The sequence below is a fragment of the Amycolatopsis albidoflavus genome, from assembly GCF_039525725.1.
GTDB lineage: Bacteria > Actinomycetota > Actinomycetes > Mycobacteriales > Pseudonocardiaceae > Amycolatopsis > Amycolatopsis albidoflava.
In genome coordinates, this window is the sequence record NZ_BAAAHV010000005.1 from 713,336 (window position 1) to 800,425 (window position 87,090).

Below are 87,090 nucleotides of genomic sequence, written 5' to 3' on the forward strand. Positions count from 1 at the left end.
TACTGCTCGAACTGGGAGACAACCGAATCGACCCCAGAGCGCGCCCATCGCAACAGCTGTCCGGCCATCGACAACCGCTTGCCCTGGTCGGCCAGTTTCGTGCCGTCCTCGGTCAGCGCGTGCGCGACATCGGACGCTGCTGTCGCGTACGCGGTGTACGCAGCGCCGTCCCAGTCAGCGTGCAATGCCGTGGCAGCGTCCGCGATTTCGGTGGCTTTGCCGGTAATCGTGGACGCGTTGGTGCCACAGCGGTTCGCCGCCGCTTCGAGCGCCGCCGGGTCGCCGGTGACCCGGCGCTGGTATTCGACCAGCACCTGCCGGTAGTTCGACAGCACCGAGCTGACGACTCCGGACGCGTCCACGGCCACCGGCTACGCGCCCTTCGCGTCGATGTCGACGTGCTGCTGGAAGTGCTTGCCCTGGTAGGTGACGTCGACATCGATGTCCACGTCCTGCCCGGCCGGAGCTTCGACCGTCGACTGGCCGGTGTTCAGGTCGGTGTGGATCACGACCTCGTGCGCACCGGTCGACTGCCCCGGCACCGAAGGCGCGGGGGACGGAGCCGGATCCACGGGGATCCAGCTGTTCCCCGGGTTGGCCCCGGTCCCGGCGCCTCCGCCGGACGGCCAACCGCCAGTGCCAGCGCCAATACCACTGCCCGAAGGCCAGCCGCCGTTGGACAACGCGGGCGGGGTGTAGTTCGTGAACGACGGGTTGCCCCCAGGCACTCCCCCGCCGCTGCCGCCGATCGCCGCCTGCCCGGACGCGCTCGCGACCGGCGCGGGCATCTGCGGCGCGGTGACCGGAGTACCCGAGACCGCCGCGTTGCCCGCCGCGCCATTGGCGTCGGAAGAACCGTGGTGGAACAGCTTTTCGATGTCGCCGATGATCGTCGCGACCTGGGTGATCTGGTTCGCGAGGTCGCCCGCGCCGAGCGCCTTCAGCAGACCGCCGACCGCGGTGATGAATCCGCGGAGCGTGGCGCTGGTGGCAGTGGAAAGCGCGACCGCTGCCCCGTAGGTCCACCAGTTCGACATCAGCGACGCGACGGTCGGGTTCACCGCGGCGACCACCGACCGGTACGCCTCCTGCGCCGCCTTCACCAGGGTGCCCGAGACGCCGAGCAGTTCAGCGCCCTTCTCGATCACGTTGATGATCTTGGTGAGCTGCTCGAGCGAGTGGGAGATCTTCTGCAGCGCCGATTCCGACGCCCCGCCAGACCAGACCTTGCCGAGCTGGTCGGCGGCCTTGCTGAGCTCGGTGTAGAGCGAGGTCAGCTCGGCGGCCTTGTGCAGCAGGTCGAGGACGTGCTTGGCGATCTGCTCGGGCTGGCCGGTGACGATCTGCGGCAGCACGGTGATCGGGCCGCCGCTGGTCGCGGTGGCGTCCATCGCGCTGGAGTTCGGGAAGAACATCGGCTTCGGACCTCACTTGGTCGGGGGTTCGGGGTCAGACGGAGGCGGGCCGGTAAACGCTGACCTTGGCCAGTCCGCCGAGGCCCGGATCGACAGGGCCGTGGTTGTAGAGGGCGCCGCCGTCCCCGGCGACGCCGATCACCGGGTGGTGTTCGGGCAGCAGAAGCGGCTCCACCACGACGACGTCGCCGCTGTGCACGCCGCCGGGCACGTCGCCGAAGGTGCGCGCGGTGCCCGAATACACCTCGATCAGGCCGACGCGCGCCTGGTTGTCGGCGTCGCCGGCGAGCCAGTCGTTGAAGTCCGCGACGCCGTGGAACCGGGCGTCGGTCAGCGGATGCTCGGCGAGCCTGCCGAGGTCCGCGTCGCCGAGGTAGCGCAGCACGTTGCCGACCGAGGACGGTTCGCCGTGCGCGCCGGCGCTGTCGGTGATCGCCGCCGCGGCGAGGTGCGCGGCGTGCGGTGCTCCCCAGATCGAGGTCAGCGGCGAAGAAGACTGTGCACGGCCGCCGCCTCCGTAGCCGTCGGAAACGGCTTCGTCGGCGCTTTGGTAAGCGTCGGCGCTGTGCTTGACCAGGCCGTTGACCTCCTGCAGCAGCTGCAGCAGCGAACGCACCGCCGTCACCTGCTGCGAATGCAACGCCTCGTTCGCCGCCGCGACGACGCTGCCGAAACTGGCGAACGTCGTCGGCTGCAGGACGAGTTTTTCCAGGTCTGCGACGGCGTTGATGCCGTGGGCGATGACGGCGCCCACGTTGCCGACGGTGGAGCGCATGGCCTCCGGCTCGGCCAGGTACTCGCCGGTCGTGCCCATGGCTCTCCCTCCCGCTCCGTGCGTACGACGCACCGGTGCGGGGCGTCTGCGCAGAGCGTAAGTTCGCGCCGCCGGGCGAGCGGACGGCAAAAGTACCCACCGCGACCGGACAACAGGCGGCCAAAATACGGGGCATGAGTTCCACCCGCGACCGCCTCGGCCTGCTCGGCGAGCAGCCTGGGGAGATCATGCTGCAGTCCCCGCCGATGCTGCCCAAGAGCGGCTCCGGCGGCGTGATGCAGCTCATGATGTTCCTGCCGATGATGCTCGGCATGGGCGCGATGTCGTTCGTCTACATCGGACGCGACGGCGGGGTGATGACCTGGATCTTCGGCGCGCTGTTCGTCACCGCGATGGGCGGCATGATCGTGATGTCGCTCGGCCGCGGCGGCATGGCGAAGAAGGCGCAGATCAACGAGGAGCGCCGCGACTACCAGCGGTATCTCGCCGGTCTTCGCACGCGCGTGCGCGCGGTCGCCGACTCCCAGCGGGCCACGCTGATCGCGCAGCAGCCGGATCCGGCGGATCTGTGGGCGTACGTCGAAACCAACCAGCACTGGGACCGCCGCCGCGCCGACCGCTCGTTCGCGATGGTGCGCGCGGCCACCGGCCCGCAGCCGCTCGCGACGCCGTTGCGCGCGCCGCAGATCGCGCCGCTGGAAGAGCTGGACCCGGTTTCCTCCACCAACCTCAAGCACTTCATCCAGACTTTCTCGACCGTCGAAGGCCTGCCGGTTTCGGTTTCGCTGCGCTCGTACGCGGCCGCGACACTGTCCGGCCGGCGGTTCGACGTGCTCGGGATGACGCGCGCGGTGCTGGCTCAGCTGGTCACTTTCCACTCACCGACCGATTTGCGGGTGGCGTTCTGCGTCGCCCCGGACCGTTCGCATGACTGGGATTGGGCGAAGTGGCTGCCGCACGCCACCGCGCCGGTGCTCGCCGACGCGACCGGCCCGCGGCGGCTGTTCGCCGACAGCGCCGCGGAACTGGCGCGGTTGCTCGGCCCGGATCTCGGCGACCGCCCCGCGTTCTCGCGCCGCGGCGTCTCGGCCGACCTGCCGCACATCGTGCTCGTCGTCGACGGCGGCGACTCTCACGGCGAACCGCGGCTGCTGGCCGAAGAAGGCCGTCTGGGCGTCACAGTGCTGGAAGTCGGCGGCGACCAGCCGCGCGCGACGTCGACCGATCGCTTGCTGAGCCTGCACGTCGCACCGGATCAGCTCGGCATGGTGGTACTCGACGGCACCGAAGCGCGGCTCGGCTTCCTCGGCATGCCGGACCGGCTCGACCACGGCGCGGCCGAAGCCCTGGCCCGGATGCTGACGCCGCTGCACCACGGCGGCGCGGTGGTCAGCGAACAACCGATGTCCTCGACCTTCGGGCTGGCCGGGCTGCTCGGCATCGGCGACCCGCGCGACACCGACACGACGGTCACTTGGGCCCCGCGCGCGGCGCGCGACCGGCTGCGGATTCCGTTGGGCGTGAACCCCGACGGCCGTCCGGTCGACCTGGACCTCAAGGAATCCGCCGAGGGCGGCATGGGCCCGCACGGCCTGGTGATCGGCGCGACCGGGTCCGGCAAGAGCGAACTGCTGCGCACGCTGGTCACCGCGCTGGCCGTCACGCATTCGTCGGAAAAGCTGAACCTCGCGCTGATCGACTTCAAGGGCGGCGCGACGTTCGCCGGGATGACCAATCTGCCGCACACCTGCGCGGTGATCACGAACCTGTCCGACGACCTCGCGCTCGTCGACCGCATGGCAGACGCGCTGAACGGCGAACTACTGCGGCGGCAGGAACTTCTCCACGCGGCGGGCAACTACGCCTCGGTGCGCGACTACGAAAAAGCGCGCGCGGACGGTACTCCGCTGCAGCCATTGCCATCGCTGCTGGTGATCATCGACGAGTTCTCCGAGCTGCTGTCTTCTCGGCCAGAGTTCATCGACCTGTTCGTCGCTATCGGACGGCTAGGCCGGTCTCTGGGAATCCACCTGCTTTTGGCCTCGCAGCGCCTCGAAGAAGGCCGCCTGCGCGGGCTCGACTCGCACCTGTCTTACCGGATCGGCCTGCGGACGTTCTCCGCCGCGGAAAGCCGTGCGGTGCTCGGTGTCGCGGACGCCTACCAACTGCCGCCGGTGCCCGGTTCGGCGTACCTGAAGTCCGACAATGACACACTGATCCGGCTCAAGGCCGCATACGTCTCCGGCGAACTCCCGCCGCGCAGCCGGATCGTGCGTTCAGACGGACAACAACTCGGCGTCCTGCCATTCACGCTGGGACCGGTTGAAGTACCAGTCGCCGAACAACCCGCCGCCGAGGCTCCGGCAAAGGGAACCGGCGAAACGATCATCGGCGCGATGCTGTCCCGTTTGGAGGGACGCGGCCCGGCCGCCCACCAGATCTGGCTGCCGCCTTTGGCGGAACCGCCCACCTTGGACCAGCTGCTGCCCCCGATCGGCGAAGACCCCCGCCGCGGTTTGTGTCCCCTCGGCTGGGGCGGCAACGGCAAGCTGACCATCCCGGTCGCGTTGGTGGACAAGCCTTTCGAACAGCGTCGCGACATGCTGTGGGCGGATTTCTCCGGCGCGGCGGGCAACGCGGTGATCGTCGGCGCACCGCAAAGCGGCAAGTCGACATTGATGAAGGACATCGCGGCGATGCTCGCGCTCACCCACACCCCCGCCGAGGTGCAGTTCTTCATCCTGGACATGGGCGGCGGCGCGCTGGCCCCGATCGCCGGCCTCCCGCACGTCTCGGGCTACGCCACCCGCCGGGACCCGCAACGCTGCCGCCGAGTCGTCGCGGAACTCGTGACATTGCTGGAACAACGGGAAGAATTCTTCGCCGCGCACGGGATCGAATCGATGGCCGCTTTCCGCAGCCGCCGCGGCGAATTCACCGAAAGCAGCGACGACCGCGAGTTCGGCGACGTGTTCCTGTTCGTGGACAACTGGACCACGATTCGTTCGGAGTACGAACGCCTGGAAGAACAAATCACCGCGCTGGCGCAACGGGGTCTGGGCTTCGGCATCCACGTCCTGGTCTCGTTGAACCAGTGGATCGGCGCCCGCGCTCAGCTGCGCGACGCCATCAGCACCCGCTTCGAACTGCGCCTGGGCGACCCGGCGGACTCGTCGATCGACCGCAAGGTAGCCCAAAACGTCCCCGCCGACCGCCCCGGCCGCGGCCTCACCGCGGACAAACTGCACTTCCTCGCGGCCCTCCCGCGCATCGACGCGGACCAACGCCCGGAAACCGTCGGCGCCGGCGGCCTGGACCTGGTCCGGCGCGTCTCCGCGGCGTGGACCGGCCCGCGCGCTGCCCAGGTCCGCCTTCTGCCGCCGGAAGTCCCGCTGGACTCCTTCCCCGCCGCTCCCCGCGGCCGGATCACCCTTGGCCTGGCGGAATCGACCCTGCGCCCCGTCCACCTGGATTTCCGGACGGACCCGCACTTCCTGGCCTTCGGCGACGTCGAATCGGGCAAGAGCTCGTTGCTGCGCGCCCTCGTCACCGGCATCTGCGCGACCAACACCCCCGACGAAGCCCTGATCCTGGTCGGTGACTATCGGCGGGGCCTGCTGGGCGTGGTGGACCAACCGCACCTGCTCGGCTATGCCGGTGCGGAGAACACGCTGACGGACTTGGTGAACCAATGCGCGACCGCGATGCGCAACCGGCTCCCCGGCCCCGATGTCACGCCGGACCAACTGCGCAACCGCTCGTGGTGGCGGGGACCGGACCTCTACGTAGTCATCGACGACTACGAACTGGTCGCCACCGCCGGACGGAACCCGGTGCTGCCGTTGCTGGAATTCCTCCCGCAGGCCAGGGACATCGGCCTGCACCTGATCCTGGCCCGCTCCTCCGGCGGCGCCGGGCGGGGCATGTACGAGGCAGTGATCCAGCGGGTGCGGGAGCTGGGATCGCCCGGTCTGGTCATGTCCGGCGGCAAGGAGGAGGGCGCGCTGATGGGCGATGTGAAGCCTTCGCCGCAGCCTGCCGGGCGAGGGACGTTGGTTTCGCGACGGCATGGGACGGAACTGGTGCAGGTGGCTTGGACTAAGCCGGTGGAGGACTGAGCGGGGTCAGTCGAGGAAGGTCTCCAGGTTGGTCAGATGGCTCAGGTAGGAGACGTCCCAGTCCGCAGGTACTTCACTGCGGACCCGCCGGGCAAGTTCCCAGCCCCGCTCGTCGAAACGCCGCCCCGCTTCTTCTGAGGGGAACGCGGGCGCCGGGTCGGCGTGGTTCAGGGTGGCGTCCCATTCGTCCTGCCACTCCGTCAGGTCGCGAGCCAGCTCCGCGCTCAGCCCCAGTTCCGGCGACGCGGGGTCGGTCGGATTGGTCACCGGGCGCGTATCGGAATCGTAGAACCACACCGCCTCGGCACCCCACTCCGCCATGATCTTGATCGACCGCAACGGGCTGCTCAGCCGTCGCGCGGGGAGCGACTTACGGCGAGCAGGCCAGGCGAACATGTCCGAGATCCGGTGGAAATCCCAGAAACTGACGGGTCGCTGAGGCTCCGGGTCGATCACCGGCTTTCCTCTGCACCGGCACGCTCTTGCGAAAGAAAGCGACTCACTCCCTCACCAGCGCGAAAAACTCTTCTACCTCGTCCGCCTGCTCCGCCGCCCGCGCGGCGACCACCTTCTCCGCCTGATACGGCCAGGCGAGGTTCGGCCCAGGGCCTCCGTTTCGGGACAGCCACTCCGAGAATCCAGGAAGCAATGCGCATTCCATCGCCGCGTCGCATCCTTCGAAGAAGCAGATCGCCTGCTGCAGCGTGCAGATCCCGTACATCCCGGACGATGCAGCACGTCGGCCATGCGTTCGTGCTGGCTCAGCATTTCCGCCGCTCTCAGGGCAATCGCGGATACAGCGGTTCCCAGCGCAGCACGACTGCGCGCATCTCCGGATCGACGAGGTGGTCCCGCATCTCTCCGGCAATCTTGATGAGCTGCTTGACCCGATGCAGCCGGGCGATCTCCGGCGTCGACAACTTCGTCCACCCAGGGCTCAGCCGCTCGCACTCGTCGATCCGCTCGGGCGTGAGCACCGCCATGATCCGCCGGATGGCGTCCTCTGCATCATACCCCTTGCCAGTAAAGGAAAACTCGGATTTGGCAAGCCCGGTCGACAACATCAACTGCCGGTTCAGCAGTTCGTCCTCCTCGATCAGCCCGTGTTCCTCCACGTAGGAGAGCACGTCACAGGCCGCGCGCAGATACCGGTCCTTCTCCGCCTCCGACCACGCCTGCCCCTCGTTGATCTCTCTCCACAACCCGCTGAACAACAGACTGAGCAACTCGCTCCAGCCCCGCGGATGGGTTCCGTCCGGCAGCCGTCCCCCGCCGATCCACCACTCGAACCGCTCCCGCAACGACAACCTGACCAACCGCGGGATCTCCGGCCACGCCATCAGCTCGGGATGTTCCGCATCGAATCCCGGCACCGAGCCACATCCGGCGGCACGTCTTCGACCGGAATACCGGACCGTTCCAGCAGAACCAGGCATACCCCGAGAAACCCGCGCGCCAATTCCCGGTACACCTGATGAGTCATCACGGAACTGTCGAGCACCGTCCGCACGAACACGGCAAGCTTCGCCGGATCCACGCAATAGAAATCGGCGGCCATCGGGCTCAGCCCGGCGTCGCTGATGTCCAGGTCGAAGTTGTGCGCCAGCGTCACACCCATGTTCGCGAACAACCGGCCGACCCGAAGTGCCGGACTCCACACGTCCTCGTCGTCGACAGTAGTGAAAATGTAGCTCACTCAGCCGCCCCCCACCTTCACAGCTCAAGGCTCACGTAATTGTACGGAACCACGTCCCACAACGACTTCGCCGTCCGCCGCACCGCCGTTACCTCCGGCCACGCGACCTCGTCGCTCACCGCGAGCGTCACGATCGCGTCGGCACCGGCGACACGACCCGGCTCGTCACCCGGCGACAACCTCAGGATCATCTCCAAGTACGCCTCTGAAATAAGCGGCGCGACCACGGAAAACTCAAGCTGACAGCCCACCTCCGCGGACACCCAGCCGTCGCCGTCGCGGCGATCCTCGACCGGCAGCGCCGCAGTCAGCGCGTCGAACCCGGCAGCAGCACTCAACCCGCCGGTCCGGCAGTACAACTGGATCTCCCGCGCAACCGGACCGCGGACGGAGAAGCCTTCCGCCGCTGACAGCCGTCGCAGCGCCGCACGCACCTCAGCGAGCAACTCCTCGTCCGTCACGTCGCCCGGGTCGCGCAGCGCCGGGTCGATCGGATAGTCCTCAAGCACGAAGAACAGATGGTTCAAGACCTGGTAGAACGGGGTCTGCAACCGTTCCCGACGCTCGTCGGACAACCGCCAAGCAGCACCCCAGGCCAGGGAGAACTCCGATCCGGACAACTCCCCGCGAACCAACGCCTCCATCGCGGCAAGCTCCCGCGCCACACCGGAATCAGCGGGCACCTCGCTTCGCTTGGCCCACACCGGCGTCAGCACCGAGTACTCCGCCGCGATGCCCGGCAGCTCCGGCTACCGTCCCGCCAGCAGCCGGGAGCATTCCCAATGTCGCCGGTCACAACGCGTCCAGATCCACTGCGAAACCGGAGCCGTCGTCGTGCGGAACCACATCCCACAACGACTTCGCCGCACGCCACACCGCCGACACCACCGACCACTCGACCTCGCCGCTCAGCGTGAGCGTCGCTATCGCATCCGCGGCGACGACCCGGCCCGACTCGTCGCTCAGCGCCAGTTCCGCGATCATCGCGGCCACCACCGGAGTACCCGCGGAGAACTCAAGCTGGCAGCCACCGCCCACCTCCGCGGACACCCAGCCTTCACCGCTATGCCGATCCTCGACCGACACAGCGGCACCCGCGGTCAGGGCATCGAACCCCGCGACGGCGCCCACCCCGCCAGTCCTGCAGTACAGGTGGATCTCATACGCCATCCGCACACACCGCCGTCATGGAGCGTTCCTCACCAAGCTGACAATGAGCTTGCAGACAGGCCTTCACGGAAGACCCAGTACGGGAAATTCTTCCTCGACCGCCGCCAACGCAGCCACAACAGCCTCCACCTGCGCGTACTCAATCCCCTCGAGACGGAACAACAACCGGTTCCCGCTCGAATGATCCGCGACCGCCACGCCCTCTGCCTCGACCCGTCCGTCCGCGACGGTCACCGTCAGGTCCAGCCAGTCCTCCAGCGACGTCAGCCGCGCGCTGCCGCCGGACTTCGTGCAGGCCGCCAGCTCCTGCCGGAACTCCTGCAGTTCATTGGCCCGCAACCCGGCGTCCAGCCGCGCGGTGAACCCGCCGGAGACGATCTCGATCGGGCTGACCAGCCAGTTCCCGTCCCAGAAATCGTCCGCGCCGGGATGCATCCGCCCGCGCACGGCGATCACCAGCCGATCTCCGCGCGCCGCGCCGAACGTTACTGTCTGCATTCCACTCCCCGGTATCTCTAGCTCTGCCAGCATATGCAGTCCACGAGCGAGGGAGCCCCGATGCCCGGCCTGGTCGAACTGGCCTACACCACCGGCGGAGGCGTCGTCGGCGCCGCGCTGACGAACTACTTCACGAAGATCCAGGAACGCCGCCAGCTCCGCGCCGAGGTGTACCGCCGGCTCGAAGCGACCCGCGCGGTCTCCGGCGGCGTGCACGAAATCCGGATCGGTCTGCCCCCGAACACCTTGACCAGCCGGAAAACTCTCGCCAACGCACTCGGAATCGCCGCTGTCCTCGAAGACGGCACGGACGCGCACCGCGCCCTCCACGAAGCCCTGTCCGAACTGCTCACCGCGGTCCTGGTCGCCGGAATCCCCCGCCGAGTAGCCGATTTCGCTGCCGGCGCGCACGAACGCGTCCTGGAAAGCGCCGTAATAGCGGCTGTCGACCGACGCCTAGGCGGTATCACAGACACCGACCAGCTCACCCAAGCCGCCCAGACCTACCGCGCGGAAACCACCAGCCTCCTGCTCGCCGTCCTCTGGCACCCCTGGCGAGCCCGCGTCCGGGTACGCAGCCGGATCCGGAAACTCCGCGTCGTCGTACACGCACTGCACCTTCAGCAGGAAACAGCCGTCGCCACACTCACCCGTCCGGAGCAAGCCGAAGCCCTCCACCGGCGTCTTGACCCGGACGGCACGCTCCGCGAAACGTGGATCGAAGACCGACTTCCGTAGGTTACCGGATTTCCACATGCCGCCTACGGTCGGGAAATCACCACCGAGGCGGAGGGATTTTCCATGCGTTACGCGAAAGCGGCGGCCGTCGTCGCAGGGGCAGCGATGGCGTTCGGAGTCGGGGCGGCACTCCCGGCGAGCGCCGACACGCACATCATCGGCGGCGGCACCGTGAAGTCGGCCCCGTGGGGCGCCCAGATCTTCTGGGACGACGTCACCGACTACGGCGGCTTCGAATGCTCCGGCACGATCATCGCCTCGCAGTGGGTGCTCACCGCGCAGCACTGCCTGAACAAGGGCGGCATGCACGTCAAGGTCGGCGACGTCTCGCTGGGCAAGGGCACCGAAGCCGCGGTCGACGAGCAGAAGGCCTCGCCCAACGGCGACATCGCGCTGCTGCACCTTAAGTCCGCAGTGGACACCACGTTCATGAAGCTGGCCGACAAGGACCCGGAAAACGGGGCCACCAACCAGATCTACGGCTGGGGCCGCACGAAGGACCAGAGCCCGCCGTCCGACACCCTCAAGACCGCGGACGTCCAGGTGACCGGCGAGAGCACGGATGCCTTCAACGGCAAGGCAATCGCGAGCAAGGGCGTCACCGGCTCGTCGTGGCACGGAGACTCCGGCGGCCCGCAGCTGGCCGACGGCGTCCAGGTCGGCGTCTGCTCGACCGGCGAAAACTCCGGCAGCGACGAACACGGCACCCAGAACTACGCCAGCGTCGCCAACAGCCGAGACTGGATCAAGCAAACCGCGGGCGTGTAACCCAAAGCCGTGAAGGGCTCCTTGAGGGAATTTGTTTCCCTCAAGGAGCCCTTCACGGCTTTTGCGGTACGCGAGGGTGGCCGACAACCAGCTTCCGCAACGCCTCCTTGTCCGGTTTGCCGGACGCAGCAACCGCAACCTCGTCCATCACAGTGAAAGAAACCGGCACGGCAGCATCCCCCAGCTCAGCAGCGACAACCGCCCGCAACTCCCCCTCGTCCACCACACCCCCGGGCGCGGCGACGACAAACGCATGCGCCGCCTCCCCAGTCCGCTCGTCCGGAACCGCGACGACATACGCCTGGTCCACGGCGGAATGCGCGGCGATCGCACGCTCGATCGGCCCGGTGTAATGAATCACCGCGTTCACGATCACCACATCCCGGGCGCGACCGGTCAGATACAGAAAGCCGTGCTCGTCGAGTCGCCCGATGTCCTGAGTGCGGACCCAGCCGTCGGCCAGCACCGTCGCGCTCAGCACGGGATCGCGCCAGTACCCCGCGAAACCCCTTGCGGTACGGGCGAAAACCTCCCCCGTCTCCCCCGTGGGAACCGCACGGCCCGAAGCATCCCGCACCTCCAGCGAGACCCCTTCGACCGGCAATCCGACCGAAGCGATCGCCTCCGGACGCGCGGACACGTCCGCCGTGTCCAGCACCGTCAATTTCCCGGTCTCAGTCTGCCCGTACCCTTGCCGCAACGCGGGTCCGATTCGCGCGAACCCTTCAGCCAGCAGCCCGGGTTCCACCGGAGACCCGGCGACAGTCAGCATTCTCAGCCCGGAAAGCTCGATTTCCTCTTCGCGCAGCACGTCCAGCATCCGATACAACCGGGGAACCGTCACCAGCGCCGCCGTGATGTCCAGCCGCGGCAGAATCCAGGGAAAGTCCGGCGGCCCCTCCGGAATCACCGCGGTGCCGCCAGCGAGCAAACAAGCCTGCAAATGCAACACCATCACCGCGCTGCTCAAAGTCCCGAACAGAAGAAACCGCCGATAGTCCTCGGCCGAATCCCCCGCCCGCTGTTCAAGACCGAACTCCGCCAACGCGTCGAAACGGTACGCGACCCCTTTCGGCACACCGGTGCTCCCGCTGGTGAATACCACCCAGCCGAGGTCTGACGGTTTCCCGCACGGCACCGGTTCTTCATACGCGGCAAGGAGTTCCGGGCCGATCGGAAGCGTCCGCGCTCCCGCCGGAGCCGGCAGTTCGGCGTCGGTCACCACCGCGGCCACCCCGTCCAGCACCGCGTCGAGATGCGCCGCGGGCAGCCCGGCCCGCACCCCCACCGCCCGAGCCCCCAGCGTCTGCACCGCGATCTGGGCGGCCCAGCCTTCCGGCGTCACCCCGGTCGCGATCCCGACCCCGTCACCGGCCCGCACCCCGGCCGCCCGCAACCCGGCCACGAACCGCCCGACGAGATCGAGCACCTCCCCCCGGCGAACCCGCCGCTCCCCGTGCTCGAACGCGACGTCCTCCGGCGCGCGCCGCAGCGAATCCAGCAGCTCCTGGGGAAATGCCATGACACCGTCCTCCCGTCGGGCCAGCCACCCGCGACTGGCCCGGCCAGAAGTACCGAACAGATCTCAGAATCCCCTCAACGCATGCCGTTCACCGGGAACCACCGAAGGCCGCGCCGCCCGCACTGACAACACCGCGCCAAGCGCCACCACCGCGACCAACCCGGCAGTCGCAGCGAGCGTCCACACATCCGGCCGCACAATCGACTGCCCCCGCATCGCCTGCCACGCGGTAATCACCACGACCCCCGCGTACCCGACGGCCCCAGTCCACACCAGCCGACGCCGCACAAGCTCGCTGGAGAGCACCGGATACCGCCGGGACAACGCCACCAGCGCGAGCGCCAGCAGCGGCAACGCCTGAATCGCGTGGATCCCCACGAAATGCGTGATCCGCATGTCCCCGCCGACCGTGCTCCAGCCCAGCAGCGGCAACCCCGGCCCGCCGTCCTCGAGACCGACCGTGTGCCCGCCGATCATCGACGGCTTCCCGCCGCCGTCCAGCACCCGCTGCTGCGCCGGGCTGGCCGAGAACATCATGAGCGCCAATCCCATCCCGCCCGCCGCGAGCGCGGTCCCCCACCGCAGCGCGGACGTCAGCGCGCGGTCCGGCAGCTTTTGGAACAGCAGCAGGACGACCACCGCCGCGGTCGCGCCCCACGCGGCGAACGCGCCGGTGGCCAGGAAGTTGCCGATCGTCGAGTCGGCCGGCGTCGCGTGGTTGAAGTGCAGCGGACGGTCCCGGACGAGCACCTGCCACACCAGCAGCGCCATGTCCGCGCCCATCGCGACCGCGAACACCGTGCCCATCCACCAGCCGGCCCGGCGGCCGCGTTTCACGAGCGACAGCAGCCACGCCAGCGTCGGCGCGTACAACGCCACCGAAACCGCGAATTTGAACGGTTTGGCCCACAGCGGCGCGTTGACGAGCGTGCGATCATCCAGCAGCAGCCCGAACACGCACGCGATCAGCAGCAGCACCATCGCCCCGGCCAGCACCCCCAGCGGGCGGTGCAGCCGGAACAGTCGCAATCCCCAGGAAGTCATGCGATCAGCCTGGCCGCCAGCGGGGGGCCGGACACTGGCGTCGTCCCCCGTCTCGGGGGTAGGGCGCACCCCACCTGTGGGTAATAGTGCCGTCAAAGCGACCGGCAGTTGTGCCGTTTGACCGGACCCGCTCTTTTTCTAGCGTGACATTCACACCGCGCGGCCCGCCGCGCACCGGGATTTTCCACGAGAGGGAAGGAGGTGGCCCGTCAGATGTCCAGTCCGGGATTCCAGGCAGATTCAGCTGCCATGACGCGCGCCGTCCAGGGCTTCGAGGAGACCGCGTCGAGCGCGAAGACGACGATGGCCAGCTTGGAGTCCGAGCTGACCGAGACGCTGCGGAACTACAAGGGCGACCAGGCCGTCGCGTTCTGGGACCTGCAGCGCAGGCTCCAGGAGAAGATGACCGCCGCCGTCCGCGAGCTCGACACGATGTCGCAGCTGGTGCACACCAGCCACGCGAACTACAACTCGGGCGACTCCGACGTGCACCAGAGCTTCCAGAGCGTCAGCCACACCGTCGAGGGCAACGTGATCCCTCGCCTCAACCCCTGAGAGAGGACAAGACACCATGGCTGACGTCGTAGAAATCAGCTTCGGGGCCCTGCAGCACAGCTCCGCGTCGCTCGCCGCCAAGGCGAAGGCGCTGACCTCCCAGCTGGAGCAGCTGCACCAGAACCTGCAGCCGATCACCCAGACCTGGTACGCCTCGGGCAGCTCCGCCGGTGAAGCGGCGCGCGCGTCCGAGACCCGGCTCCGCCAGGCGACCGCCGACATCGTCGCGATCATCGCGCAGTTCGGCACCAAGGTCGGCGACGCCCACGATCTCCAGCACCAGCTGGAGAACCGAAACCAGGGCCTGTTCGCCTGATCCGGCCCCGACGCCGGCCGTCCGGGGCGGGACCACCCCCCGCCCGCTCCGGACGGCCGGCTTTCCCGCGTCCTGCCGCACGAGAGGTCACCGGCCGATGCCCGACCAGTCGTACTACGTCCACCTGGAATCGCTGAGCGACTTCGTCCGGGAGCTGGAAACCCAGATCCACGCGATGTCCCGGCCGAACGACTTCCTGCGCACCCTCGGGGAGCATCCGCTGCTGTTCGGGGAGTTCGGGGAAGCCGCTTCGCTCGCCGACGCCCACCACGCCGCGGTCGCCGAAATGCAGGGCCTGCTGGAGCAGGTCCGCGGGGCGATCACGTTCGCTCAGGACGTCACCACCACCGTCGCCGACGGTTACGCCCAGGCCGACCAGTCGGTCGCGGGCGACCTGCACCAATCGGGTCAGCAGACCGGTCTGCTGGACCCGCTTTTTTCGTTGCTGGGCCTTGATTCTTCAGGGGGTAAGAAGGCATGAGCGGCCCTCGCACCAATTTCGCCGGCTACACCCATCAGCAGCTGTACGCGATGCTGCAGGCGGGCGATCCGACCACCGCGCGCGCCGCGGCCGAACAGTGGGGTTCGGCCTCGCGCGGGCTGTACGACCAGGCGGAGAACCTGTCCGATCAGCTCACCGACTTCTCCAGCTCGTGGACCGGCGGCGCGGCCGATCAGTACCGGACCATGATGACCGACCTCGTCGGCGGCATCCGCAAGGTCGCGGTCACCGCGCAGGGCATGCGCGACATGCTGGAGGACGCCGCGGACGCGCTGGTCAAGGCGAAAACCGAGATGCCGCCGCCGGTCGCGGTGCCGGACGTCTCCCCCGCCGACGTCGCGCTGGCGGTCAACCCGCCGCTGCTCCCGCCGGACACTCCGCCCGCCACGATCGTCGCCGCGACGCAGCAGCGGCAGCAGGCGATCGCCAACGTCGAAGCGCAGCAACAGGCCGCCAACGCCGCCGGCTCCGCGCACGCGAAGGCGATCGTCGTGATGAACAACCTCGCGACGAATTACGACACCGCCGAGGACGCGATCCCGGTTTCGCCGAACGCGGCCGCTCCGCCGCCCAAGCCGGTTCCCGGCGGCGGCGCTTCGACCGGGGGCGCCACCGGCCCGATCGGCAACAGCCCGGACGGCGGGACCGCGGTCGGCGCTCCGATCGACTCGCATCCGCTGCCCACCGACGGCACGCAGGTTCCCGGCTCCCAGCCCGGACACCCGGCGCAGACGCCGGGCAGCCCGCTGTTCGGCGACATGTTCACCGCCGGTCTCGCGGCCGCGTCCGCCGCCGCGTTCGGCCGGTTCGGCTCGATCATGCCGAAGGTTCCGCCGTGGGCCTCGGGCAAGGACAAAGACAAGAACGACAAGGACAAAGAGCAGGACACTCCGCCGGGCATCAAGCTCGGCGGCGGCGCCGGTCCCGAGGGCGGGGGCGGCGGCGGGATCCCGGTCGGCGGCGGAGGCGCGCCGTCGATCGACGGCGGCGGCCTCAGCGGCGCCGGGGAAGCTCCGGCCGCGCACTCCGGGCTCGCCGGGAACGCGCAGTCGAACGTCCTCAGCGGGCTCGCGGGCGGCGCCGCCGGTGCGGCGGGCGCGGCGGCCAAGAGCGCGATGCCGATGATGCCCATGATGCCGATGGGCGGCATGGGCGCGGGCGGCGACATGGGCTCCGGCAGGCGGATTCCCGCGTGGCTCGTCGAAACCGAGAACGTGTGGGGCCAGCAGGCTCCGGTCGCGCCCTCGGTCATCGGCGAAGAGCCGATCGACCAGCCGTGACCGACGGATACCGGGTCGCCCCGGCGAAACTCGCCGGCGCGGCGTCCGAATTGGACGCTCGCGCCGGCGCGCTCCGGACCGCGCAGCAGGCCGTGGCGGGCGAACGAGTGCCCGCCACGGCCTTCGGCCAGGTGTCCGCGTCGGCCGGATGTGCCGTCGGGCTGGCGAAAACGCTCGGCGCGCTCGCCGGGGACGTCGATCAGCGCGTCGTTCGCATCCAGGTTCTTCGCGACGGCCTCACCGCTTCCTCGGCGGGATACCGGCGCGCCGACGAGCAGGTCGCGGCGATGTACCGCTCGCTGCTGCCCGAAGAAGCCGTTCCCTCCGCCGGAAAGTCCGCTGCCAGCGGCGGGGGCTGGGCCGGGACCATCGCGGCCAACCGCATGAAGGTTTCCGACGCACTCGCCGCCGAACGGACCCGCCTCGCCGGACTGTCCGATCCGGACGACATCGCCCGCTCGCAGCGGCGAATCGCGCTGTACCAAAGCATTCTCGACGACCACCGGCAGATCCTGCGGTTCGACCCGTCCGGCAACGGCCGGATCGCCGAACTCGTCGGCACGATCCAGCCGGGCACGCGCAACGTCGGGCTGTTCGTGCCCGGCGTGCACACCCGGATGGACACCTTCCAGTCCTACGCCGACCTCGGCCGCAGCCTCGTCGCCGCCGACCCGAGCGGCCGGACCGCGATGGTCGTGTGGGCCGACGGGGTCTTCCCGCAGAACGTCACCACCGAGGGCGCCGAAGCCAGCTACGCCCAGACGATGGCCCCGAACCTCAAGGCGTTCGGCGACGAACTGCGCGGCCAGGTCGACACCCAGACCGGCGGAGCCGCCACGATCACCGCGATCGGCCACAGCTACGGCGGCGCCACGGTCGGGCTCGCTGACCAGCAAGGCTTGCCAGTGGACCGGGTACTGCACGTAGAGTCGGCGGGCATGGGACACGGCGTATGGAGCCCAGCAGACCTGCCGCCGAGCCAAGCCGGCGTGCAGCGGTACTCGATGACCGCCCCGCTGGACCCGATCATCCTCGCCCAGGGCAACGCCGGGGCACTGGAATGGACCGGCATCGGCCACGGAGCCGACCCGGACACTTTCCCCGGCGTCACCGAACTCACCACCGGCCGCGACGCGGCCGGGAATGTGCAGTGGGGCTTGTCCTCGCACAGCGGCGTGCTCAAACCGGGTTCGGATTCGTGGGAGAACATCTACGGCGTGCTCACCGGCGGCCACGTCACTGAAGCGCCCGTGCCGGTTCCGGCGGTGCTGCCGTGATCACGCGCGAATTGACGGATCTGGCCGCCGAACTGACGAACGTCATCGACAGTGTCGCGGAGGCATTCGGCTCTCGCGCAGTGCCCACAGTGGACGGTGAGCTGGACTGCGATCCCGCGCAGCCGGGGCATTTGGTGTGCTGGCAGTACGGCGTCCGGCTGGAGGACAGCCCGGGTGCGTTGCGGGTGCTGACCGAAGCGGTGCGGCCGACGTTGGAAGCGGCGGGCTGGGAATCCTACGATCGCAGCACTTATCGTGAGGTTATCGGGCGATTTTCGCGTGAGGGCGCGGATTTCAGCGTGCACATCGCGCGCGACGGACGCGGCGTGGCGATCATCGGCTCGACGCGACTCGTGAGCGTTAATCGCGATTCTGAAGAGAATTAACTTCGCACGATCTGGTGCACGTTAATCCCGGTTAGAACCGCCGATCACGCCCGAAACCGCGACGGCCGCCATCCGCGCCGCCGCCCCCGCCGGAACGCCGCCACCCCGATCCCCGCCGCAGCAGCCGCCGCGACCCCGCCCACCGCAACAACTCCCGCCGCGACATCAGACGTCGGCCGAGCCTCCGCGGCCGCCGGAACCACCGCGGGCAGCTGAGACCGCACCGCGGCCGCACTCGGGCCGGGCGCGTTGGCGGGCAACGTCGACGACACCGCGGCGTAAGCGTCGAGCATTCCCCAGCCCCGGCGCGGATCGTGCGCCCCGGACGGCGGCCGGGAAGCGGTGAGCGTCAACCGGTTCACCACCTGCTCGCCCTTCAGCTCCGGATGCGCCGAACGAACCAGCGCCGCCACCCCGGCGACATACGCCGCGGCCAGGCTCGGGTCGGTGATCGGCCACCGATGCGCCACCGCGCCCCCGCCGCCCGCCGACGTGCTCACCAGATTCGCGCCAGGCGCGGCGATTCCGAGGTAATCCCCGGCTTCGGTCTGCACCGGCGCGCCGGATTCGTCCGTCGAGCCGACCGCGAGCACGTCCTTCGACGCGGTCGGATACGTATGCGCCCCTTGCTGAGTGGCCGCCGCGGCCGAAATCACCACGGCACCACGAGACTTCGCGTGCTCGAGCGCCGCGCCGAGCGCCGGGCTGTCCGAACCCGCCGGGACCGCCACGAGAATCACGCCCGCGCCGCGATCGACCGCCGTCTCGATTGCCCCGGCCAGCGCGCCCGGATCACCGCCGCCGTCCGAGGAGGAACCGTTGCTTTCGGTGTAGCGCAAGGGAAGCAGCTTCACTCCGGGCGCGACGCCGGTGAAGGTGGTCTCGTTCGCCTGCTGCGCGCCGACGATTCCCGCGGCGATCGTGCCGCGGCCGTCGCAGTCGGAATCCGCGGTGCCGGCGCCGCCGAGCACTTGTCCCGGCCCGAATTGCGCGTTCTGCTTGTCGACGCCGGTGCCGATCACCGCGACGGTCTGTCCCTCGCCCCTGGTCAGCGCCCACAGCCGCGGCGGGTTGACCAGCCGCTGCCCCCAGGACACCGCGCCGGTGTACGGGCCGGACGGATTCGCGCACGCGGCCGCGCGGGCCGAGGTCGCCGTGCTGGGCAGGCCGAGCACCACGAGCGCGGCCACCGCTCCGGCGGCAATTCCCCGCACCGCGGCCCCCTCCCCTTGTCGGACAAGGAGATTCTAGTGGAGAGCGGGCCGCGGCGACAGGGTTATCGCAGGTCCATCCCGAGATCGAGAGCGGGCGAGGAATGCGTGAGCCCGCCGACGGAGAGATAGTCCACACCGGATTCGGCGTACGGTCGCGCACGGTCGAGCGTCAGCCCGCCGGACGACTCCAGCCGCGTCTTCGGCGACACCTCGTCCCGCCGCGCGACCGCCTTCACGCACTCTTCCGGCGTGAAGTTGTCCAGCAGCACCTCGTCCGCCCCCGCGGCCAGCGCCTCGTCCAGCTGAGCCAGGTCATCCACCTCGACTTCGCATGGCAGCTGCGGCGCGTGTTCCCGCGCCGCCGCCAGCGCCGCGGTGACCGAACCGGCCGCGACCACGTGGTTGTCCTTGATCAGCACCGCGTCGCCGAGACCCATCCGGTGGTTCACGCCGCCGCCGCACCGCACCGCGTACTTCTGCAGCAGCCGCAGCCCCGGCGTCGTTTTGCGCGAATCCCTTACCGCAGCACCGGTTCCGTCTATCGCGGACACCCACGCCGCGGTCGCCGTCGCCACTCCGGACAGCAGGCACAGCAGGTTCAGCGCGGTGCGCTCCGCGGTCAGCAACCCGCGCACCGGACCGCGCAGCACGAGCACCGGCTCCCCCGGGACGGCGGGCGAACCGTCCTCGCGGATCGAGACCACCTCGTAGTCCTCGCCGAGCACCTGGTCGAAAACTGCCAGCGCCACCGGAATCCCAGCCACGACACCGGCGACGCGCGGCGTCAGCTCCGCCACCGCACGGGCGTCCGCCGGGACCGTGGACGCCGTCGTGGCGTCCGGCCCGTACCGCAAATCCTCTTCCAGCGCGGTAGTCACGACCCGCCGCACGTCCGCGACGTCCAGCCCGTCCACCACCAGCGACCGCACGACCGCTTCGGAGAATTCCCCGCTCATGCCACCCCTTCCAACGACGTCGCCTCGACCAGCACCGGCTGTCCCGACGGGCTCAGCCGGATCAGCTGACTCCGCCGCAGCCCCTCGTCCCGCTCGGGGAAGTCCGTCCGCACGTGACATCCCCGCGATTCCGTCCGCCGCTCCGCGGCCGCGAGCAACGCCTGCGCCGCCAAGGTGAGCGCCGCGTCCTCGACCGCGCGGTGCGTCCACAACGGACTGTCCGTTGTCGACAAATCGAGCGCCGAACCCGCCGCGGCGAGCCCGTCCGCGTCCCGGCCGATCGCCGCGTACCGGCTCATCACCCGTTGCAGCACATCACGTTCCGCCGCCGGCGCGACCGTCCTTTCCGGAATCCGGCCCCGTGCCGGATCCGGCAGCAACCCGGCGGCCAGATCCGCGACGACCGCCTCTGCGGTCCGCTGTCCCACGACCAGCCCTTCGAGAAGACTGTTGGACGCCAGCCGATTCGCCCCGTGCAACCCGGTCCGCGCGACCTCGCCCGCCGCGTACAACCCGCGCACGCTCGACCGTCCGTCCACAGTGGCCACCACGCCGCCGCACGCGAAGTGCGCCGCGGGCGTCACCGGAATCGCGTCCACCGCCGGGTCGATGCCGAGCACCGCGCACGCCGCGTGCACCGTCGGAAACCGCTTGGCGAAGCCGGGAATGCCAGTGGCGTCAAGGAAAACGTGATCGTCGATGCCGCCGGGAGCCAACAGTTGCCGCCGGGTGATCGCCGCCGCCACGACGTCGCGCGGGGCCAGATCCCCGAGCGGATGCACCCCGGCCATCACCGACGCGCCCGCGCCGTCCACAAGCGTCGCGCCCTCGCCGCGCACCGCCTCCGTGACGAGCGGACACCGCCCGCGCGCGCCCGGCGTATACAGCACCGTCGGGTGGAACTGCACGAACTCGATGTCGGCGGCCGTCGCCCCGGCACGCAAAGCAAGCGCCAGCCCGTCACCGGTCGCGATCTCCGGATTGGACGTCGCCTGATACAGCTGCCCGAACCCGCCGCTCGCCAGCACCACCGCGGACGCGCGCACCACACCTGGCACGCCGTTGCGATCGAGCACCGTCACCCCGGCCACCTCGCCCGCCGGCGTACGCAGCGCGTCGACCGCGATGTGGTGCTCCAGCACCGGAATCCGCCGCTCGCCCGCTTGCGCCACAAGCGCGCGCTCGACCTCCGCACCGGTGGCGTCGCCGCCCGCGTGAATCACCCGGAACGCACTGTGCCCGCCCTCGCGCGCCCGCGACAGCCCGCTCGAACTGTGGTCGAACACCGCGCCGTTCTGCCGCAACTCGGTGACCGCCGCCGGACCGCCGCCGACGATCGACCGCACCGCGGCCTCGTCGCAGATCCCGGCTCCGGCCGTGAGCGTGTCCGCCGTGTGCTTCTCGACCGTGTCGCCCTCGTCGCGCTCGCCGTCGAGCACCACGGCCACGCCGCCCTGCGCCCACCGCGTGTTGCCGTCCGCGACCGCTGCCTTCGTCACGACCAGCACGTGCAGCCCGAGTTCACGCGCCCGCAGCGCCGCCGAAAGCCCGGCCACGCCGCTGCCGATCACGACCACATCGGCCCGGGCCTCCCAGCGCGGATCCGGTGCGGTTTTCGCCTCATCGGCGTTAACTAGGCCGCTCATTCCCCACCGCCAGGCTGCCCGATTTCGATCATCCGCTGCACCGAGGCGCGAGCCCGCGAAGCCGTTTCCGGGTCGACGTGGACTTCGTCCGCGCCCTCGGTGAGGCTCCGCAGCAGCGCGGCCGGGGTGATCATCTTCATGTACCGGCACGAGGCCCGGTCGTTCACCGCGCGGAAGTCGATCTCCGGCGCGGCCTTGCGCAGCTGGTGGATCATGCCGATCTCGGTAGCCACGAGCACCGAGGTCGCCTTGGTGTCGCGCGCCGCGTGCACCATGTCGCCGGTGGACAGGATCTTGACCCGCTCCGGAGCCACCGCGCCCTCGCCTGCCAGGTAAAGCGCCGAGGTCGCGCAGCCGCATTCGGGGTGGATGAACAGGTCGGCGTCCGGGTTCTCCTCGGCGCGCGCGGCCAGCTCGGCCCCGTTGATCCCGGCGTGCACGTGGCACTCCCCCGCCCAGATGTGCATGTTCTCGCGCCCGGTCACGCGCTTGACGTGCGCGCCGAGGAACTGGTCCGGCAGGAAGAGAACTTCCTGGTCAGCGGGGATGGAAGCGACGACGTCGACCGCGTTCGACGACGTGCAGCAGATGTCCGTCTCGGCCTTGACCTCGGCCGTCGTGTTCACATACGAGACGACCACCGCGCCCGGGTGCTCGGCCTTCCACTCGCGCAGCTGGGCGCCGGTGATGGAGTCGGCGAGCGAGCAGCCGGCCCGCGCGTCCGGGATCAGCACCGTCTTCTCCGGAGCCAGGATCTTCGCCGTCTCGGCCATGAAGTGCACGCCGCAGAAGACGATCGTCGACGCGTCGCTGCTGGCCGCGATGCGGCTGAGCGCCAGAGAGTCGCCGGTGAAGTCCGCGATGTCCTGGATCTCCGGGACCTGGTAGTTGTGCGCGAGCAGCACCGCGTCGCGCTTGCGGGCGAGCTCCCGCACGCGGGCGGCCCAGTCGGCGTCCGCCTCGACCCCGCCGTAAGGGGTCAGATCCTGGTCAAGCGTGGTGGTCATGTCTTCGGCCCTCTCGACTTTCGCCGGCCTAGGAACCGGATCGACCCCGGTTCCTCCCCATCCCGGTTTTCGCCTTATAATCGAAAACCGTGCGAAGCCATCTTAACACCCGAGCCCCCCTCGCCCACGAGGTTCTGGCGGCAGTCCTTCAAGTGCGCTCCGACACACTGCGCGTCCTCTTGTGGCGCCGAGCACTAGATCCGCACCTAGGCCGCTGGTCGCTCCCCGGCGGCCGATTGCGCCCCGATGAGGACGTCGAAACCTCCATCCGCCGCCAACTCGCGGAGAAGGTCGACGTCCGCCAGCTGAAGCACGTCGAGCAGCTGTCCGTCTTCAGCGCTCCGGACCGCGTCCCCGGCCCACGCGTCGTAGCGACCGCGTTCCTGGGCTTAGTCCCCTCCGATGTCGACCCAGCGGTCCCCGAAGACACCGAGTGGCACGACGTGAACGCCCTGCCGCGCACCGCGTTCGACCACGAGGCCATCGTGCTGCGCGCCCGCGACCGCCTGCGTTCGAAACTGAGCTACACCAATCTGGGTTTCGCGCTGGCCCCAGAGGAATTCACCATCTCCGCACTGCGCGGCCTGTACTCCGCCGCACTCGGCTACAAGGTGTCCGCGACGAACCTGCAGCGCGTGCTCCAACGGCGCGGTCTGCTGGTCCCCACCGGACACACCGCACCCCCCGGCCGGACCGGCGGACGACCTGCGGCGCTGTTTTCTTTTGCCGCGAAAGACATGCACATCACCGACCCTTTCGCGGTCCTGAAGCCACCGCCGCGGCGGTAAACACGAACTGCGCCAGCGCTCCGCAGCCCGTACCGTGGACCGCGTGACCGAGCCAGAGCAGTGCCCCAGCGGGACGGCGACCCTGCCGTTGTTCCCGTTGCAGACGGTGCTGCTCCCCGGTACGCACCTGCCGCTGCACATCTTCGAACCGCGCTACCGGCAGCTCACCGCGGACCTGGTCACCGGCAACGTCCCGGAGCACGAGTTCGGCGTGGTCGCCCTGCGCGCCCCGCTCGTCCGCGAGGTCAGTGGTTTGGACCACGTGTACGGCGTCGGCTGCAGCACGATCCTGCGCGAAGCAAAACGCCTCCCGGACGGCCGCTACGACGTAGTCACCCGCGCCTCGCGCCGCTTCCGCCTGCGCGAACTGCACCGAGCGTCCGCCCCGTACCTGATGGCCGTCGTGGACTGGCTCCCCGACGACCCAGTCCCCGCCACAGCGGAATCGACGGCCCGCCAACTGGCCAAGGTAGCCCGCGCCGCCCACGAGCGTTACTGCGAAGCCGCCTGGCACGCGGACGACTGGCACCCGCCCCACGACGACGCCGACCTGGGCGAACTCGCCTACCAACTAGCCGCAGACTGCCTGCTCCCGCTGGAAGACCGTCAGCTCCTGCTGGAGGAAACTCACCCGCTGCGCCGGCTGCGCATAGTCTGCCGCCTGCTCACCAGGGAAGCCGGATTCCTGGAAACCCTGGGCGCGGTCCCGCTTCCGCCGACCGAACTGGCGACCTTCACCAAGCCCTCCGACCTGAACTAGCCCGGGGCGAGTGCCGTGAGGGCCACCTTCACGGACTCTGATTCCCTCAGGGTTCCCCTCACGTCCCCAAAACCGCACCAGCGCACCCAACTCGAGGTGCACCCAGCCCCTCCCCCGCACCCCGATACGAAGCCTCCCTGCGGTCTGGGGATGCTTGTCAAGGCATCTTTCCCGCCTTGACAAGCATCCCCAGACCGTCAGCACAATCAAGCTTCGGGGTGCCCCACGCAACCACCACGGCAAGGTCGCCGCCAGGCGACGAGCCGACTCACCCCAGCCGCCGCCCAAGATCCTCACGCCCATTCCACGCCGTCATCAACGCATAAACCAAACAAGTCACCAACGGCGCGGCCAGCACCACCCACCCCGTCTCGATCCGAGGCGCCTGCTCGATCACCGCCCCCAACGCGGGCGGCGCGTCAACCGAATACTTCGAGTTGGCGAACGCGGGCCCCATCTGCGTCCCGAGCCAAGCCGCGACCAACGCCCCGCCGGCCGCCGCCACCAGCACCACCGGCCCGCGCCGCTCCCGCAGGAACCACACCACCAGCCCGATCAGCAACCCGGTAGCCATCGCCAGAAACCCGAACACAGCCAGATCGTCGAACCGATGCCAGCTCTCCAACTCCAACGGCGCCAGCTGACCGTTAGTGCTGATCACCCGCACCCGCTCGGCCGGAGCAAGAAGAGACCACAACCAGCCCATCGGAATCCCGAGCAACGCAGCCGTCGACAGGACGCTCACCGCAGGAAGAAGATCAGCCTTCACCACCACCCGCGGACGCTGCGGCGGAAACAACACCGGCACCGACCAGCCCTCGGCAACCGCTGACGACCGATGCGCCGCCTTTCCCGCGGAATCGACCACCGGGGACTCCCTTCCCTGCGCGTGCGTTCTGCGAGTGTGCGGGACTGAGGGTAACTGGTTGTGCCCAAGACAGCGGCGAACGGCTCGTCGTTTGGGCCAAGCCGGGCGGGAATGGGCTGGAGGCTGGGCAGGGCGGGTGTTGCGGGCTTGGGTCGCTCACGGCGGGGAGGGTGCGCGGGCTCGGACAAGTTGGGTGACAAGGTTCGCGACGTGGGTCAAGCCGGGGGCTGACGGCTCACGGCTGGCCAAGCTGGGCGGGTCCGGTGCGCAGGCTGGGCGCAGAGGCTCGCGGTCTTGCTTAGGCGGGGTGCGGAAGGCTCGCTGTTGCGGTCACGTCGGGTGCCAAGGGTTCGCTGCCTCGGTCGAGCTGAGCGGGAACGGTTCGCGGCCTCGGGTCAGCTCGATACCCACGGCACCGAGCCCCACTCAAGCCGGGCGGCCACCCACCCAGCCTCGGCCCAGCCCGACGCCCACGGCACCCAGCCCGGCTCAAGCCGACCGATCACCACGCCCAGCCTCAGCCCAGCCCGATACCCAGGGCACCCAGCTCGGCTCAAGCCGACCGATCACCACGCCCAGCCTCAGCCCAGCCCGATACCCAGGGCACCCAGCTCGGCTCAAGCCGAGCGGCCACCCACCCAGCCTCGGCCCAGCCCGACGCCCACGGCACCCAGCCCGGCTCAAGCCGACCGATCACCACACCCAGCCTCAGCCCAGCCCGATACTCACAGCACCCAGCCCCGCTCAAGCCGAGCGGCCACCCAACTCAGCCTCGCCTGGCTGAGGTTTTTGACTCACCAAACTGTGTTTGATGGCCGCGACTCCGTCGCGGCGGAGAAATCGCCTTCATCCGGTTTCTTCCCTCCCGATCCGCTCGGCCCGGGGGGCCGATCGGATCGCTCAGTCCAGAAACCGGGGCGATTTCTCGTTGTGGTCGGGTGAGTGGTCAGGGCTACGGCGGGGGCAAGAAGGGGTAGCGAGAGGGGGTAGTGAGGCGAGAAGGGGTTAGTTCTGGGTGGAGGCGGCGGCGGTGAAAGCCTCCGGGTCGAACTCGCCGCCGAACCACGGGGACAACCCGGACCGGGCCTGGTCGGCGAAGGTCTCGCGATCGGCGGCGCCCAAACCGGCGGGGAGGGCGCCCAGCAGCGGGGCGCCGGCGGCAACTGGCAGGTCGCGGAGGTTTTCCAGGGCGGCCAAGTCCGGCGAGGCGGGCCAGGATCCGATGATGACGCCCACGACGTTCAGGCCCCGCCGGGTGGCGACTTCGGCCGTCAGCGCGGTGGTGTTGAGCGTGCCCAGCCCGGCTTGGGCGACCAGAACCACCGGAGCGCCCAGCGACCAGGCGACATCCGCCAGGCTGCTTCCCTGCGGATCGAACCGGACCAGCAGCCCGCCCGCGCCCTCGACCAGCGTCAGGTCGTGGGTGGAGTCCAGGTCGCTCGCGGCGGCGGCGATCTCGCCGGGGCCGACGGTCGGGAGCCCGGAGCGGCGGGAAGCGGCTTCCGGGGACAGCGGGTCCGGATAACGCCGCAGTTCGCGGATCGTCAGGTCCTTGCCCGCAAGGCGCACCACCTCGGCGAGGTCGCCCGCCTCCCCGGGGAGCACGCCGGTCTGTGCGGGTTTCAGCACCGCGACGCGTTGTCCCTGCGCGAGGGCCAGCGCCGCGATCGCCGCGGTGGCGACCGTTTTGCCGACGTCGGTCCCGGTTCCGGTCATCACGAGCGTCGTCACGAGCCATCAAGATATTGACGTGCTCCCCGATGTCAACACTCGGGGGTTCCCTCGCGCGCACCGGAGGGCACGCGCGAGGGCCCGAGTCAGCCGGCGGGAGCCGCGGCGGGCGCTCCGGCGGCCATGAACTTCCCCGTCGCCGGGTCGGACAGGTACACCTGCGCCTCGCCGACGTCGAAGTACAGCCCGGTCAGCGCCAGCTCCCCGCGCGCTTCGGCCTCGGCCACCAGCGGATATTGCCGCAGATGCGTCAGCTGCTGCAGGACGTTGTGCAACGCCAGCCGGTCCGGTTCGCGCTCCGGGCGGTCCCCGTCGAGGGTCACCGCCCCGGCCCGCTTCCGGCTCGGTTCGGCGTGCACCAGCCAGGTCGCCAGCGCGGTGTCCGCGGGCGGACCGCTGGCCAGCGCGCCCATCGCACCGCACGAGGAGTGCCCGCACACCACGATTTCCCGCACGCCCAGCACCCCGACCGCGAATTCGATCGCCGCGTTCGTCGACGGATCGGCCTGCCCGGGCGGCACCAGGTTGCCGATGTTGCGGATGGTGAACAGATCGCCCGGACCGGACGTGGTGATCAGGTTCGGCACGATCCGCGAATCACCGCAAGTGATGAACAGCGTGTGCGGCTGCTGAGCGTGCGCGAGCCCGCTCAGGACGTCCTTCAGCAGCGGCGCGGCCCGGCGCTGGAACTCCGTCGCGCCGCGATGCGTGCGCTGCCCGGGAACCCGCACGTCCACGGCCTGCCAAGCCGACCACGGAGCCAGCCACCTCGGCATCGCGCCCGCCGCCGCGGTGCGCCGGAGCGTCGGGCGGCCTTCCTTGCCCTTGGCGAACCACGGATGCCCGATCTCGTCGACGACCACCGTGCCGCCGGTGCGTTCGTGCGCCTGCTGCCAGGCGGAAAGACTTTCGAACGCCGCGTGGTCGAGGTAATCGGCGACCAGCTCCAGCGTCACCTTCGACCCCTCCGGGATCGTGCCGAGCACCTTCGTCAGCCGCGGCACCGACAGGAACGTCAGCACGCCTTCGACAATCACCCGCCATTCGCCGCTGTGCTGCTCGGCATGCACGCCCGACCACACGGTGCGGCGCAGCATCAGCAACACGGCCAGCACAATCCCGGCGAGCACGCCGGTCAGCAGGTCGAACACGACGACCCCGGCGACGGTCACCAGGTAAAGCGGCAGATCGCCGTGTCGCAGCACCTGCCGCAGATGCCCGGGATTCACCAGCTTCGCGCCGACATGCACGAGCAGCCCGGCCAGCGCGGCCAGCGGAATCGACTTCAGCACCCCGGCGAGCGCCACCACGAACACCAGCACCCACACGCCGTGCAGGATCGCCGACGCCCGCGTGCGCGCCCCGGCCGCGACGTTCGTGGAGCTGCGCACGATCACACCGGTCACCGGCAGGCCGCCGAGCGCGCCGGACACCATGTTCGCCGCGCCCTGGCCGATCAGCTCGCGGTTCAGGTTGGCGCGCGGGCCGTTCTGCAGTTTGTCGACCGCGACCGCGGACAGCAGGCTCTCGACGCTGGCGATCAGCGCGATCGTGACCACCGCGACCGCGACCTGGCCCCATCCGCCGTCCGGCAGCTGCGGCGCGAAGCGGATCTGCAGCAGATCGCCGGACAGTTCGACGCGCGGCAGCGTCATCCCGGCGACGAGGGACACGAGCGTCGCGACGGCGATCGCCGCGAGCGGACCGGGGATTTTCCTGACCGCGGCGGGGAGTTTGGGCCAGGCAAGGAGGATGGCGAGGGTCAGGACGCCGATCAGCGCGGCGGCGTCGTGGTGGGCGGCGATCTGCGCGGGCAGCTGGGCGATGTTCTCCAGCGCCGAACTCTGCGCCTTTCCGCCGAACAGCACGTGCAGCTGGCCGAGCACGATCGTGATGCCGATCCCGGCGAGCATCCCGTGCACGATCGCCGGCGAGATGGCCAGCGCCGCCCGCGCGACGCGGCTCAGCCCGAACAGGATCTGCAGCGCGCCGGCGAGGACGGTGATCAGGCAGGTGACCGCCCACCCGAAGGTGGAAATCGTCTCGGCCATCAGCACGGTGAGCCCGGCGGCGGGCCCGCTGACCTGCAGCGGAGAGCCGCCGAGCGCACCGGCGACCACGCCGCCGACGACGGCGGCGATCAGCCCGGCGACGATCGGCGCGCCGGACGCGAGGGCGATCCCGAGCGAAAGCGGGACCGCGACGAGGAAGACCACGAGCGAGGCGGGCACGTCGTGGCGAAGCACGGCAAGTCGTCTCATGATCACCAGGAAACCGGGATCCCTGTGAAATGTCCGCTATGTCCCACTCTATGGAGTGGATCTTTATCGAATTACCCACGATCGGGTTGCGCGACTAAGCTCGGACCACTACACGCAGCCACGCCTAACCCGAAGTAACCTCAGGCCTTCGCCGCGGCGGCCCGCATCGCCGACATGATCACCGCCAGGTCCGCGTCGGTGCTGATGTACGGCGGCATCGTGTAGATCAGATCCCGGAACGGGCGCAGCCACACGCCTTCGGCCGTCACCACCTCGGTCGCGACGCCCAGGTCCACCTCGTGATCCAGCTGCAGCACGCCGATCGCGCCCAGCGCCCGCACGTCCACGACGTGCGGCAGCTCCCGGGCCGGCTCAAGTCCTTGCCGCAGCGTGGTTTCGATCCGGGCCACATCGGACTGCCATTGGCCTTCAGCCAGCAAGCCGAGCGAAGCGTTGGCGACCGCCGAAGCCAGCGGATTTCCCATGAATGTCGGGCCGTGCGCGAGCACCGGCAGCTCGCCGCGCGCGATGCCGTCGGCGACTTCAGGCGTGCACAACGCGGCGGCCATCGTGAGGTAGCCGCCGGTGAGCGCCTTGCCGACGCACAGCACATCGGGCGTCACGCCAGCGTGCTCGGCCGCGAAAAGCGTTCCGGTACGGCCGAATCCGGTCGCGATCTCGTCGAACACCAGCAGTACGTCGTGCTCACGAGTCAGCTCGCGCAGCGCTCGCAGGTAACCGGGATGGTGAAACCGCATACCTCCCGCGTTCTGCACCACCGGTTCCACGATCACCGCGGCCAGTTCGTCCGCGTGCTGCTCGATCGCCTTCGCCACTTCGTCCACATAGGACTGGTCGACCGGGGTGTCGAACCCGGACGGCGGCGCCGGCACGAAAACCTGTTCCGGCAGCACTCCTCGCCACAGCGAATGCATGCCGCCGTCCGGATCGCAGACGCTCATCGGCGTGAATGTGTCGCCGTGATAGCCGCCGCGCCAGGTCAGCAGCCGATGTTTGCCGGGCAGCCCGCGAGAACGCTGGTACTGCAGGCACATTTTCACCGCGACCTCGACCGAAACCGAGCCCGAATCGCACAGGAACACGTGCTCGAGCCCGTCCGGAGTCAGGTCGACCAGCGTCTTCGCGAGCCTGATCGCCGGTTCGTGGGTGAGCCCGCCGAACATCACGTGGCTCATCCGCCCGGCCTGCTCCGCGAGCGCCGCGTCGAGCACCGGGTTCCGGTGGCCGTGCACCGCCGCCCACCAGGACGACATGCCGTCGACCAGTTCCCTTCCGTCGGCGAGCTTCAACCGCACTCCGCTCGCCTCTTCCACGAGCAGGGGCGGGACGCGGCTCGGCATCGGCGCGTAGGGATGCCACACGTGCGCGGCGTCGAGGGCGAGGAGATCAGCAGCACTGGGTTCCACCCGCCGACCCTAACCGGGCGGCGGGCGGAACCGCAGTGACAACCGCTACGCCCCGTCCGGCCGCACCGGCAGCGCCAGCACGCCGTGCACCAGCGAACTCGGCCGGTAGACGATGTCCTCGGCGGGCACGGCCAGGCTCAGCTTCGGGAACCGCTTCAGCAGCGAGCCCAGCGCGATCTCCGCCTCCAGCCGGGCCAGCGGCGCGCCGACGCAGTAGTGGATGCCGTGCCCGAACGCGAGGTGCCCGCCGGGCGGGCGGGTGACGTCGAGCGTGTCCGGATCGGGGAACTTCTCCGGGTCGCGGTTGGCCGCCAGCAGCGAAATGTTGAGGAACTCGTCGGTCGGGATGGTGACGCCGCCCGCCTCGACGTCCTCGACCGTGTAGCGCAGCGTCGCGAAGTTGATGGGTCCGTCGAACCGGAGGAACTCCTCGACCGCACCCGGCATCAAACTCGGGTCGGCGCGCAGTTTTTCCGCCTGTCCGGGTGCGCGCAGCAAGGCGAACGTGGCGTTGGCGATCAGGTTGACCGTGGTCTCGTGCCCGGCGATCAGCAGCAGGAACGCCATCGAGATCAGCTCGTCCCCGTCGAGGGAATCGCCTTCGTCGCTGGCGTGCACGAGGTCCGAGAGCAGGTCTTCGGCCGGTTCGGCGCGTTTGCTCTCGACCAGCTGCTGCAGGTAGGCCTGCATCTCGCCCGCCGCCACGGCCTGGGATTCCTCTTCCGCGGCGAACGACAGCAGCGTGTGCGACCAGGCGGTGAACTCGCCGCGGTCCTCGATCCGCACGCCGAGCAGCTCGCAGATGACGGTGATCGGCAACGGCTCGGCGAACGCCTGCACCAGGTCGGCCTGCTCGTGCCCGGCCATCTCGTCGAGCAGCGAGTCGGCGATCTCCTGGATCCGCGGCCGCAGCCGGGCGACGGTGCGTGCGGTGAACGCCTTGTTCACCAGCTTGCGCAGCCGCGTGTGGGCCGGCGGATCGCTGTTGAGCATGTGCCGGGTGAGCAGGGTGCCGAAGTCCGGCCCCTGGACGTCCTGGCCGACCTTCGCGGTGATCACCCGCGCCACGTCCGTGCTGTCCTTGCTGACGCGCGGATCGTTGAGCAGCTCGCGCGCCTGCTCGTATCCGCTGACCAGGTAGGACGGGATGCCGCGGCGGGCGGTCATCGGGCACACCGCGCCGGATTCGCGCCGCCGCGCCAGCCATTCGTGCGGGTTCTGCCAGAATTCCTCGCCCGCGTAAGGGAGTTCTTCGGTTTGTTCGTCGACACCCACTGCTGGGACCCCCAGTGCGGTTCGGTCAGCGTTCGGCCAATGCCGCCTCGACGCGCTCGACCACTTGTTTCCAATATGCCCGCTGCTCGGCTTTCTCCGCCACGTCCGCGAGCCGTTCCTGCCGGATTTTCAGCGTGCTGCGCTTGCCGAGATCCGCGACCTCGAGCTCCAGCAAGGAATCGTGGTCCCAGTCCGTCGGCCGCCAGGTGAGCCGCAAGCGGTCGTCGGTGTAACTGCGGATTTCGCCGGTCGTGCCGTGTTCGGTCTCGTATCCGGCCCCGCGCTCGCGCGGCAGCTCGACGCCAGGGCCCAGCCAGATCTCCACCCCGTCCCCCACCAAGAACTCCCATACCCGGCTGCCCGGGTACGGCATCGTGCGGGAAACGGCTGTCTCCCAACCACTCCGCCCGGTCTTGCCCTCCTCGTTGGCCATGCCGCCATCATGGCATCGGGGACCGACGGAAACCGGTGCGGGATCATGCGATCGTGCGCTACCGCCCCATCTCCCCCGACGCCCTGGCCGCCGAGCTGACCGAGCGCGTCGACGCGCTCACCCACCGCCGACGAATCGCGGTCGCGGTCGACGGAGCGGCCGGAACGGGCCCGCTCGCCGAGGCGCTGACCGGCCCGCTGAAGCTGCTCGGCCGGGCCGCGCTGCACGTGCCCGCCGCCGGTTTTTTGCGACCAGCGTCACTCCGTTTCGAGCACGGCAAACAAGATCCCGACGCCCGGTATACCGATTGGCTCGACGTGGGCGGTCTGCGCCGGGAAGTCCTGGACCCGCTTGCCGACGACGGCAGCGGCGAAGTGCTGCCCGCGCTGTGGGACGCCGAACGCGACCGCGCGACCAGGCTGCCGCGCGTCCCGGTCCCGGACCGCGGCGTCGTATTAGTCGACGGAGAGTTCTTGCTGGGCGCGGGATTGGCGTTCGATTTCGTGGTGCATTTGTGGCTTTCGCCGGGTGCGCTCCGCCGTCGCGTATCCGACGAATGGGCGCTTCCCGCATACGAACGCTACGAAAACGAAGTCGACCCGAGCGCCCTCGCGGACGTCGTGGTCCGAGTAGACGACCCGCGCCACCCAGCGATCTACGAACCCTGATCCCGGGTCAGCGCACCGCCGCCACCGGATCGCCGTCCAGGAGGGTCGAGAGGCGCTTCGCCATCGTGTCCCAGCGCCAGTTCTCGGCGACCCACGAACGGCCCGCCTCGCCCATCCTGCGGGCGCGGACCGGGTCGGACAGCAGGGCCGCCAGAGTCTCCGCGAGCTGACCCGGGTCACGGCCGTCGACCACGTGGCCGGTCACCTCGTCCAGCACCGCCTCCGGCGCCCCGCCGGACGTGCCCGCGACCACCGGCAGCCCGGTCGCGGACGCCTCCAGGTAGACGATGCCGAGCCCTTCCACGTCGAGCCCCTTGCCGCGGGTGCGGGCAGGCATCGCGAAGACGTCGCCGGCGTTGTAGTGCGCGGGCAGTTCTTCCCACGGCACCGAGCCGGTGAAAACGACGTCGTCGGTGACGTTGAGCGCCGCGGCCAGCTGGGCAAGACGCTTCCGGTACGGACCGCCGCCGACGAGCAGCAACGCCGCACCGGGCACGCGCTCGCGGATCGCGGGCAGCGCGGCGATCAGCATGTCCTGCCCCTTGCGCGGAACCAGCCGCGAAACGCACACGACCGTCGGCCGATCGCCGAGACCATGTCGGGTGCGGATCTCTTCGCGACCAGCCGGATCGGGCGCGAAAACCGTGGTGTCGACACCACTCGGCAGCATTTCCAGCCCAGCATGCCGACCGAACGCGGCGGCGAATCGGTTGCGCGTGTACTTGCTGACGTACGTGACGACGTCGACAGTCTCGCCGATCCGCCGCAACGCCTGCCGCGAGCCAGGAAGCATCGACCAGCCGACCTCGTGCCCGTGCGTGGACGCGACGATCCGGCGCGCGCCAGCCTGCCGCAGCGGGTGCCCAAGCAGCGCGAGCGGAGCGGCCGCGCCGAACCAGACGGCCTCGCAGTCGCGAGCGTGCATGATCTGCTTCGCGCGGCGCAGGACGTCCGGGGTGGGCAGCATCAGCGACGTCGGATGCCGCACGACCTCGAACGGCGCGGCCGCGTCGAACTCGACGTGCGAGCCGCTGCTGCGTTCCCAGGAAGGTGCGTAGACGACCAGGTCGTCCGCGGGCAGCCGGGTGGCCAGCGAATTGAGGTAGTTCTGGATACCCCCGGGGCGCGGCGGGAAGTCGTTCGTCACGAGCAGGGTCCTCAGCACCCCCGCAGGCTACCGACGGATGGTTTCGCCGGAGCGGGCCGGTGAAGCGAGAACGCCTTGCCAGGTACTTGCCGACCTGACGAACAATGCGGTGGTTTACCTGTCGGACGCTCGGTCATCGCGACGAGGGAGTGCTCCGCGGAGCGCGCTTGCGATCGCTCGTTGCAACCACCGCAGGATCTTGAACGTCTCCTCGTCCGAAATGCGTGATCGACCAGTCGCGCCCCAGGAAGCCCATCGCCACCGCAAGTTCCTCGGTGCCTAGCCCGCGCCATTCAGGCAGTCCACGAGACAGCGCGGCGCGCTCATCGTCAGCCAGCTCGATCGCCACCAGTTCGTTCACCGGCAAATCATGCCCCGAACGCCCACGCCACCATCAGCGAGAACTCTTCGCGCCAGAACGCGCCGCCGTGCGATCCGGCTCGCTCGGTCAAGACGACGTCCGCTCCGGCATCGCGCAACGCGTCCGCCCACCGGGTCGCGTTCTGGAGGAAGAACGGTTCCTGTGTCCCGGCGACGAGGTAGGTGCGAGGAAGCGTCGGCAGGTCAGCGGGCGGTCGATAACCGCCTCCGGGCGAGGCGCACAAAACCGTGCCGTAGACGTCCGGATGCCGAAGCCCCAGGGCCAGCGCTAATTCTCCACCAGCCGAGACACCGCACACGGCGGTGCGCTCGGCGGGCAGCGCCACCCCGAACCTCGATCGCGCCCAGTGGCCGACGTCTTCGCAGAAGAACCTCTCGTGCGCCGAGAATCGGTCCGGATCGAAGCCCGGCGAGTATTCGTGCAGCCGCAGGGTTTCGTCGGCCGAGCGGTGCACACCGACGATCATCGCGGGCGGCACGTCGGCGGCTTCGAGGTCGCTGCCCCACTGCGAGATCAACTCGCCGTCACCGGCGAACACGACTGCTGTGGGCCGACCTGCCGGAATGTAGACCGTGACCTGGCGACCGCCCTCGTATTCGAAGGTCTCGGTGACCAGTTCGCCCGCGAGCGACATCGTCGGCTCCTTCGGGTCAGCAGTGCTGTCGGCCAGGCTCGAAGCTAGCGGATGTCTTCTTCGCTGGCGCGCCCCGCAAACGACACCGGGGCGGCACCGCGTCATGCGGTACCGCCCCGGTGAGGCGAGAACGTCCGGTCAGGCGACCCGGCGCGCGCCCACGTACTGGCTCTGCAGCGGCGAGATCTTGACGACGTCGCCGGTGGTCGGCGCGTGCACCATCATCCCGTTGCCGATGTACATGCCCACGTGCGAAACCGGCGTGTAGTAGAACACCAGGTCGCCGGGCTGGAGCTGGCTGCGCGGGACCGGCGTGCCGGTCTGGCTCTGCGCCTGGCTCGAACGCGGCAGCGAGACGCCCGCCTGCTTGTAGGCCCACAGCATGAGCCCGGAGCAGTCGTACGAGCTCGGCCCGGTGGCGCCCCACTCGTAGGGCTTGCCACGCTGGCTCAGCGCGGCCTGGACCGCGGCCGCCGCGGCCGGGCCCGCGTTCGCGAGGTCCACCGAGATGTCGCCGCCGGTGTCCTTCTGCGCGTTCCGGTCCGCCTGGCTCAGGCCCGCCGTGGTCTTCTTCAGCTCGGCGACCTGGTCGTCGAGCGTCTTCTTCTTGGCCGTGATGTCTTCGGTCAGCTTCGCCGCCGCGTCGCGCGCCGCGGTGGCCCGCTGCGCGGCGTCGGCGGCCAGCTTCTCGGCGGCCTTGGCCTGGTCGACCGCGCCCTGGAGCTTCTCGAGCGCGGTGGCCTTCTGCGACGCGATCTGGTCCAGCGCCGCCGAACGGTCGAGGAACTCCTGCGTCGACGTGCCCGCCAGCAGCGCGGACAGCTTGTTCATCTGCACGCCGGACAGGAACGACGCGTTCGCGAACTTGTCGACGTCGACCTTGTACTTCTTCTCGTTCTCGGCGGCCTGCGCGGAGAGGTTGTGGGCGTTGCCCACGTCTCCGTTGGCCTTGTCGAGGTCGCCTTGGCGTGCGGACAGGTCGTCTTTGGCTTTGAGGAGGTCCTCGTTCGCCTTCTCCGCCTGCGCCGCGAGGTCGCGGTACTTGGCGAGAGCGTCCGAACCGGAGTCCGGCGGGGCCTGGAGGACGGGGAGGGGGGAAGCGGCTGCGGTGCCCGCTGGCTGCGCCGCGGTGACGATTGCGATCACCGAGGCGGCCGCGAGGGCGCCTGACACCACGCGCTTGACTGGATGCGACTGCACGGCCGCGCGGGTCTCCTTTGCTCGTCGGGCCGCCGTGGCCGGAACCCCGGCGCGGAAGAGGTCGGGGGCCCTCTTCGCGCACGCTGCCCGTCCGCGTTCCGGCCGTCGTGTTCCACAACAGCTTTTCCGCGCACGGTGGTTGGTTCCAGTCCTGACTCCCCGACAAAGCCGAACCGGCGGCGATCCCGCGTCGCCGTCGTCCGACAGCTGCCTGGCGCGAGATCTCGGCCAGGTTACGAAAAGACCGTCGGCGCGTCCACCGGGCCCCCCGTAAAAACTCTCCGTAGTCCGGTGAAACACCATCGGACCAGCACGGCAGTTCAATGTGACTTAGACCACACGCTGCGGCAGCACAAACGGCTCCCTCCGTTACTTACCGTTCACCGCACCGAGGCGACCGCTCGGCGAGCCAGTGTCACCCACTGGTGTCACGCCGACCTACTGTCTGTCTCCGGAACCAGGCGCAGCCGCGGCACCATCCCCGCCTCGGCGAGCGCGTCGACAGCTCGCCGCTCGTCCGCGTCCCAGACGAGGCCGACCGGCGGCCCGAGCAGCACGCTGACCACGCAATCGGCACACGCCGCCCCGCGCACCGCACACCGGTCGCAATCGACGACGAACGTGTCGATGTCCTCGACCGCGACGTCCACCGCACCGGCCGGCCGCCGCTCTTCCTGGTGGGAGGTAACGGGTTTCGCCCGCTTCGCGCTTCGCGACGCGTCTGGGTGCCGCCGCGCCGAACGCCGGGACCGAGCAAGGCCGACAGGCTCACCCGCACCCGTTCCCGCCGGGTCGTCGGCCCCCGCCTCGTCGACCGCACCAGGCCGCGCCCGCTCCGGCACGGTTGGCGAGCCCGCAGCATCAGCCGCCCCCTCGAGACTCCCGCCGGAACCAGCCGAAACACCGCTTTCCCGGCACGCCTCCAAATCCCGGTCCCGCGTGGCCGGACTCACCCCAGTGGCAAGACTCACCGAAGAACCCACCCCGCCCGGGTGACCGCCCCGGTCCGGCGGCCGAGACCGCTGAGCCGCCCCGCCGCCGACACCAGCGCCCCGATCCCCCGGACCCGCCGCGAAGCGAAGTTCCCCGCTGACCCCAGCCGAGCCTTCCGCACGCACGCCGGAACCGGCACCGAACCGCTCCTGCTTGTTCTCGCCCATCGCCGTGCCTCCGTACCTCGCGAGGCCCCGGACCGGTTCCGGGAATCGCCTCGGGAACAAACGGTAGGAAGCACCACCGACAATTTCCGGGGCCCGCGAGCCGGGCAGGCTCAGACTCGACCCAATCGGCTGACGAGCACCGCGGACGGAGCGGGGTGCGCACCGGCCGCGCGGACCGAGTCCGCGACCGCCCGGTCGGACGTCGCGACGACCATCGGACGGCCCTTCGGCTCGGCCGCGACCAAGGACCGGATCACGTCGTCGGCGAGCACGCCACGCTCGGAGAACAGCACTCGCACCCCGCGCGGCACCGCGGCGGGCACCGACAGCACACCGGCCCCGTCGAACACCACCGTGACCTCCGCCGACGTGCGCGCCGCCAGCGCCGAAAGCTGATGCACCAGCCGGTCTCGCTGGTCGGCCAGCGCCAGTTCCGGATAACCCGTTTTGGTGACGTTGTAGCCGTCCACGATGAGATGGACGTTCGGCAGTGCCAGATGCCGGTCGAGCGCCGTGACGTCCTGGATCCGCCCGCCAGGGCCGAGCCCGGACCGCGCGCCGCTCACCATGTCGGCAGGGCGTGCGCCACGGTCGCCCAAAGCGAGTTCACGACGCAAGCCGTGCACGGCGCCGTCGATCGTGTCCACCAGCAACGCCAGCCGGACCTCGTCGGCCTCTCGAGCCTCGCGCGCCGATTGCCGCGCCATCTCCGCGTCCGCGACCGCCCGTTCAGCACGGGCGCGTTCGGAAGCGACCCGACGCCGCTCCCGGTCGAGCTGCACGTTCAGCGTCTCGATCTCGCGTTCCCGCGTCGCGCCCCCGTCGGCCAGCTCGGTCCGCGCCGTCTCGGCCGCGTCCTTGGCCTGGCGCAAGAGCACGCCCTGCTCACGCAGCCGGCGCAGCAGCTTCTCGACCTCGGCCTCGCGTTCCCCGCGCACGCTCTCGACCGCCCCGCGCGCCTCTTCCAGCTCGGCCCGCAGCTCGGCGATTTCGACTTCCAGCCGCTGATTCCGCGCCAGCGCCGCGTCCCGCTCAGCGCGCAACGCCGTTTCCTCGGCGTTCTTCGCGACCAGCCGCACGCGTCCGGCCGCACCGGATTCACCGAGCAGCACCGCGGCGGCCGCGGCCGCGACCGAGTCCGAAACGTTCGGGTCCAGCGCGTCTGTCCGGTGCTCCCGCAGCCACTCCAGGACCGCGGTACGGAACTGCGCGGAATCCCCCAACGCGGTCAGCAGCGCGGTGCCGCCGAGCTTCGCGCGCTTGGCCGGAGCGAACTTCGCGACCGGCCGCAACTGCCTCGGCACGTCCGCGACCGGCAGTTTCGCCACCGCGGCCGCGGCCAGTTCGGCGATGCGCTCGCGCACCGCCTCCGGCAGGCTCGTCCACGACGACGGTTCCGGACACGTCCCCGCTTCCGGGACCCCGGCGTCCTCCTCCGCCCGCGCCGGAACCGCCGAGGGGCCGACGGCCTCCGCGGCTTCTTCCGGCTCGACGGGCTGGGGGTGCATTGGTCCAGGGTAGGCCCCGCCGCCGGATCCCGCGCCGCACCGGCCCGTTCCGCTGGTCACCATCGGGCCACAGGCCGCGCGCGCGAAGAATGTCGGTGGTCGGTCCTACTGTGCGCGATCATGGAGACCCGACCGAGGCCGGACCAGGCTCAGCTGGCGTTCGACGAGCTCGGCACCCCGCTGCGGGACACCACGTTCGTCGTGTTCGACCTCGAAACCACCGGCACCAAGCCCGGCCCGGACGGGATCACCGAGATCGGCGCGGTCAAGGTCCGCGCCGGACAGGTGCTGGGCGAGTTCGCGACGCTGGTCAACCCGGGCACGCCGATCCCGCCGCAGATCGTCGAGCTGACCGGGATCACGCAGGCCATGGTCTACGACGCGCCGCGGATCGAACGCGTGCTGCCCGCGTTCCTGGAGTTCATCGCGGGCGCCGTGCTGGTCGCGCACAACTCCGGCTTCGACACCAGCTTCATGAAGGCGGCCTGCGACGGGCACGGCTACGTCTGGCCGCGCCCCACCGTCGTCTGCACAGTGAAGCTCGCGCGTCGCGTCATCCCGCGCGAAGAAGCGCGCAGCTACCGGTTGTCGTCGCTGTCGATGCTTCTTGGCGCGCGCACCCGGCCGACGCACCGCGCGCTCGACGACGCCCGCGCCACCACCGATGTCCTGCACGCGCTGCTGGAGCGCGTCGGCAACGTCGGCGTCCACACTGTCGAGGAGCTGATCGACTACCTCCCGGACGTCACGCCTGCCCAGCGCCGCAAGCGAAACCTCGCCGCCGACCTCCCGTCGCGGCCCGGCGTGTACCTCTTCAAGGGACCGCGCGACGAAGTGCTGTACGTCGGCACCGCGCGGGACCTGAGACGGCGCGTGCGGACTTATTTCACCGGTTCCGAAAGCCGGGGCCGGATCCGGGAAATGGTCGCGCTGGCGGAGCGGGTGGACGCCATCGAGTGCGCGCATTCCCTCGAAGCCGAGATCCGCGAACTGCGGCTGATCGCCGCGCACCGGCCGGCGTACAACCGGCGGTCGAAAAACCCGCACCACGGCTGGTGGATCAGCCTCACCGACGAGGCTTTCCCGCGGCTTTCGGTGGTGCGCCTGCCGCGCGCGGGCACGCTCGGGCCGTTCCGCAGCCAAGCCGACGCGCGCACCGCCGCCGAAACCCTCGCCGATGCCTCCGGCCTGCGCACCTGCACGCAACGCATCTCGGCCACCTCCGCGTCCGGCACGCCGTGCGTGCTGGCGGAACTCGGCCGTTGCGGAGCGCCGTGCGCGGGAAGGCAGACGGTCGACGACTACTCCCCCGCCGTCGAGGCCGCCCGCGGGCTCATCGCTGGTCACGACGGCCGTCCGCTGCATCTGGCCGCGGCGAGGCTGGAGGAAATGGCGGAGCGAAGGCACTACGAACAAGCCGCCCGGCACCGCGACGAACTGGCCGGGCTGGTCCGCGCCGTCGGCCGCGCGCACCGGCAGGCCGCGCTCGCGTCGGTCGCGGAACTCATCGCCGCCGCACCGGACGGCAACGGCGGCTGGGAACTGTCGGTCATCCGCTACGGCAGGCTCGCCTCCGCCGGAGTCGCGCGCCGTGGCGTGCCGCCGATGCCGGTGGTCGAATCCTTGGTCGCCGCAGGGGAAACCGTGCTGCCTGGCGATGGGCCGTTGCGCGGTGCTCCCGGTGAGGAGGTCGGAATCTTGCTGCGCTGGCTCGCCCGCCCTGGGACCCGGCTTGTCCGTACTACGCGACCGTGGGCCGAACCCGCGGCCGTCGCGGGCTGGCAGGCCTGGCTCGCCAGAGTCGCCGACGCCCGGTCCCTCGAACACATCGCAGGCTGACAGCCGCGTTGACCCGAGGCCGAACCAACCACCCGTCGCGAACTGGCCAAGCCCGGGTCGCCGACGCCCGGTCCCGGCCGCCGCGCGGGCTGACCGCCCCGCTGCGGCGTGCGCGGGCTCGTTCCCGGCTACGATCGCGCTCGAGGAATTACCGCGAGCAAGTGGGAGGAACGCTGTGATCACGGCGATCGTGCTGATCAACGTAGAGGCCGAGGAGATCCCGCAGGCCGCGCAGGCGATCGCGGACCTCGACCAGGTGTCCGAGGTCTACTCGTGCGCCGGGGACGTCGACCTCATCGCCACCGTGCGCGTGCAGGCCCACGAGGACCTCGCCGACCTGATCCCGGGCCGCATCGGCAAGGTCCGCGGCGTGCTCGACACCGTCACCCACATCGCGTTCCGGTCCTACTCGCGCGCCGACACCGATTCCGCGTTCGAGATCGGCGTCGAGGGCGCCTGACCCGCCCGGAATTGTCGTACCCCCGGGCTAACGTCCGGGGCATGACGACACTGCGGTTAGCCGAGGTCACCAGCGACAACGTGGGCGCGGCCTGCAACCTGTCGGTAGCGCCTCACCAGGAGCACTACGTCGCCCCGGTCGCCCGCTCGCTGGCGGAGGCCTACACCCAGCCGGACGTTGCCTGGCCCAGGCTGGTCTACGCGGGAGACGACCTCGTCGGCTTCGTCATGGCCGCCCTCGATCCACCTTGTCCGATCGACTACTTCCGCTGCGGCGTCTGGCGGTTGAACATCGCCGCCGAGCACCAGAAAAAGGGCTACGGGAAGTTCGCGGTCGAAGCGGTGCTGGCCGAGGCACGCCGGCGAGGGAACGAGTCCGCGACGGTGCTCTGGGTGCCGGGCGAGCACAGCCCGGAGCCGTTCTATCTGCGGCTGGGTTTCGAGCCCACCGGACAGCTTCACGAGGGCGAGGTCGTCGCTCGCATCCGGCTCTGAACCTCGCGGGCCGCGCTACCGTACTTCGCATGACGACCCTGCGTCTGGTCGAAATCACGGTCGACAACGTGGACGATGCCTGCGATCTGAAAGTGGCGAAACCTCAGCGCGACTACGTTGCCTCGGTCGCCCGTTCGCTCGCCGAAGCCTACGTCCAGCCCGACATCGCCTGGCCGAGGCTGGTCTACGCCGGGAAGAAACTCGTCGGCTTCGTCATGGCCGCCTTCGACCCGGACAACCCGACCGACTACTACCGCTCCTACCTCTGGCGGCTGAACATCGCCGCCAAACACCAGAAAAAGGGCTACGGCCGGTTCGCGGTCGAAGCCGTCCTGGCTGAAGCGCGCCGCCGCGAAGCCGAATCGGTGACAGTCAGCTGGATGCCGGGCAAGCACAGTCCACAGCCGTTCTATCTGCGGCTCGGCTTCAAACCCACTGGAGAGATCGACGAGGACGGCGAGATCGTCGGCCGCATCCAGCTCTAGAAAACCTGGACAACACAGCAAGAAGGCCCCTCCCTCGCGAAGAGGAAGGGGCCTTCTCGGCTTGATCAGAAAGAACTCAGGGACTCAGTGCCCGGAACCGACCTCGGTCGACTCCTCGGACCCTTCGACCTGCGCCTTGCCGTTCCCGTGGCCGTTGCCGCGAGCGCGGTCGAGCGCCTTCGTCTCCTCCGCCGGGTCCGGCGTCCAGATCGAACCCGGGACGGCGTGGCCCGCGGTGCCGAGCTTGTTCATCTTCTTCGGCACCGCCGCGCCCTGGTACTCGAGCGGGATGGCGTGACCGTGGCTGTCCGTGCCGGCCAGCGGCTGGTGGATCTCGATGAACTCGCCGTGCGGCAGCCGCTTGATGATGCCGGTCTCGACGCCGTGCTCCAGCACCTCCCGGTCGGACCGCTGCAGGCCCAGGCAGATCCGGTAGGTGAAGTAGTACGCCAGCGGCGGCACGATCAGCACGCCGATGCGGCCTGCCCACGTCGTCGCGTTCAGCGAGATGTCGAACTGGTCGGCGATGATGTCGTTGAAGCCGGACAGCTCGATCACCGCGAAGAACCCGAGCGCCATCATGCCCAGCGCGGTGCGGACCGGTGCGTCGCGCGGACGCTGCAGCAGGTTGTGCGCCGCGTTGTCCTTGGACAGCTTGCGTTCCAGGAACGGATACCCGAGCAGCAGCGCGAACAGGATCGGCATGCCGATCGCGCCGGGGAAGAACACCGCCGGGATCGTGTAGTTCCCGAGGTAGACCTCCCAGGCGGGCCAGATCCGGAGCATGCCGTCGGCCCAGGCCATGTAGAAGTCGGGCTGGGACCCCGCGGACACCATCGACGGGTTGTACGGGCCGAAGTTCCACACCGGGTTGATCTGGAACAGGCCGGACATCAGCGCCAGCACGCCCACGACCAGGGTGAAGAACGCGCCGCCCTTGAGGGCGAAGTACGGCATGATCCGCACGCCGACGACGTTGGTCTCCTTGCGCCGCACGCCCGGGAACTGGGTGTGCTTCTGGTACCAGACCAGCGCGAGGTGCGCGCCGATCAGCGCCAGCATGATGCCCGGGACCAGCAGGATGTGCAGCGTGTAGAGGCGCGGGATGATCTGGTCGCCGGGGAACTCCCCGCCGAACAGCGCCCAGTGGATCCAGGTGCCGATCACCGGCACCGAGAGCACGATGCCGGACAGGGTCGCGCGGATACCGGTGCCGGACAGCAGGTCGTCCGGGAGCGAGTAGCCGAAGAAGCCCTCGAACATGCCCAGGATCAGCAGCAGGCCGCCGATCACCCAGTTCGCCTCGCGGGGCTTGCGGAACGCGCCGGTGAAGAAGATCCGGAGCATGTGCACCATCATCGACGCGACGAAGATCAGCGCCGCCCAGTGGTGCAGCTGCCGCACGAACAGGCCGCCGCGCACGTCGAACGAGATGTCCAGCGTGGTGCGGAACGCCTGGGACATCTGCATGCCCTGCATGTTCGTGAAGCTGCCGTGGTAGGTGACCTCCTGCATGGAGGGGTCGAAGAACAGCGTCAGGTACACCCCGGACAGCAGGATGACGATGAAGCTGTACAGGGCGATCTCGCCCAGCAGGAAGGACCAGTGGGTCGGGAACACCTTGTTCATCTGGTGCCGCAGGCCCTTGGCCAGCTTGTACCGCTGGTCCGCGTTGTCCGCGGCCTCGCCCAGGTGCTTCTGGAGTGCGCTCGTGCCCTTGGTCGGCGTGGTGAGTGAACTCATGACTTACGCTCCCAGAAGGCCGGTCCGATGGCCTCGTTGAAGTCGCCCTTCGCGATCAAGTATCCCTCTTCGTCAACCGTGATCGGAAGCTGGGCCAGCGGCCGCGTCGCCGGGCCGAAGATCGGCTTCGCGTAGTGCAGGGCGTCGAACTGCGACTGGTGGCACGGGCAGAGGATGCGGTTCGTGCGCTGCTCGTACAGGGAGGTCGGGCAGCCGACGTGGCTGCAGATCTTCGTGTACGCGTAGTAGTCGCCGAAGTTGTAGTCTTCCTGGCCCTTGCGCTTGACGACGCGCGAGGCGTCGGTCGGGCGCAGCCGGATGAGCATGACCGGGTTGTCGACCCGCATCAGCGCCTCGGACAGCGCCTTCTCGTCGCCCTTCTCCGATTCGCGGTACGGGAAGACCGTCTCCATCGCGCCCGCGTCGAGGTCCTCGGCCTTGACCAGGGCGACGCCTTCCTTGACGTCCGCCTCGAGGTTGCCGGTGTTGCGCCGCAGGTAGACCTTCTCGCCCTTGAACTGGGGCAGCCAGCCGGTGTGCCAGAGGCCGTCCTTGTTCTCGGTGTCCTTCCACGGGTCCTTGATGAAGGACGCGATCGGGAGCGCCGCCACCGCGAGGCCGAGCGCGCCCGCGCCCGCGCCGGCGGTGCGCTTGATCAGCGACCGGCGGGCGATGCCGTTGCGGGTGCCGGCGTCGGCGAGGTGGGCGAGGATGGTGGCCCGGTCGACCTCGGCCGACGGACCGTCGGTGCGCTGCTGCACCGACGTCTCGTGCGGGACGAACTTCTTGGTGTAGAGGATCACGCCGATGCCGAGCCCCAGCACCGCGAGGCCGAGCGTGACGCCGAGCGCCGGGGTGTAGAGGCTGTAGGTCGAGTGGCCGCTCGGGTCGCTCGGGTCCTTGTACTCCCACCACTTCGGCCACGCGAGCACGACCACGAACGCCAGGCCGGCGAGCGCGGACAGGGCGAACCAGAACGCGACGAGGCGCTGTGCGCGCCGCTCCGCGCGGGTGCCCTCGACCGGCCACGGTTCCGGGTAGTCGACGATTTCGACGCCGTCCAGCTGACCGCCGAGCTTGAGCAGCTCGTCGCGGTCCATCTCAGCCAGCTCCGCCTCCGAGGGCGGCTTGGGCCCTTCGGCACTCATGCCTTCGATCCAATCCACAGCGTAATGCCGACGAGCGCGGCGATTCCGACGACGAAGGCGATGACGCCTTCGGAGGCGGGGCCGACCCCGCCGAGACCGTTGCCGCCCGGGTCGTTGTTGCCGTCGGACACCGACTTGACGTAGGCGATGATGTCCTTCTTCTCTTCCGCGCTGAGCTGGCGGTCGGAGAACTTCGGCATGTTCTGCGGCCCGGTGAGCATCGCGTCGTAGATCTGCTCCTCGGTGGCCGGGTCGAGCGGCGGCGCGTACTTGCCCGCCGACAGCGCGCCCCCGCGGCCGGTGAAGTTGTGGCACGAGGCGCAGTTGAGGCGGAACAGCTCGCCGCCGCGCGCCGGGTCGTTGCCGCGCAGCGCCTCGCCGCGCTCCTCCGGACGCTGCGCGCCGCCGCCGTGCGCCTGCACGTAGGCGCCGACCGCGTCGATCTCGCTCGGGGTCAGCTTCGGCGGCTTGCGGGCGGCCTGCGCCTCCTGGCGCGCCGCGGGCATCCGGCCGGAGGAAGTCTGGAAGTAGACGGCCGCGTCGCCGATGCCGATGAGGCTCGGACCGCGGTCCTTGACGCCCTCGAGGTTCGCGCCGTGGCATTCGATGCAGGTGTTGTTGTAGACCTGCTCGCCCTGGCGCAGCAGCGCCGGGTCGCCCTGTGCCTGCGCGGTCTGCGGTTCCGGGGCGAAGACGGCGTACAGGGCGCCGGCCCCCACCAGGGCGACGCCGAGTGCGAGCACGCCCGCGAGGCGCCTGCGCATCTTCGAGCGCGCGCGGAACCGGCGCTCCGAGGATTTGGTGCTGGTGGTCATCTTGCGGCAACCCTTGCTGTCAGTTCAGGCCGTTTTGTGGTGGGCGGTGCGGAGATCAGGGAAGGATGTAGATCACCGCGAAGAGGCCGACCCACACGATGTCGACGAAGTGCCAGTAGTACGACACGACGATCGCCGAGGTGGCCTGTGCCGGAGTGAACTTGCTGAGCTTCGTGCGGATCAGCAGGAACACGAAGGCGATGAGCCCGCCGATCACGTGCAGGCCGTGGAAACCGGTCGCGAGGTAGAACACCGTTCCGAACGGGCCGGACGGGATCGTCAGCCCCTCCTCGACGAGGTTGTGGTACTCGTTCGCCTGCCCGGCCACGAAGATCGCGCCCATGATCAGCGTCACGATGTACCAGCGCCGCAGCCCGTAGACGTCGCCCCGCTCCGCGGCGAACACGCCGAACTGGCAGGTCAGCGACGACAGCACGAGGATCACCGTGAACGGGATCGCGTACGCGACGTTGAGGTGGAACTCCTCGCCGTGCAACGGCGGCGGCCAGGACGCCCCGGCCGGGTTCTGCGCCTTGACGGTGAAGAACATGGCGAACAGTCCGGCGAAGAACATCAGTTCGCTGGACAGCCACACGACGGTGCCGACACTGACCATGTTCGGCCGGTTCAGCGAGTGGACCCGCTGGCTGATGGTGGGAGCTGCCGTTGTCACGGATCGCATTATGTCCTCTCGCGACCGCACCCCGCCCGCCGGGTCTGCGGCGGGTCGTGGGAGCTTCGCGTCACACCCGCGCGCGAGAGGCGGACCAGCAGCGGAAGGAGCTACTCGTGAGTTGGCTGGAGAAGCTCCGTGACCTGGTGAGAAAGCCGGAAAACGCGGTTCTCGACCCGGACGCGCCCGGTCTGCGGGTCGTCGTCTCGGCGTTCGACCCGGCCGTCGCGGACTCCGCGGTGCTCGCCGATTCACCCGGCTGGGCAAGCGAAGCGCCCGCGGTGCTCGTGCATCACCTGGTCCTTCCGGCGGACCGGATCGAGGAGGCGGCGGCGATCCTCGCCCAGGACGGCTACGACCTGCGCGAGCAGAGCCGCGACGGGGGCCGGGTGCTGGCGCACGCGCGGCGGGTGCAGGTGCTGGACGCCCTGCACTGCGCCCAGGAACGGTCCCGGATGGCCGGGCTGGCGCAGCGGCTCGGCGGCGACGCGCCGGGCTGGGAAGCGCGGCAACCGGGTGACTCGCCCACCGCGTCCGCGTGAGATGCGTCTCGGCGGATACGATCGCGGCTGTTCCACCCGTGACGAGACGGAGGCGTGCTCAATGAGCGAGCAGTCCCAGCGGATCCTGGTGTTCAGCCACAAGGCCGAGGTCCGCGAGGCGATCATGAACGCCGTCGGCAGGCGCCCGGCGGTCGACCTCGGCCGCGTCGAGTGGGTCGAGGCGTCCGGCATCGCCGACGTGCTCGCCGAAATGGACGCGGGCTCGGTCGACCTCGCGATCCTCGACGGCGAGGCCCAGCCGACCGGCGGCATCGGCCTGACCCGCCAGCTCAAGCACGAGATCGACGACTGCCCGCCGATCGTGGTGGCCGTCCGCCGCCGCGACGACCGATGGCTCGCCACCTGGGCGCTCGCCGACGCCGTGCTGGTGCACCCGCTCGATCCGCTGACCGCGGCGGAGACCGTCGCCGGCGTGCTGCGCGCCGGGCGGGTCCCCGCCGTCAACGGCGGCTGAGCCCGGTGGGCGCCACCCCGCACACCTGGCCCGCGCTGCTCACCCGGCTCATCGCCGGCGAGGACCTGTCCGCGGAGGACACGGCGTGGGCGATGGACCAGATCATGTCCGGCAGTGCCGGGCAGGCGCAGATCGGCGGCTTCGCGGTCGCGCTGCGCGCCAAGGGCGAAACGCCCGCGGAGATCTCCGGCATGGCCGACGCGATGCTGTCGCACGCCCGGCGGATCACGCTGAGCCGTCCCGCGGTGGACATCGTCGGCACCGGCGGCGACCGGTCGAACTCGGTGAACATCTCCACGATGGCGACGATCGTCACGGCGGCGGCGGGCGCGCCGGTGGCCAAGCACGGCAACCGGAGCGCGTCGTCGAAGTCCGGCGCGGCCGACGTGCTGGAAACCCTCGGCGTGAAGATCGACCTGCCGCCGGAGGCGGTGCTCTCCTCGCTCGAGGAGATCGGCATCGGGTTCTGCTTCGCCCCGGCGTTCCACCCGGCGTTCCGGCACACCGGCCCGCCGCGGCGCGAACTCGGCGTGCCGACCACGTTCAACCTGCTGGGCCCGCTGACCAACCCGGCGCAGCCGCGGAGCGCGCTGATCGGGTGCGCCTACGCCGACAAAACCCGTGCCCTGGCGGAGATTTTCGCCGACCGCGGGATGTCGGTGCTGGTGGCCCGCGGCGACGACGGGCTGGACGAGATCACCACCACCACGACGACGTCGGTCCTGGTGGTCTCCGGCGGCACGGTGACGGAACGCAGCTTCGACCCGCAGTCGCTCGGCATCCCGCGCGCCACGGCCGAAGACCTGCGCGGCGGCGACGCGGCGGCGAACGCGGAGGTCGTCCGGGAACTGGTCAGCGGCAAGACCGGCCCGGTGCGCGACGCGGTGGTGCTGAACGCCGCTGCCGCGCTGGCCGCGTTCAAGGGCTTCTCCGATTCGCTCGAGGACGACTTGGCGGCGGGGCTGGACCGAGCACGCCAGGCCATCGACAGCGGGGCGGCAGCGACGCTTCTGGACCGGTGGATCGCGTTCTCCTCGGCTGGCCGCTGATCGTTCGCAACGTTCTGAACGCCGCATTGGGTGCTTTCCACACGCACCCGGTGCGGCGTTCGGTGCGTTCAGCGCACCCAATGCGGTATTGGGAACGGACAGCGAGCACCTAAACGCGTCGTTCGGTGCACGCGTCGCGAGCGGCTTTCCTTTGAGCGCGGTGCGGCGGCTCGCGGTAACGGCGCTCGCCAGAGCGATGCTGAGCACCCGCTGCCGAGCCTGGTCGCCTGACCTCGCTCCCGCTGAGGTACGTGAGGGGAACCCTGAGGGAATCTGATTCCCTCAGGGTTCCCCTCACGTACGTTCACACCAGCCGGACCGCGCCCCATCGACCAGGACAACCCCGTGTCCTCGCCGCTGCGCCCGCTGCCGAGAAGACCCCAATGCCGCATTGGGTGCGTTAGCTGCACCCAATGCGGCATTCGTTGCGTCACACGCACCCAATGTGGCATTGGGGCGGTCTGGGCCGAGGGGTCAGGAGCGGAAGGCGGTCCGGTAAGCGCTGGGCGTAGTCGAGCGCAGGCGCGAAAACTGGTGCCGCAACGCAGCCGCCGACGCGTACCCGCACGCCGCGGCGATGTCCTCCACCGACAACCGCCCCTCTTCCAGCAGCGCCTGCGCGCGGTCGAGGCGGCGTTCGGTCAGCCAGCGATGCGGCGTCGTCCCGGTGGCCGCGGAGAACCGGCGCAGGAACGTCCGCTCCCCCAACCCGCTGCGGCGAGCCAGCTCCGCGACGGTGAACGGCTGGTCCAACCGCCGTTCCACCCATTCGAGCGCTTCGGCGACCACCGCGTCGTCCGGCGCGGCCGTCGCGGGCACCGGTGCCTGCACGAACTGCGCCTGACCACCAGCGCGGTGCGGCGCGGCCACCATCCGCCGGGCCAACGCCGTCGCCGCCGCAACACCGCGCAACCGACGCACGAGGTGCAGGCACAGATCCACCGCGGCGACCGTCCCGGCGCTGGTGAACACGCCGTCGTCGTCCGCGTAGAGGGCTTGCGGATCTACTGCCGCGGCGGGAAACAGGCGACGGAACTCCGGCTCGTAGATCCAGTGCACGGTGCAGCGACGGCCGTCCAAAAGCCCCGCGTAGCCAAGGGAAAACACTCCCGCGCAGAACCCGGCCACCCACGCGCCGCGTTCCCGCGCAGCGCGCAACGCGTCCAGCAGCGGCTCCGGCGGCGGCGCGGTCCGCGGGGCTTGGGTGGGCACAATCACCAAATCCGCGGACGCCGCGAAGTCGAGGTCACGCAGTCCGGCGAGGCCGAATCCGGACCAGCTGGCCACTTCCGCCCCGTTCGGCGAGCACACGCCGAAGTCCCAGCCAGGCATGCCGTCCGCGCTGCGGTCGGTGCCGAACACCTCGCACGCGACCCCCAGCTCGAACGGCGAAACCCGGTCCGCGAGCAGCACGGCGACCCGTTCTACGTCCATGCCGCCCAGGATGTCACAAGTTTTGCGGTCATTGTCATCTCTGACACTGGTTGAACGTCGCCGCGAAGGCGAATCTGGGACGCATGAAGAACCCCGAATCCCGCCCGGTCCTGCAGTGGTCCGCGGCGATGGCGTTGTCCGGAACAATCGGCGCGGTCGTGCTCGAAAGCGGCGCGGCCGCCCCGGCGGTCGCGTTCGCCCGCTGCCTCGTCGGCGGCGTCCTGCTGGTCGTGTGGTCCCTTGCCCGCGGCTGGTTCCGCGACTGGCGGCCGACCCGCCGCGACCTGCTCCTCGCCGTCGCCGGCGGACTGCTGCTGGTCGGCAACTGGGTGCTGCTGTTCGCGTCCTACTCGCTGTCGTCGATCGGCGTCAGCACCGTCGTTTATCACACTCAGCCGCTGATCCTGGTCGGAATGGCGGCGATGTTCCTCGGCGAGAAGGTCGGCCGTTCGCACCTCATGCGAGCAGGTGTGGCGTTCGCCGGAGTGGTGGTGATTTCCCTTTCCGCACAAGGAGATGACGGACAACCGGTGCGGCTCGCGGGGATCGCGCTCGCCCTCGGCGCAGCCTTGCTTTACGCCGGTGCGTCCTTCATCGCGAAGCAGCTCAAGCACATCCGGCCGCATCTGCTCGCCGCGGTGCAGCTGACGGTCGGCGCGATCGTGCTCGCTCCCGCGCTGATGTTCACGCCGCTGCCGAGTTCCGCTCTGGGGCTGCTGTGGCTCCTGCTCCTGGGCACGGTGCACACGGCGGTGATGTACGTGCTGATGTACGCCAGCATCGGCAAGCTGCCGACCACGACGGTGGCGCTCCTGTCCTACCTGTACCCGGTGGTCGCGGTCGTGGTGGACATGCTGGCGTTCGGCCACCGGCTCACCTGGCCCGAAGGCCTCGGGATGCTGGCGGTGCTCGCCGCGGCGCTGGCTCCGCAGCGAGCCAAGGCAGATACGCGAAACGCCCAGCCAGGAATCCCCAGCCGGGCGTCTCGGTGAAGCGTAAAACTCAGTCGTGCTCGGGACCGGTGTGGTACTCGAACACCAGCCCGCCGACCGCGATGAGCAGCGCGACGAGCGCCATCACGAGGAGCCAGATGTGGAAGAACGCGAGCGCGAGGCCAGCGAGACCGGCCGACGCGGCGAGCGCGACCGGCCAGTAGCTGCCCGGGCTGAAGAAGCCCAGCTCGCCCGCGCCGTCGCTGATCTCGGCGTCCTCGCGGTCCTCCGGACGCTCCTCGATCCGGCGGGACACGAACTGCATGTAGCTGCCGGCGAGGAACGCCAGGCCGCCGGTCAGGAACAGCGCGACGATGCCGACCGGCTCAGCCTTCTGATCGGTGGTGAAGAGCGCGGTCATGACCCAGTAGACGGCGGTCATGAGGACGGCAAACCCCGCCACCATGTAGAAAATCCGGGCTTCGACCTTCATGGGATTGGTCCCCTGCTCCTTCTGGTTCGCCGTCAGTTGGACGCGGTGCGCGCGGTGCGGTCAGTGTTGAACGGCTTCGTGGTCACCGCGTACGGGCTGCACAGCTCGCCGCAGTTCATCGAAGCCAGCGCCTCGGACGCGGTGTTCGGCTTGCCGGTCTTCGGGTTCGTCGCGGCGCGCAGCTTGAGGTACTGGTCGAACTTGTCCGGGGACAAGGCCCGCACCTCGAAGTTCATCACCGAATGGTACGTCCCGCACAGCTCGGCGCAGCGGCCGACGAACGATCCCTCGCGGTCGATCGAGTTCTGGAACGAGCTGTCCTGGTTGTTCTTCTCCGGGTCCGGCATCACGTCGCGCTTGAAGTTGAACTCCGGGACCCAGAACGAGTGGATGACGTCCGTCGAGCGGAGCCGGTACTCGATGGTCTTGTTCGTCGGCAGCACGAGCAGCGGGATCTCGCCGGAGGAGCCGACGGTGCTCACCTGGGTGCCGTCGGCGCGCTTGGCGGCATCGCCCTCGTACTTGAACTCCCAGTTCCACTGGAAGGCGATCACGTCGACGACGACGTCCGGGTTCGGCTTCTTGTCGAGGACCTTGCTCTCGGTCGTCGCGGTGAAGAAGAACAGCACGCAGACCATGATCGTCGGGAGGACGACCGTGAAGATCTCCAGCGGGATGTTGTACTGGAACTGCCGCGGGAGGTCCTCGGGGCCTTCGGCGGCCGCGCCCTTCTTCTTGCGGTGGAAGATCGCGGTCCAGAAGATCAGTGCCCACACGATCGCGCCGACGACGAGCGCGGCGACGACCGTCCACGTCCAGAGGGTGCGCATCTGGTCGGCCTGCGGCGTGACGCCCTTCGGCCAGCCGAAGCGGAGGATCTCGTCTCCCGAGCAGCCCGTCGCGGTCAGCGCCACCAGCACGGCCAGCGCGGCGACACGCCCGACCCGCTTACCCACCGGGGTGCGCTCTGGTTTTCCCACTGCGCCCTGCCCTTTCACCCAACAGGCCCTCTCACACCGGGCCTTCTTCGACCGATCTTCGTGACAGGCGGAGCCTAGCCGAGTTGGCCGCTCCCGCTGACCAAGGGGTGACCAGTTGCGCCGCGCGTCACCCGCTTTCCGGGCGAGGCGCCCCGCCCCGGCATACTGGGCCCTTCCCCGGACCGGCCCGACCCTGAGGTGTGTGAGTACACGTGTGCGGCCTGCTTGGACTGATCTGCGCGACCGAAAACGACGCCTCGAACGCCCGTGAGAGCGTCGGCGCGGCGATGCGCTGCCAGCGCCACCGCGGCCCCGACGAGCAGGACACCTGGGCCGATGCCGAAGTCGTGTACGGCTTCAACCGGCTCGCCTTCATCGACGTCGACCACGCGCACCAGCCGCTGGTGTGGGGTCCGCCGGAGGCTCCGGACCGGTACACGCTGAACTTCAACGGCGAGATCTACAACTACCGCGAGCTGCGCGACGAGCTCGCCGAAAAATTCGGTGCGAAATTCGCCACTGAAGGCGACGGAGAGGCGATCGTCGCGGCTTATCACTACCTCGGCGACAAAGCGGTCGAAAAGCTGCGCGGCATGTTCGCGTTCCTGATCTGGGATTCGGCCGAAAAGGTCGTTTTCGGCGCGCGCGACCCGTTCGGCATCAAACCGCTCTACTACAGCGCCGGCCCGAAGGGCACCGCGTTCTCCAGCGAGAAGAAGAGCCTGCTGGAGCTGTCGGACACGCTCGGCGTCGCGCAGGAGCTGGACCGCAAGGCCCTGCAGCACTACCTGGTCCTGCAGTACGTGCCGGAGCCGGAGTCGCTGCACACCGCGATCCGCCGCGTCGAATCCGGCACCTCGTTCCGGCTCTCGCCGGGCGGGAAGACCGAGTTCACCCGCTACTTCCACCCGAAGTTCGCCGCGAAGCCGGTGAACAGCCAAGCCGAGGCCGACGCGCTGTACGAGCGCATCGCCGACGTGATGCGCGACTCGGTCGGCAAGCACATGATCTCGGACCCGGATGTCACCGTCGGCGCGTTCCTCTCCGGCGGCATCGACTCCACCGCGACCGCGACGCTCGCGAAGGAGCACAACCCGAACCTCATCGCGTTCACCACCGGGTTCGAGCGCGAGGGCTACTCCGAGGTCGACGTCGCCGCTGAATCGGCCGCCGCGATCGGCGTGAAGCACGTGGTCCGCACGGTGTCGGCGGACGAGATGATGGAAGCGCTGCCGCTCATCGTCTGGTACCTGGACGACCCGGTGGCCGACCCGGCGCTGGTCCCGCTGTGGTTCATCGCCCGCGAAGCGCGCAAGCACGTGAAGGCCGTGCTGTCCGGCGAAGGCGCCGACGAACTGTTCGGCGGCTACACGATCTACGGCGAGCCGATTTCGCTGGCCCCGTTCGAGAAGATCCCCGGCGGCGTACGCAAGCTGCTGGGCAAGGTGTCCACGAAGATCCCCGAGGGCACCCGAGGCAAGGACCTGCTGCGCCGCGGCGCGCTTCCGCTGGAAGACCGCTACTACGGCAACGCCCGCAACTTCCGCGACGAGCAACTGCGCGCGGTGCTGCGGACGTACGAGGAAGGCGTCGGCTTCAAGGACGTCACCGCCCCCTGGTACGACGTGTCCCGCGGCTGGGACCCCGTAGCCCGGATGCAGCACGTGGACCTCTACACCTGGCTGCGCGGCGACATCCTGGTCAAGGCGGACAAGGTCACCATGGCGAACTCGCTGGAACTGCGGGTGCCGTTCCTTGACGCCGAGGTGTTCAAGGTCGCCGCCTCAATCCCGCTGGACCAGAAACTCGCCCACGGCACCACGAAGTACGCCCTGCGCCAAGCTCTGGCGAAGATCATCCCCGGCCACGTGCTGAACCGGAAAAAGCTGGGCTTCCCGGTACCGATCCGCCTGTGGCTGCGCAACGAGATGTACGACTGGGCCCGCGGCATCATCAACGACTCGAAGACTGACGAGTTGCTGGACAAGAACGCAGTGCTGCGCCTGCTCGACGAGCACAAAGAAGGCCAACTGGACCGCAGCCGCCAACTGTGGGCCCTGCTGGTCTTCATGCTGTGGCACGGCATCTTCGTGGAACACCGCATCAAGCCGGAAATCCCAGAACCGGTCTACCCAGTCAAGCTCTAAGACGTCCGTGAGGGGAACCCTGAGGGACTCAGAGTCCCTCAGGGTTCCCCTCACGTCCCTAAAACCGCACCAGCGCACCCAACTCGAGGTGCACCCAGCCCCTCCCCCGCACCCCGATACGAAGCCTCCCTGCGGTCTGGGGGTGCTTGTCAAGGCATCTTTCCCGCCTTGACAAGCACCCCCAGACCGTCAGCACAATCAAGCTTCGGGGTGCCCCACGCAACCCAAACGGCAATGTCGCCGCCAGGCGACGAGCCGAAACCAAAAGCCTCAAGCAGGCAAAACCGCCGAAATCTCCTCAGCGGCCTCAGGCCCGAACGCCTCATTCAACCGCGTCAACGCCTCGGACCGCACGAGAGTCCACTCCTGCGTCCCCACAGTCTCCAGCACCAGCACAGCGATCAAACACCCCAACTGCGCAGCCCGCTCCAACCCAAGCCCGCCGTCAACCGCGGCAAGAAACCCAGCCCGGAACCCATCCCCAACCCCAGTGGGATCAGCCTTCCCCCGCTCCGGCACCGCCCCGATCTGCAGCGCAGTCCCATCGCGCCCAACGATCTCCACGCCCTTCTCCCCAAGCGTGGTAATCCTCAGCCCAACCCGCTCCAGCACATCAGCCTCAGTCCACCCAGTCTTCTGCAGCAACAACTCCCACTCGTAGTCATTGCTGAACAGATACTTGGCCCCCTCCACGAACGACCGCACCTGAGCCCCGTCCATCCGAGCCAGCTGCTGCGAAGGATCAACGGCAAACGTGTACCCCCGCTGACGGCACTCCTGAGCATGCCGAACCATGCCCTCAGGATCATCCGGACTGATCAACACGAGCCCAAGCCCGCCGACCCGATCCGAAATCGGCCCCATCTCGATATTCCGGGACTCCGCCATCGCACCCGCGTAGAACGTCGCGATCTGGCACATGTCCTCGTCAGTGGTGCACACGAAGCGCGCGGTGTGCGCGACCTCGGACACCAGCACGCCGGAGGTGTCCACGCCGTGCCGCTGCAGCCACGACTGGTAGTCCGCCCAGTCCTGGCCCACGGCTCCGACGAGCACCGGCTCCACGCCGAGCACGCCGAGGCCGAACGCGATGTTCGCGCCGATGCCGCCGCGGCGCACGACGAGGTCGTCGGCGAGGAAGCTCAACGACACCCGGTGCAGCTGCTCGGCGACGAGCTGCTCGGCGAACCTCCCCGGGAAGTGCATCAGATGGTCTGTCGCGATGCTGCCCGACACGGCGATCCTGGGCTTGTCTGCCACCGGTTCTCCTCACGAGGTGGATGAGCTGTCTTTTCGCGCCCTGACGCAAGTTACCCGCTGGTCATGACCCTTCCGGGTAGTTTCCGCGCCACGTTCCGACACTACCGGCCGGTACTCGTTTCCCGTTCAACTCCGGCTGAATAGCGTGACGTTCGTGAACCTCGCGACCGAACCGGAAACCCTCGGCGACCTGATCGCCGACTGCGCCCATCTCCCGTCCGCGCTGCGCCCCGAGCAAGCCGCCGGCCAGGCCCGGCTGCCCCGGCCGAGGGCCGCGCGGCCGTGGACGGTCGACGACGCCTGCCACGCACAGGTCGCCGACCTCGACGCGTACGTCTGACCTCGCGAAACCTCCGCGGCGGGTGCGAGCCGCGGCCGAAACGGACAACGGGCCCCGGCGCGGATGCGTCGGGGCCCGTTGTCGGCTCTGGGGCTCAGTGGAAGCTGTCGCCGCAGGCGCAGGAACCCGTGGCGTTCGGGTTGTCGATCGTGAAGCCCTGCTTCTCGATGGTGTCGACGAAGTCGATCACGGCCTCGGACACGTACGGTGCGCTCATCCGGTCCACGGCGACCTGGAGGCCGTCGAAGTCGCGGAACAGGTCGCCGTCGAGCGTGCGCTCGTCGAAGAACAGCTGGTAGCGCAGGCCAGCACAGCCGCCGGGCTGCACGGCGATGCGCAGGTGCATGTCGTCGCGGCCCTCCTGTTCGAGCAGCGCCTTCGCCTTGGCGGCCGCGGCGTCGGTCAACGTCACGCCGTGGGTCTCCTCGGCGGTCTCGGCCGCAGCCGCACCGGTCTGCTCAGCGGTCGTCATGGCACTCCCTCTTTGGTCGAACTCGCTGCGGGTACATCTCGTGTCCTACCTACAACACGGGACTCGCCCGATCTGTTCCCCTCCATCGTCGCATATGGAACGACCTGGTGAACAAAGCCGTGACGCCTGCAATACCCTGGTGAGGTGAGGTTCCTGCGCCGAAGCACCACTGACCCCGCCGCCGACGACTCCGCGGCCGAGGCCGCCGCTGTCGATTCCCCGGTCACGAGCAAGTCGTACACGCCGGGGAAGGGCAAGGCCACGCCGAAGCGGCGCGAGGCCGAGGGACGCAAGCGCGGGCCGGTCGCGGCGCCGCCCACCTCGATGCGCGAGGCGATGAAGCGCAACAAGGAGTTGCGCAAGGCGAACCCGGTCAGCAAAGAAGACCGCAAGGAAGCCGCCCGGCAGCGCCGCGAGCGGATGATGTCGGGCGACGACAAGTACCTGCCGCCGCGCGACAAGGGCCCGGTCAAGGCATACGTCCGCGACCTGGTCGACTCCCGGCGCAACATCCTCGGCCTGTTCATGCCGCTGGCGATCCTGGTGTTCCTCGCGCTGCTGGTCCCCGCGCCGGCGGTGCAGCAGTACATCACCCTGGTCTGCATGGCGATGCTGCTGGTCATGGCCATCGAGGGCTTCGTGAACGGCCGCAAGATCTCGAAGCTGGTCAAGGAGCGCTTCCCGAAGGAACCGGCGACGGCCACCCGCGGCGTCGGCTGGTACGCCTTCGTGCGGGCGAGCCAGATCCGCAAGCTGCGGGTTCCGAAGCCGCGGCTGAAGGCCGGGGACCCGATCCCGAACTGAGCCGTGCGGCACACAGGTCGTTAGCCTGGCGAACGAAACGTTTACCCTGTGGGCATGGAGTTTCGACGTCTCGGCCGCAGCGGCCTCAACATCAGTGAGATCTCCTACGGCAACTGGCTGACCCACGGGTCCCAGGTCGAGGAGGACCAGGCGCAGGCCTGCATCAAGGCGGCGCTCGACGCAGGCATCACGACCTTCGACACGGCTGACGTCTACGCGAACACCGCCGCGGAGTCCGTGCTCGGGCGCGGGCTGAAGGGCCAGCGCCGGGAGAGCCTGGAGATCTTCACCAAGGTCTTCTGGCCCACCGGTCCGAAGGGCCCGAACGACAAGGGCCTCTCGCGCAAGCACGTCATCGAATCCGCGAACGCGTCGCTCCAGCGGCTCGGCACCGACTACGTCGACCTCTACCAGGCGCACCGCTTCGACCGCACGGTGCCGCTGGAAGAGACGATGCAGGCGTTCGCCGACCTGGTCCGCCAGGGCAAGGCGCTCTACATCGGCGTCTCGGAGTGGAACGCCGAGCAGATCTCGCGCGGCGCGGCGCTCGCCCGCGAGCTGAAGATCCCGTTCGTGTCGAACCAGCCGCAGTACTCGATGCTGTGGCGGGTCATCGAGTCGCAGGTCGTGCCCGCTTCCGAGCGCGAGGGGCTGAGCCAGATCGTCTGGTCGCCGGTGGCGCAAGGCGTGCTGACCGGCAAGTACAAGGTGGGCCAGCCGCTGCCCGCCGGTTCGCGCGCGACCGACGAGAACGGCGGCGCGAACATGGTGAAGCGCTTCCTCGACGAGAAGACCCTCACCGCGGTCGCGAAGCTGGAGCCGCTGGCGGCCGACGCCGGGCTGTCGATGGCGCAGCTCGCCGTCGCGTGGGTGCTGCAGAACCCGAACGTCGCGTCGGCGATCATCGGGGCCTCGCGGCCGGAGCAGGTCTACGACAACGTCAAGGCGGCGGGCGTGAAGCTCGAGCCGGAGCTGCTGACCGCGATCGACGAGGCGCTCGGCGACGTCGTGATCAGCGACCCGGCGCTCACCGTCGCTCCCTGATCACCGCAGCAGGAACCGTTCCGCCACCGCGAGGTCGTGCGGATAGGTGATCTTCACGTTCTCCGCGCTGCCGGGCACCCACCGCACCGGCAGCGCGGAGAACCGCTCCATGCACGAAGCCGTGTCCGTGCCGAGAAACCCTTCCGCGGCAGCCTGTTCGTAGGCCGCCAGCAGCGGTTGCGCACGGAAGCCCTGCGGGGTCTGCACCCGGATCGCGCCCGGCAGCGGGCCGGCCACCTTGTCCGGTCCGGCCATCGAGACCACGTCGTCCGCGGCCAGGCCCGGCACCGCTCCCCCGTCTTCCCGCGTCCGTTCCAGCACCGCGGAGATCAGCTCCGGCGTCACCAGCGGGCGGGCCCCGTCGTGCAGCAGCACGGAATCCACTGTCCCGTCGGCGATCCGCGGCGCGAGATGGCGCAGCGCGTTCAGCTCGGAGGCCTGCCGCGTCGGGCCGCCGGGCACGATCTCGACCGGGACGGACAGCTCGGCGAGCACTTCCTCGGCCAGCGGCGCGTCCTCGGGCCGGATCACCAGCACCAGCACGCCGATCCCGGCCGCCGCGGCGAACGCGTCCAGCGACCACGCCACCACGCGCCTGCCCGCCACCGGCAGGTAGACCTTGTTCAGCGCGGCCCCCACCCGGGTCCCCGCACCACTGGCCAGCACGACCCCGGCCGCCGTCGATTCCCGCACGCCGACCGACCCTAAGGGCCGCGCCCCGGCGGCGGTAGGTTGGGCGCCGGGACGCCCAGCGGCGAAAGGAAACCTGGCTGTGGACACCGGCGAAACGGGCATCGAGTTCGGCGAGATCGAACCGCCGAGCGACCAGGCCCGGTCGGGCGCGATCGCGCTGCACGACAAGCTCGTCAAACCCGCGGGCTCGCTCGGCAGGCTGGAAGAGCTGGGCGTGTGGATCTCCTCCTGCCAGGGCCAGGCCCCGCCGCGGCCGTTCACCCGGCCGCGCGTCGTCGTGTTCGCCGGCGATCACGGCATCGCGAGGAAGGGCGTCTCGGCGTACCCGCGGGAGGTCACGTCGCAGCTCGTCGGCACCATGCTGACCGGCGGCGCGGCGATCAACGTGCTCGCCGCGGCGGCGGGCGCGGGCGTGCGCGTGGTCGACATGGCCGTGGACACCGAGGAATCCGCGATGCGGTCGATCGGCGAGTTCAAGGTGCGCCGCGGTTCCGGCTCGATCGACGTCGAGGACGCGCTCACCGACGCCGAAGTCCGCGCCGCGGTCAACGCCGGCCGCAAGATCGCCGACGCGGAGGTCGACGGCGGCGCGGATCTGCTGATCGCGGGCGACCTGGGCATCGGCAACAGCACCCCGGCGTCGGTGCTGGTCGCGGCGCTGACCGGCAGCGAGCCGGTCGCCGTGGTCGGCCGCGGTTCGGGCATCGACGACAACACCTGGATGCGCAAGGCCGCCGCGGTCCGCGACGCGCTGCGCCGGGCCCGTGCGGTGCTGGCCGACCCGCTCGCGCTGCTGCGGACGTCCTCGGGTGCGGATATCGCCGCGATGACGGGCTTTCTCGCGCAGGCGGCGGTCCGCCGCACGCCGGTGGTGCTCGACGGCCTGGTGGTCTGCTCCGCCGCGCTCGTGGCCGAAGAACTCGCTCCCGGCGCCCGCCGCTGGTGGATGTCCGGGCAGCTCACCGGCGAACCCGCGCACGCGCTCGCGCTGGAGCAGCTGGACCTCGGCGCGCTGCTCGACCTCGACGTCCGCCTCGGCGAAGGCACCGGCGCGGTCACCGCGCTGCCGCTGCTGATGATGGCCAGCCGCGTGCTCGCGGAAATGACCACGCACGAACAGTCCGGCGTCTCCGGACCGCTCTCGTCCTGAAAGCCGTGAAGGGCTCCTTGAGGGAATCTGATTCCCTCAAGGAGCCCTTCACGGACAGCTGGCTTCAGCTGAGCGGGATCATCCAGCCCGCGGGGGCCGGGCGGGTGCCCTCCTGGATCCCGACGAGCTGCTCGCGCAGGCTCATCGTGACCGTGCCGGGCTGTCCGCCGGAGATCGAGAACTCGCCGCCGCCGTGCTTCACGTGGCCGACCGGCGTGATGACCGCCGCCGTGCCGCACGCGAACACCTCGGTCAGCTCGCCCGAGGCGGCCGCCTTCTCCCATTCGTCGGTGGAGATCCGGCGCTCCTCGACCTTGTGCCCGGCGTCCTTCGCCAGCTGCAGCAACGACTTCCGGGTGACGCCCGGCAGCAGCGAACCGGTCAGCTCCGGCGTGACCACGCGGACGTCGTCGCCCGAGCCGAAGACGAAGAACAGGTTCATCCCGCCCATCTCCTCGACCCAGCGGCGCTCGACCGCGTCCAGCCACACCACCTGGTCGCAGCCCTTCTCGACAGCCTGCGCCTGCGCCACGAAGGACGCCGCGTAGTTGCCCGCGCACTTCGCCGCGCCGGTGCCGCCAGGGGCCGCGCGCACGTACTCGGTGGACAGCCACACGCTGACCGGCTTCACGCCGCCGCTGAAGTACGAGCCGGCCGGCGAGGCGATGACGGCGAAGACGTACTCGTCGGCCGGGCTGTTCACGCCCAGGCCCGCCGAGGTGGAGATCATGAACGGGCGCAGGTACAGGGAATCGCCCTCGCGGGTCGGCACCCAGCGCTCGTCGACGGCGATCAGCTCGCGCAGCGAGTCGACGAAGGTCTCCACCGGCAGCTGCGGCATCGCGAGCCGCTCGGCGGATTCGCGGAACCGCTGCGCGTTGGCGTCCGGCCGGAACGCGGCGATCGTGCCGTCCGGCTGCCGGTAGGCCTTGAGGCCCTCGAAGATGGCCTGGCCGTAGTGCAGCACGGACGTGGCCGGGTCGAGGGAGAACGGCTCGTACGGCCCGACCTTGGCGTCGTGCCAGCCCTTGTCGGTGCTGTAGCGCACGGTGACCATGTGGTCGGTGAAATGCGTGCCGAACCCCGGCTTGGCAAGTACCTCGGCGACGCGTTCAGGACTCGCGGGGCTCGGGTTCGGAACGTGGGTGAACTGCGTCGCTGTGGTCATGCATAAACGATAGCGCTTGGTCGGAAGCACGTTAGTCGGAAGTCCTGTGGTTTTACTCGCCGCACTGCCCCGCGCTCGCAGCGTCACCCCACTACGATGGACGGCGTGAGCACTCAACCAGCACGCCAAGCCGGGCCGGGCGCCGGGCCGGACGTCAAGACCTTCGGCACCGCGGCCCTGCTGACCTTCGGGGCCGGAATGCTCGGGATGGTCGGCTGGGGCCTGCTTTCCAGCGGGTTCGGCTTCTTCCTCGGCCTGGTCGTCGCCGGGTTCGGCATCTACTGGTGGAAGAACCTGCACGGCCAGGTGATCGCCAGGAACGTGCCGACCAAATCGGTGGTGATCCTGCTCGTCGTCAACATCGTGCTGTTCATCTCGCTGGTCCTGCTGGCCCACTAGGCCGCAGCCCGGCGGGCAGCTCCGGAGCGGGCCAGTCCGGGTCCGGGCGGAAATCGGTGTGCGTGCCGTCGAACGGATACGCGCCCCGCTCGGCCAGCGCGCCCATCCGTTCGCCTTCCGCGCGCAGCTTGCCGAGTTCGGCAGTGGTCAGCCGCCCGGCCTCGACGGCCGCTTCGGCCTCGTCCTCGTCCTTCCACTTCCAGCCCGCGCCCGGCGTCACGACCAGGTCGAGGATGCCGTCGATCCGGTCCGGGCCGGTTCCGGTGCGCCCGCGCGGGATTTCGAGGTTCACGTACCAGTCGCGGAAGCGTCCGTCCGCCTCGAAGAACCACCACACCGACGACCAGGCGTCGTCGGGAATCAGCCGCAGCGTCGAGGTGCCGTGCCAGATGTCCGGCACCCGCACGCGCGGCTCGCGAAACCGTTGCTCCAGCGGCGCTTCGCGCAGGCTTCGGCCGTCCGCGAGCCTGCTGCCGACGATCGGAGTGCCGAGCGGAAGCCAGCCGAGCAGCGTCTCGCCGTCGTCGGAGAGCACGCGCAGCGGATGATGCTGGCCGATGCTGCCGTCCGGGCGGACGAAACGTTCGACGACTGTCTGTCCCGGCGCCCAGCGGTGCTCAGTCATGCACGCCACGGTAGCGACGAACCCGCACCCGCAGCAGTACTTCGATCACCGCGCCGAGCCCGGCCGCGAGCAGCACCGCCGGCAGCGGGACGAACGCCGCGGCGGCCGCTGCCAGCAGTACGCTGACCGCGACCGGAGCCCCGCCGGACGGCGCAAACCGCTGTCGCGCCCCGACGAAAGTCGTGAATGCAGCGGGAAGAGTCGCCAGCACTGCGATCACCGTGAGCAACGGCTGAAGCTGTCCGGCGTCCGCGGCGGAAAGCAGATCCCGCATCGCCGTCCCGGACAACCCGAGCCGGATCGGACCCAGCTGGAAGAGCGTGACCGCGGTGACGACGACCGCGACCAGACCGAGAACGATCGCGCGTCCGGTGCTCCGCTCCCCCGGTTCCGGAATCAGGAACGGCAGCAGGAACAACGCCGCCACGGCAATCGCGGCCGCGTTCGGCGTCCCGATTCCGCCCGTTTGCGACACCGGAGCGACCGCGAGACACATCGCCACCAGCACCGCCGCGGCGGCCAGCAGCACACCCAATACCCACTTGACCAGCAGATCCGGCAATCGGAGCCCGGCGAAGTCCGCGGCGGCGACGAACACGACCAGCGCGGCGGCGGCGTATCCGGGCTGCAGCGGGAAGACGTACGCGCCGAAGGCCTGCGCGAGCACGACAATCTGTGTCAGCCGGGATAATCCGCCGACGATCCGGGCAGCCGGATCGGTGCCGAGCACGGGCAGCCGGGAAGCGCCGACCGCGGCCAGCGCGGCGAGCAAAACCCCGCCGAGCACCCAAAACCCGGCCCCGGCGGCACCCGCCGCCAGCGTCACCAGGAGTGCTCCCGCGAGCCGCACCGCGATCCCCCTTCCCCCGTCCGGATGGCTTTGTCATTAGCATGGCTCACGATCGACCGGGCAGATCGCCCGGCGCCACCGCGACGTCGCGAGGAGCCAGAAGTGACCGTGCCGAAGCTTGCCCTCTCCGAGAACACGGGTGCGGCATTGGGCAAGACCCGCGCCGACGTCGTCGTGATCGGCACTCTCCAGGGCGAGGACGGCCTCGCGCTCGCCGCCGGCTCCGAGGTCGCCGACGCGGCGTTCGACGGCAAGCTCGCGGAGGTGCTGGGCACGCTCGGCGCGTCCGGCAAGGCCGAGGAGATCGTGAAGCTGCCGACGCTGGGCAAGCTGCCCGCGGGCGTCGTGCTGGCCGTCGGCCTCGGCAAGCCGAAGGACGGGGAGATCACCGCCGAGCAGGTGCGCCGCGCGGCCGGCGCCGCGGCCCGCGCGCTGAGCGGCACCGAGCGGGCGTTCGTCACGCTGTCCGCCGTCGACCTGCACGCCGCCACCGAAGGCATCGCGCTGGGCGCGTACGTCTTCACCGAGTACCGCTCGGAGAAGGGCGACGCCCCGCTGGCGAAGGCCGACCTGGTCAGCCCGGCCGAGGGCACCGCGCGCGAGCACAAGGCCACCCTCAAGGCGGCCGGATTCATCGCCGAGTCGGTGATCATCGCCCGCGACCTGATCAACACCCCGCCGAACGACCTGTTCCCGGCGTCCTTCGCCGACCGCGCGAAGAAGCTCGCCGACGCGAACGGCCTGGAGTTCGAGGCGCTCGACGAGAAGGTCCTCAAGCGCAAGGGTTTCGGCGGCATCCTCGGCGTCGGCGGCGGTTCGTCGCGGCCGCCGCGCCTGCTGCGGATCAGTTGGAAGCCGGCGAAGGCGCGCAAGAAGGTCGCGCTGGTCGGCAAGGGCATCACCTTCGACTCGGGCGGCATCTCGCTCAAGCCCGCCGCCAACATGGACCACATGACCTCCGACATGTCGGGCGCGGCGGCCGTGCTCGCGTCGGTCGTGCTGGCAGCGAAGCTGAAGTACCCGCTCGAGGTCACCGCGCACATCCCGCTCGCGGAGAACCTGCCCTCGGCCACCTCCTACCGCCCGGGCGACGTCCTCACCATGTACGGCGGCAAGACCGTCGAGGTGCTCAACACCGACGCCGAGGGCCGGCTCGTGCTGGCCGACGCGATCGTGCGCGCGGCCGAGGAGAACCCGGACTACCTGATCGAGACCGCCACGCTGACCGGCGCGCAGGTGGTCGCGCTGGGCAACCGGATCTCCGGCGTGATGGGCTCGGACGAGTTCCGCGACCGCGTCGCGGGCATCATGCAGGCCACCGGCGAGGGCGGCTGGGCGATGCCGCTGCCCGACGAACTGCGCGGCGACCTCGACTCGCGGCTCGCGGACATCGCGAACGTCACCGGACAGCGCTGGGCGGGCATGCTCGTCGCGGGCGTCTTCCTGCGCGAGTTCGTGCCCGCGGACCTGCCGTGGGCGCACCTCGACGTCGCGGGCCCGGCCTTCAACTCCGGCGGCCCGTGGGGCTACACCGGCAAGGGCGGCACCGGCGTCCCGGTCCGCACCATCGCCGCGGTGCTGGCGGACATCGCCGACCAGGGCTGACCCTGTGCCGGAGGCCCCGCACCACGCCCGGTGCGGGGCCTCCGTCGTGTCCGCGGCCGTGTGGCACGCTCGCGTTCATGCAGCGCGACGACTACCTCGAAACCGCCGTCCGCGACGTGCTCACCGCCGACGAGGCCGCCGCTGACCGCCGGATCGGCCACGCCGCGCTCCTCCTCGCGACCGCTGGCGCTTCCGATGCGGCGGATCGCCTTGTCACGCAATGGCACGCAGTGACCGGACGCCCGACGTCCGTCCTCGCCGACGACGCCGTGCGCGCCCGCGCCTGGGCAATGCTCTTCGAGGCGCGCGGCGACCGTCCACAATGGGCAGACGCACTCGTGCCCTTGGACCTGGACGCGGAAGAGCAAGCCCACCAAGCACTCCTCGCCCGCCGAGTGTCCGATTTGGACGGCCTCTTCGACGGCTCACCAGTCGCCGGGGCAGTCTCCGCGCTCGCCCCGGAGCGCCCCGATCCAGTGCGCGACGCACTGGCCGCCGCCGACCTGGACGCGTGGGCCGCCCTCGTGGAAACCCACCCGAACCCGGACGTCGCGACCCTCGCCGCCACCCGCCCGCTCGCCGCCCCGCTGACCGCCGGCGCGGACCCGCTCGGCCTAGGCACGGAGTGGCCGGACCAATGCGCGGGCGCACTGATCGCCGCCCTGCGCGAACGCCATCCGACCGGCCCGGCCAGCCTGCCGGAACTGATCGCCGCGATCCTCCGGCTGCGCGGACAACGCGCCCCCGCCCCCACGCCGCCCGCCGACCTGGCCGCGACCGAACACCGCCTCGGCTTCCGCCTGCCCGACGACTACCGCGAGTTCCTGAAGATCGCGGACGGACTACCAGCGGACGTCGTCTTCCCGCGCCTGCTACCCGCCCGCGAACTGCGCGCCGACGGCGCCGTCGTGATCGTCTCCGACCCCGCCACAGTCCTGCTCACCCACACCGGCGACAACTGGCGAGCAGTCGAAGTCGACCTCACCTACGGCAGCACCGCACACGACTCGTTCCGCGCGCTGCTGGAACACCACCACCGGCTACTGGAAGCGAGTGCCTGACTCACCAGCTGAGTCCGTGAGGGGAACCCTCACGTACTCAGATTCCCTCAGGGTTCCCCTCACAACCAGCCGAAGTACGTGAGGGGAACCTTCACGTACTCAGGTTCCCTCAAGGAGCCCTTCACAGCCCACCCGCTCACCGCTCCGCCGCGACGCACCCAATGTGGCATTCGGTGCATCCCACGCACCCAATGCGGCATCCGGTGCGTCACATGCACCCAACGCCACATTGGGGCGCTAGCCCCCACCCACCAACAAACCGCACCGGTGCACCCAACGATCGAGGCACCCAGCCCCTCCCCCGCACCCCGATACGAAGCCTCCCTGCGGTTCGGGGGTGCTTGTCAAGGCATCTTTCCCGCCTTGACAAGCACCCCCGAACCGTCAGCACAATCAAGCTTCGGGGTGCCCCACGCAACCAAGAGGCAAGGTCGCCGCCAGGCGACGAGCCCCCCAAGAACTCAGCCCCACCGACTACGGCGAGCGACCACCCACCTCAACTACCCGGCCGACGCTTCTGCCGTTCGGTGTAATCCCGCATACGCTGCGGATAACCAACCCGCGCCACCTCATACACCGGAATCGTGTGCTTATGCCCGAACCGCTGCGCGGCGTCGAAACTCCCGATCCGCCGCCGGGTCCATTCGCCGTCGTGCGCGACGAGCACCACAGTGGTGTCGGTCACCGTGGTTTTCGGCTCGACGAAGGCTTCCACTCCGCGTCGCGCGGCAGCCCATTCCTGCAGGTAGCGGGTATCGGCCTGGCCTCCGGAGCGGCCTGCTCCAGCGGACGGGCCGCGTCTGCCGCGGCGGCGCAACGAGTCGAAGATCCCCACTTCGACCACCTTTCTTCCGGCGAGAGTCCGGACTCCATTATTCCCGGTGGCGCGTGTGGCCGGTGTCGCAGCGCCGCCTTGGCCCGGCTAGGTCGCAACACCGATCGGCGTAGTGACAAGATGGCTGTTGTCGCGCGCGCGTTTATACCGGGTGCCGCGGCGACCGAAGCTTCACCCCTATCGCTGCCGAGGAGTTATTGAAGTGAGCGACACCTCCGCCGACCTCGTGATCCTGGGAGGCGGATCGGGCGGCTACGCCGCGGCCTTCCGCGCGGCCGAGCTGGGCCTTTCCGTCACGCTGATCGAGAAGGACAAGCTGGGCGGGACCTGCCTCCACCGGGGCTGCATCCCGACCAAGGCCCTGCTGCACGCCGCCGAGGTCGCCGACGAGGCCCGCGACGCCGAGACCTTCGGAGTCAAGGCCGTGTTCGAGGGCATCGACATCGCGGGGGTGAACAAGTACAAGGACGGCATCGTCTCCCGGCTGTACAAGGGCCTCCAGGGCCTGGCCAAGGCGCACAAGGTGAACCTCGTCGAGGGCACCGGCCGGTTCGTCGGCGGCACGACCGTCGAGGTCGACGGCACCCGGTACACCGGCAAGAACGTCATCCTCGCCACCGGTTCCTACTCGCGCACCCTGCCCGGTCTCGAGCTCGGCGGCCGCATCATCGCGAGCGAGCAGGCGCTGACGCTGGACTACGTGCCGAAGAAGGTCGTCGTGCTCGGCGGCGGCGTGATCGGCGTGGAGTTCGCCAGCGTGTGGGCCTCCTTCGGGGTCGACGTCACCGTGGTCGAGGCGCTCCCGCGGCTGGTCCCGAACGAGGACGAGTACGCCTCCAAGCAGCTCGAGCGCGCGTTCCGCCGCCGCAAGATCGGCTTCAAGACCGGCGTCCGGTTCACCGGCGCGAAGCAGGACGACAACGGCGTCAGCGTGTCGCTGGAGTCCGGCGAAACGCTGGAAGCCGACCTGCTGCTGGTCGCCGTCGGCCGCGGCCCGAACTCGGCCGGGCACGGCTACGAGGAAGCGGGCGTCCAGATCGACCGCGGCTTCGTGCTCACCGACGACCGGCTGCGCACCAACCTGCCGAACGTGTACGCGGTCGGCGACATCGTGCCGGGCCTTCAGCTCGCGCACCGCGGCTTCCAGCAGGGCATCTTCGTGGCCGAGGAGATCGCCGGCCTGAACCCGCGCGTCATCGACGAGCGCGGCATCCCGCGCGTCACCTACTCGCACCCCGAGGTCGCCTCCGTCGGGCTCACCGAGGCGCAGGCCAAGGAGAAGTACGGCTCGGACGTCACCACGTTCACCTACGACCTCGGCGGCAACGGCAAGAGCCAGATCCTCAAGACCTCCGGCGGCGTGAAGCTGGTGAAGGCGCCGGACGGCCCCGTCGTCGGCGTGCACATGGTCGGCGACCGGGTCGGCGAGCTGATCGGCGAAGCGCAGCTGATCTACAGCTGGGAGGCGTTCCCGGAGGACGTCGCCCCGCTGATCCACGCGCACCCCACGCAGACCGAGGCACTCGGCGAAGCGTTCCTCGCCCTCGCGGGCAAGCCGCTGCACGTGCACAGCTGACGCGCAACCAGCACAATCCAGACCACGTCTTAGCGATCAAGGGAGCCAGCGAACAATGGCCTACTCCGTCACGCTGCCGGAGCTCGGCGAGAGCGTCACCGAGGGCACCGTCACCCGGTGGTTGAAGCAGGAGGGCGACACGGTCGAGGTCGACGAGCCGTTGCTCGAGATCTCGACCGACAAGGTCGACACCGAAGTACCGTCGCCGGTGGCAGGCACGGTCGTCAAGATCAGCGCCAAGGAAGACGACACCGTCGAGGTCGGCGGCGAGCTGGCGGTGATCGACGACGGCACCGGCGGCGTGCCCGAGTCCTCCGCGCCCGCCCAGCAGGCCGAGCCGGAGCCCGCCCCGCAGCAGCAGGAAGCCCCTGCTCCCGCCGCGGCGTCCGCCCCGGCCGAGTCCGCCCCGTCGCAGCCGGACACCGCTCCGGCCGCGGGCGGTTCGGGCACCGAGGTGAAGCTGCCCGAACTGGGCGAGAGCGTCACCGAGGGCACCGTCACCCGCTGGCTGAAGCAGGTCGGCGAGTCCGTCGAGGTCGACGAGCCGCTGCTCGAGATCTCCACCGACAAGGTCGACACCGAGGTCCCGTCGCCGGTCGCCGGCACCGTGCTGGAGATCCGCGCGGGCGAGGACGAGACCGTCGAGGTCGGCGGAGTGCTCGCGGTCATCGGCGACGCGAACGCCGCCCCTGCCGCGGCTCCGGCAGCCCCGGCTCCGGCTCCGGCGCAGGAGTCCAAGCCAGCTCCGGCTCCGGTGCAGGAAAGCAAGCCCGCCCCGGCTCCGGCCGCCCCGGCCCCCGCGCCCGCCGCTCCGGCTCCCGCGGCCCAGGCCCCGGCAGCTCCGGCTCCGGCCGCGCAGGCCCCGGCGGAATCCGCGGACGGCCCGTACGTCACGCCGCTGGTGCGCAAGCTCGCCTCCGAGCACGGCATCGACCTCGCGTCGCTGACCGGCAGCGGAGTCGGCGGCCGCATCCGCAAGCAGGACGTGCTCGCCGCGGCCGAGGCCAAGCAGAAGGCGGCTCCGGCCCCGAAGGACAACACTGCCGCGGCCCCGTCCGCCCCGGCCGCCGCCGCTGCTCCGTCCGCGCCGCGCGCCGCCGCGGTCTCGCCGGAGGTCGCCGCCCTGCGCGGCACCGTGCAGAAGGCGAGCCGGATCCGGCAGATCACCGCCACCAAGACCCGCGAGTCGCTGCAGGTCTCCGCGCAGCTCACGCAGGTGCACGAGGTGGACGTCACCAAGATCGCCAAGCTGCGCCAGCGCGCGAAGGCGGCGTTCAAGGAGCGCGAGGGCGTCAACCTCACGTTCCTGCCGTTCTTCGCCAAGGCGACGGTCGAGGCGCTCAAGCAGCACCCGAACGTCAACGCGTCCTACGACGAGGACACCAAGGAGATCACCTACCACGGCGCCGTGCACCTGGGCATCGCGGTGGACACCGAGCGCGGCCTGCTCTCGGTCGTGATCCACGACGCGGGCGAGCTGAGCCTCGCCGGTCTCGCGCACCGCATCGCCGACCTGGCGGCGCGGGCCCGGGCCAACAAGATCAAGCCGGACGAGCTGATCGGCGGCACCTTCACCGTCACGAACATCGGCTCCAACGGGGCCCTGTTCGACACGCCGATCATCGTGCAGCCGCAGTCCGGCATGCTCGGCACCGGCGCCGTGGTGAAGCGCCCGGTCGTCGTGGCCGACGCCGAGGGCAACGACACCATCGCGGTCCGCTCGATGGCGTACCTGCCGCTGACCTACGACCACCGCCTGGTCGACGGCGCGGACGCCGGCCGCTTCCTGACCACGATCAAGCAGCGGCTGGAAGAGGGCAACTTCGAGGACGAACTGGGTCTCTGATCCGGTAGCCCCCTCGGCCGAAGGCCCCGCACCCGCCCGGGTGCGGGGCCTTCGCGTTTTCCGACTTTCGGCTTATCCGAAATTCCGGAATATCGGAGTAAGCTGACGGCATGCTCACTCGACGAAGCTTGCTCACGTCGGTCGCAGCAGCGGGGGCCGCCACTTTCGTTCTGCCCTCGCTCGCGCTGGCCGACCCCCCGGACCAATCCACTCCCGAAGGCTGGCTCGCCCGGCTCGCGGCGCGCCGAGGCGACGTGTCGGCGGTTTTCGCCGACGGCACGGGCCGCCGGTTCAGCCATCTCCCGGACCGATCGCTCACCGTCGCGTCCGCGATCAAGGTGGTGCATCTGCTCGCCTACACGACCGCGGTCGCGCGGGGACGGCTCGATCCGGCCGAACAGGTGCGCGTCGGCGATTGGGGCGCGCGGCATCCGTACATCGGCGACGGCCCGGTCGGCCATGGAAACCACCGGAACGCGTTGACCTACCTGGGAATCCCGTGCGACGAGTACGGCGTCGCGAAAGACCCGGATCAGCGCGTGCCGCTGCGGAGCATCGCGCAGACGATGATCTTGGTCAGCGACAACTCCGCGGCCGACTACCTGCGCTCCCGGCTCGGCGACCGCGCGCTGCGGGAAGCCGCGGCCCGCGGGGGCTGGCGGATGCCGGACGTCCGGATGTTCGGCGGCGAGGTGTTGCTGCTGTATTTCCCCGAGTACTGCCCGCCGCCGGGCAGCCCGGTCGAGGTCCGCCGAGCAGCGGGAGACGCGCTTTCGGACCGGTTCGCGTGCGACCCGTCGTTCCGGGCCCAGGTACTCCCCCGCGCCGCCGAGAAGCCGCCCTCCGCGGAAGCGATCATGGCGTGGTCGGCCGCGACCGGACAGGGCAGCGCCGCGCAGTTGTTCGGACTGCACCACGAAATCGCCACGAGCCGCGATCGAGCGGCCGTCCTCGCCCAGCAACTCCTCGACGTGCCCATCACGAAGAAGCCTTCAGGCTCGAAAGCCTTGCTGTACAAGGGCGGAAACCTTCCAGGATTCCTCGTTCTCGGGTTCGACGTGCTGTGGCCGGACCGCCGTCCCGGCACCAGCACGATCTTCCTGAAGAACTGCACCCCGGAAGATCTCCAGTACGCCCAAGTGCTGATTCAGCTGTGCGTCGACGCGCTGTACCTCCCGGACACCTTCTCCGCACTGGAGCGCGCGCTGGGACACTGACCCGCATGACCGAAGACCTCGCCGAGCGCGTCGCGGCGCTCGAACGCCGGATGGCCGCATTGGAGGGGCGGCCCGCCGAATCCGTCCAGAGCGGTCCGCAGGGGATCGTGGGCTATCAGGGTGAATTGAGCGATCCCGAGCTGCGCTGGGAAATCCGGCTCACCACGCCCGCGGTCCTCTCGCTGCCGGACGGGCCGCGCGCCGAGGTGCTCGCCGCGCTCGCGAACACCGACCGGATCGCGCTCGTCCGGCTGCTCGCCCGCGACGGCGCGCAAACCGGTGCCGCGCTGCAGGAAGCGGCCGAACTCAGCTCGCCGGGGCGGCTTTATCACCACCTCAAGGCGCTCACCGCGGCCGGGCTGGTCGAGCAGGACCGGCGCGGCAGCTACCGGCTCAAGCCGACCGCCGCGATTCCCGCGCTGGTCCTGCTGACCGCCGCCGCCGACGTCGCCGGTCAGCTCCGCCCGGGTGTGCACGAGCCCGGCCGATAGGACACGATCAGAGGCATGCGGGTACTCATCGCGGGCTCCGGCGGTCTCCTCGGCACCGCATTGACCGGACGGCTGCGCGAATCCGGGCACGAAGTGCGCCGGCTGGTGCGGCGCACCGCGCAGGCTTCCGACGAGAGCGGCTGGGACCCGCCGTCGGGAAGGATCGACGACGGCGCGTTCGACGGCATCGACGCGGTGGTGAACCTGTGCGGCGCACCGCTGTTGCCCGGCCGCTGGAGCGGAATGCGCAAACAGCAGCTACTCGACAGCCGCGTGGAGCCGACCGAAGTGCTCGCCGAAGCGGTGGCCGAACACGGCATCGGCGTGCTGGTGAACGCCTCGGCCGTCGGCTACTACGGCAACTCCGGGTCCACTGTGGTCGATGAGAACACCAAGGCGGGCAACGGTTTCCTCGCCGAAATGTGCACCGAATGGGAGGCCGCGACCGCCGCGGCGACGAATGCCCGGGTGGTCTCGATCCGCACCGGTCTCGTCCTCGCGCGGCAAGGCGGCCTGCTCGACGTGCTGCGTCCGCTCTTCCGCTTCGCGCTCGGCGGACGGCTCGGCGACGGCAGCCAGTACATGCCGTGGATCGCGCTGGACGACGAAATCGGTGCCCTCGTGCACATCCTGGAGCACGACTCGCTGTCCGGCCCGGTTAACCTCACCGGCCCGATCCCGGTCACCAACGCCGAGTTCACCCACGCCCTCGGCCACGCCGTGCAGCGGCCCGCGCCGTGGTGGGTGCCGGAAATCGCGATGAAGATCGCCCTCGGCCAGGCCGCCGAAGAGATGGCGTTGTACGGGCAGCGCGCAGTGCCCCGGAAGCTCGAGGCGAGCGGTTACGAATTCCGGCACCGCACCGTCGACAGCGCGCTCGCCGCGGCGACGTGACGATGCCGCGCGTCCGGTGGATCGTCACCGGGGTGGTGCTGTTCGCGGCCTTCCTCTGGCTGGGATTCCTGGTGGACCGGCAGCCGCTGCAGCTCGACGTCGAGGTCGCTCTGGCCTTGCAGGGACAGGACACCCGCCCGGCCGGGCAGATCGCGGGCGTGGTGACGAACGTCCTCGGCCCAGTTCTGCCGTACGTGCTCGGTGTGGTGCTGCTGGCGATCGTGCTGCGGGACCGGTCGCAGTTCTCGCTGTGCGTGCGGCTTGCCGTGGTCCTTCTGCTCTGCCGGCTGACCAGCCTGGCGTTCAAGCCGGTGTTCCAGCGGCAGCGGCCACGCGTGTACCCGGATCTGAGCTACCCCAGCGGCCACGTCGTTTCCGTCGCGACGACCGGCCTGGTCGTGGTCCTGCTCTGCGCCTGGCTCCGGCCGCGGCTCGCGCGGTGGGCGATCTGGATTTCCGCCGCGGCGACCGTGCTGGCCGCGGCCTGCCGGATCGTGCTCGGCGTGCACTGGGTGACCGACACCGTCGGGGCCGTGCTCGCTGTGCTCGGCGTGGGGCTGGTGTCAGCGACCGCACTCCGGCTGATCCCCTTTCCGGCGGGCGGAAGGCGTAGCCTCGACGGGTGAGTTCTTCGAGCGCAAGCTGTCGCATCGCCGCCGAACCCCTGGTCGTGCGCGAGGTCGGGACGATCGACTACACCGAGGCCTGGGACCTGCAGCGGGAGATCCTCGCCGCCCGCGCGGACGAGACCGGGCCGGACACCATGCTGCTGCTGGAGCACCCGTCGGTCTACACCGCGGGCAAGCGCACCGAACCCGAGGACCGGCCGTCCGACGGCACCCCGGTGATCGACGTCGACCGCGGCGGCAAGATCACCTGGCACGGCCCCGGCCAGCTGGTCGGCTACCCGATCCTGAAGCTCGCCGACCCGATCGACGTCATGCACTACGTGCGGCGCCTGGAAGAAGCGCTGATCGCGGTGTGCGACCGGTTCGGCGTGCGCACCGGCCGCGTCGAGGGCCGCAGCGGCGTGTGGATCCCGGCCGACGAACGCGGCATCGAGCGCAAGATCGCCGCGATCGGCATCCGCGTCCAGCGCGGCGTGACGATGCACGGGTTCGAGCTGAACTGCAACGCCGACCTCGCCGCGTTCGACAACATCGTGCCGTGCGGCATCCGCGACGCGGGCGTCACCTCGCTGTCGTACGAGCTGCAGCGCGACGTCCCGGTCGCCGAGGTGCTGCCGCTGGCGAAGGAACTGGTGCTGGCCGCGCTCGAAGGCGAACTGCCGGTGAGCGACGACCGCTGGCTGCCGCGTCCGGAGGCCCCGAAGGCCCCCGGCGTCACCTTCGCCCTGCAAAACTGACCCCAGCTGTCCGTGAAGGACTCCTTGAGGGAATCTGATTCCCTCAAGGAGTCCTTCACGGCTTTTCGGGGCTCAGTCCAGCTGAGGCGCGACCTCGCTGGCCACGAACTCGATGTGGTCGAGGTCGGACAGGTCGAGCACCTGCAGGTACAGCCGGGTGATCCCGGTCTTCTCCCGCCACTGCCCGATCCGGTCCACGATCTCCGCCGCGGTCCCGGCAAGGCCGTTGGCCCGCAGCTCGTCGGTCTCCCGGCCGATCGCGGACGCCCGGCGCGCGACCTCGGCCTCGTCCCGGCCCGCCGCGAGCACGAGCGCGACCGAACGCAGGATTTCCTTGGGGTTGCGGCCGATCGCCTCCGCCGCCGCGTCCACGCGCTCGAACTGCGCGAGCGCGGTTTCGGCGTCCACGAACGGCAGGTTGAACTCGTCAGCGTACTGCGCGGCCAGCGCCGGGGTGCGCTTCTTGCCGCCGCCGCCGATGATCACCGGCGGTGCGGGCGACTGCGCGGGCTTCGGCAGCGCGGGCGAGTCGGCGAGCGTGTAGTAGTCGCCGGAGTAGGAGAACTTCTCCCCCGCCGGGGTCTTCCACAGGCCGGTGATCACCGCGAGCTGCTCGGCGTAGCGGTCGAAGCGCTCCTTGAGCGGCGGCAGGGTGAGGCCGTAGGCGGTGTGCTCGTCGTCGTACCAGCCGGTGCCGATGCCGAATTCCACGCGCCCGCCGGACATCTGGTCCACCTGCGCGACCGAGATCGCGAGCGGGCCGGGGTGGCGGAAGGTGGCCGCGGTGACGAGCGTGCCGAGCCGGACCCGCTCGGTCTCGCGGGCGAGGCCGGCGAGGGTGATCCACGCGTCGGTCGGCCCCGGAAGGCCGTCCGCGCTGCCCATCTTGAGGTAGTGGTCGCTGCGGAAGAACGCGTCGTAGCCCGCGGCCTCAGTGGTCCGCGCGACCCGCAGCAGGTCGTCGTAGCTCGCCCCCTGCTGGGGTTCGGTGAAGATCCTCAAGTCCATGTCCGCCAGCCTAACGGCGAAACGATCAGCCTGCGGCGGGCCGCTCCTGGTCGCCTGCCGGACGGCGCAGCCGGAACAGCATCCGCATGATGACGTCCTCGATCTCGGCCCCGACCTTCTTCGGGTCGGCCGCGCCGGCGATCTCGGTGGCCGCGCTCGACAACGCGCCGAACAACAGCCGCGCGGTCAGGTCGACCGGCACCGGCTCCACCTCGCCCGCGTCCACGAGCAGCTGAAGCCCGGACCGCACGAGCCCGAAGCTGGACTGCTCCTCGGCCTCGCGCCAGCGCTCCCAGCCCATCACGACCGGTCCCTCGTGGATGGCGATCCGCTGGTAGGAGGGGTCGAGGCAGCTGCGGATGAACGCCTGCAGCCCGCCCATCGCGCGCTCCCACGGCTCGCCGTCGCCGGTCATGATCTTCTGCAGCCGGTCGTAGACCAGGCTTTCGACCTGTTCGAACGCGGCCTCGAAGAGCGCCTGCTTCCCGCTGAAATGGTGGTACAGCGCGCCTTTCGTGACCCGGGCGCGTTTGGCGACCTCGTCGAGCGAGGTACCCGCGTACCCGCGTTTGGTGAACAGTTCGACCGCGCTGTCGACCAGGGCGGAGCGGGTCGACTCGGAGTAGTCGAGTCGTCTGGACCTCATTGTCGGCACGCTCACAACCTTACGCCGGGGCCTGGCGGACCATACCCGTGGTATGTTGGCTGCGTCAGGTCCGTACCGGGAGTATGCCGCAGACCGGCAGTATGACCCGGGTCACGGAAGGGGAGCCACAACCATGAGCTGGACCGACTTCTACCGGCGGCGAGAGATCCTCGATGCCGCTGTCCGCCAGGCGAGGCGCGCACCGCAAGCGCCGCTTTCGCTGGCCGAAATCCCGGGTGCCGCCGAAGAGTTCGGCACCGAAGAGAACCTGCTGCTGGCACTGCAGTACAAGTGGACGCAGCTGCTCAGCGGCTACCTGCGGGCCGAGTTCGCCGATCCCGACGAGGCGGATCTGCCCGGCGACCAGGTCGACGCCGTCACCCGCGCGTGGCGGCAGGCGCAGCACGACCACGAAGACCTCCGCACCGTGCTGGACGGCGCCTTGGAGCGCTGCCCAGCGCTGGAACCGCTGCACCGCATCGAATTGCACACGCTGGCGCTCACCGCCGGTCTCGCCGAGCCTGGCGAACCGGCCGACGAGATCGTCAAGGTCGGGCGCACGCTCGACGCGCTGCTGCGCGCCGGAGACGCCGGCCCGGTCCGCAGGCGCGGCCCGGTCGGGCATCTGATGCGTCTGCTCGCGCCGAGCGCCTGACGTGTAGTTAGCTGACCCGATGAACGAACGCTGGACCGAGGCCCGGATTCCCGACCAGAGCGGCCGGACCGTCCTGATCACCGGAGCGAATTCCGGCCTCGGCCTGCGTTCGGCGGAAGTCCTCGCCGCACACGGCGCCCGTGTGCTGCTCGGCTGCCGCTCGCCGGAACGCGGCGAATCCGCGCTCAACCAGGTCCGCGCCGCGGCTTCGGGCGCCAAACCTGAACTCGTCCGCGTGGACCTCGCCGACTTGGCGTCCGTCCGGAATGCCGCCGCGGCGGCGCGCGAACTCACCGGCGACGCGCTGGACGTGCTGATGAACAACGCCGGCGTCATGGCCACCGCGCAAGGCCGCACCGCGGACGGTTTCGAGCTGCAATTCGGCACGAACCACCTCGGACACGCCGCGCTGACCTGGCTGCTGATGCCCGCCCTGCGCGGCGCACCGGCCGGCCGCGTCGTCACGCTGTCCAGCGTCGCCGCCTTCGGCGCGCACCTGCACCTGGACGACCCGAACGCCGAACACCGTCCCTACCGTGCGGCGGCCGCGTACGGCCAGGCGAAACTGTCGAACCAAACCTTCGGCATCGAACTGGACCGACGCCTCCGCGCGGCGGATTCCACTGTGCTCAGCGTGCTGGCGCATCCCGGCTACAGCGCGACCGGCCTGACCACGAACATGGCGAGTTCGTACCAGAATCCCTTGGTACGCACGGCACTTCGGGAAGTCGGCAAGCTGGGCGGAATGCTGCTGGCCCAACGCGTCGAACGAGGCGCGCTGCCGCAACTGTACGCCGCGACCGCCCCTGGCATCGAAGGCGGGGACTACATCGGGCCGGTCTTCGTCGCGCGCGGCCGTCCGACGAAGGTGCGGACCCTCGCCCCGGCGCGGAATCCGGAGGCCGGGACCACATTGTGGGAGCTGACCGCCGAGCTGACCGGCGTCACTCCCGATCCGCGCTGAGCTCCAGCAGCGGCACCACGATCCGGAAGCACGCGCCCTCGCCCACGGCGGTCTCCAGTTCGAGCTCGCCGTCGTGCGCCCGTGTCAGGGAACGGGCGATCGCCAGCCCGAGACCCGCGTCCGCCCCTGCCGTCCTGGCCCGGGAACGGTCCGCGCGGTAGAACCGGTCGAAGACCCGTTTCGCTTGCGCCGCGGTCATTCCCGGGCCTTCGTCAGCCACCTCCAGCACCGCCCGGCCGCCAGCCGTCCCGACCCCGACGCGGACCGCGGTGCCCGGCGGAGTGTGCGCGACGGCGTTGCCGACGAGATTGGTGACGACCTGCCGAAGCCGCGCCTCGTCGCCGTTCACCGGAGCCGGTCCGGGCATGCCCTCGCCGCCGGGGCCGGTCAGTTCGATCGGCCGCGACGGGTCGAGCGCGCGCAACGAGTGCCGGGCGTCGCCGGCGAGCGTGCGCAGGTCCATCGGCGCGCGGTCGAGCTGCGCTTCCGGAGCTTCGTCAAGCTGGGCAAGCAAAAGCAGGTCCTCGGTGAGCGCGGCGAGCCGGACCGCTTCCCGGTCGATCCGGTGCATGGCTTCGTCCACATCGGACTGTTCGGCGAGCGCGCCCATCCGGTACAGCTCGGCGGTGCCCTTGATCCCGAAAAGCGGCGTGCGCAGTTCGTGGCTGACGTCCGCGACGAACGTCCGCATCCGCGCCTCGGAGGCGGTCCGGTCGGCGAAGGCGCGCTCCAGCTGTCCGAGCATGGTGTTGAGCGACACCGCCAAGCGCCCGATTTCCGTTCCTGGCGCGGCGATTCCGGGCACCCGGCGGCTGAGGTCGCCGCCGGCGATCGCCGCCGCGGTGTGCTCGATCCGGCGCAACGGACGCAATCCGCCGCGAAGCGCGAACCAGCCGGCACCGGTCAGCAGCACGAGCAGCGCGGAGCCGGTCAGCACGCTGCTGAGCCGCAGGCGGGAGATCAGGGCGTCCGCCTCGGCGAGCGGAGCCGCCGCGATCACAGTCCCGCCCGGCGCCGGCGCCGCGACCGCGCGCCAGCGCTCCGAACCGGCCCGCAGGTCGGCTGGCGCGCCGTGCACCGGGAGCGACCGCAGATCCTCGGGCGAGGGCAGGGTTTCCGCCGCCAGCCGCGACGAATGGATCCCGCCGGTCACCGCGCCGTTCGCGTCCAGGTAGAGCACGTACGGGGCGCCGATGAGGTCCAGCGCCGGATCGAGCGACGTCGTCCTGGGGTCGCCGGCGGGCAGAACTCCGGCCGGCACCCGCGCGACCAGTTCGGTGAAACCTCGCAGCTGGGTGTCGATCCGGTCGAGCTGGTAGCGCTCCAGGCTGTCCGACACGACGGCGCTGATCAGCGTGAGCCCGGCCAGCAACAGACCCGCGGTGATCAGCAGAAGCCGGGTGCGCAACGACATCCGGCGCAGCGGATGCCTCATCGCCGCGGTTCCCGCATCACGTAACCGACGCCGTGCACGGTGTGGATCAGTTTGGGCTCGCCGGTGTCGACCTTGCGCCGCACGTAGGAGATGTACGTGTCGACGATGCTGGCGTCGCCGCCGAAGTCGTACTGCCACACCCGGTCGAGGATCTGCGCCTTCGACACCACGCGCCCGGCGTTCTCCATCAGGTACCGCAAGAGCCGGAACTCGGTGGCGGAGACGCGGACCGGCTGCCCGGCCCGCGTGACCTGGTGGCCTTCCGCGTCGAGCACCAGCTCGCCCACCGTCACTACCTCCTGACGTCCTTGTGTGCGCCGGAGGATCGCGCGGATGCGGGCGATCAGCTCCTCCAGGTCGAACGGTTTGGTGACGTAGTCGTCGGCGCCCAGCGAGAGGCCGGCGACCTTGTCCGCCTGCCGGTCGCGGGCGGTGAGGAAGAGCACCGGCACCGGCCCGCTCCGGCCGGGCCGATGCCGTTCGCGCAAGCGCCGGGCGACCTCGAAACCGTCCGCGTCCGGCAGCATCACGTCGAGCAGCACCAGGTCGGGCGGCTCCCCGTCGGCCGCGGCGACCGCTTCGCCCGCGGTCGCCGCGGAACTCACCTCGAACCCGGCGAACCGCAGCGCCGCGGACAACAGCTCCCGCACGGTCGCCTCGTCGTCGACCACCAGCAGACGCGCGGGCGTCATCACTGCCATGGAAGCCAGCGTACGGAGACCGCGGTCACACGTCCCGCCGCCGGAAGGCCGCAAAAGCCGCTGCCAGCACCACAACCACGCCGGCGTACAGACCGGCGAGGTTGAGCCACGGGTCCGGGTACGCCGGATCGAGCTTGACGGAGAAGATTGCCGCCGCGCCCTTGGACGGCCAGAACGTGAACAGCCACTGCATCCAGTCCGGGAAGGCGCCCGCGACCGCGGGCACCAGCAGCACGATCCCGACGAGGGCGGCCAACGCGCCCGCGGTCGCCCGGATCAGCGTGCCGAGGCCGACCGCGAGCAGCGCGATCGCAGCGAGGTACAGCCCACCGCCCGCCACCGCACCGAACACCCCGGGATCGCCGAGGCTCGTGTGCGGCAACTGTTGTCCGGCGAGAAACCCTTGCCCGATCAGGAAAGCGGCGAACATCAGCACCTGCCCGGCCACGACGGCGACCGCGGCGGCGAGCACCACTTTCGCCGCAAGCAGCCTCGCCCGCCGCGGCGTTGCCGTGAGCGACGACTGGATCAGGCCGGTCGCGTACTCCGACGTGACGACGAGAACGCCCAGCACCCCGATGATCAGCTGCGCGATGATGAAGGACTTGAGGCTGAGGCCAGTCGGGTCCCAGGCCGCGCGTTCCGAGGCCGTCGCCTTCGCGTACTCGGCACCCGCCGAAGCCGTCGCCAGCGCGGTGATGCCGATGCCGGCGACGAACAGGCCGCCCATGGTGTACCAGGTGGATTGCAGACTGCGGAGCTTGATCCACTCCGACCTAAGGGTTCCGGAGAGCATCATGCCGCGGCCCCCTGGTACTCGACGCTGTCCTCGGTGAGCGCGAGGAACGCGTCCTCGAGCGAAGCCCGCTGCGGCGTGAGCTCGCTGAGCGCGACCCCGTGGTAGGCGGCCAGTTTCCCGACCTCGTCGCTGGTCAGACCGGACACGACCAGCGCACGCCCGGCGCTGTCCCGCACAGTGGCCCCGGCGGCTACCAGATGCCGCGTGAACCCGTCCGGATCGGAGGTGCGGACGAGCACCGTCCCCTCCTGACCGGCCAGCTCGTGGGTCGTGGTGTCGGCGAGCAGCTTTCCCCGGCCGATGACCACCAGATGGTCGGCGGTCTGCGCCATCTCGCTCATGAGATGGCTGGACACCAGGACCGCACGGCCTTCGCGGGCGAGCGAGCGCATGAAGTTCCGGATCCAGCGGATGCCCTCGGGGTCGAGGCCGTTCACCGGTTCGTCGAAAATCAGCACCCGGGGATCGCCGAGCAGCGCGGCCGCGAGCCCGAGCCGCTGCCGCATCCCGAGCGAAAATCCGCCCGCTCTTCGTCCGGCCACGCTCTCCAAGCCGGTACGGGCGAGCACTTCGTCGACCCGGCGCCGGGGAAGCCGATTGCTCGCCGCGAGCGCGAGCAGATGGTCGCGCGCCTTGCGTGCCCCGTGCACCGCACCCGCGTCGAGCAGCGCGCCGACCTCGGTGAGCGGAACCGGCAGGTCCCGATAACGCAGCCCGCCGATCGTCACCGAACCGCGAGAAGGCGCGGCGAGACCGGTGATCATCTTGAGCGTCGTGGACTTGCCCGCTCCGTTCGGCCCGAGGAACCCGGTGACCTGCCCGGGCTCGACGGTGAACGAAAGATCGTCCACCACGGTGTCGGGCCCGTAGCGTTTCGTGAGCCCGCGTACTTCGATCGCTGTCATGCCGGCGAGCGTGCCGGGACGGTCCGGGGGAATCCGGAGAGCTTCTGGGAGAACCCTGTGCGTTCCGGCTGTCCCGGGGGTTGATCGGGCCCGGTTCACAGGAAAACCTCGGCGTAGGGTGGAGCCCGTGAGTGCTGCACCGGAGGGGCGGAAGTTGTTGCGGCTTGAGGTGCGCAACAGCGAGACGCCGATCGAGAAGAAGCCGCCGTGGATCAAGACCCGGGTGCGGATGGGTCCCGAATTCACCGAACTCAAAGGCCTGGTGCGCCGCGAAGGCCTCCACACCGTCTGTGAGGAGGCCGGTTGTCCGAACATCTACGAATGCTGGGAAGACCGCGAGGCCACGTTCTTGATCGGTGGTGACCAGTGCACTAGGCGCTGCGATTTCTGCCAGATCGACACGGGCAAACCCGCTGAGCTGGACCGTACCGAGCCCCGCAAGGTCGCCGAATCGGTGCAGGCCATGGGTTTGCGGTACTCGACGATCACCGGTGTCGCCCGCGACGACCTCGCCGACGGCGGTGCCTGGCTGTACGCCGAAACCGTCCGCCAGATCCACTCCTTGAACCCCGGCACCGGCGTCGAACTGCTGATCCCGGACTTCAACGCCGAGCCCGACCAGTTGGCTGAGGTGTTCGGTTCCCGTCCCGAGGTGCTGGCGCACAACGTGGAGACCGTGCCGCGGATCTTCAAGCGGATCCGCCCCGGCTTCCGCTACGCCCGCTCGCTGGACGTCATCACCCAGGCCCGCGCGGCCGGGCTGGTGACGAAGTCGAACCTGATCCTCGGGATGGGCGAAACCCCCGACGAGGTCACTGTCGCGTTGCAGGACCTCTTCGACGCGGGCTGCGAGATCATCACGATCACCCAGTACCTGCGGCCTTCGCCCCGGCACCACCCGGTCGACCGCTGGGTCAAGCCGGAAGAGTTCGTCGAGCACGCGAAAACCGCCGAGGCCATCGGGTTCCCCGGTGTCATGGCCGGCCCGCTGGTCCGCTCGTCCTACCGCGCCGGACGGCTCTACGCCCAGACCAAGGCCCACCGCGGCGAAGAACTGCCGGAAAACCTGGCCCACCTCACCGCCGAAGGACCGGCCGCGCAGGAAGCCAGCAGCCTGCTCTCCCGCTGACCCCGTTCACCGAAGGGCCCCGGTTACGCACCGGGGCCCTTTGCTGTCCCCCGAACGTGGCACCCGATTCCCAAGAATCAGTAAAGTGATGATGTGGCTTTAGTAACGGACCTCCTCGACTGGTTGCAAGCACTCCCCCAACCGGGTCTCGTCGCGGCAGCCGGCGGGCTCGTGTTCGCCGAGTGCACGATCGGCCTGGGCTTCATCGCCCCCGGCGAATCGGGCCTGCTGATCGCGGCGACCACGGCGACGTCCGTGCCCCGCTTCCTGACCCTGTGGGCGGTAGTCACCGTCTGCGCGGCACTGGGCGATTCGGTCGGCTACGTCCTCGGCCGGAAGTTCGGACCGCGCCTGCGGGAGACGAAGCTCATCCGCAAGTACGGCCTGGACGCCTGGGACCGAGCCACCGGAGTCCTCGAACGCCGAGGCGCGTGGGCGGTGTTCTTCGCCCGGTTCCTGCCCGTGCTGCGCACCCTGACGCCAGCCGCCGCGGGAGCCTCGAACCTGCCGTTCCGCAAATTCCTCCCCGCGACCGCGGCTGGCGCGTTCTGCTGGTCACTGGTGCACATCAGCCTCGGCGCGGCGCTCGGCGAGGCGGCCAAGCAGGTCGAGAGCGCGATGAACACCGGATTCCTGGTGGTGGCCGCGCTCGTGGTGGGGGTGCTGGTGTTCTTCTTGCTGCGCTTGAAGAAACGGAAGGCACTGGGCGTGTCGGGTTCTCCGGACGAGCAGCCGGAGGAGCCTGTTCGCACCGGCAACTAGTTCGCCGCGTCCGGCGGGCTGCCTGGCCGTGCCGCGCAGCGCGGGCGGGCAAGCCGAGTGTTCTCCGCCGCCTGGCCGCGCCGCGCAGCACGGGCGTGCAAGCCGAGTTTTCTCCGCCGCCTGGCCGCGCCGCGCAGCGCGGGCGTGCAAGCCGAGTTTTCTCCACCCGCGCTGCCCGGCACGCCTCTGCCTGCACTAGCCCACCCAGCCGGCTGGCCACCGCGTCTGCCCGCCCAGCTCACCCGCCCTCCCGGCTTCCGAGCGAAACCAGCCGGGCTGCCACGCCCCCGTCGCCGGGCGCATCCGCAGATCCACGTCGCTCACGGCCTGCCCGCCTGGCCGGTCAACGCATGCGTCCGCCCCATTCACCCACGCCTTCCCGCCCCGGCCCAGGCGAGCCACGTTCCTCATCCACCCACCCCGCGACCGCCTGCCCAGCCCGTCAGCGAGAGAAGCGGCGAACCTCACTCACCCAACCCTCACCCCAGCCCCGAAGTCACCCACCCGAGGTCCCGTTCCCGAATTAGATTCGACCGTATGCAGGCACTAGACCTCCCGAAGCCGGTCGCGTTCGTCCTCGGCGGGGGCGGCAGCCTCGGCGCGTTGCAGGTGGGCATGCTCCAAGCCCTCGACGAAGCGGGCATCACGCCGGATCTGGCGGTCGGCACGTCCGTCGGCTCGCTGAACGCCGCGGTGCTCTCCCTGCCCGGCGACGACCGGCTCGGGCGCCTCCGCGACATCTGGGCGCACATGACCAAAGCCGAAGCCTTCCCCGGCGGCGTCCTCAGCCAGGTCCGGACTCTCCGGCACAGCAAGACCCACCTGTTCCCCAACACCGGCCTCGCCAAAATCATCGACGATCACCTAGGCGCGGGCAGCCGGTTCGAGGACATGGCGCTGCCGCTGGGCGTCGTGACTACCGACGTCGACACCGCCGAGCCGGTTCTGCTCACCTCGGGCCCGCTGCAGGCACCGCTCCTGGCGAGCTGCGCGATCCCGGGCATCTACCCGCCGGTGCCGTACGAGGACCGTCTTCTCTACGACGGCGGCCTGGTCGCCAATGTCCCGATGCGACAGGCGCTGAGCATGGGCGCGAAGTCGCTGGTGGTGCTGGACTGCGCGTTTCCCGGCAAAATGCCCGGCGCGCCGCGGACGTTCGCCGAGGTCATGATGTTCACCGCGATGATCAGCATGCGCAATCAGGCCGTGCTGGAAGCGCCGGCCGCCGCCCGGAAGGTGCCGGTCGTCTACCTGCCGGGTCCTGCGCCGGTCCAGGTGAGCCCGCTGGACTTCTCGCGCACCGACGATCTGGCGTCGCAGGCGTATCACGCCGCGCGGGACCATCTGAAGGAACTCATCGTCGACGGCCCGGGCTTGTACGGAGCCCCCGGATTGCTGCGTCCCTGATCCGCTCGGCGGCCCGAAATCGCGAGAGTGATCCGCGTCACCCCAATGCACCGATCCACCGGTCAGGGCGTCTTTCCGATCGCGTAGTTTTGCAGTTGAACCCTGCCGGTCCGCGACCCTCACAAAAGAGACATAATGTTCCCGAAGAAGACATTTTTTCCGGTTGCCGGAATTCTCGCGGCGACCCTGCTGCTTTCCGCTTGTTCCTCCGGGGACGGCGGCAGCAACGCTGGCACGCCCGGTGCGCCGGGCGGGTCGAGCCAGACCGCGACACCGGCTTCGGTGTCGATCGAACCGGCCAACGCGTCCGGCATCAGCCCGAGCACGCCCATCGTCGTGAAGGCGGCGAACGGGAAGCTCACGGACGTCACGGTCACGAGCTCCAAAGGCAAACCCGTCGCGGGCGAGTTCGCGGCGGACAAGCTCAGCTGGACGACCACCGAGGTCCTCGGCTACGGCGGCACCTACCAGGTGAAGGCGCATGCCCAAGGCGCGGACGGGAAATCCGTCGAACAGCAGGGCCAGGTGACCACGCTGTCGCCGAAGAAGCAGGCGAACGCGAACCTGATCCCGGCCCCCGGCGCGGTGAAGAGCACCGGGGTCGGCGTGGGCCAGCCGATCGTGTTCAGCTTCGGCACCGCGGTGAAGAACAAGGCGGCCGTGGAGAAGGCGCTCACGGTCGAGTCGTCGCCGAAGCAGGAGGGCAGCTGGTATTGGATGGACGACAAGAACGTCCACTACCGGCCGAAGGAATACTGGAAGCCGGGCACCACGCTCACGGTGACCGCGAAGATTTACGGCGTCGATTTCGGAAATGGCGTGTACGGAGCGGACGATCGCACCGAAACGTACAAGGTGCACGATTCGTGGATCGCCAAAGCCGACGGCAACAGCGAGCAGATGCAGATTTTCCACAACGGCTCGATGGTGAAGTCGATGCCGATCTCGATGGGCAAGGACGCGACGCCCACGCACCTCGGCCCGCACGTCATCTCGGACAAGCAGGCGAACTACACGATGGACTCCTGCACGTACGGCGTGTGCCCGCCGGACCCGAAGGCGTACCGCTCGAACGAGAAGTTCTCGCAGCGCATCTCGAACGACGGAGAGTTCGTCCACGAGAACCCGAACAGCGTCGGGCAGCAGGGCAGCTCGAACGTCTCGCACGGCTGCATCAACCTGAACGCCGCCAACGCCGAGTGGTTCTTCAACAACTTCGGCCTAGGCGACGTCGTAGAGGTCACCAACTCGGGCGGCCCGCAGCTGCCGGTGTGGGACCTGTACGGCGACTGGTCCAAGTCCTGGACCGACTGGCAGAAGGGCTCGGCCCAGTAAGGCCGGCGACCAGGACGGGGACCGGGTTCGGTTCGACTTAGCGGTTCGACAGAGAGAGGTGCCGGAGCTTCGTGCTCCGGCACCTTTTTCGTTGCCCAGGCCAGGATCGGCGGGATCAGGTCGGGCCCGCGTTGCCTCGGGACCAGGCGCGGGGGTCTGCGGCCAAGCTGCCTGGACTTCGGCTGCCCAGCTGACCCGGCCGCCCCAGCCGGCCCAGCTTGCCGGCCGGTCCGGTGCCGTCTGGGGCACTGGCCGCCCGCTTCGGCTTCGGCTTCGGCTTCGGCTTCGGCTTCGGCTTCGGCTTCGGCTTCGGCTTCGGCTTCGGCTTCGGCTTCGGCTTCGGCTTCGGCTTCGGCTTCGGCTTCGGCTTCGGCTTCGGCTTCGGGCGATGAAAACAAGCCCGCCACGGGCAGCCTCTCCCTGTTGCGGCGATGCTGGCCGAGTCCCCTCGCTGCGCGCCTCCGCTTCCGGCAACTGGCCGCGTTCCCCTCGTGTCGGCGCGCCTGCACGAGATGGCAGGGAGATCTCCGCGGTCGGTCCTGCTGGCTCATCCCCCACGCCTTCTCAAGACACGGAGCACCCGCGGCAGCAATTCCACCGCCTGACGGAAACCCGGCCTGTATCGCCTGCGGGCAACGTGAAGCACGCTGGCGCGGCGAGAAGTTCCGACAGGACCTCAGAGATAGCTCGGACATGACGAAGGCCCGAACCCCGGCGGGGGTTCGGGCCTTTATAGGTCCGGAAATGAGTCCGGGCCCCGGGAGAACCGCTGCGGGTTCTCGACCGGGGCCCAGACTGTTTGGTTAAGTTCGGC

90 protein-coding genes (1 of these 90 running past the window's edge) are annotated in these 87,090 nt (G+C 69.8%); 42 read left to right on the forward strand and 48 right to left on the reverse strand.

The window, feature by feature from the left end:
- The 3 genes in view from ABD156_RS07840 to ABD156_RS07850 are tightly spaced (at most 34 nt apart) and all read right to left on the reverse strand, a layout consistent with a single transcriptional unit that may run on beyond the window.
- Positions 1 to 368, reverse strand: the 5' portion of a protein-coding gene (locus tag ABD156_RS07840; RefSeq protein ID WP_344268218.1) for a WXG100 family type VII secretion target. 979 nt of this gene lie to the left of the window's left edge; only the first 368 of its 1,347 coding nucleotides appear in the window; its start codon is at positions 366 to 368; its stop codon lies off the left edge, out of view.
- Positions 369 to 371: 3 nt separating this feature from the next.
- Complete coding sequence (locus ABD156_RS07845; protein WP_344268221.1) at positions 372 to 1,415, reverse strand: WXG100 family type VII secretion target; 1,044 nt, start codon at positions 1,413 to 1,415, stop codon at positions 372 to 374.
- Between the two features lie 34 nt (positions 1,416 to 1,449).
- Positions 1,450 to 2,229: a WXG100 family type VII secretion target gene (locus ABD156_RS07850; RefSeq protein WP_344268223.1), complete on the reverse strand. Its 780-nt coding sequence runs from the start codon at positions 2,227 to 2,229 to the stop codon at positions 1,450 to 1,452.
- Positions 2,230 to 2,363: 134 nt separating this feature from the next.
- Between ABD156_RS07850 and eccCa the strand changes: the two genes are divergently transcribed.
- Positions 2,364 to 6,308 carry a type VII secretion protein EccCa gene (eccCa, locus tag ABD156_RS07855; RefSeq protein WP_344268226.1) on the forward strand — a complete coding sequence of 1,315 codons (3,945 nt, stop codon included), beginning with the start codon at positions 2,364 to 2,366 and terminating at the stop codon, positions 6,306 to 6,308.
- A 6-nt stretch (positions 6,309 to 6,314) separates the two neighbouring features.
- Here eccCa and ABD156_RS07860 read toward each other — a convergent pair whose 3' ends face one another.
- From ABD156_RS07860 to ABD156_RS07890, 7 genes are all read right to left on the reverse strand, one after another.
- A complete protein-coding gene (locus ABD156_RS07860; RefSeq protein WP_344268229.1) occupies positions 6,315 to 6,764 on the reverse strand; it encodes a hypothetical protein in 450 nt (149 codons plus the stop codon).
- Positions 6,765 to 6,807: 43 nt separating this feature from the next.
- Positions 6,808 to 7,029 carry a hypothetical protein gene (locus tag ABD156_RS07865; RefSeq protein WP_344268232.1) on the reverse strand — a complete coding sequence of 74 codons (222 nt, stop codon included), beginning with the start codon at positions 7,027 to 7,029 and terminating at the stop codon, positions 6,808 to 6,810.
- 58 nt (positions 7,030 to 7,087) lie between these two features.
- Positions 7,088 to 7,681 (reverse strand): hypothetical protein, encoded by a 594-nt coding sequence (locus ABD156_RS07870; protein WP_344268235.1) that lies wholly within the window; start codon positions 7,679 to 7,681, stop codon positions 7,088 to 7,090.
- Positions 7,648 to 8,004, reverse strand: coding sequence for a DUF6086 family protein (locus tag ABD156_RS07875; protein ID WP_344268237.1), 357 nt, complete (start codon positions 8,002 to 8,004; stop codon positions 7,648 to 7,650). Before ABD156_RS07875 ends, ABD156_RS07870 begins: the two co-directional genes overlap by 34 nt.
- A 17-nt stretch (positions 8,005 to 8,021) precedes the next feature.
- A complete protein-coding gene (locus ABD156_RS07880; protein WP_344268239.1) occupies positions 8,022 to 8,720 on the reverse strand; it encodes a hypothetical protein in 699 nt (232 codons plus the stop codon).
- A gap of 76 nt (positions 8,721 to 8,796) precedes the next feature.
- Positions 8,797 to 9,174: a hypothetical protein gene (locus ABD156_RS07885; protein ID WP_344268241.1), complete on the reverse strand. Its 378-nt coding sequence runs from the start codon at positions 9,172 to 9,174 to the stop codon at positions 8,797 to 8,799.
- A gap of 63 nt (positions 9,175 to 9,237) precedes the next feature.
- Positions 9,238 to 9,672 (reverse strand): WapI family immunity protein, encoded by a 435-nt coding sequence (locus tag ABD156_RS07890; RefSeq protein WP_344268243.1) that lies wholly within the window; start codon positions 9,670 to 9,672, stop codon positions 9,238 to 9,240.
- Positions 9,673 to 9,732: 60 nt separating this feature from the next.
- Here ABD156_RS07890 and ABD156_RS07895 point away from each other — a divergent pair, with 60 nt between their 5' ends.
- Positions 9,733 to 10,410, forward strand: coding sequence for a hypothetical protein (locus ABD156_RS07895; RefSeq protein WP_344268246.1), 678 nt, complete (start codon positions 9,733 to 9,735; stop codon positions 10,408 to 10,410).
- Positions 10,411 to 10,473: 63 nt separating this feature from the next.
- Positions 10,474 to 11,178 carry a S1 family peptidase gene (locus ABD156_RS07900; RefSeq protein ID WP_370939217.1) on the forward strand — a complete coding sequence of 235 codons (705 nt, stop codon included), beginning with the start codon at positions 10,474 to 10,476 and terminating at the stop codon, positions 11,176 to 11,178.
- Positions 11,179 to 11,230: 52 nt separating this feature from the next.
- Here ABD156_RS07900 and ABD156_RS07905 read toward each other — a convergent pair whose 3' ends face one another.
- Entirely contained in the window at positions 11,231 to 12,700 is a 1,470-nt protein-coding gene (locus tag ABD156_RS07905; protein WP_344268249.1) for a class I adenylate-forming enzyme family protein, read from the reverse strand.
- A gap of 63 nt (positions 12,701 to 12,763) precedes the next feature.
- A complete protein-coding gene (locus tag ABD156_RS07910; RefSeq protein ID WP_344268252.1) occupies positions 12,764 to 13,744 on the reverse strand; it encodes a hypothetical protein in 981 nt (326 codons plus the stop codon).
- 213 nt (positions 13,745 to 13,957) lie between these two features.
- Between ABD156_RS07910 and ABD156_RS07915 the strand changes: the two genes are divergently transcribed.
- The 6 genes from ABD156_RS07915 (at position 13,958) to ABD156_RS07940 (ending at position 18,060) form a co-directional block, all read left to right on the forward strand.
- Complete coding sequence (locus ABD156_RS07915; protein ID WP_093576046.1) at positions 13,958 to 14,299, forward strand: WXG100 family type VII secretion target; 342 nt, start codon at positions 13,958 to 13,960, stop codon at positions 14,297 to 14,299.
- A gap of 16 nt (positions 14,300 to 14,315) precedes the next feature.
- Positions 14,316 to 14,615, forward strand: a complete 300-nt coding sequence (locus ABD156_RS07920; RefSeq protein WP_037809581.1) for a hypothetical protein — start codon at positions 14,316 to 14,318, stop codon at positions 14,613 to 14,615.
- A gap of 97 nt (positions 14,616 to 14,712) precedes the next feature.
- The gene (locus ABD156_RS07925) at positions 14,713 to 15,096 is read left to right on the forward strand and encodes a hypothetical protein (protein WP_344268260.1); all 384 of its coding nucleotides are present in this window, start codon (positions 14,713 to 14,715) and stop codon (positions 15,094 to 15,096) included.
- On the forward strand, positions 15,093 to 16,397 hold the full coding sequence (locus ABD156_RS07930) for a WXG100 family type VII secretion target (RefSeq protein ID WP_344268263.1): 1,305 nt from the start codon (positions 15,093 to 15,095) through the stop codon (positions 16,395 to 16,397). The genes ABD156_RS07925 and ABD156_RS07930 overlap by 4 nt, the downstream gene beginning before the upstream one ends.
- Positions 16,394 to 17,674 (forward strand): alpha/beta hydrolase, encoded by a 1,281-nt coding sequence (locus ABD156_RS07935; RefSeq protein ID WP_344268266.1) that lies wholly within the window; start codon positions 16,394 to 16,396, stop codon positions 17,672 to 17,674. The genes ABD156_RS07930 and ABD156_RS07935 overlap by 4 nt, the downstream gene beginning before the upstream one ends.
- On the forward strand, positions 17,671 to 18,060 hold the full coding sequence (locus ABD156_RS07940) for a hypothetical protein (RefSeq protein ID WP_344268268.1): 390 nt from the start codon (positions 17,671 to 17,673) through the stop codon (positions 18,058 to 18,060). The genes ABD156_RS07935 and ABD156_RS07940 overlap by 4 nt, the downstream gene beginning before the upstream one ends.
- A gap of 44 nt (positions 18,061 to 18,104) precedes the next feature.
- On the opposite strand, the gene ABD156_RS07945 is transcribed toward ABD156_RS07940, so the two are convergent.
- The 4 genes from ABD156_RS07945 to nadA form a co-directional block, all read right to left on the reverse strand.
- Positions 18,105 to 19,274 carry a S8 family serine peptidase gene (locus ABD156_RS07945; protein WP_344268270.1) on the reverse strand — a complete coding sequence of 390 codons (1,170 nt, stop codon included), beginning with the start codon at positions 19,272 to 19,274 and terminating at the stop codon, positions 18,105 to 18,107.
- A gap of 62 nt (positions 19,275 to 19,336) precedes the next feature.
- Complete coding sequence (gene nadC / locus ABD156_RS07950) at positions 19,337 to 20,230, reverse strand: carboxylating nicotinate-nucleotide diphosphorylase (protein WP_344268272.1); 894 nt, start codon at positions 20,228 to 20,230, stop codon at positions 19,337 to 19,339.
- Entirely contained in the window at positions 20,227 to 21,876 is a 1,650-nt protein-coding gene (locus ABD156_RS07955) for an L-aspartate oxidase (protein ID WP_344268274.1), read from the reverse strand. The genes nadC and ABD156_RS07955 overlap by 4 nt, the downstream gene beginning before the upstream one ends.
- Positions 21,873 to 22,883 carry a quinolinate synthase NadA gene (gene nadA / locus ABD156_RS07960; protein WP_116205755.1) on the reverse strand — a complete coding sequence of 337 codons (1,011 nt, stop codon included), beginning with the start codon at positions 22,881 to 22,883 and terminating at the stop codon, positions 21,873 to 21,875. Before nadA ends, ABD156_RS07955 begins: the two co-directional genes overlap by 4 nt.
- Positions 22,884 to 23,017: 134 nt before the next feature.
- Here nadA and ABD156_RS07965 point away from each other — a divergent pair, with 134 nt between their 5' ends.
- Together ABD156_RS07965 and ABD156_RS07970 are read left to right on the forward strand one after the other, a co-directional pair.
- On the forward strand, positions 23,018 to 23,671 hold the full coding sequence (locus ABD156_RS07965; protein ID WP_344268574.1) for an NUDIX hydrolase: 654 nt from the start codon (positions 23,018 to 23,020) through the stop codon (positions 23,669 to 23,671).
- A gap of 43 nt (positions 23,672 to 23,714) precedes the next feature.
- Positions 23,715 to 24,431, forward strand: a complete 717-nt coding sequence (locus ABD156_RS07970) for an LON peptidase substrate-binding domain-containing protein (protein ID WP_344268279.1) — start codon at positions 23,715 to 23,717, stop codon at positions 24,429 to 24,431.
- A gap of 268 nt (positions 24,432 to 24,699) precedes the next feature.
- Here the strand turns inward: ABD156_RS07970 and ABD156_RS07975 are convergent, their stop codons facing one another.
- The 6 genes from ABD156_RS07975 to ABD156_RS08000 form a co-directional block, all read right to left on the reverse strand.
- On the reverse strand, positions 24,700 to 25,299 hold the full coding sequence (locus ABD156_RS07975) for a DUF2567 domain-containing protein (RefSeq protein WP_344268282.1): 600 nt from the start codon (positions 25,297 to 25,299) through the stop codon (positions 24,700 to 24,702).
- A gap of 1,005 nt (positions 25,300 to 26,304) precedes the next feature.
- Positions 26,305 to 27,030: a dethiobiotin synthase gene (gene bioD / locus ABD156_RS07980; protein ID WP_344268285.1), complete on the reverse strand. Its 726-nt coding sequence runs from the start codon at positions 27,028 to 27,030 to the stop codon at positions 26,305 to 26,307.
- Between the two features lie 86 nt (positions 27,031 to 27,116).
- Positions 27,117 to 29,291: a SulP family inorganic anion transporter gene (locus ABD156_RS07985; RefSeq protein ID WP_344268288.1), complete on the reverse strand. Its 2,175-nt coding sequence runs from the start codon at positions 29,289 to 29,291 to the stop codon at positions 27,117 to 27,119.
- A 140-nt stretch (positions 29,292 to 29,431) separates the two neighbouring features.
- On the reverse strand, positions 29,432 to 30,718 hold the full coding sequence (locus tag ABD156_RS07990) for an adenosylmethionine--8-amino-7-oxononanoate transaminase (protein ID WP_344268291.1): 1,287 nt from the start codon (positions 30,716 to 30,718) through the stop codon (positions 29,432 to 29,434).
- A 45-nt stretch (positions 30,719 to 30,763) separates the two neighbouring features.
- Entirely contained in the window at positions 30,764 to 31,993 is a 1,230-nt protein-coding gene (locus ABD156_RS07995) for a cytochrome P450 family protein (protein WP_344268294.1), read from the reverse strand.
- A gap of 25 nt (positions 31,994 to 32,018) precedes the next feature.
- A complete protein-coding gene (locus tag ABD156_RS08000) occupies positions 32,019 to 32,426 on the reverse strand; it encodes an SRPBCC domain-containing protein (protein ID WP_344268297.1) in 408 nt (135 codons plus the stop codon).
- A gap of 53 nt (positions 32,427 to 32,479) precedes the next feature.
- Between ABD156_RS08000 and ABD156_RS08005 the strand changes: the two genes are divergently transcribed.
- A complete protein-coding gene (locus ABD156_RS08005; RefSeq protein WP_344268300.1) occupies positions 32,480 to 33,094 on the forward strand; it encodes a nucleoside/nucleotide kinase family protein in 615 nt (204 codons plus the stop codon).
- Positions 33,095 to 33,101: 7 nt separating this feature from the next.
- Here ABD156_RS08005 and ABD156_RS08010 read toward each other — a convergent pair whose 3' ends face one another.
- The 6 genes from ABD156_RS08010 to ABD156_RS08035 all read right to left on the reverse strand — a co-directional run bounded on the left by ABD156_RS08010 (position 33,102) and on the right by ABD156_RS08035 (position 39,125).
- Positions 33,102 to 34,259 (reverse strand): glycosyltransferase family 4 protein, encoded by a 1,158-nt coding sequence (locus tag ABD156_RS08010; RefSeq protein WP_344268303.1) that lies wholly within the window; start codon positions 34,257 to 34,259, stop codon positions 33,102 to 33,104.
- A gap of 115 nt (positions 34,260 to 34,374) precedes the next feature.
- Positions 34,375 to 34,602 carry a hypothetical protein gene (locus tag ABD156_RS08015; RefSeq protein WP_344268306.1) on the reverse strand — a complete coding sequence of 76 codons (228 nt, stop codon included), beginning with the start codon at positions 34,600 to 34,602 and terminating at the stop codon, positions 34,375 to 34,377.
- A 7-nt stretch (positions 34,603 to 34,609) separates the two neighbouring features.
- Positions 34,610 to 35,257, reverse strand: a complete 648-nt coding sequence (locus tag ABD156_RS08020) for an alpha/beta hydrolase (RefSeq protein WP_344268308.1) — start codon at positions 35,255 to 35,257, stop codon at positions 34,610 to 34,612.
- A gap of 138 nt (positions 35,258 to 35,395) precedes the next feature.
- Complete coding sequence (locus tag ABD156_RS08025; protein ID WP_344268311.1) at positions 35,396 to 36,457, reverse strand: C40 family peptidase; 1,062 nt, start codon at positions 36,455 to 36,457, stop codon at positions 35,396 to 35,398.
- A 428-nt stretch (positions 36,458 to 36,885) separates the two neighbouring features.
- Positions 36,886 to 37,107: a hypothetical protein gene (locus tag ABD156_RS08030; protein ID WP_037358162.1), complete on the reverse strand. Its 222-nt coding sequence runs from the start codon at positions 37,105 to 37,107 to the stop codon at positions 36,886 to 36,888.
- Positions 37,108 to 37,727: 620 nt separating this feature from the next.
- Positions 37,728 to 39,125 carry an NYN domain-containing protein gene (locus ABD156_RS08035; protein WP_344268314.1) on the reverse strand — a complete coding sequence of 466 codons (1,398 nt, stop codon included), beginning with the start codon at positions 39,123 to 39,125 and terminating at the stop codon, positions 37,728 to 37,730.
- A 120-nt stretch (positions 39,126 to 39,245) separates the two neighbouring features.
- On the opposite strand from ABD156_RS08035, the gene ABD156_RS08040 reads away from it, so the two are divergent.
- The 4 genes from ABD156_RS08040 to ABD156_RS08055 all read left to right on the forward strand — a co-directional run bounded on the left by ABD156_RS08040 (position 39,246) and on the right by ABD156_RS08055 (position 42,403).
- Entirely contained in the window at positions 39,246 to 40,964 is a 1,719-nt protein-coding gene (locus tag ABD156_RS08040; RefSeq protein WP_344268317.1) for a DEDD exonuclease domain-containing protein, read from the forward strand.
- 175 nt (positions 40,965 to 41,139) lie between these two features.
- On the forward strand, positions 41,140 to 41,424 hold the full coding sequence (locus tag ABD156_RS08045; protein WP_009074830.1) for an Lrp/AsnC family transcriptional regulator: 285 nt from the start codon (positions 41,140 to 41,142) through the stop codon (positions 41,422 to 41,424).
- Between the two features lie 41 nt (positions 41,425 to 41,465).
- Positions 41,466 to 41,918 (forward strand): GNAT family N-acetyltransferase, encoded by a 453-nt coding sequence (locus tag ABD156_RS08050; RefSeq protein WP_344268324.1) that lies wholly within the window; start codon positions 41,466 to 41,468, stop codon positions 41,916 to 41,918.
- 29 nt (positions 41,919 to 41,947) lie between these two features.
- Entirely contained in the window at positions 41,948 to 42,403 is a 456-nt protein-coding gene (locus ABD156_RS08055) for a GNAT family N-acetyltransferase (RefSeq protein ID WP_344268327.1), read from the forward strand.
- An 84-nt stretch (positions 42,404 to 42,487) separates the two neighbouring features.
- Here ABD156_RS08055 and qcrB read toward each other — a convergent pair whose 3' ends face one another.
- The 4 genes from qcrB to ctaE are packed head-to-tail and all read right to left on the reverse strand — an operon-like array spanning position 42,488 to position 46,791.
- Positions 42,488 to 44,146: a cytochrome bc1 complex cytochrome b subunit gene (gene qcrB / locus ABD156_RS08060; RefSeq protein WP_344268330.1), complete on the reverse strand. Its 1,659-nt coding sequence runs from the start codon at positions 44,144 to 44,146 to the stop codon at positions 42,488 to 42,490.
- Positions 44,143 to 45,294, reverse strand: a complete 1,152-nt coding sequence (gene qcrA, locus ABD156_RS08065) for a cytochrome bc1 complex Rieske iron-sulfur subunit (protein WP_344268332.1) — start codon at positions 45,292 to 45,294, stop codon at positions 44,143 to 44,145. Before qcrA ends, qcrB begins: the two co-directional genes overlap by 4 nt.
- Complete coding sequence (gene qcrC, locus ABD156_RS08070; RefSeq protein WP_344268335.1) at positions 45,291 to 46,109, reverse strand: cytochrome bc1 complex diheme cytochrome c subunit; 819 nt, start codon at positions 46,107 to 46,109, stop codon at positions 45,291 to 45,293. Before qcrC ends, qcrA begins: the two co-directional genes overlap by 4 nt.
- 55 nt (positions 46,110 to 46,164) lie before the next feature.
- Positions 46,165 to 46,791, reverse strand: a complete 627-nt coding sequence (gene ctaE / locus ABD156_RS08075; protein WP_344268338.1) for an aa3-type cytochrome oxidase subunit III — start codon at positions 46,789 to 46,791, stop codon at positions 46,165 to 46,167.
- A gap of 107 nt (positions 46,792 to 46,898) precedes the next feature.
- Here ctaE and ABD156_RS08080 point away from each other — a divergent pair, with 107 nt between their 5' ends.
- The 3 genes from ABD156_RS08080 (at position 46,899) to trpD (ending at position 48,848) form a co-directional block, all read left to right on the forward strand.
- Complete coding sequence (locus tag ABD156_RS08080; protein WP_344268341.1) at positions 46,899 to 47,324, forward strand: ribonuclease E inhibitor RraB; 426 nt, start codon at positions 46,899 to 46,901, stop codon at positions 47,322 to 47,324.
- Between the two features lie 61 nt (positions 47,325 to 47,385).
- Positions 47,386 to 47,799 carry a hypothetical protein gene (locus ABD156_RS08085; protein ID WP_344268344.1) on the forward strand — a complete coding sequence of 138 codons (414 nt, stop codon included), beginning with the start codon at positions 47,386 to 47,388 and terminating at the stop codon, positions 47,797 to 47,799.
- 5 nt (positions 47,800 to 47,804) lie between these two features.
- Complete coding sequence (gene trpD, locus ABD156_RS08090) at positions 47,805 to 48,848, forward strand: anthranilate phosphoribosyltransferase (protein ID WP_344268347.1); 1,044 nt, start codon at positions 47,805 to 47,807, stop codon at positions 48,846 to 48,848.
- Positions 48,849 to 49,322: 474 nt separating this feature from the next.
- Here the strand turns inward: trpD and ABD156_RS08095 are convergent, their stop codons facing one another.
- A complete protein-coding gene (locus ABD156_RS08095) occupies positions 49,323 to 50,282 on the reverse strand; it encodes a GlxA family transcriptional regulator (protein ID WP_344268349.1) in 960 nt (319 codons plus the stop codon).
- 83 nt (positions 50,283 to 50,365) lie between these two features.
- Between ABD156_RS08095 and ABD156_RS08100 the strand changes: the two genes are divergently transcribed.
- Positions 50,366 to 51,274: a DMT family transporter gene (locus ABD156_RS08100; protein WP_344268352.1), complete on the forward strand. Its 909-nt coding sequence runs from the start codon at positions 50,366 to 50,368 to the stop codon at positions 51,272 to 51,274.
- Positions 51,275 to 51,284: 10 nt separating this feature from the next.
- On the opposite strand, the gene ABD156_RS08105 is transcribed toward ABD156_RS08100, so the two are convergent.
- Together ABD156_RS08105 and ctaC are read right to left on the reverse strand one after the other, a co-directional pair.
- A complete protein-coding gene (locus ABD156_RS08105) occupies positions 51,285 to 51,707 on the reverse strand; it encodes a cytochrome c oxidase subunit 4 (RefSeq protein WP_344268354.1) in 423 nt (140 codons plus the stop codon).
- 32 nt (positions 51,708 to 51,739) lie between these two features.
- A complete protein-coding gene (gene ctaC, locus ABD156_RS08110) occupies positions 51,740 to 52,687 on the reverse strand; it encodes an aa3-type cytochrome oxidase subunit II (protein WP_344268357.1) in 948 nt (315 codons plus the stop codon).
- A 212-nt stretch (positions 52,688 to 52,899) separates the two neighbouring features.
- On the opposite strand from ctaC, the gene asnB reads away from it, so the two are divergent.
- On the forward strand, positions 52,900 to 54,834 hold the full coding sequence (asnB, locus tag ABD156_RS08115; RefSeq protein WP_344268359.1) for an asparagine synthase (glutamine-hydrolyzing): 1,935 nt from the start codon (positions 52,900 to 52,902) through the stop codon (positions 54,832 to 54,834).
- Positions 54,835 to 55,104: 270 nt separating this feature from the next.
- On the opposite strand, the gene ABD156_RS08120 is transcribed toward asnB, so the two are convergent.
- Positions 55,105 to 56,094 (reverse strand): carbohydrate kinase family protein, encoded by a 990-nt coding sequence (locus ABD156_RS08120; RefSeq protein WP_344268362.1) that lies wholly within the window; start codon positions 56,092 to 56,094, stop codon positions 55,105 to 55,107.
- 154 nt (positions 56,095 to 56,248) lie between these two features.
- On the opposite strand from ABD156_RS08120, the gene ABD156_RS08125 reads away from it, so the two are divergent.
- Positions 56,249 to 56,434: a hypothetical protein gene (locus ABD156_RS08125; protein ID WP_344268365.1), complete on the forward strand. Its 186-nt coding sequence runs from the start codon at positions 56,249 to 56,251 to the stop codon at positions 56,432 to 56,434.
- 94 nt (positions 56,435 to 56,528) lie between these two features.
- On the opposite strand, the gene ABD156_RS08130 is transcribed toward ABD156_RS08125, so the two are convergent.
- Positions 56,529 to 56,906: a HesB/IscA family protein gene (locus tag ABD156_RS08130; RefSeq protein ID WP_037809530.1), complete on the reverse strand. Its 378-nt coding sequence runs from the start codon at positions 56,904 to 56,906 to the stop codon at positions 56,529 to 56,531.
- Positions 56,907 to 57,050: 144 nt separating this feature from the next.
- Here ABD156_RS08130 and ABD156_RS08135 point away from each other — a divergent pair, with 144 nt between their 5' ends.
- Both ABD156_RS08135 and ABD156_RS08140 read left to right on the forward strand, forming a co-directional pair.
- A complete protein-coding gene (locus ABD156_RS08135) occupies positions 57,051 to 57,710 on the forward strand; it encodes a DUF3043 domain-containing protein (protein ID WP_344268369.1) in 660 nt (219 codons plus the stop codon).
- Positions 57,711 to 57,764: 54 nt separating this feature from the next.
- Positions 57,765 to 58,754 carry an aldo/keto reductase family protein gene (locus ABD156_RS08140; protein WP_344268372.1) on the forward strand — a complete coding sequence of 330 codons (990 nt, stop codon included), beginning with the start codon at positions 57,765 to 57,767 and terminating at the stop codon, positions 58,752 to 58,754.
- Here the strand turns inward: ABD156_RS08140 and ABD156_RS08145 are convergent, their stop codons facing one another.
- Positions 58,755 to 59,447: an IspD/TarI family cytidylyltransferase gene (locus ABD156_RS08145; RefSeq protein WP_344268375.1), complete on the reverse strand. Its 693-nt coding sequence runs from the start codon at positions 59,445 to 59,447 to the stop codon at positions 58,755 to 58,757.
- 79 nt (positions 59,448 to 59,526) lie between these two features.
- On the opposite strand from ABD156_RS08145, the gene cobT reads away from it, so the two are divergent.
- Entirely contained in the window at positions 59,527 to 60,597 is a 1,071-nt protein-coding gene (cobT, locus tag ABD156_RS08150) for a nicotinate-nucleotide--dimethylbenzimidazole phosphoribosyltransferase (protein WP_344268378.1), read from the forward strand.
- Between the two features lie 64 nt (positions 60,598 to 60,661).
- On the opposite strand, the gene ABD156_RS08155 is transcribed toward cobT, so the two are convergent.
- Positions 60,662 to 61,765: a branched-chain amino acid aminotransferase gene (locus ABD156_RS08155; RefSeq protein WP_344268381.1), complete on the reverse strand. Its 1,104-nt coding sequence runs from the start codon at positions 61,763 to 61,765 to the stop codon at positions 60,662 to 60,664.
- A 96-nt stretch (positions 61,766 to 61,861) separates the two neighbouring features.
- Here ABD156_RS08155 and ABD156_RS08160 point away from each other — a divergent pair, with 96 nt between their 5' ends.
- Complete coding sequence (locus ABD156_RS08160) at positions 61,862 to 62,164, forward strand: hypothetical protein (RefSeq protein ID WP_344268384.1); 303 nt, start codon at positions 61,862 to 61,864, stop codon at positions 62,162 to 62,164.
- Here the strand turns inward: ABD156_RS08160 and ABD156_RS08165 are convergent.
- Both ABD156_RS08165 and ABD156_RS08170 read right to left on the reverse strand, forming a co-directional pair.
- Positions 62,136 to 62,789, reverse strand: coding sequence for a ribonuclease FAU-1 family protein (locus ABD156_RS08165; RefSeq protein ID WP_344268387.1), 654 nt, complete (start codon positions 62,787 to 62,789; stop codon positions 62,136 to 62,138). The genes ABD156_RS08160 and ABD156_RS08165 overlap by 29 nt on opposite strands.
- Positions 62,782 to 63,639 carry a sulfatase gene (locus ABD156_RS08170; protein ID WP_344268391.1) on the reverse strand — a complete coding sequence of 286 codons (858 nt, stop codon included), beginning with the start codon at positions 63,637 to 63,639 and terminating at the stop codon, positions 62,782 to 62,784. Before ABD156_RS08170 ends, ABD156_RS08165 begins: the two co-directional genes overlap by 8 nt.
- A 102-nt stretch (positions 63,640 to 63,741) precedes the next feature.
- On the opposite strand from ABD156_RS08170, the gene ABD156_RS08175 reads away from it, so the two are divergent.
- Together ABD156_RS08175 and ABD156_RS08180 are read left to right on the forward strand one after the other, a co-directional pair.
- Positions 63,742 to 65,244 carry a leucyl aminopeptidase gene (locus ABD156_RS08175; RefSeq protein ID WP_344268394.1) on the forward strand — a complete coding sequence of 501 codons (1,503 nt, stop codon included), beginning with the start codon at positions 63,742 to 63,744 and terminating at the stop codon, positions 65,242 to 65,244.
- Between the two features lie 77 nt (positions 65,245 to 65,321).
- Positions 65,322 to 66,305: an SMI1/KNR4 family protein gene (locus tag ABD156_RS08180; RefSeq protein ID WP_344268397.1), complete on the forward strand. Its 984-nt coding sequence runs from the start codon at positions 65,322 to 65,324 to the stop codon at positions 66,303 to 66,305.
- A gap of 496 nt (positions 66,306 to 66,801) precedes the next feature.
- On the opposite strand, the gene ABD156_RS08185 is transcribed toward ABD156_RS08180, so the two are convergent.
- Entirely contained in the window at positions 66,802 to 67,149 is a 348-nt protein-coding gene (locus tag ABD156_RS08185; protein ID WP_344268400.1) for an oxidoreductase, read from the reverse strand.
- A gap of 193 nt (positions 67,150 to 67,342) precedes the next feature.
- On the opposite strand from ABD156_RS08185, the gene lpdA reads away from it, so the two are divergent.
- From lpdA to lipB, 7 genes are all read left to right on the forward strand, one after another.
- On the forward strand, positions 67,343 to 68,716 hold the full coding sequence (gene lpdA, locus ABD156_RS08190) for a dihydrolipoyl dehydrogenase (RefSeq protein ID WP_344268403.1): 1,374 nt from the start codon (positions 67,343 to 67,345) through the stop codon (positions 68,714 to 68,716).
- A 55-nt stretch (positions 68,717 to 68,771) separates the two neighbouring features.
- Positions 68,772 to 70,562 carry a 2-oxoglutarate dehydrogenase, E2 component, dihydrolipoamide succinyltransferase gene (gene sucB, locus ABD156_RS08195; RefSeq protein ID WP_344268406.1) on the forward strand — a complete coding sequence of 597 codons (1,791 nt, stop codon included), beginning with the start codon at positions 68,772 to 68,774 and terminating at the stop codon, positions 70,560 to 70,562.
- Between the two features lie 110 nt (positions 70,563 to 70,672).
- Positions 70,673 to 71,779: a serine hydrolase gene (locus ABD156_RS08200; protein ID WP_344268409.1), complete on the forward strand. Its 1,107-nt coding sequence runs from the start codon at positions 70,673 to 70,675 to the stop codon at positions 71,777 to 71,779.
- Between the two features lie 5 nt (positions 71,780 to 71,784).
- Positions 71,785 to 72,270, forward strand: coding sequence for an ArsR/SmtB family transcription factor (locus ABD156_RS08205; protein ID WP_344268411.1), 486 nt, complete (start codon positions 71,785 to 71,787; stop codon positions 72,268 to 72,270).
- A 15-nt stretch (positions 72,271 to 72,285) separates the two neighbouring features.
- Positions 72,286 to 73,164 carry a TIGR01777 family oxidoreductase gene (locus ABD156_RS08210; RefSeq protein ID WP_344268414.1) on the forward strand — a complete coding sequence of 293 codons (879 nt, stop codon included), beginning with the start codon at positions 72,286 to 72,288 and terminating at the stop codon, positions 73,162 to 73,164.
- On the forward strand, positions 73,161 to 73,790 hold the full coding sequence (locus ABD156_RS08215; RefSeq protein WP_344268417.1) for a phosphatase PAP2 family protein: 630 nt from the start codon (positions 73,161 to 73,163) through the stop codon (positions 73,788 to 73,790). The genes ABD156_RS08210 and ABD156_RS08215 overlap by 4 nt, the downstream gene beginning before the upstream one ends.
- Entirely contained in the window at positions 73,787 to 74,530 is a 744-nt protein-coding gene (gene lipB / locus ABD156_RS08220) for a lipoyl(octanoyl) transferase LipB (protein ID WP_344268420.1), read from the forward strand. The genes ABD156_RS08215 and lipB overlap by 4 nt, the downstream gene beginning before the upstream one ends.
- Before the next feature lie 72 nt (positions 74,531 to 74,602).
- Here lipB and ABD156_RS08225 read toward each other — a convergent pair whose 3' ends face one another.
- Together ABD156_RS08225 and ABD156_RS08230 are read right to left on the reverse strand one after the other, a co-directional pair.
- Positions 74,603 to 75,538, reverse strand: a complete 936-nt coding sequence (locus tag ABD156_RS08225; RefSeq protein WP_344268423.1) for an LLM class F420-dependent oxidoreductase — start codon at positions 75,536 to 75,538, stop codon at positions 74,603 to 74,605.
- A 25-nt stretch (positions 75,539 to 75,563) separates the two neighbouring features.
- On the reverse strand, positions 75,564 to 76,184 hold the full coding sequence (locus ABD156_RS08230) for a TetR/AcrR family transcriptional regulator (RefSeq protein ID WP_344268426.1): 621 nt from the start codon (positions 76,182 to 76,184) through the stop codon (positions 75,564 to 75,566).
- 133 nt (positions 76,185 to 76,317) lie between these two features.
- On the opposite strand from ABD156_RS08230, the gene ABD156_RS08235 reads away from it, so the two are divergent.
- The gene (locus ABD156_RS08235; RefSeq protein WP_344268429.1) at positions 76,318 to 76,839 is read left to right on the forward strand and encodes a hypothetical protein; all 522 of its coding nucleotides are present in this window, start codon (positions 76,318 to 76,320) and stop codon (positions 76,837 to 76,839) included.
- 19 nt (positions 76,840 to 76,858) lie between these two features.
- Positions 76,859 to 77,803, forward strand: coding sequence for an oxidoreductase (locus ABD156_RS08240; RefSeq protein WP_344268432.1), 945 nt, complete (start codon positions 76,859 to 76,861; stop codon positions 77,801 to 77,803).
- On the opposite strand, the gene ABD156_RS08245 is transcribed toward ABD156_RS08240, so the two are convergent.
- From ABD156_RS08245 to ABD156_RS08260, 4 genes are read right to left on the reverse strand one after another with little or no spacing between them, the layout of a single operon-like run.
- Positions 77,784 to 79,238, reverse strand: a complete 1,455-nt coding sequence (locus ABD156_RS08245) for a sensor histidine kinase (RefSeq protein WP_344268435.1) — start codon at positions 79,236 to 79,238, stop codon at positions 77,784 to 77,786. The two genes, ABD156_RS08240 and ABD156_RS08245, sit on opposite strands and share 20 nt — an antisense overlap.
- The gene (locus ABD156_RS08250; protein ID WP_344268579.1) at positions 79,235 to 79,930 is read right to left on the reverse strand and encodes a response regulator transcription factor; all 696 of its coding nucleotides are present in this window, start codon (positions 79,928 to 79,930) and stop codon (positions 79,235 to 79,237) included. The genes ABD156_RS08245 and ABD156_RS08250 overlap by 4 nt, the downstream gene beginning before the upstream one ends.
- Before the next feature lie 34 nt (positions 79,931 to 79,964).
- Positions 79,965 to 80,738 (reverse strand): ABC transporter permease, encoded by a 774-nt coding sequence (locus ABD156_RS08255; RefSeq protein WP_344268438.1) that lies wholly within the window; start codon positions 80,736 to 80,738, stop codon positions 79,965 to 79,967.
- A complete protein-coding gene (locus ABD156_RS08260) occupies positions 80,735 to 81,643 on the reverse strand; it encodes an ABC transporter ATP-binding protein (RefSeq protein ID WP_344268441.1) in 909 nt (302 codons plus the stop codon). The genes ABD156_RS08255 and ABD156_RS08260 overlap by 4 nt, the downstream gene beginning before the upstream one ends.
- A 127-nt stretch (positions 81,644 to 81,770) precedes the next feature.
- Between ABD156_RS08260 and lipA the strand changes: the two genes are divergently transcribed.
- The 5 genes from lipA (at position 81,771) to ABD156_RS08285 (ending at position 86,668) form a co-directional block, all read left to right on the forward strand.
- Positions 81,771 to 82,772 (forward strand): lipoyl synthase, encoded by a 1,002-nt coding sequence (gene lipA / locus ABD156_RS08265; RefSeq protein ID WP_344268444.1) that lies wholly within the window; start codon positions 81,771 to 81,773, stop codon positions 82,770 to 82,772.
- 93 nt (positions 82,773 to 82,865) lie between these two features.
- Positions 82,866 to 83,534, forward strand: a complete 669-nt coding sequence (locus ABD156_RS08270; protein WP_344268447.1) for a DedA family protein — start codon at positions 82,866 to 82,868, stop codon at positions 83,532 to 83,534.
- Positions 83,535 to 84,071: 537 nt separating this feature from the next.
- Complete coding sequence (locus ABD156_RS08275; protein ID WP_344268450.1) at positions 84,072 to 84,941, forward strand: patatin-like phospholipase family protein; 870 nt, start codon at positions 84,072 to 84,074, stop codon at positions 84,939 to 84,941.
- 135 nt (positions 84,942 to 85,076) lie between these two features.
- Positions 85,077 to 86,276: an Ig-like domain-containing protein gene (locus ABD156_RS08280; protein ID WP_344268452.1), complete on the forward strand. Its 1,200-nt coding sequence runs from the start codon at positions 85,077 to 85,079 to the stop codon at positions 86,274 to 86,276.
- A gap of 218 nt (positions 86,277 to 86,494) precedes the next feature.
- Positions 86,495 to 86,668: a hypothetical protein gene (locus ABD156_RS08285; protein WP_344268454.1), complete on the forward strand. Its 174-nt coding sequence runs from the start codon at positions 86,495 to 86,497 to the stop codon at positions 86,666 to 86,668.
- The last annotated feature ends 422 nt before the right edge of the window (positions 86,669 to 87,090 follow it).

What these genes read in the sequence shown, in the direction of transcription:
- ABD156_RS07850 (WP_344268223.1), bottom strand. Translation starts at nt 2,229, where the DNA reads ATGGGCACGACCGGCGAGTACCTGGCCGAGCCGGAGGCCATGCGCTCC.
- ABD156_RS08140 (WP_344268372.1), top strand. Translation starts at nt 57,765, where the DNA reads ATGGAGTTTCGACGTCTCGGCCGCAGCGGCCTCAACATCAGTGAGATC.
- ABD156_RS08165 (WP_344268387.1), bottom strand. Translation starts at nt 62,789, where the DNA reads ATGACTGAGCACCGCTGGGCGCCGGGACAGACAGTCGTCGAACGTTTC.
- ABD156_RS08055 (WP_344268327.1), top strand. Translation starts at nt 41,948, where the DNA reads ATGACGACCCTGCGTCTGGTCGAAATCACGGTCGACAACGTGGACGAT.
- ABD156_RS07905 (WP_344268249.1), bottom strand. Translation starts at nt 12,700, where the DNA reads ATGGCATTTCCCCAGGAGCTGCTGGATTCGCTGCGGCGCGCGCCGGAG.
- ABD156_RS07885 (WP_344268241.1), bottom strand. Translation starts at nt 9,174, where the DNA reads ATGGCGTATGAGATCCACCTGTACTGCAGGACTGGCGGGGTGGGCGCC.
- ABD156_RS08250 (WP_344268579.1), bottom strand. Translation starts at nt 79,930, where the DNA reads ATGACGCCCGCGCGTCTGCTGGTGGTCGACGACGAGGCGACCGTGCGG.
- ABD156_RS07890 (WP_344268243.1), bottom strand. Translation starts at nt 9,672, where the DNA reads ATGCAGACAGTAACGTTCGGCGCGGCGCGCGGAGATCGGCTGGTGATC.
- ABD156_RS07955 (WP_344268274.1), bottom strand. Translation starts at nt 21,876, where the DNA reads ATGAGCGGCCTAGTTAACGCCGATGAGGCGAAAACCGCACCGGATCCG.
- ABD156_RS08085 (WP_344268344.1), top strand. Translation starts at nt 47,386, where the DNA reads ATGAGCGAGCAGTCCCAGCGGATCCTGGTGTTCAGCCACAAGGCCGAG.
- ABD156_RS08205 (WP_344268411.1), top strand. Translation starts at nt 71,785, where the DNA reads ATGACCGAAGACCTCGCCGAGCGCGTCGCGGCGCTCGAACGCCGGATG.
- ABD156_RS07915 (WP_093576046.1), top strand. Translation starts at nt 13,958, where the DNA reads ATGTCCAGTCCGGGATTCCAGGCAGATTCAGCTGCCATGACGCGCGCC.
- ABD156_RS08000 (WP_344268297.1), bottom strand. Translation starts at nt 32,426, where the DNA reads ATGGCCAACGAGGAGGGCAAGACCGGGCGGAGTGGTTGGGAGACAGCC.
- ABD156_RS07920 (WP_037809581.1), top strand. Translation starts at nt 14,316, where the DNA reads ATGGCTGACGTCGTAGAAATCAGCTTCGGGGCCCTGCAGCACAGCTCC.
- ABD156_RS08245 (WP_344268435.1), bottom strand. Translation starts at nt 79,238, where the DNA reads ATGAGGCATCCGCTGCGCCGGATGTCGTTGCGCACCCGGCTTCTGCTG.
- ABD156_RS08280 (WP_344268452.1), top strand. Translation starts at nt 85,077, where the DNA reads ATGTTCCCGAAGAAGACATTTTTTCCGGTTGCCGGAATTCTCGCGGCG.
- qcrC (WP_344268335.1), bottom strand. Translation starts at nt 46,109, where the DNA reads ATGACCACCAGCACCAAATCCTCGGAGCGCCGGTTCCGCGCGCGCTCG.
- ABD156_RS08160 (WP_344268384.1), top strand. Translation starts at nt 61,862, where the DNA reads ATGGACGGCGTGAGCACTCAACCAGCACGCCAAGCCGGGCCGGGCGCC.
- ABD156_RS07930 (WP_344268263.1), top strand. Translation starts at nt 15,093, where the DNA reads ATGAGCGGCCCTCGCACCAATTTCGCCGGCTACACCCATCAGCAGCTG.
- ABD156_RS07910 (WP_344268252.1), bottom strand. Translation starts at nt 13,744, where the DNA reads ATGACTTCCTGGGGATTGCGACTGTTCCGGCTGCACCGCCCGCTGGGG.
- ABD156_RS08155 (WP_344268381.1), bottom strand. Translation starts at nt 61,765, where the DNA reads ATGACCACAGCGACGCAGTTCACCCACGTTCCGAACCCGAGCCCCGCG.
- ABD156_RS07865 (WP_344268232.1), bottom strand. Translation starts at nt 7,029, where the DNA reads ATGTACGGGATCTGCACGCTGCAGCAGGCGATCTGCTTCTTCGAAGGA.
- ABD156_RS08105 (WP_344268354.1), bottom strand. Translation starts at nt 51,707, where the DNA reads ATGAAGGTCGAAGCCCGGATTTTCTACATGGTGGCGGGGTTTGCCGTC.
- ABD156_RS07845 (WP_344268221.1), bottom strand. Translation starts at nt 1,415, where the DNA reads ATGTTCTTCCCGAACTCCAGCGCGATGGACGCCACCGCGACCAGCGGC.
- ABD156_RS07925 (WP_344268260.1), top strand. Translation starts at nt 14,713, where the DNA reads ATGCCCGACCAGTCGTACTACGTCCACCTGGAATCGCTGAGCGACTTC.
- ABD156_RS08230 (WP_344268426.1), bottom strand. Translation starts at nt 76,184, where the DNA reads ATGAGGTCCAGACGACTCGACTACTCCGAGTCGACCCGCTCCGCCCTG.
- ABD156_RS08225 (WP_344268423.1), bottom strand. Translation starts at nt 75,538, where the DNA reads ATGGACTTGAGGATCTTCACCGAACCCCAGCAGGGGGCGAGCTACGAC.
- ABD156_RS08050 (WP_344268324.1), top strand. Translation starts at nt 41,466, where the DNA reads ATGACGACACTGCGGTTAGCCGAGGTCACCAGCGACAACGTGGGCGCG.
- ABD156_RS08255 (WP_344268438.1), bottom strand. Translation starts at nt 80,738, where the DNA reads ATGATGCTCTCCGGAACCCTTAGGTCGGAGTGGATCAAGCTCCGCAGT.
- ABD156_RS07985 (WP_344268288.1), bottom strand. Translation starts at nt 29,291, where the DNA reads ATGAGACGACTTGCCGTGCTTCGCCACGACGTGCCCGCCTCGCTCGTG.
- ABD156_RS08235 (WP_344268429.1), top strand. Translation starts at nt 76,318, where the DNA reads ATGAGCTGGACCGACTTCTACCGGCGGCGAGAGATCCTCGATGCCGCT.
- ABD156_RS08100 (WP_344268352.1), top strand. Translation starts at nt 50,366, where the DNA reads ATGAAGAACCCCGAATCCCGCCCGGTCCTGCAGTGGTCCGCGGCGATG.
- qcrA (WP_344268332.1), bottom strand. Translation starts at nt 45,294, where the DNA reads ATGAGTGCCGAAGGGCCCAAGCCGCCCTCGGAGGCGGAGCTGGCTGAG.
- ABD156_RS07895 (WP_344268246.1), top strand. Translation starts at nt 9,733, where the DNA reads ATGCCCGGCCTGGTCGAACTGGCCTACACCACCGGCGGAGGCGTCGTC.
- ABD156_RS08240 (WP_344268432.1), top strand. Translation starts at nt 76,859, where the DNA reads ATGAACGAACGCTGGACCGAGGCCCGGATTCCCGACCAGAGCGGCCGG.
- ctaE (WP_344268338.1), bottom strand. Translation starts at nt 46,791, where the DNA reads ATGCGATCCGTGACAACGGCAGCTCCCACCATCAGCCAGCGGGTCCAC.
- ABD156_RS08210 (WP_344268414.1), top strand. Translation starts at nt 72,286, where the DNA reads ATGCGGGTACTCATCGCGGGCTCCGGCGGTCTCCTCGGCACCGCATTG.
- qcrB (WP_344268330.1), bottom strand. Translation starts at nt 44,146, where the DNA reads ATGAGTTCACTCACCACGCCGACCAAGGGCACGAGCGCACTCCAGAAG.
- ABD156_RS08260 (WP_344268441.1), bottom strand. Translation starts at nt 81,643, where the DNA reads ATGACAGCGATCGAAGTACGCGGGCTCACGAAACGCTACGGGCCCGAC.
- nadA (WP_116205755.1), bottom strand. Translation starts at nt 22,883, where the DNA reads ATGACCACCACGCTTGACCAGGATCTGACCCCTTACGGCGGGGTCGAG.
- ABD156_RS08020 (WP_344268308.1), bottom strand. Translation starts at nt 35,257, where the DNA reads ATGTCGCTCGCGGGCGAACTGGTCACCGAGACCTTCGAATACGAGGGC.
- ABD156_RS08130 (WP_037809530.1), bottom strand. Translation starts at nt 56,906, where the DNA reads ATGACGACCGCTGAGCAGACCGGTGCGGCTGCGGCCGAGACCGCCGAG.
- ABD156_RS07900 (WP_370939217.1), top strand. Translation starts at nt 10,474, where the DNA reads ATGCGTTACGCGAAAGCGGCGGCCGTCGTCGCAGGGGCAGCGATGGCG.
- nadC (WP_344268272.1), bottom strand. Translation starts at nt 20,230, where the DNA reads ATGAGCGGGGAATTCTCCGAAGCGGTCGTGCGGTCGCTGGTGGTGGAC.
- eccCa (WP_344268226.1), top strand. Translation starts at nt 2,364, where the DNA reads ATGAGTTCCACCCGCGACCGCCTCGGCCTGCTCGGCGAGCAGCCTGGG.
- ABD156_RS08040 (WP_344268317.1), top strand. Translation starts at nt 39,246, where the DNA reads ATGGAGACCCGACCGAGGCCGGACCAGGCTCAGCTGGCGTTCGACGAG.
- ABD156_RS08275 (WP_344268450.1), top strand. Translation starts at nt 84,072, where the DNA reads ATGCAGGCACTAGACCTCCCGAAGCCGGTCGCGTTCGTCCTCGGCGGG.
- ABD156_RS08035 (WP_344268314.1), bottom strand. Translation starts at nt 39,125, where the DNA reads ATGCACCCCCAGCCCGTCGAGCCGGAAGAAGCCGCGGAGGCCGTCGGC.
- ABD156_RS08180 (WP_344268397.1), top strand. Translation starts at nt 65,322, where the DNA reads ATGCAGCGCGACGACTACCTCGAAACCGCCGTCCGCGACGTGCTCACC.
- ABD156_RS08200 (WP_344268409.1), top strand. Translation starts at nt 70,673, where the DNA reads ATGCTCACTCGACGAAGCTTGCTCACGTCGGTCGCAGCAGCGGGGGCC.
- ABD156_RS08095 (WP_344268349.1), bottom strand. Translation starts at nt 50,282, where the DNA reads ATGGACGTAGAACGGGTCGCCGTGCTGCTCGCGGACCGGGTTTCGCCG.
- sucB (WP_344268406.1), top strand. Translation starts at nt 68,772, where the DNA reads ATGGCCTACTCCGTCACGCTGCCGGAGCTCGGCGAGAGCGTCACCGAG.